Origin of the sequence: Ruegeria sp. ANG-S4 (assembly GCF_000814005.1) — a bacterium.
In the GTDB taxonomy this organism is placed as follows: Bacteria; Pseudomonadota; Alphaproteobacteria; order Rhodobacterales; family Rhodobacteraceae; genus Ruegeria.
Window position 1 is genome coordinate 1010854 of record NZ_JWLK01000001.1, and the last position, 110142, is coordinate 1120995.

Consider the following 110142-nt stretch of genomic DNA (forward strand, 5'->3'; position numbering starts at 1 on the left):
CGCTGTAGTGCCGACCATCCTGCGGCGCGGGGCGGATTGGTTCGCAGGCTTTGGCCGCCAAAACAATGCGGGAACCAAGCTATTTGCGATCTCGGGCCACGTGAACAACCCTTGCGTCGTCGAAGAGGCGATGTCGATCGGGTTCGAAGAATTGATCGAAACGCATTGCGGCGGTATTCGCGGCGGTTGGGACAATCTGCTGGCAGTGATCCCCGGTGGGTCGTCCGTTCCATGCGTGCGGGGCGAGAACATGCGCCATGCGATCATGGACTTCGACCATTTGCGCAATGATCTGGGATCGGGCCTTGGTACTGCGGCTGTCATCGTGATTGATAAATCCACCGATATCATCAAGGCGATCTGGCGGCTGTCGAAGTTTTACAAACACGAAAGCTGTGGCCAGTGTACGCCTTGCCGTGAAGGCACCGGCTGGATGATGCGCGTGATGGATCGTCTGGTGCGCGGCGAGGCCGAGTTGGACGAGATCGATATGCTGTTTGATGTCACCAAGCAGGTCGAGGGTCACACGATTTGCGCGTTGGGTGATGCGGCGGCCTGGCCGATTCAAGGCCTGATCCGAAACTTCCGGGAAGAGATTGAGGATCGTATCAAGGCGCAGAAGTCGGGCCGCACTGGGGCAATGGCGGCAGAGTGATGCGGATCGGTTCGAATATGGTGACTGGCTCTTGTGTCCAGAGAACGGCGGAAAACCATCGCGATGCAGTAAAAAAAGCATCGTGCAATTTGGTGCAGCATGAGCGAAAGACCCGGGCGTTGCGATCTGATGGCGCGTCTGCCTTTTTGGCACGCGCTTTGGTTGCGCCCGGAATGGGGGTTTGGTGAATGGAAATCTTTGCAGAATATTCGCACGCAATTGCGTCCCTGGTGATCTTTACTTTGATCATCCTGTTCATTTCGCCGTTCACATCTCTTGCCAAGCAAGGCAAAGGGTTGGCACCCGGCGCGGCACCGGATCAGGATTACGAAGACAAGGCATATCGTCTGAACCGGGTGTATCTAAACGGAACCGAGACGCTGCCCGCCTATTTGACCGTGACAGTCGCGGCCATCCTGTTGGGAGCGAGCCCTTTTTGGGTCAACCTGCTGGCTTCGATTGCGCTGGTTGCGCGGGTTGTCATGCTGGTGATCCATATTCGCGGTATCGGCAAGCCAAATGGCGGTTTGCGGTCAATCTTTTACGTTGTCGCCTGGGCCTGCATGTTCGTGCTGGGGCTTATGGCTTTGGTTGCGGCGTTCTGATGGCAGTGATGATGGAGCGCAACAATACAACCCTGCAGGTCGCTGCAGGACATAACATGGAAGCAAACGTTTTATGGTAAGAGTTCTGCCAACACTGTTGCTGTTAACACTCGCCTGCGCCTGCACAGTAAGGTCGGCAAGCGACCGGGTTCTGTTTGACGGAAAGTACTTCCGCGCAAGCGCGCGTTCGGTTGACAAAAGGGCCTCACCCGCAGACTTCACCGTCACAGTGAATGGAGTTTCCGCGTCACTTGATGGCGCGCGTGAGGCAGGCCGGTACGAAGCGACGCGGTTTTGTGTCCAGAACTTTGGATCGTCACGCATCGAATGGAAAGCCGGTCCCGACGCCGAACCTCAGACAATGCGGGTCGAGAATGACAAGCTGACCTTTTCCGGAAAGTGTCAGCGGCCATGACGATCAGGTGCCTGATAGCCAGAGCTTCGCGTTGCGTGTTATTGCATAACGCCCGGTCAGGCTTTCGTTCTGAAACAAGAAGAACGAAAGGAAAAACAATGACTATTGTGAAAGCTCTTACGTTATTCGGCGCCCTGATGGTTCCGGCAATAGCCGACGCAAAGCCGCCGCTTCGCGACGTGAAGGAAATCGACAACGAGCTTTACTACATCGCAATCGCCAACGAGATTTCCGAGTACTGCCCCTCAATCAGCGGGCGGCGTCTGAAAGCGATCAGCGTGATGTGGGGGCTCAGGTCCAAGGCCAACGAACTTGGCTACTCGGACAACGAAATTCGCGCCTATGTGGAGTCGGATGCCGAAAAGGACCGGATGCGCGCCAAGGGCGAGGCATATTTGGCGAAAAACGGCGTATCTTACAAAAAACCTGATACGTTCTGCACATTGGGCCGACAGGAAATCCAAAGAAACAGCGCCATCGGCGTTTATTTGAGGGCGAACTAGACCATGTCTGACCTCCGCAAGATCAATATCGACGGACAGGAAATCGAAGTCGACGGCGCGATGACCCTGATTCAGGCGTGCGAGCAGGCGGGGGTTGAAGTGCCGCGTTTCTGCTATCACGAGCGCCTTTCGATCGCCGGGAATTGCCGGATGTGTCTTGTCGAGGTTGTAGGCGGGCCGCCGAAGCCAGCAGCGTCCTGCGCCATGCAGGTTCGCGATTTGCGCCCCGGTCCCGAAGGCCAGCCGCCCGTGGTCAAAACGAATTCCCCGATGGTGAAGAAAGCACGCGAAGGCGTGATGGAGTTCCTGCTGATCAACCACCCGCTGGATTGCCCAATCTGCGATCAGGGTGGCGAATGCGATCTGCAGGATCAGGCGATGGCGTACGGAGTCTCGGGTTCACGCTTCAAGGAAGCCAAGCGTGCTGTCGACGATCTGGACCTTGGCCCGCTGGTGGGCACAGCGATGACGCGCTGCATCAGTTGCACGCGCTGCGTTCGCTTTACGACCGAGGTGGCCGGGATCACGCAGATGGGTCAGACCGGACGCGGTGAGGATGCCGAAATCACGTCGTACCTCAACCAGACGCTTGTATCGAACTTGCAGGGCAACATCATTGATCTTTGTCCCGTTGGTGCGCTGACGTCGAAACCTTATGCCTTCACGGCACGTCCCTGGGAACTGACCAAGACCGAGTCCATTGACGTTATGGACGCTTTGGGCTCGAACATTCGCGTCGATACCAAGGGGCGCGAGGTGATGCGCTTTCTGCCACGCAATCATGATGGGGTAAATGAAGAGTGGATCAGCGACAAAACCCGTTTCGTCTGGGACGGTCTGCGCCGTCAGCGCCTTGATCGGCCTTATGTACGAGAGAATGGCAAACTACGACCCGCCAGTTGGCCCGAAGCGCTGACAAAAGCGGCTGAGGCGTTTAAGGGCGCGTCGAAACCGGCGGGTATCATCGGCGACCTTGCTCCGGTAGAGGCCGCTTATGCTCTGAAACGGTTGATCGAAGGGCAGGGCGGTGTTGTCGAATGCCGAACCGACGGGGCGAAACTGCCCGCTGGCAATCGTGGTGCCTATGCCGGGACAGCGGCAATTGAAGACATTGATGCGGCGGAACGCATACTTCTGATCGGTACGAATCCACGCGACGAAGCGCCGGTGTTGAACGCCCGTATCCGCAAGGCTTGGGCACACGGGGCCGAGGTGGCGCTGGTCGGACCCAAAGCGGACCTGACCTACGACGTTCATCACATCGGTGATGACCGCGCAGCGCTTCAGAAAGTCCTCGACATGGACGCCGATGACGAGATCAAGGCCAAGCGGTCCTTGGTCATCGTTGGTCAGGGCGCGTTGCAAGAAGCGGATGGCGCTGCTGTGCTGGCTGCCGCGCAGACTGCGGCTGCGAACACGGAAAGCGGGCTGATTGTTTTGCACACCGCAGCCTCGCGCGTCGGAGCCATGGATGTGGATGCGACCAATGACGCCGGGATGGAAGCAATCAGCGCCGCGGATGTGATTTACAATCTCGGTGCCGATGAAGTTGAAATCCGGGACGGCGCCTTTGTCATCTACCAAGGCAGCCACGGAGACCGGGGCGCGCACCGTGCGGACGTGATCCTACCGGGTGCTGCCTATACCGAGGAAAATGGCCTGTTCGTGAACACCGAAGGTCGTCCGCAACTGGCGATGAGAGCGGGGTTTGCTCCGGGCGAAGCGAAGGAAAACTGGGCTATCCTGCGTGCCCTGTCAGCCGAGTTGGGGGCCGTTCTGCCTTTTGATACGCTGGCTCAGTTGCGGTCTGCACTGATCGACGCAGTGCCGCATCTTTCGCAGATTGACCATGTGATTGAGAATGAGTTTCAACAATTGGAGAGCGGCCCGCTGGGCGACGCACCCTTCCGAAATGCGATCCATGATTTCTATCTGACGAATCCGATCGCGCGGGCCTCGCAACTTATGGCCGAGCTTTCGGCGCAGGCAAAAGCGTTGAAATCCGAAAGGATCGCCGCAGAATGATCCGATCCACTGACATAATTCCGACGACCCACGGTGTGAGGACAAATGGCTGATTTCTTTAACACACCGGGCGGTGTCGCTCTGATCGTCCTGGCGCAGGTGATCGCCGTTGTGGCCTTTGTGATGATTTCGCTGCTGTTTCTTGTTTACGGCGACCGCAAAATCTGGGCTGCCGTTCAAATGCGCCGCGGCCCGAATGTTGTTGGCGCGTATGGATTGCTTCAAACGGTGGCGGACGCGCTCAAATACGTCGTCAAAGAGGTGGTCATACCTGCCGGCGCTGACCGCACGGTGTTCATCCTTGCACCGCTGACCTCATTTGTTCTGGCCATGATTGCGTGGGCGGTGATCCCGTTCAATGACGGTTGGGTTTTGTCAGATATCAACGTCGCCATTCTGTACGTCTTCGCGGTATCCTCGCTGGAGGTTTATGGCGTGATCATGGGCGGTTGGGCGTCCAACTCAAAGTACCCGTTCCTTGGCTCGCTGCGCTCTGCTGCGCAGATGATTTCTTACGAAGTCTCGATTGGATTGATCATCATCGGCGTGATCATATCGACCGGTTCGATGAACTTCGGCAACATTGTCGAGGCGCAAGATGGCCGATTTGGGTTCTTCAGCTGGTACTGGCTGCCACATTTCCCGATGGTCTTCCTGTTCTTCATTTCTGCGCTGGCCGAAACCAACCGGCCGCCGTTTGACCTGCCCGAGGCGGAATCGGAACTGGTCGCGGGCTATCAGGTCGAATACTCGGCTACGCCCTTCCTGCTGTTCATGGCAGGCGAGTACATCGCTATCTTCCTGATGTGCGCGCTGACCACGCTGCTGTTCTTCGGCGGCTGGCTGTCGCCGATCCCCGGCCTGCCTGACGGCGTGCTGTGGATGGTCGCCAAGATGGCGTTTTTCTTCTTCCTCTTCGCGATGGTCAAGGCAATCACGCCCCGCTACCGCTATGACCAACTGATGCGGCTGGGTTGGAAAGTTTTCCTTCCCTTTTCGCTGGCCTGGGTGGTCTTTGTTGCCTTCGCGGCGAGGTTTGACTGGTTCTGGGGCGCGTTTGCGCGCTGGGGAGCCGGGGGATGAGGGTGCGTCTTCGAAACCTCTTGATAGCTTGCGTTTTCATCGGTGGCAGCCCCGCTGCCAATGCGGAAAAAGCCACGCCCGATAACGTGCAAAGCCACTTAAAATTGCTTCAAAGGTTCTGTCCTGCTGAAGCTGAGTTTTTGCCCAAGCATGATGGAACTCTGGCGGCGAGGCTGGCAGGCCGCATACTCCCCGAGCCCCCAGAGTTGCCTGAGGATCAGTATTTAGCTTTTCTAAAAGCTTACCTTGGAGACGAGGTTTATACTGTTCTTTTCGCTGATATGGCGGTCTACGAGAAAAGATTGAAGGAAAAGCAACCGATTCCTGAGGACTTTAAGAAAAGGATGTTGGCACTTCTGCAGCTGTCGGAGTGTCTAAGTCTGACACGACAGGACAGAATATTGATTGATCAGTCATTGGAGACGGCAATTGAAATAGGTATCCTTGAGGTTCCAGAATCCTTCACAGCTGATCAAGTGGCTTCCGATATGAAGGACAGTCTGCTTCGGCAGATTAACGCTATGGAATGTCGGCGAGCTAACGAACACAATCGGCGAGTTCTCTCGATTGATCCGGAATCGTCCGACGTGGCTCAGCAGATAGATATCATCACGGAAGACACTGTCGAACGTTGTGAGGAGGCAGGCTGACCTATGACCCAAATCGACTACACCCGCGCTGCCAAATACTTCCTTCTGCAGGATTTCTGGGTCGGCATGAAACTGGGGCTGAAGTATTTCTTCGCTCCAAAGGCCACGGTGAACTACCCGCACGAAAAAGGCCCTCTGTCCCCACGGTTCCGAGGGGAGCACGCTCTGCGCCGTTATCCGAACGGCGAAGAGCGCTGCATCGCCTGCAAACTGTGTGAGGCGATCTGCCCGGCACAAGCGATCACCATCGACGCCGAACCGCGTGAAGACGGCTCCCGCCGTACCACGCGCTATGACATCGACATGACCAAGTGCATCTATTGTGGCTTCTGCCAGGAGGCCTGCCCGGTCGACGCAATTGTCGAAGGCCCGAATTTCGAGTTTGCGACTGAGACCCGGGAAGAGCTGTTCTACGATAAGGAAAAACTGCTGGACAACGGCGAACGCTGGGAAGCCGAGATTGCCCGAAATCTGGAAATGGACGCACCGTATCGCTGATGGGAACCTGGGGACCACATAGCTTTGAAAATGATACTGCGGCGGATCTTTTGGCGTCGCTGAAAGGGTGCGACCAGCCTTATGAACAGGCCGAGGCCGTGCGCGAGGCGTTGGAACAAGTCTTCACGACCACGATTGAGGATATGGAGGCGGATACCGGCGCTGCTGCTGTAGCAGGGGCTGAAATTGTGGCCTCGGCGCTTGGGCAGGCACAGAACGGAAAAGAAACTCCTTTCGATTTGGAAGCGTCGTTCAAGTTCTACGGCGACACCGCAGGCATGGCGCTAGCTGCGCTCGCACGTGTGGCGGACGAAGACTCGGAACTGTCAGAACTGTGGGCCGACGCGGGCGAGGGTAAAGAATGGCGCGACAGCATCGATGACCTGACCGCGCGGCTGATTGCAGCCGCGAAAACACATGATCTGAACATCGCTTTCACCCCGCCCGAGCCGGACTACAACCCGGAAGATGCGCTGCGCGCTGAGGTCGATCAGGTCTACGACGACATGATGTCCGAAATCGAACGGATCGCGGACAAGGCGGGCGGCGACCCACAGGTCGAAGTTTTGCGGCATCTGGTGCGAAAAATGAACCTGATCCATAAGGACATAAATAACATGCGGTACGTCGTGGTCGACAGCCTGGACGCGCTGACGGCCCGGATTGACGGTCTGGAGAAACAGCAGCAATGACCGATGAAACGAACCCTTTTGCCGCGATGATGCGTCAGGCACAGGACATGGCCAAGGTGCTGAATCCGGCGATGGAGAATTTCTCGCCCAAAGGGTTTGAGGCTTTGTGGCCGACCATGCCCAAGGAAGTCATGGAGATGATGTTTGGCAACACCGTCAACACTGAAGGCCTGGATGCCAAAACCCGCCTGCTGCTGACGCTCGCCGGGCTGACCTGTCAGGGCGCGCAGGCCGACACGGCCGTGCGTCAGACTGTGCGCCACGCGCTGGAGGCTGGGGCAAGGAAACAAGAGATCGTGGAAACGATCGGGCAGATGTCGGTTTTTGCCGGTATCCCGGCCATGACCCGCGCGCTGGATCTGGCGCAGGAGGTCCTGGACGACAACGAGGATGAGGATCAATGACCGTCTTTGCGTTCTATCTGTTCGCCATAAGCGCCATTGCCGGAGGGCTGTTCACGGTAATCAGCCGCCAGCCGGTACACTCGGTGCTTTGGCTGATCCTGTCCTTCCTGTCCTCTGCGGGGTTGTTCGTGTTGCTGGGCGCCGAATTCGTGGCGATGCTGCTGATCATCGTCTATGTCGGCGCGGTCGCGGTTCTGTTCCTGTTCGTTGTGATGATGCTGGATGTGGACTTTGCCGAACTCAAGGCCGAGATGGCGCGCTATATGCCGTTGGCCTTGCTGATCGGTCTCGTCATCCTCATGCAGTTCGTCATGGCCTTCGGGGCATGGGACAGCGCGCAGGGCACAGAGGCCAATCTGGCGCAGCCGATCCCAACAGACCGTCACAACACCGAGGCGCTGGGCGTCATCCTATACGATCAATACTTCCTTCTGTTCCAACTGGCGGGTCTGATCCTGCTGGTCGCCATGATCGGCGCCATTGTCCTGACGCTGCGCCACCGTCAGGACATCAAGCGTCAGGACATCGTCGGCCAGATGATGCGCGACCCGGCCAAGGCGATGGAGTTGAAGGACGTGAAACCGGGGCAGGGACTTTAGACGATGATCGGACTTGAACACTATCTCACGGTCGCGGCGACGCTGTTCGTGATCGGCATCTTCGGTCTCTTCCTGAACCGCAAGAATGTCATCATCTTGCTGATGAGTATCGAGTTGATGCTGCTGGCGGTGAATATCAACCTTGTGGCGTTTTCCAGTTTCCTCGGCGATCTGGTCGGGCAGGTGTTTACGCTGTTCGTGCTGACCGTTGCCGCAGCCGAGGCGGCGATTGGTCTGGCCATTCTGGTCTGCTTCTTCCGCAACCGTGGCACGATCGCGGTTGAAGACGTTAATATGATGAAGGGCTAAGAGATTATGGAAACCACCATCCTCTTTGCCCCGCTGGTGGGTGCGCTGCTTTGCGGGTTCGGCTGGAAATTCATCGGTGAAAAAGCTGCAATGTGGACCGCGACGGGCCTGCTGTTTCTGGCCTGCCTGCTGTCATGGATCGTGTTTTTCACCTTCGACGGTCAGACTCAGCAGATCGAGATCCTGCGCTGGATCGAAAGCGGTTCGCTTTCAACAAGCTGGGCCATACGTCTGGACCGGTTGACGGCGATCATGCTGATCGTGGTGACGACCGTCTCGGCGCTCGTTCACCTTTATTCCTTTGGCTACATGGACCATGACCCGCAATGGCGCGAGGGCGAGAGCTATAAGCCGCGTTTCTTTGCCTATCTGTCCTTTTTCACCTTTGCGATGCTGATGCTGGTGACAGCGGACAATCTGGTTCAGATGTTCTTTGGCTGGGAAGGCGTGGGCGTCGCCTCATACCTGCTGATCGGGTTCTACTATCGCAAACCCTCGGCAAACGCGGCGGCGATGAAAGCCTTCATCGTCAACCGCGTGGGTGATTTTGGCTTTGCACTGGGGATCTTCGCGCTGTTCTTCCTGACGGACAGCATCAATTTCTCGGACATCTTCGCGTCGGCTTCGACGCTGTCGGAAACGCAACTGAGCTTCCTTTGGGGCGAATGGAACGCGGTCGAAGTAATCTGTGTTCTGCTGTTCATCGGGGCGATGGGTAAATCGGCGCAGCTGATCCTGCACACCTGGTTGCCGGACGCGATGGAGGGTCCAACGCCTGTTTCGGCCCTGATCCACGCTGCGACCATGGTGACTGCGGGTGTGTTCCTTGTCTGCCGCATGTCGCCGCTGATGGAGTTCGCTCCGGGTGCAACCGGGTTTGTGACTTTCCTTGGAGCATCGACCGCGTTTTTCGCGGCGACGGTGGGTCTGGTGCAGACCGATATCAAGCGCGTCATTGCGTATTCGACCTGTTCGCAGCTTGGGTACATGTTCGTCGCGGCTGGCGTCGGGATGTATTCGGCGGCGATGTTCCACCTGCTGACGCATGCGTTCTTCAAAGCTCTGCTGTTCCTTGGCGCGGGCTCGGTGATCCATGCGATGCATCACGAGCAGGAGATGACCGAATACGGTGGGCTGCGAAAAAAAATCCCATATACCTTCTGGGCGATGATGATCGGCACGCTCGCGATCACCGGGGTTGGCATACCGCTGACACAAATCGGTTTCGCCGGGTTCCTGTCCAAGGACGCCATCATCGAAAGCGCTTATGCCGGCGGGACGGGCTTTGCGTTCTGGATGCTGGTGATCGCCGCCGTATTCACCGCCTTCTACAGTTGGCGTTTGATCTTCCTGACATTTTACGGCGAGCCGCGCGGCGACAAGCACACCCATGAGCACGCGCATGAAAGCCCGATGGTCATGCTGGTACCGCTGGGTGTTTTATCACTGGGCGCGGTCTTTGCCGGAATGATCTGGTACAGTAATTTCTTTGGTCATGCGGATCAGGTTGGCAAGTTTTACGGCATTCCGGTTGCCTCTGCCGCTGAGCATGCAGTGACTGATGATCATGGCACCCAAGAGGCATCGCATGGTGATGACAGCCATGCGGACGAAGGCCATGGTGAAGCCGTGCATGAGAGCGATGGCCACGGAGAAAAAGACGCCCACGGCGGCGATCATCATTATGCGTTTGTCGGAGAACCGGGTGAGGGCGCGCTTTACATAGCGCCGGATAACACCGTGCTCGACGACGCCCATGCGGTACCGAAATGGGTCAAGGTTTCGCCCTTCGCCGCGATGTTGCTCGGGTTTTTGGTGGCCTACTGGTTCTATATCGTGAACACCGCGCTGCCCGCGCGTTTGGCGGCGAACCAGCGTCCGCTTTACCTGTTCCTGTTGAACAAGTGGTACTTTGACGAAATCTACGACGCGGTATTTGTCAAACCAACTGTGGCGATTGGACGGTTCTTGTGGAAACGCGGCGATGGTAACGCGATCGACGGCTTCCTGAACGGGGTTGCGATGGGCGTCGTGCCCTTTTTCACCCGCCTGGCTGGGAAGGCCCAGACGGGTTACATCTTTACCTACGCCTTCTGGATGGTTCTGGGAATTGCGGCCCTGGTCACCTGGATGACGATCGGCGGAGGTGCGCAGTAATGGACAACATCCTATCCATCGTCACCTTCATCCCGGCAATCTCGGCAGGCCTGATGGCTGTGTTCCTTTATGGCGACGACGCGGCCGCGCAGCGTAACGCCAAGTGGATTGCGTTGTTGGCGACAACCGTGACGTTTTTGGTGTCAATCGGCATCTATACCGGCTTTGACCCTTCAAACACCGGCTTTCAAATGGTCGAGGAAGGCCAATGGCTGCTTGGCCTGAAATACAAAATGGGTGTGGATGGGATCAGCGTTCTGTTCGTTCTGCTGACGACCTTCATCATGCCACTGACCATTCTGGCCAGTTGGAATGTGACAGACCGCGTCAAGGAATACATGATCGCTTTCCTGTTGCTGGAAACGCTGATGCTGGGCGTGTTCATGGCGCTGGACCTGGTGTTGTTCTACCTGTTCTTCGAAGCCGGTCTGATCCCGATGTTCCTGATCATCGGCATCTGGGGTGGGGCGAACCGCATTTATGCCAGCTTCAAGTTCTTCCTCTACACCTTCCTCGGCTCGGTGCTGATGCTTGTGGCGATGGTCGCGATGTATGCGGATGCAGGCACCACGGATATTGAGGCGCTGATGAGCCATCAGTTCTCGTCCGAAGGCTTCAGCGTGTTGGGCATCTATATCGTCGGCGGTATGCAAACGCTGATGTTCCTGGCCTTCTTCGCGTCGTTCGCGGTGAAAATGCCGATGTGGCCGGTGCATACCTGGCTGCCGGATGCGCACGTTCAGGCCCCGACTGCGGGTTCGGTCGTGCTGGCGGCGATCCTGTTGAAGATGGGCGGCTATGGCTTCCTGCGGTTCAGCCTTCCGATGTTCCCGGTCGGCTCGGCGGTAATGACCGATCTGGTGCTGTGGATGTCGGCGATTGCGGTGGTCTACACCTCCCTTGTCGCGCTGGTGCAGGAGGATATGAAAAAGCTGATCGCCTATTCCTCGGTCGCGCATATGGGCTTTGTCACCATGGGCATCTTTGCGGCGAACCAGCAGGGTATTGACGGCGCAATCTTCCAGATGCTCAGCCACGGCTTTATCTCGGCTGCGTTGTTCCTGTGTGTGGGTGTGATCTATGACCGGATGCACACCCGCGATATCGAGGCTTATGGTGGTCTGGTCATCCGCATGCCCGCCTATGCGCTGGTCTTCATGCTGTTTACGATGGCCAATGTCGGCCTGCCGGGAACTTCCGGTTTTATCGGTGAGTTCCTGACCCTGATGGGCGCGTTCCAAGTCAACACCTGGGTGACAGCGGTGGCCGCAACCGGCGTGATTTTCTCGGCTGGGTATGCACTCTGGCTTTATCGCCGCGTGGTTTTTGGCGATCTGATCAAAGAGAGCCTGAAATCCATCACCGATATGAGCTCGCGCGAGCGGCTGATCTTCGCCCCTTTGATCCTTATGACCATTTTGCTGGGTGTCTACCCATCGTTGGTGACGGATGTAATCGGCGATTCCACCGCTGCATTGATAACGAATTACGACATGGCCCTGGCCGCGGCTGAGGCCGCGACCCAAACGGCCGCATCGCAGTAAGGAGGCTTTGGAGACATGATCCAGGCTGATCTGACAATAATCCTGCCCGAGATCGTGCTGGCGGTCTATGCGATGGCGGCGCTGATCGGGGCGGTTTACACAACCAAGGATGGTTTGGCACCGGTCCTTGTATGGACCACAGCTGGGCTCATGGCTTTGCTTGCGATCTGGATTGCGGTGGATGGCGACGGCACAAATGTGGCCTTCAACGGCATGTTCATTGACGACAGCTTTGCGCGGTTTGCAAAGGTCGCGATCCTGCTGTCTGCGGCGGCTGTGCTGTTGATGAGCCAGGACTACATGGCCCGCCGCGACCTGTTGCGGTTTGAATACCCGTTGCTGGTTGCCTTGGCCGCGGTTGGCATGATGATGATGGTCAGCGCAGGGGATCTGATGTCGCTGTACATGGGGCTTGAGCTGCAATCCCTGTCCCTGTACGTCGTGGCCGCCCTGCGGCGCGATAGCGCCAAGTCGACCGAAGCGGGGTTAAAGTACTTTGTGCTCGGTGCTCTCAGCTCGGGGTTGCTGCTGTATGGCGCCTCGCTGGTTTACGGCTTTACCGGCACCACGCTGTTTTCGGGTATTATCCAAACGGTACAAGAAGGTGACGTATCGCTTGGCCTTCTGTTCGGTCTGATCTTTCTGATCTCAGGTCTGGCTTTCAAGGTGTCCGCCGTGCCGTTCCACATGTGGACACCAGATGTTTACGAGGGCTCGCCGACGCCGATAACGGCCTTTTTCGCCACGGCGCCGAAAGTTGCGGCGATGGCGTTGTTTGCCCGCCTGATGCATGACGCCTTTGGTGGTGTGGTCAAAGACTGGCAGCAAGTGATCGTACTGCTGTCGGTTCTGTCCATGTTGCTGGGCGCGGTCGCAGCCATTGGTCAACGCGACATCAAGCGCCTGATGGCGTTTTCGTCAATTGCGCATATGGGCTATGCCCTGATCGGTCTGGCAGCGGGCACCGAGTTGGGCATCAAGGCAATGCTGATGTATCTGGCCATTTACGTGACCATGAACATCGGCACTTTTGCCTTCATCCTCATGATGGAAAGGGATGGCAAACCCGTCACTGATATCGACGCGTTGCGCCAATTCGCCAAACGTGATCCGGGCAAGGCGCTGGCGGTTCTGATCCTGATGTTCAGCCTTGCGGGCGTTCCGCCGATGCTGGGCTTTTTTGCCAAGTTTGGCGTCTGGCAAGCGGGTATCGAAGCGGGGTTGACCGGATTGGTGATCGTCTCGGCCATCGCATCGGTGATCGGTGCCTTCTATTACCTGCGTATCGTCTACTACATGTATTTCGGAGACGAGAACGAAGACCCGATCGAAACCCGGTCGTCACCGGTTCTTTGGGGCGCTTTGATGGGGTCTGCAGCTTTGATGCTGGTTGGCGTCGTTTACCAATTTGGCATTGAAGGCGCGGCGGCAGCTGCGGCGGCTACACTTGTCCAATAAAGTGACTGGGTCAGTTTTCAGGCGGCTGGAGCCAAATATCGGATCAAATTGACATGAGCGATTGGCCGCAGGGATATGGCCTGCATGTGGTGCAAGACGTCGACAGCACCTTGAACGAAGCCGCCCGGATCGCGCCGTCCGCGCAAGGTCCAGTGTGGATTATGGCGCATCATCAGACGGCCGCGCGGGGACGGCGCGGTCGCGCCTGGACGCATCCGAAAGGCAACCTTGCCGCGACGCTTCTTTTGCGCCCCGAGGGCAATCCGGAACAGGCCGCACTGCGCAGTTTTGTTGCGGCTTTGGCCTTGTTTGACGCCTGCGTTGCCGTAACGGGGCGGGCGACGGGCCTCTCCCTCAAGTGGCCAAATGATGTGCTGCTGAACGGCGGCAAGTTGGCGGGGATCTTGCTGGAAAGCACGGGACAGGGGCGCGGCCTGACCCATCTTGCGATCGGTGTCGGCGTGAACCTGACCGAAGCTCCGAATCCCGATATGGTCGAACAGGGGGCCGTGCGTCCGGTGTCTCTTTTGTCTGAAACCGGGGCATCCGCAACGCCCGAGGATTTTCTGACCGAGCTTGCGGCGGCCTACGCGGTGTACGAGACCCAGTTCCGCACCTATGGGTTCGAGCCGATCCGAGCCGCGTGGCTGTCCCGCGCCGCTCGTCTGGGTGAGGTCATTACCGCACGTACCGTCTCTTCAGCGATGACCGGAACCTTTGAAACTGTGGACGCGGGCGGCAACCTTGTCCTAAACACCGCAAAAGGCCGCATCAGCATACCGGCGGCGGACGTGTTTTTTGAAGGGGGCGCAAATGCTTCTGGCAATTGACTGCGGAAACACAAACACGGTGTTTTCGATCTGGGACGGCAATGAGTTTTTGTGCACCCTGCGGACATCGACCCACCACGCCCGTACGGCGGATGCGTATTTCACGTGGTATTCAACACTGGTCAAGCACTATGGGATCGAGGCAGAGATTTCAGACGTGATCATCGCCTCTACGGTTCCGCGTGTGGTGTTCAATCTGCGCGTCTTTGCAGACCGGTTTTTTGGGTGCAGGCCTTTGGTGATCGGCAAACCGGATTGCCTGCTGCCGGTCAATCCGCGCGTTGATGAAGGAACCATTCCTGGGCCGGATCGGTTGGCAAATGCGGCGGCGGCTTTTGACCGGCACGGCGGCAATGTGGTTGTGGTGGACTTTGGCACGGCCACGAACTTTGATGTTGTCGCGGCGGACGGTGCCTACGTTGGTGGTATCATCGCACCTGGCGTGAACCTCAGCCTTGAGGCGTTGCATCAGGGCGCAGCTGCGTTGCCACATATCGACATAACGCGCCCGGAAAAAGTGATTGGCACAAATACGGTTGGCTGTATCCAGTCCGGCGTGTATTGGGGATATTCCGGCCTGATTGAGGGCCTGATCGCGCGCATCAAGGCGGAATACGGAATGGCGATGAAAGTTGTCGGAACCGGCGGTCTGGCACCATTGTTCGATCAAGCGGATGTGGGCTTTGATGCCATCGAAGATGATTTGACGATGCACGGCCTGACCGTGATCCATCGCTATAACAAGGAAAACGGCTCAACATGAGCAGTGAAAGACTGATTTATCTGCCCCTGGGCGGAGCAGGCGAAATTGGCATGAATGCCTATGTCTATGGGTACGGAAAACCGGGGCAAGAGCGGCTTATCCTTGTGGATTTGGGCGTCGCTTTTCCCGATATGGATACCTCGCCGGGTGTCGATCTGATTTTCGCCGACATAACGTGGTTAAAAGAACGCGCGGATCAGCTTGAGGCGATTTTTGTCACGCACGCCCATGAGGATCACGTTGGCGCCGTCGCGCATTGCTATGCCGATTTGGGTGCGCCGATTTATGCGCGTGCTTTTACGTCAAACATCGCGCGTCGCAAGATGGAAGACCAGGGCCACCCGACCGAAGCTGTCCGGACCGCATCCGCGTGGCCCGAACAGATCAAGGCGGGCCCATTTCAGGTCGGGTTTCTGCCGGTTTCCCATTCCATCCCCGAAAGCGCGGGTCTGGTAATCGAGACACCCGCAGGCCGCATCGTACACTCGGGCGATTTCAAGCTGGACGCGGACCCGATTGTGGGCGAGGCATTTGATCCTGATCTTTGGTCCGAAGTGGCAAAACATGGTGTCAAGGCGTTGGTATGCGACAGCACCAATGTGTTTTCCACCCATCCCGGGCGATCGGAATCCGATGTGGGACCAGAAATCACGAAACTGGTTCAAGACGCGACGGGAATGGTGGTCGCGACTACTTTCGCGTCAAACGTGGCCCGTGTGAAAACACTGGCCGAAGCCGGTCATAGGGCCGGGCGTTCCGTCGTCTTGTTGGGGCGTGCGATGCGGCGGATGATCGAGGCGGCATCCGAGACCGGGATTCTGACCGATTTCCCGCGTGTTATCAGCGCGGAAGAGGCGGCAGATATCCCGCGCCAAAACCTGATGCTGATTGTTACGGGCAGCCAAGGCGAACGCCGCGCCGCAAGCGCACAACTTGCCCGCGGAAAGTACCGCGGACTTGAGGTCAAAGAAGGCGATTTGTTCCTGTTCTCGTCAAAGACCATTCCGGGCAACGAAAAAGGTGTGATCCGCATCATCAACCAGCTTAGCGAAAAGGGCGTAGACGTTGTTGATGACAGTTCGGGCCTGTACCATGTGTCGGGCCATGCCAATCGCCCGGACCTTGAAAAGGTCCACGCGCTGATTGATCCGCAGATGGTCATTCCAATGCATGGCGAGCACCGGCACCTGCGCGAACACGCCAAACTGGCCGAAGCCGGTGGCCGTACCGGGGTGCTGGCTGTCAATGGCACAATGCTGGATCTGACCGGAAATGCGCCCACTGTCGTGGACTATGTCGAAACCGGCCGCACCTACTTGGACGGTACGGTTAAGATTGGCGCTTTGGATGGTGTTGTGCGCGACCGGATTCGTATGGCGCTGAACGGGCATGTTACAGTCACCGTCATTCTGGACGAAGAAGACGAGCCGCTGGGCGAACCTTGGTGTGACACCATCGGATTGCCCGAGACAGGATCGTCGAACGCCGGTCTGGTCGAGGTGTTTGAAGAGGACCTCAACCAATTCCTGATGCGCGCAGATGGCAAAACGCTGCGGGACGACGACAAGCTTGAAGAAGCGCTGCGGCGCATTGTTCGCCAAAGTTCAAAAGTCGAACTGGGCAAGAAACCCGAAGTGACGGTCGTCATCAGCAGAATGCGCTGACGATGGTCAGTCCGCTTGCGGCATCGGATAACCTTTGAGCTGGAGGAACAGGCTTTCCTCTTCCTGATTCAGGAAAAACGGAACGCTGTTGGGCGGGTTAGGGTCGTGCGCGCGCGCGGCGATCTCGGCCAGGACGACTTCGGTGATGAAAGGCAGATCAAAGTCGCGGGCCTGTTCAATCGGGACCCATTGCAAATGCGAAAGCTCGTCGGACGCGCGGCTGAAATCGTCCAAATCACCCTGCACGGCGTCGGCATCCACCAAAAAGAACCGTGCATCAAATCTGCGCGGTCGCCCGGGCGGAGTCACGGCACGGAAAACAAACTGCAAAGGTTCAGCCGACGGCAGAAACCCCATTTCTGCAAAGCTTTGCCAATCTACAGGTGGCTGGCTTGGCCATGAACCGGGTTGACCCAGGATGAGACCTGTTTCTTCCCATAGCTCACGAATGGCGGCGGCGGCCAATGCAGCGCTCATGTCGGTCTCTGACCTTAAAGCCAGTCGCTCGCGGCAGAGGTCCGGCAATACGGTCGCGAAGGAAACGGAAGCGTCTGCGGCATCGACCGCGCCGCCCGGAAACACGAATTTGTTCGGCATAAAGGCCGCTTTGGCACCACGCTGACCCATCAGAATCGACGGGTTGTTCAGCCTGTCGCGCAACAAGATCACTGTTGCTGCGTCACGGATCGCGGTTTTATCGATGTTCATGCAGTTTTGCCAAACCCGTGCATCTTGCGTGCCCACTGATAGGCAACGATAGCCCCTTTAAGACGAGGCAGCAAAAACAGCGACAACGCCACGCATCCAAGCGAAAAAGCGATTGCCATCGTCCACGGGTCTGGCCGCCAGTGGACGTAACCGACATGCAAAGCAGGCGCCAGCAGGTGACCCACGATCAGGATCGTCAGATATGCAGGCCCGTCGTCCGCCCTGTGGTGGAACAATTCTTGCCCGCAATGCGCGCATTCGTCGTTGACCTTCAGGTAGCTGTGCAACAGCGCGCCCTCGCCGCAGTTGGGGCACTTGCAGCGAAATCCACGAGTCAGGGCCTGTTTTGTCGGGCGGTCATCTTCGACCGTCGCATCGACCGTTTGATCTGTCATTGAGCTACTCGCGCGTTCATATACCTGCGATATAACGCCAATTTGGTGGTTCGGGGAAGGGGGTGCGTCGCTTTGCATCGACAGCAGAGGAGAATCGCGCCTCTTAATCTGACCGAACAAAAGAAAATTCGAAAACCCGCGACGGAAACCGGTCCGGGCTACGTTTGATTAGGTATCAGCAGCGGCGCAGGGCCGCGCAAAAAGGGAAATCTGATATGAAATCTTCGAGCTTCATTTCGGCCGTCATGGTCGCGGCAGTGGCAGTTACAGGCACAACCGCCTTTGCAAAAGGACCGAAGGATCGGCAGCCTGCAACCTTTCAGGAACTGGACGCGGATGGCGATGGCCAGATCACGCAAGCAGAGATCGAGGCGCATCGTGCGCAACGTTTCACCAGCGCTGACGCCGACGGCGACGGACAGCTAAGCCTTGAGGAAATGCAGGCAGCCGCCCAATCGAGAGCCAATGAGCGGGTTCAAAAGATGTTTGAGCGACAGGATGCCAACAACGATGGGTTCCTCAGCGAAGATGAGTTGCCCAAACCGCGCCGTGGCGCAAAAATGTTCGAACGGATCGACGCTGACGGAAACGGTTCGATCTCGGAACAGGAATACGCCGATGCACAGGAAAAAATGGGTCGAAAGAACAAGCGGAACGGCAATCGGGGCTCTGACAGCAACTGATGCAGGATGGAGGACCTGACCTCCCAACCGGAACAGGCGCATGGCGGCTCGGCTGCCATGCCCGCGGCCAGCGACCATGTGTTGCTGGCCCGATTTGCAAGTGGTGACGCGATGGCCGCACGTATGCTGACCGACCGGCTTGGCCCGCGCAGCTACTCGGTCGCGATGCGAATGCTGGGAAACCGGACCGAGGCCGAGGATGTGACACAGGACGCTATGATGCGGCTCTGGCAGATGGCACCGGATTGGGTGCCGGGGCAGGCTCAGGTATCGACATGGTTGTATCGCGTCACACTGAACCTTTGCGTGGACCTGCGGCGGCGCAAACGCCCGGAACCGATTGAGAACCTGCCGGACCTGCAGGATGGCGCAGTCAGCGTGACCGATAAAATCCAGGACACAGCACGCAAAGACGCGCTGCAATCCGCACTTGATCAATTGCCGGATCGGCAGCGGCAGGCTGTGATCCTGCGTCACATAGAAGAGCTGTCCAATCCCGAGATCGCCGGGATCATGGACATCTCGGTGGAAGCCGTCGAGAGTCTGACGGCGCGTGGAAAGCGGGCTTTGGCCGCGATACTGGCGGGGCGGCGGGACGAACTGGGGGATGAAAATGGCTGATCACGACGAGTTGGAAACCCTGTTTGCGCAGGCTCGCGAGAATCGCCCGGTGTTGCCGGACGATCTGGTCGTGCGGATTGAAACGGACGCCGAGGCCATGCGATTGCAGCGTTCCGCACCTAAGGAAAGGCGTCAGCGCAGGTGGCTCGGGCTTGACAGGTTCGGCGGCTGGCAAGCTTTGGGCGGATTGGTCGCCGCCAGCGCAGCCGGAGTATGGATCGGGATTGCGGCACCGGGGTTTTTGCCGGACCCAGCTACATATATTTTTCCACAAGACACCACTTTTCTGGTGGCTGACCTGAGCCTGGACACCGGCTTTCTGGAGGATACGGAATGAGCGAAACTGCCAGAACAAAGCGCAGATGGATGCCGGTCCTGCTGGTGATTTCGCTGGCCGTGAACCTTTTGGTTGCCGGCGTCGTGCTGGGCACCGTGCTCAGGTTCAAGGGCGGCGATCATGGACGTATCCCGCCCGGTTTCGGGGCTGCGCTGTATCACGCGATGCCCAAAGATGATCGCAAAGCCTTGCGGGGCGAGCTCTCGGGGTTGCGTACCAAGGGCGCGTCGGGGCGTGTTCAGAATTTCAGTGAGTTGCTTGAAGCCTTGCAAGCCGTTCCATTCGACCCGGAGACTGTTGAGGCCCTGTTGCAGCAGCAGACAGAAACCACTTTGAACCTGCAAGGCGCGATGCAACAGAAATGGCTGACATACGTCACCGAACTGACGGACGGTGAGCGCCAGATTTACGCCGAGCGCCTTGAGGAAGTCGTTCAGCGCGGCCCGCATGGCAAGCGGAAAAACAAAAACGATTAAGGGTGGATCAAGCTGCGCTTCTTCTCAGGCGGACCTGATTTCGCCCCGATTGTTTCGCAGCGTAAAGCGCCCTGTCTGCCGACTTCAATAGCCCTTCCATGTCGTCTGATTTCAACACGCTGTCGGCCAATGGCGGGGCGTGCAACACCAGACCAACGCTGATCGTGACCAAAATCGGATTTTGCGGTTCACCAAGGCGGAAGGGTTCCGAGCAGATGCATGCACATATCCTTTCCGCCGCGCGAAGGGCGTTGGCCGGCGTAACGTTCTGCAAACAGATCATAAACTCTTCGCCGCCGAAGCGAGCAACAAATCCTCTTTGGTCAACAGATTGCTGCAGGCGACTTGCAGTTTCGGTCAGAACCTGATCGCCCGCATCATGGCCAAACTGATCGTTGATTGATTTAAAATGGTCGAGGTCCGCCAGCATGATCGCAAACCCGCGATCGGATTGGGACGACTGGCGCGCGATCTGGTGGAGCGCCCGCATCGCAAATCGGCGGTTGCACAGTCCGGTCAGCGGATCAGTCAGCGAGTCGGCCAAGCCATTGCGCAATGAGGCTCTAAGTCTGTCGTCGCGCCGCTTACGCGCAATCTGACTTTTTAGCCTCACTGCGATTTCATCAGGGTCAAACCCGCCCTGGCAGACCGCATCCACGCCCCAATCCAGCGCTTCGGCCGTCTGATCCGAGCTTGCGTCCGGTATGACGCCGATTAACACGGTATGACGCGTCGCGGCGCGCGACCGCAGATCCGCCAGCATGTTGCGGCAGGTCGCTCCGTCCCAAAGCTCGACCACGATGGCATCCGGAACCGGTGACGAAAGAACCCCGCTGAGGTTTGGCAAATCATGGCTGGATATGGGTTGAGGCACGCGCGTAGCCAATGCCTTGTTCCAGATTGCGCCGGTTCGGGCCGCCAGCGTCAGAATTGCTATTCGACTTGAAGGCGCGGGTGTAATCAGCGCGGTGCCGGTTTCTGCAAATCCTATCGATTTCGTCTTGTCCTCAACCTGCAATTCCTGACGCTCAACCCGCGCGCGCAACAAGCTGCGAACATGTGCCAAAAGCAAAGTGTCCTTGTATGGATAGGCCAACACATCGTCCAATCCGTCGGCCAGCGCCTGCACTCGGGCGGCTTTGTCGTTCTGCTGCGTTATGGCAACAACCGGCACGTCTGACAGGGTTGGATCGCCCGCCAAAATGGCTTTGACATCCGAGGCTGATCCATCCGGCAGGGTTTGCGATGCAATTACAAGATCGGGGCGGGTCCGTCGCAACAAAGCCGGCAAGCCTTTCAGCTTGTCGCCCTGAACGACCTGATACCATGCGGCTGTCAGCTGAACCTTCAGCATAATGCGATTGGTCGCGACTCCGTCTAGGACAAGTATGGTGCCTTGTACGGACATAGACATTCACCGTTGATTGCATGCGTTGCCAAAGTGTTTATGACTCTGGTTAACAAACCCTTTCCAAGCCCCCACAAGAGGCGCGTAAATGTCGATCAGCACAAACTCCGCCGAGACTTTGGCCCTGAATGCCTTGAGTTGGCTGGTCGGAAACGAAGATCTTCTGCCTGTGTTTCTGGGAGCGACCGGAGCAAGCGCGCAGGACTTGCGCGACCGGGCAGGCGAGGCAGAGTTTCTGGCCTCGGTTCTGGATTTCATAACAATGGAAGATGCTTGGGTTGTCGCCTTTTGTGACGCAAACTCAGTGCCCTATGACCTGCCGAGTCAGGCGCGGTTGGTCTTATCTGGCAATTCGGAAATGCACTGGACCTGATAGGAGCCAAAGGTCATGCCTATTGATGCGTTGTTGTTCGACAAGGATGGCACACTATTCGATTTTGCGGCAACGTGGGGTGCCTTTGGCCGGTCTACTCTGCTGCGATTGACTGATGGAGATGAAGGGAAGGCCGCCCAATTGGGCAGGTCCATCGGGTTTGACTTCGCCCAGAACCGCTATGAGCCGCACAGTATCGTCATCGCCGGAACCGTCTGCGAGGTTGCAGATAGCCTTCTGCCGTATGTTTCAGGGTACGCGCGATCCGAATTGGTCGATCTTTTGAACATGGAATCGGCGAAGGCCGAACAGGTGCAGGCGGTTCCGCTGGATGCCTTTCTACAGGGCTTGCGCGCGGCCGGCCTCAAGCTAGGCGTTGCCACAAATGACGGCGAGGCGCCAGCCGAGCAGCATTTGATCTCTGTCGGGGTTCGCGCCCATTTCGATTTTGTCGCCGGATATGACAGCGGGCATGGCTTCAAACCCGGTCCGGGTCAGTTGCTGGCTTTTGCTCGCCATGTCGGGATTGATCCGTCCTGCATCGCGATGGTCGGGGACAGCCGCCATGATCTTGAGGCCGGTCGCGCGGCAGGTATGGTCACGGTTGGTGTGTTGACAGGCGTCGCCGGGCCGGACGAGTTGGAACCTGTTGCGGATGTCGTACTGCCGGACATCGGACATATTCCTGCTTGGCTGTCCAGCATTTGAGTCACATCGAAAAAATCGCCTGTCTGTGTGGCAAAACCGACATTCCCTGTCGCGGACAGAGCGGCTAGCGCACCGACTTCCGGGCTTGCTTGAAATAGGCAGGACCCGGAGGACCCAATGGAAGACTCACCCACACCTCGACGCCGCAGTGGCGGTCGCGCCGGTGCCGCGGCGCGTCGCGGTCAGGCGGTCATTGACCAAATGCCGTGGAACCCGCCGGTCAATACCGACCGCCCCACCGAACCGCTCGGCCAGGACGGCATCGAAGCGATACATGACGGCGCGATGCGTATCCTCGAAGAGATCGGGATCGAGTTCTACAATGAGGAAGCCATAGGGATCCTGCGCGAAGCAGGGTGCACGATCACGGGCGACAATGTCCGGATGGGGCGCGATTTTGTGATGGAGATGGTGGCCAAAGCGCCATCCAGTTTTACCATCACCCCGCGGAATCCTGAAAGACAGATTACCATCGGCGGGAACAACCTGCTGTTCGGCAACGTCTCTTCCCCGCCCAACTACTGGGACATGGAGATCGGTCAGAAAGTTCCCGGCAACCGACGGATGTGTCAGGATCTGCTGAAACTGACACAGTATTTCAATTGCATTCATTTCGCCGGGGGCTACCCGGTCGAGCCGGTAGATATCCATGCCAGCGTTCGCCACCTGGACGTGCTTTTTGACAAATTGACCCTGACGGACAAGGCCATGCACGCCTATTCGCTGGGCAAAGAGCGGGTCGAAGACGTGATGGAGATGGTGCGCATTGCAGGCGGACTAAGCCATGAAGAGTTCGAAGCCGCGCCGCGCATGTACACCAACATCAATTCGACCTCGCCGTTGAAGCATGACCATCCCATGATCGACGGATGCCTGCGTCTGGCGCGACGTGGGCAGGCAATTGTTGTGACGCCATTTACCTTGGCGGGCGCGATGGCCCCGGTAACGATGGCGGGTGCCGTAGCCCAGTCACTTGCCGAGGCCTTGTGCGCGATTGCCCTGTTTCAATACGTACGACCCGGCATTCCATGCGTCATCGGTACCTTTACCTCGAATGTCGACATGAAATCCGGAGCGCCCGCTTTTGGTACGCCGGAATACATGCGCTCGACCCAGATGACCGGTCAGATGGCCCGGTTTTACGGGTTGCCGATGCGCTCGTCCGGTGTTTGCGCAGCGAACGTGCCCGACGGGCAATCAATCTGGGAGACGTCGAATTCGCTGTGGGCCGCTGTGCAGTCCGGCACAAACATGGTGTACCATGCAGCCGGTTGGCTGGAGGGTGGTCTGATCGCCAGCCCTGAGAAGTTTGTGATGGATTGCGAAATCCTTCAGCAAATTCAAAGATATATGCAACCGGAGCTGACAGCGACGGGTGCCGAAGAAATTGCGCTTGATGCGATTAGGGACGTGGGCAACAGCGGCCATTTCTTTGGGATTCAGCATACGCAGGACCGTTATGCCACCGCCTTTTACCAGCCATTTCTGAGCGATTGGAAAAACTATGAAGCGTGGGAAGCGGCAGGGGGTATCTGGACCGCAGAACGGGCGCATCGGATGTTCAAGGAGATTGTGAACAACTTCGAAGCGCCCGGCATCGACATTGCCATCCGCGAAGAGCTTGCGGACTTTGTCGAGCGTCGCAAAGCCGAAGGCGGTGCGCCGACCGATTTCTAATTTTGCGCCATCGTATCATGTTGAAACCACGTCAAAATGTAAGAACTCCTACTCTGACTTTGTGATTTTGTTAAACTTTCTGTTTTCAGATCGCGGGGCACGCGAACTCTGAGGTTTAACATGCACGGTCTGATCAACAGGGCGATCCAATCTTTCGTCTGTACGACCTATGGTCGACCCTGTTGGGCGCGCGCCACTGAAACCGCGGGGTTGGGTTTCGTCGAATTCGAACCGATGCTGATCTACGATGCCGAGTTGTCGGTCCGGCTTCTGGATGCGCTTTGCACTGATCTGAAGCGATCTCGCGCAGACTTTCTGGAAGATTTGGGAACCTATCTGGTTTCGCATCCCAACACCGAGGACCTGCGCCGTCTGCTGCGGTTCGGTGGCGTGTCCTATGTGGATTTTCTGCACTCGCTGGATGATCTGCCGGATCGGGTCAGGTTGGCCGTCTCGGATCTTGAATTGCCGATGCTGGAACTGCGTGAGGAAACGCCAACTGAATACAAGCTGCTGTGCTTTCCCGGACTGCCCGGGTTTTCCAGTGTCATGACCGGTGTGTTGCGCGCAATGGGCGACGACTATGGCGCGTTGGTCATGCTGGCGGATGGTGGACACAAAGGGGAGGCCGAAGTGATTGCGATCACGCTGGTGGAAAGCGCGTTCGCCGAAGGTCGTCAATTTGATCTGGGGGGGAAGACGTCATGACCACGACGGACCAGATGGCGGATTTGCTGGAAACACTATGCCCGATGTTCGTTCTGATCGACGCGACAGGCCGAATCAGACGCGTGGGACCGACGCTGCAAAAACTGCGTCCCGATCAGCCGATGGTCGGAGACGATTTTTTGCAGTTATTCGAATTGGTGCGCCCTCGTATGGTATCGACCATGCCGGCGCTCATGGCGACCGCCGGCGGGCGGTTGCAGCTTAGGTTTCGCGACGAGCCGCGCACTGGACTGAAGGGCTTGATCGCTCCGTTGCCGGACGATGCCGGTGCCGTAGTCAACCTGTCCTTCGGCATTTCAATTTTGGATGCGGTTCGCGATTACGCGCTGACCAGCGCCGATTTTTCGGGAACCGATCTGGCAATCGAGCTGCTTTATCTGGTTGAAGCCAAATCCGCAGCGATGGAAGCGTCCCGCTCGCTGAATTTGCGTCTTCAAGGGGCCATGTTGGCGGCGGAAGAACAGGCATATACTGACACGTTGACCGGCCTCAAGAACCGTCGGGCCATGGACCATATCCTTGGGCATCTCATTCGTTCGAAATCGAAATTTGCCCTCATGCATCTGGATCTGGATTTCTTCAAATCGGTCAATGACCAACTGGGGCATGCCGCAGGTGACTACGTATTGCAACAGGCCGCGCGTATCATGTTGGAAGAAACCCGACACGACGACACTGTCGCACGTATAGGCGGGGATGAATTCGTTTTTGTTTTCAAGGACCTTGTGGATCCGAAAACCCTGTGCGGCATTGCCGAGCGTATTATCGCGCGGTTGCAAGAACCCATGACTTTCGAAGGCAAAACCTGTGAAGTGTCAGCCAGCATCGGAACCGCCCTGTCCACGCAGTTCGATAACAAAGACTGGGCGGAGGTTCTGAACGCTGCTGACCAAGCGCTTTATGAGGCTAAGAAGAACGGTCGGGCGTGCCACGTTTTCTATGGGAACCTGACGGCCACCCCAGCGAAATCCGATGTTCAACCTTTGGCGTAACCTGCGAACCGGAGCACGACGGTCACAGGTCCGCGCGCTGTCATGGCGCCAAGGGTCTTGGTTTCAACCTGCGAGCGCGTCGCTCAGGCGGTTGGCGATATGTTTCTGGATGCGGGAAAGCTCTCCGACAACCGGCGTAACCACGCCCTGAAAATCAGCCTCCTCCAACGCCTGCGGGACATCCTCCAGCACGTGACCACCGGTGCAGGCAAAAAATGGCAAGCAGATCGCTCGTCGACCGGTGTCGGCGGCAGCGTCGGCAATGGACGGAGGCTCTTCGACAAACCCCATTCGGACGGACTTGAAGGGAAGAAGGCTTGCGATTTTACGGGCGAACGCGGCGGTCACCTTCGCAGGGTTATCGCTGCGACCCGACCCGTGCGCGGCGATAACCAGATCGACATCCGGGGCTTCCCAGTCCCGTTCGGCCAGGGTTTCGGACAGTGTATCTGCAACCAGGGCCGGTAGGGCAGGATCAATCCCCAGCGGATCCAGAATGCGTACGTCTCTGGCGCCAATCCGTTTGGGAAGCGCGCTGGTTACGAACCACCCTTTGGCCATGAACAATGGATAGACGGCACTCTCCCCGGGCAAAGCATCCAAACACGCCTCTAACGCACCGGGTGCGGCAAGCGTTGCGGAATGTACTGAAACCAATGGCGTTGCAGCATCGACCGATGCGGCAAAAGCGGCCAGTGACGCCTCTGCCGGGGCAGGGTCCGAGGGTTGGCCATGTGCAACGATCACGGCATGATGCATTCTGGGTCTCCCAAGCGCTATTTGTGCGAAAGATGTCCCGGCAATTCCCCGAGTCAATCGCTCATTGCTAATTAGGTTAGTCGAGCAATGCCAGCCACAACCAAACGGTCAAAATGGACGCGCCGGTTCCGATCAAAACTGACGACGCAGCAACGCGTTTGGCCCGACCATAGAGGTTGGCAAAGATGTACGCATTGAAGCCGGGTGCCATTGCGGCCGTGACCACGCCCGAGCGGAAAAGATCCTGTGGCAGCGACAGTGTCGTTCCGAACAACCATACAAGGCTGGGCTGCAACAGCAGCGACACACCGCAAACAAAGGCGATGGTTCTCAGGTCGCCTTCCGGACGGTATTTCACCAGCACACCGCCCAGTGCGAACAGCGCGCCCGGCAAGGCGGCCAGCGTCACGAGGCCAAGAGCCTCGTCAACGGCAGAAGGAATGCCAATGCCCGATAGGTTGACTGCAAAGCCAAGGGCGATCCCAAGGATCAATGCATTTTTGAACATGGCAGTCAGAACCGAACGCAGCATCCGGCCTCCGCCATTCCCGCGATTGCGAATAACCTCCATCACCGTGATGCCGAGGCAGTAGCAAAACGGCGAATGAAAAGCGATGATCGCATAGTTCCCGGTCAGATTGTCAGGGCCAAAGGCGCGTTCGGTTATCGGCAAACCCAACAAAACCGAGTTGGAGAACAGGCAGCAAAATCCGATGGCCACGCTGTCTTCCCATTCGCGTCCAAAAATGAACCTTGCGCCGAAAGTTCCTGCCATAAAGCATAGGCCTGCTGCGGCATAAAAACTGAACAGCAAACGGGGATCGAAGCTGGTGCTGATATCAAGGTTCGAAATTGCCAAAAACAGAAGGCAGGGGATTGCGAAGCTCTGTGTGAACTTCATCAATCCGTCGATATGGTCCTCGCGAAAGTACCCAAGCCGGGTTGCGGCATAACCCGAACCGATTACCAGAAACACCGGCAGGATGACGTCGATCAAGCTTTGGAACATCGCGGGTTCGCCGCCCCCAATCCCGACCTAGACGGCCTGCCGGATCACCATGCCATCGAAGGCCGGGGTGATGTAATCCGGGGTTTCCGCGTCCACCGTCGCGTAATCCAGGTCAATATGCATATTCGTCAACACAGCAGACCGCGGGCGCAATTCGTCAATCCAGCCCAGCGTCTTTTCGAGATGTGCATGGGTCGGATGGGGTGATCGGCGCAAGGCGTCAATGATCAGGCAGTCCAGATCAGCCAACGCGTCGCGCGTGTCGTCGTGAAATTCTGCCACATCAGGCAGGTAGGCCAAATCGTTGATCCGGAAACCAAGGGCATCGATTGACCCGTGATTGACGCTGAATGGCGCGAATGGAATGCTTCCACCGGGGCCATCAATTTCGAACGGTCCATTGATGGTTTTGAGATCGAGTATCGGCGGGTAGGGAGAGCCTTCGGGTTGCACGAACGCGTATCCGAACCGTCCCAGCAGGTCATTTTGCGTATCGCCATCGGCCCAGACCGGCACGCGCGATTTCATATTGAAAACGATCATCCGCAGATCATCGATGCCGTTCATATGATCCGCGTGGGAGTGAGTATAGACCACCCCGTCCAACCGACCTGTTTCAGTGTCCAGCAGTTGGCTGCGCATGTCCGGAGACGTATCAATAAGCACCGTGGTGGTTCCATTCGGACCGTCACGTTCCACCAAAAGCGAGCATCGCCGACGAATATTCTTCGGGTTCCGGGGGTCGCATTCACCCCAATGCCCGCCCAGACGGGGTACACCGCCGGATGACCCGCAGCCCAAAATGGTGAACCGGAATTCACTCATGCGGCGGCCTTGTAACGGGCTGCCTTGGAGAACAGACGGTCAAAATTGGCTTGGGTTTGAGCGGCGAAATGTTCGTAGGGCAATCCAAAAATCTCGGCCCCTTTTTTTGCCGTGAAGGCCGTGTAGGCTGGCTCGTTTCGCTTGCCGCGATACGGTGGCGGCGCCAGATAGGGCGCGTCCGTTTCCACGAGAATTCGGTCAATCGGGGCTACGGCGAAGATGCCGCGCAATTCCTGACTTTTGGGAAACGCGGCGATGCCGGACATCGAGAGGTAAAAGCCAAGGTCCAAAGTGGCCTTGGCCAACTGCGCCGAAGACGAAAAACAATGCATCACGCATGAATAGGGCGCATTTCGAAACTCGTCGGTCAGGATCCGGGCCATGTCATCGTCGGCGGCGCGGGAATGGATGATAAGCGGCAATCCGGTGCGCTGGGCGGCTTCGATGTGAATGCGCAAGGATTGCTTTTGTACAGCCGCCGATTCCGAGGTGTAATGGTAATCCAGCCCCGTTTCGCCGATGCCAACGAATTTGGGATGCTGCGCCAGGGCGACAAGTTCGTCGACGCTGGTCAGCGGCTCGTCAGCTGCGCTCATGGGATGTGTGCCTGCCGCGTAGAATATGGGTGCGTGGGCCTCGGCAATGGCTCGGATCGCAGGTTCGTTGCGCAACCGGGTGCAAATCGTCACCATGCGGGTGACACCTGCGTCAGCGGCGCGGGCGACAATGTCGTCCAGTTGTCCGTCGAAATCGGGGAAATCCAGATGGCAGTGACTGTCGGTGATCTGGGGGGTGTTGCTCATCTGCTCGCGCCAGCGGTTTCCTGTATCTTGAACACCGTATCTAGGACCAGAGCGGCAGGGTCAAGGTTCACCGCCTGGCCATGGCGCGCGCGGGCCGTGATGGTCGCCGCGACCTCTGCCCATTTCCGCGCTTGTTGGGGCGATGCGGACAAGCGGGCCAATACATGCGCTTCGCCCGCCGCGGCCTCGGGCGTGGGTGGGGCACCGGCTGCCCCGGTCACGGAAAGGCGGGAAAGTGCTATGTCGATCAAATTGAGCAACAGGTCGAAACGATCGGCGGCACCGCGCTGGGCAGCGGCCTCGGCCAGCGCAAGGGTGCGTTGGCGATCCAGACGGGGTAGGGTGGCCAGGATTTCGATGAGCTCGGTGTAAATCTCAAGACCATTTAAATTGATCAACCGCACCGCATCGCCGACCGACCCTGCGGCCAACGCGGCAAGATGGTCTGGCTGGGATGGCACATTTGCACCGGTCTGCGTCAGTGCGGCCTGCATGTCCTGTGCGCCAAGCGGCAAGAGCCGCAGCGTTCGGCAACGCGATTTTATGGTCGGCAACAGGCGTGTGGGCTGGTGCGAGACCAAAAGCAGCGTTGTGCGTGCAGGTGGCTCTTCCAGCATTTTCAGAAGAGCGTTGGCCGCGTTGACATTCATTTCGTCGGCTGGATCCACGATCACAACCCGCCGCCCGCCGTCCGCGGCGGTCATACCGAAAAACCGACCCAATTTGCGGATATCATCCACAACGATTTCACCGCGAAGTTTGCCCTTCTTGTCCACGGACCGGATGATCGAGGCCAAACCGGGTTCGGCCCCAGATAGAATGCGATGCGACACCGAATGGTCAGGGTCGATATCCAGCGTTTCAGGCGACGGCGCGGCACCGAACAACCCGCCATCATCCTGAGGCGGGGTCGCGAGCAGAAATCTTGCGATCCGCCAAGCCAGCGTTGCCTTTCCGCAGCCACGTGGACCGGTCAGCAACCAACCATGATGAAGCCGATCCGAATTATAGGCGGTCAGAAACGCCTGTTCCGCCGCGCTTTGGCCAAACAGCTGCGCGGTCTCTCGCGGATGTGGCGCACCGGGCACCTGATCTGGGGCTGGAATGTCGTCGCTCATTGCCGATTGATCACAGGACTTTCGATACGATTTCTCTCACATCCTGCGCGACGCTGTCTATGTCCCTGTTCCCGTCGACGACCCGAAACCGGTGGGGATACTCGTCGGCCAATGCCAGAAACCCCGCACGCATTCGCCGCTGCAGGTCCGGGCCAAAGTCTTCAAAACGTTCTTCGGCACCCTGACGCCCCTTGGCGCGTGACAGGCCGGTGTCCGGGTCCATGTCGATCAAGAGCGTCAGGTCGGGCTCGCGCCCGATCATCAGGCTGTGAAGTTGATCCACCAACCCTCTCAGATCGCCGCGCGACAGGCCCTGGTACATTCGCGTGCTATCTGCAAAGCGGTCACAAATCACGATTTTCCCGGCAGCCAGGGCTGGCTGGATCGTTCGTTCCAGATGATCACGCCGCGCAGCCGTGAACAGCAGGATTTCGGTTTCAGCCGACCAGCGGTCCGGGTCACCTTGCAAGACCAGGTTTCGGATTTCCTCGGCCCCGTCCGAGCCGCCGGGTTCGCGCGTCAGAACAACCTGATGCCCAGCCTTGCGCAATTCATCGGCGAGCATTCGCGCTTGCGAAGACTTTCCAGAACCATCAATGCCTTCAAAGGTCAGAAACAACCCACCTTGCGTCACAACTGCCCCAACGGTGTGTTTATGACATCCTTTAGAACGATACCGCCAACGGTCAGCATGCGAACCACAAATCCGCCCTGCGGCACATCATTCGCCGCAACCAGTGGGCGACGGATTTCCGGCAGACCCTCAGGCCTGATCACCAGTTCGGCCAATTGCTGACCTTTGATAACCGGGGCATTGATCGGGCCATCATAGACAATCTCTGCTTCAACGTCGGAATCTCCGAGCACCGGGAAAAGCAGGGTCAGGTCCTCTTCGGGGACGAGCCCAACCGTGGGTTCCGCACCCATCCAAAGCTTTGCTTCCGCTATCGGTTCTTCGGCGCTGGCAACTGACCTCTCGACAAAATTTCGAAACGACCAGTTAACCACGGCCTCAGCCTCCTCTGCGCGGCGGGCCGTGCTGTCCAGGCCGGATAGAACAAAGACGACGCGCCGGTCGCCCTGTTTGGCCGAGCCGACAAGCCCATACCCCGCTTCCTGCGTATGGCCGGTCTTTAAGCCGTCCGCGCCAATGTCGAGTTTCAGCAAGGGGTTACGATTGCGCGCGTTCGATGGCGCCCGACCATCGAATTCATACACTTCTTCGGCAAACAACGGGTAATATTCGGGGAAATCCGTAATCAACCGATCCGCCAAAACGGCCAGGTCATGCACGGACATCATGTGACCAGCGGCAGGCCAACCATTCGAGTTGGCAAAATTCGAATGGTCCATGCCCATTTTCTTGGCGCGTTGCGTCATGAACCGCGCAAACCCGGCCTCTGTTCCGTCTGGGCTGAGCGCCTCGGCGATAACAACGCAGGCGTCGTTGCCGGACAGCACGATGATCCCGCGCAGCAGGTCCTCGACGCGAACGCGATCCTGCGTGTTCAGGAACATGGTCGAACCGCCATAGCTCATGGCATGTTCGGACACTGGTAGAGTTTCATCCAGTGTCAAACGCCCGTCGCGCAATGCTTCAAAAGCCACGTAGAGGGTCATGAGCTTGGACATTGACGCGGGCGGCAGCGGCAAATCGGCCTCTTTCGACAGCAATACAGTCCCGGTTTTTTGATCCATCACGTAGGCCGCGCGGGCAGTGGTATCAAAAGCGTGCGCCGGCAGCGCGAACGCAGCCAGCCCAATGGCCAGAGTGGTTGAACGTAGCACGGACAGCATTGTCAGCCTCCTGTTTTCCTCAGTTCTTGGCCGTGAAGGCGTCGGTAAAGCCCAGGTCTTTTACGTCAGACAGGATAGCACGGCGTTCGGCCCGCGTATTGGCCGGGCCGACCAGCACACGCCAGACAGTGTTGTCTTCAGTCTTGAGCTCACTGACCTGCGCAATCATGCCATTGCGGCGGATTTTGTCTGCGGCACTTTTGGCGTTGGACTCAACCCCAAATGTTCCGACCTGAACAAAGGGTTTGGCCAAAGCGCTGGTTGAGGCTGCGGCCGTGGTGGTTGCGGCGGTCGGCTCGCTGGCCTCGATGGCCGCGGCGACGCCTTCAATCGGGTCCAGCGGTGTTTCAGTGATCTCGTTTGGATCCTTCTTTTGCCACCACTTGCGCTTTGCCGGTTTTTCAGATGGCGGCGCGACTTCGGGGTCAGCCAAGGCAGCGGTTTGCGCCGCCTCAGGCGTCGTCGCCTCGGGTGTGTCCGTTGCAGATGCAGCAGCAATTGCAGCCGTTGCACCAGCTGCTGCGGCCACCTCGGCCGTCTCTTCAGCCGGTTTTTTCTGCCACCACTTGCGTTTTGCAGGCTTTTCAGTAGGCAGCTCTGCCTCCGCAATGGCTTCGGGTTCAGCTTCCGCTGCGGGTTCTGGCTCTGCCTCAGCAACGGATGGCGTTGATTCAGTAGCTTCTGCTGCGTCCGCTGATGCAGCCCCTGCCGCCGTGCCGGCCGCAACTGCCACCGCAGCGGTTTCCGCCGCAGGTTTTTTCTGCCACCACTTGCGTTTCGCAGGTTTTGGTTCCGCCTCGTCGGTCGTTTCCGCCTCGGCTACCTCGGTGTCGGTATCTTCAGGTGTTGGTTCCTCGGGGACGGGCGCGACTTCTATCTCTTCGCGCCGCAAAGCCACGACCTGCAACCTGCTTGGCGCACCGGCCAGCATGCCCAATTTCGCTGCTGCCGAAGACGAAACCTGAAGGGCCGGACCCGGCAGATTTGCGTCGCGACGGAACAAGGCACCTGTGACAGATTTGTTGTTCGCGGTGTTCTTGATCACGACCCGCTCTGGTTGGCCGACATCCGGGTGAGCGACCCAGATACCACCAAGCGATGGCCGTCCGTCCCACAACCCGGCTTCGCTGACCTCGAAGACATCGGGGGCTTCGACGTCTCGCTGAGAACCTGAAGTCGCCTGGGGAAAAAGTTCGATCGGGCCGTCATCACCATCCGATGCTTCCGCCGCCTCTTCCGGTGCCGCAGCACCCGGCAGACTTAACCCTTCATCGCATCCTGCTAAAGCTGTTATCGCCAAAGCCAACATCGCCAGCCGGTGTGGCCCAAAGCGTGAAACCGTCGCTTGCTCCATCTTTTCATCCCTTGCCTGACAAGGCCATTCTGGCCGCGCCTCACCGCACATATGCTGGTTCTTTTTGCCAGTCTCGTACGGTTACTCTCCTCAATCATAACGCGACCGCCGTTATATTGAAAGATGCCAGCCGCGAGTTGTGCAAGATTTCCGGGATTTTGGCTTGCCTCCAACCGCAACTGCGCTTAGACCCTGCCCTCACGCGGGGAGGTGGCAGAGTGGTCGAATGCGGCGGTCTTGAAAACCGTTGAACGTGAGAGCGTTCCCAGGGTTCGAATCCCTGTCTCCCCGCCACTCATACCTGGCTCACTTCAGTTGTGTTTTCTGACCCGGAATTGTGCCGCAATTCCCGCGCGTTGGCGCATGCGCTTTCAATCAGAGACGGAGCAGATCGTACACTCAGAGCGCAATTCCGGCCGCAATCTCAGTGCCGCATTTTGGCGGGGTCGCTTTGGGCGGCATTTCCCTGATACCCGGCAATTTACAGGGAATTCCCTTGAAACGGGTTCGAATGCAGACGCTTCACATGTCAGAACTTTATGTTTTTCAGAGGTTTATGTTGCAAATTCCCTAAAAAGTGGAACAGGGAATTTTCTCGTGGGAACAGGCAATTGTTCCGCCGGATCAGGGAGGGCGAACCCCGTATCAGGGACGCAGGATCTGGAGATGTTAGAAGCCGAACAGGCGTTCCTGTTCAGCCCAGTCAAGTGGGAGGGTCACGCTGACCAGACGCTTGAGTGTAAGCTCAGGCGGCTGGGTGCCGTCGAGAATCGCAGCCTGAATCTTCGGGGAGAGAAAGGCGAGCTGGGCGCGGGTGCGGATGAAGGCGCCGGGGACGCTTTCGCGGCGTGCAATTTCCATCAGTTGAACTCCGGCTTTTAGATCGCGCGCCCAGCCATGGGCGCGGATCAGCATGGACCGGAGGTGGGGATCGGGTTGGGGTGCCATGTCTCCGGCGATGACCTTGGCCTCGACGCCGCGGCGGCGCAGATCGAAAGATGCGGTGATGTAGGTGAGATCCGGGTGCAGATGGTCCGGAGCAATGCCAACTGCGCTTGCCAGAGTTTTGGGGTCCAATTCGAGATCAATATGTCCTCGTGCAATTTTGCCTTTGGTCAGAAGAGCAGCGCCGACCTGACTGGCTTGGCGTTGAAGCCGGGTTACTAAATCCGCAACTGAAGTCTGAACCGCCTCCGCTAACCCGGCCTCCGGCTGCGCCAGTACCTGATGCGCGGCGGCGGCGTCTTGCAGATGTCTAACGATGACATCAATGACTGCGTCCTCCAGCGCTGGGCCGGGCAGTCGCCAGCCGGAGGTATCCTTGCCGCCCGAGATTAGCCTGTTGGAGACATAGTAGCGCAACCGCCGGCCTTTGCGGGTTGTATGGGTTGGCGTCAACCGATCACCAGTTTCATCCTGCAGCAGACCGGTGAGCCAGGCGCCGGGGTCATTGGTGCGTAGGCGCGCATCGGGTGTAAGGTTTGCACGGGATCGCCGCGACGCTTGGCGCATTTTCTCCTGTACGCGGTCCCAGATGTCCTGGTCGATGATCGCCGGATGTTGTCCGTCCCAGATCTTATCCTTGTGGCGGATTTTTCCGAGATAGACCGGGTTGCGCAGCAGGTAATAGATTTGACCCCGTGACAGCGGACAATCCCCTTTCACTCTGCCATCCGCGCGAACAACCCGCTTCGACCGCAGGTCTTCTGCCGTTGCCCGTTCTTCTACTTTGCGCAGGCAACCCAGCGCGTCATAGAGCCCAAAGAGATGCCGGACCGTTCTGGCCTCCTCTTCAATCACCACCAGCGTTCTTGCCTTCGGATCGGGGTGGCGGTCATAGCCCAGGGGCAGGTTGCCACCCATCCAAAGCCCCTTTTTCTTAGACGCTGCGATTTTGTCGCGAATACGTTCGGCGGTGACTTCCCGTTCAAACTGAGCGAAGGACAACAACACATTCAGCGTCAACCGGCCCATGGAAGATGAGGTATTGAAGGCCTGTGTAACCGAGACAAAAGAACAGTTTGTCTGCTCCAGCCGTTCGACTAGCTTGGAGAAGTCGGCAAGCGATCGGGTCAGCCGGTCGATCTTGTAAACCACAACCATGTCGATACGCCCGGCATCAATCTCTTCAAGCAGGCGTCGCAGGGCGGGGCGTTCGAGTGTGCCGCCCGACAGGCCACCGTCATCGTATCGCTCGTCCAACAGGCTCCAGCCTTCATGTCGCTGGCTGGCGACATAGGCTGCGCAGGCCTCATATTGCGCGTCCAGCGAATTAAAGTCCTGATCCAGCCCCTCTTCGGAGGACTTGCGCGTGTAGATGGCGCATCGGGTTTTGCGGCGCGGGCTCATTTGGCGATCTTTCGGGTGAGTCCGAAAAATCGCGGCCCTGACCAATGCGCGCCGGTAATCTCTCGGGCTATGGCTGAGAGAGAGCGATAGGACCGACCGTTCCAAGTGAAGCCGTCCCCTGTCACATCGACCATATGGGTCACGCCATTCCACTCGCGCAGCAAGCGCCCGCCGGGTTTTAGGGCAGGGCATGTAGGCCGGGGCTTCTTCTCAGAGCTCTTTTCCAGCGTGGCTTTGAGCTGTCGAGACAGCCCGCCATGACGGCGGGACTGCATCTCAAAGGCGATAAAACGGCGCAGGAAGGGTTGGCTGAGCATGAAGGGTGCGGGTTGATCAAACAGTTGCTGCCAAAGCGTGACCAGATCCGATCGACTCATGGCGGCCAGATCGGCGACGTCTCTGGTCTTGGTCATGACGCTTCTCCTGTTCCCGCCGTCAGGTGATACGTGGATGATCCATTTTGTTTGTCGGATGTCCGCCGTTCAATCGTCGCGCCTTTCTTCCGTAACCCACTCAATGCCGCTCGGACCGAATGAGGCTGCCACCCCGTTGCTTTGCAGAGCGCCGCAAGGCTGGCACCGTTCGGGCGACGCAACAACGCTTGCACCTTGTCAATTTTGGTTTGTTTGGATTTGGACATATATTGTCTCCTCTGATCTGGGGCTGGCGGAATGCCGAAGCCCGGTACCGAGGAGCGCCCGAATGGCTCGGGCGTGGGTGCATTGATGCGTGGTTTGCAACAACAGTCCAGCTCTTTCTGGGGCAGCCTCAGGAGGGGTGTCGCTGTTGTGTTGCTGATTATTCGTCAACAATATTAATTGGTTACGATTTGGTTACTTTTGGTTTGGGGGTTGCATTTGCAAAACCTCGTGCATAAATTCCAACCAGCCCTGCAAGGGACAAGGTCCCAAGGGGAGGTGAACACATCTTCCAGGCAGCATTCGGCGCCGCTTTTTTGCGGAGTAAGACCGAGAGCATTCGAAGGGGCAACGAACCGGATCGATTGGTCCGGAGAGTTGCTAGTCGTGCTCTCTCCGAATTCCCAACACGATCCTTTCTTGCCGACGCTAAAGAGCGTCAAATGAAAGGAGGCGGCCATGCCTACTAAGAAAACACAGAGCGACGCCATGGCGTCCAAAACGCCGATCTGGATGGCGGACAAAGTCGTCCAATCTCAAATCAACCAGATCAAGCCCTACGCCAACAACAACCGCGTGCACGCGGCCAAGAATATCGACAAGCTCAAAGCGTCGGTGGCCAAGTTTGGCTTTGTCACCCCGATCCTGTTGGATGGTTCGGGCACAATCATCGCGGGCCATGGCCGCTATGAGGCCGCCAAGGCCCTGGGGTTGATGTCGGTTCCGACTGTTGTCGCGGGTCACCTGTCAGATGCTGAAGTACGCGCCCTGCGCATCGCGGATAACAAGCTGGCGGAATTGTCCGACTGGAACGAAGCGGCCCTCCAGATTGAGTTTGCCGAGCTGATGGATCTCAGCCTTGATGGCGAGCTGGATTTTGATCTGGGTATCACCGGGTTCGAAACGCCGGAGATTGACATCATCATCGATGGCGCGGATGAGGCCGCAAAGACTGAAGCGGAATCTGTTGAGACGCCGAACCCTGCGGTACCTGTCATCACGGAGCCGGGCGACCTCTGGGTTCTCGGAGATCACCGCATCTTCTGCGGGGATGCCCTGCAAGCCCAGAGCTACGACACTCTGCTAAAGGGCGAACGCCCGCAGATGGTGTTCACAGATCCTCCTTATAATGTACCGGTCAATGGGCATGTTCGCTGTGGCACCGGTGGCGATCATCGCGAGTTTGCCATGGCGTCAGGAGAAATGTCGGCCAGCGAATTCCGTGGCTTTCTCTCGGACGTGAACAACCGGCTGATTGACTGCCTGCCGGACGGAGGCATCGCGATGATCTGCATGGACTGGCGTCACATCGAAGAACTGATTGCGGCCGGCAAGGCAGGCGGCTTTGATCTCATCAATCTTTGCGTCTGGAACAAGACGAACGGCGGGATGGGCAGCCTTTATCGTTCCAAGCACGAGCTGGTTGCGATCTTCAAGAAACCAGATGCGGCGCATATCAACAATGTCGAGCTGGGAAAACACGGGCGCAATCGGACCAATGTCTGGGATTATGCGGGTGTGAACAGCTTTGGGGCAGGGCGTGAAGCGGATCTCGCTGATCATCCCACGGTGAAACCGACAGCCCTGGTTGCAGATGCCATCATGGATGTGAGCCATCGCGGCGATGTCGTGCTGGACGCCTTTGGCGGGTCCGGCGCGACCTTGCTTGCGGCTGAGAAAACCGGGCGCCGAGCGCGGCTGATTGAGCTCGATCCGGCTTATGTCGATGTCGCCATCCGCCGTTGGCAGGAGATGACCGGTGAGAGTGCCGTCCACGCGGTGACAGGCCAGACGTTCGATGCATGTACTGCAGCAACCGACGCCACCTCAGAGAAGGAGCCGGATTATGTCTGAAGATACGAAAGAGTATGAGGTGGGCTACCGCAAGCCACCAAAAGAACACCGGTTCGAGAAGGGTCGCTCGGGTAATCCCAAGGGTCGCCCGAAAGGTGCGAAAGGGGTGAATGCCAGTCTGAAACGCGAATTGGGAGCCAAGATCACCGTCCGCGAAGGCAACCGGGAGATGCGGATTTCCAAGGCGGAGGCAATTGCAAAGCGGCTCACGGCCGGTGCGTTGAAGGGCGACACGAAATTGTTGACGGCGCTTCTTAAGATCGACGCTGATCTGTTTGGCGGTTCAGATGATGGGAGCGAACAGGCCAGCGCTGCTTTGGAAGGGCCGGATAAGGTCGATTATGACATCCTCCGGGATTTCTTTTCCAGCCAGCCAGACGATGACGACGGTCCTGAAGACGAGGAGGAGGCGGAAGATGACGGCTCCTGATCCAAAAATGGTCCGGCAAGCCGCGCGCGAGGTTTGCCGGGACAATTTCTTTCCCTTCGTTTGGCGTGTGTTTGACACGCTGCACCAAGGGACTGACCACAGCTTTGATCCGGCCTGGCATGTGCGCGCCATGTGTCATGAGTTGGACAACGTTCGCGTCGGCGAGAACAAGCGGTTGATTATCAACATTCCGCCCCGGTGCCTGAAATCGGTCACCGTGGCCGTTGCATATGTCGCTTATCTTCTCGGTCATAACCCCAGCGCCAAGATTATTGTTGCCAGCTACGGGCTGGATCTGGCACGCAAACATTCCGAGGATTGTCGTCGGATCATGTCTGCGCGCTGGTACCGGGAAATGTTCCCTGAAACGGTCTTGGCTAAAAAGGGCAACACCTCAGAAGAAATCCGCACCACAAAGGGAGGCAGCCGTAAGGCTGTCTCCATCGGCAGTTCTGTTACGGGTCATGGTGCTGATTACATCATCATCGACGATCTGCTGAAAGCGGGTGATGCCGGCTCCGAAGCTGAGCTGGTCAAAGCACAGGAGTTTATTGAGGGGACCTTGCTGTCGCGCTTTGACAACCCATCCGAGGGACGCGTGGTTATGGTTGCTCAGCGGCTGCACGAGATGGATCCGCCGGGTTATCTTCTCGAACGCGGAACCTATCGGCACCTGAATCTGCCTGCCATCGCCGAAGACCATGAAACGGTTCCTCTTGGGCGTGGAAACATCATGCGCCGCAAACCGGGTGATCTCCTTTGTCCGTCGCGCCTGGATCAGCAAACATTGGATACCAAGCGTCGTGAAATGGGCACAGCCGTGTTCAATTGCCAGTATCAGCAGAACCCGATTGCACCAGACGGATCGCCCCTGCGTTGGGAGTGGTTTGGTACCTACAAGACCATCGAAGATCGTCGCTGGTTCCAACTGGTTGTTCAAAGCTGGGATACGGGCATGTCTGCGGATCCGCGATCCGACTTCTCGGCCTGTATGACCTGGGGCTTCCGAGAAAACGCGTGGTACCTTCTCGACGTCTGGCGTGGGCAGGTGGACTACCCAGACCTGAAAGCCAAGGCATTGCAGCTTGTCGGCCGCTGGGATCCGGATCGTGTTCTGATCGAGGATGCCGCTTCTGGCAAACCGCTTTTGGACGAATTGTTTCGTGATGACCGCCGGCGCTATGAACGCATTAGACCTGACAAGGACAAGGAAACCCGGTTCCAGTCCGCGTGCGGTCCTGTCGAAGAGGGCAAGGTGTACCTGCCTGCAGACGCGCCTTGGTTGGCAGCGTTCAAACGCGAATTGCAGTCCTTTCCACGCGGACGCAACGACGATCAAGTCGACAGCTTTGCCCATTTTCTGAACTGGTCCAAGGGATTGGGATTCTACCGGGCGCTTGGTCGCGATCATCAGATCAATATCGAACGTCGGGAGCGCAATCGCGAGAGGCTTAGGCGACGGTAGAACAGAAAGCTAGGTTAGACGCCGATCGTCGACCTTGAACCGCCCGGCGAAACCTTGGCCATTGAGCCCGAAGGGCGGGAAGCGGTCATTCGCTGCGGGTGCGCGGAATCTGTTCCAGAATTGCAAAAGCTGCCATTTAAGTACTAGCAGACCAACCTCCCGGATGCTGCGGTAAGCGCGAAGTCCCGCTTTCCTGATTAAGCCACGCGCAACGACGAAGGGCGTCCCACCTCGGCGGCGATTTCGCTGAGCAGCGCGCGGGCGGCGTCACTACGCCTCTTGGGATTAGAGCGCGCGACGTACGCAATCTCGGGCGGCTCCGGGAACACATCTTCGATAACTTCCAAGTCTTGGGGCACGTGCAAGCCATTCATTAGGGCTATACCGAGCCCCGCGCGCGTTGCCGAAAGGATGCCTGATACGCTTGGGCATTCTAAAACTGCCTCAAATTGATGACCCGTTCTTGAGTGCTGCGATTGTGCCCAGTGCTTGTAGAAGCAGTTTTGATCGAAGGCGAGGAATGGAACCGGTCCGCTAGGCTTCAATGACAGCTCATAAGACTTGATCCAGTGCAGCCGGTCCTCATACAGCACAAGGTCATCGCTCCGGACTTCGTCTCTCATGACCTGTATAACCGCGATGTCGATTTCACCCGCGATAAGCCAATCAGACAGTGTTAGGCTTTGCGCGACCCGCGTGCTGACCTTGGTCTCTGGGTGCAGACGTGTAAAGCGGCCAAGGATGCGCGCAACGTCACCGCCCGTTGTATCTTCGGTCATGCCCAATTTAATGGTGCCAGCCAAAGGCTTCTTTCCAAGAGCGGCGAGCGCTTCGTCATGCAAATCCATCATCCGGTGCGCATACTCTAACAGGCGCGTACCGGCCTCGGTGAACAATGGCCCACCGGCGCGGCGTGCAAGGAGTTCACAATCTAGGACAGTCTCAAGCCGCTTGATTTTGTGGCTCACTGCAGGTTGAGACAGTGCTAAATGCTCGGCGGCGCGTGTTACGCCGCCATGGGTCGAGATCGCGACCAAGGCGCGCAAACCTTCGATGTCCAAACGCTCAGCCATTCAGAATTTCTATCGCTACATGACAATCATTCATTTGCTTGATCAAATATCAAAGCGCTAGGACTTGGGAAAGGAAAAAGTTGGAGTTTCCCTCATGACCCACCTCGTCGACCAACATGTTCTCATCAACGGCACCCGTATTACACATGGTGTACACGGAGAGGGTGAGCCCGTGGTTCTCCTGCATGGCACACCGTCTTCCTCGTATATTTGGCGGAACGTACTGCCAAAGCTTGTCGAAGCTGGCTACAAAGTGCATTTGTATGACCTGCTCGGTTATGGCCTGTCAGAGCGCCCGCAAGACCCGAGCATTGATACGTCCGTCACGGGCCAAGTGCCGATCCTTGAGAGGTTGCTGGATGTTTGGGGCCTTAAAGACTTCCACTTCATCGCACACGATATCGGCGGCGGCGTTGCCCAGAGGTTCGGCATTCAGTCGCCGGAACGGCTGCGCAGTTTGACCATGATTGACGTAGTGAGCTATGACAGTTGGCCATCCAAACGCACGCGCGAGCAGATGCAGGCCGGTTTGGAAAAACTGATCAAAGCAACGGATGCAGAGCACCGAGAACACTTCCGCAACTGGCTCAATTCGACGGTTCAAAACGAGGAGCGTTTGGCGGAGACGTCGATGGAAACCTACCTCAATTTCATTTGCGGCCCGGTCGGACAAGGCAGCTTCTTTCAGCATCAAGTGATGCATTATGATCCGAAGCACACAGACGAGATAGCCCCGCGCTACGGCGAACTTGGTCAAAAGCCAGTACAACTGATTTGGGGCGCCGATGACGCATGGCAGGTCGTGGATTGGGCGCACAAATTACACTCGGCAATTCCGGGATCAGAACTGCATGTGCTAGAAAACTGTGGTCACTTCTCAATGGAAGATCAGCCGGAACAAATCTCAGCTTTGTTGGTGGACTTCCTCAGCAGAAACTCATGACGTAAACACTGCGACCGCAGCATTCGAGCAAGGTGCTGGGAGTCCGCTTTGGGCCGGTCCTTGACGGTGGCGCAAGCCCGAGGAAGGGTGAATGCCGCTCTGAAAGAAACGCCAGCTTGGAGGTCGAAATGAATGATGGATCAGCAAGTTCCGGGCCAATACTGAGGTTGTTCCAAGTCCAAACTAAGCCTGGCCGTGCGGGTGAACTGATCGCGAAATTCGGGGTGACTTCCGCGGAAGTTGTGCACGGGCACCCCGGGAACTTGGGTTATTTCTTCGGCCACGGTGTCGGCATGGATGACGACTATGTCGTCTTTACATCGGTATGGCGCGACATCAATGCGGTGCAAGCGCGGTTCGGGGAGACGTGGCAGGAGTCTTTCCTTCCCCCAGGCTACGAAGAGCTAATCGAAGAGTGCTCTATCCGCCATATAGATGTCGGGCAAGGCTGGCATTTGGACCTTTCCCAGGGAACTTAGCTGGGCAGTTCTGGGACATATTAGTTTCTACAAAGTCTCTACCGCGATGGTCCGACAGGGTGGGTTTTTCGCGGTGCAGCACCGTTGCCTGATCACAGCCTGAGGCGCGCAAGGCGAGGTCCAGCGTGTCGGTTACATCCTCGGTCTTCATCGTCGTGCAAAGCTTCCAGGCGATGATGTATCGGCTGTAATCGTCCAGGATCGTGCTGAGATAGAACCAGCCCCAGCCGATCACCTTCAGATAGGTAAAGTCGGTCTGCCAGAGCTGGTTCGGCCGTGTTGTCTTGTCCTGGAACTCGTCTGAGGCTGACAAAACCACATAGGCTGGGCTGGTGATCAGATCGTAGGAATTGAGGATGCGGTAGACCGAAGCCTCTGACACAAAGTACTTTTCTGTGTCGGTGAAGCGAACAGCCAACTCACGCGGGGAAAGCTCACTTTCCTTCAGAGCCAGATCCTTGATCTTCTCACGCACCGGCTGCGGAATGCGGTTCCAGACCCGTGAGGGCTTGGGACTGCGATCCTCAAGCGCCTCAGGACCACCCGACAGATACAGGCCATACCAGCGATAGAAGGTGGTCTTCGGGATGCCCAGCTTTTCCAAACTGCGCTTGGTCGGCAGATGCGAGCCTTCGACCAGACGGATGATCTCCAGCTTTTCAGATGCAGGGTATCTCATTCGCCGTCGTCCCCATCCGCGATCATGCTTTTTTTGAGCAACCGCAGTTCAAGAGCCTGTTCGGCAACCACCTCCTTCAGATCACGGGCTTCCCGTCTCAGATCCTTCACTTCGGTGGAAGTTGCCGCGCGGGCCGTGTCGCCTGCCAGACGTTTCTTGCCGGCTTCCAGGAATTCCTTGGACCAGCTGTAATAAAGGCTCTGCGCGATGCCCTCACGACGGCACAGCTCTGCAATGCTGTCCGGCCGTCCAGCACGATCCTGATCTTCTCTTCTGCGGAATACTGTTTGCGGGTCGCACGGCGAATGCCCTTTATGATCTTCTCACCGTGGCTCTGCTTGGTTCCGGGTTTCTTTCTCATCTCCACTCCTTGGCGGTCACGATGAGCCAGAAACCCTCTCTTATCAAATCGACCTAAAATGTCCCATTGGCGCTGACGTCAGACAAGCGACCAACCGAAACCCTTTTCGATCACCAGAAGCCTCGATAGGCTGTAAAAACAGAAGCGTGGACAGTTCCTGCTACCCGGCTTGACAATGCGCAATAGTGCATCGGAACAGCGAGGCCCGGGTTGTGGGCAATCCTCGACCTGCGTGGAATGAACTCCTGGCTGTTATCGCGGCGGATGTATTCAGGCCTGCCATGTTTCATGTGCAGCCGTTGCAGGAAACCAAGCACGTCATTTGCGTTCAACTTCGGTCGCACCGCTTCAAAGAACGTCTCACGGGTAGTCCCCTTGTCCATGTGACTTAGCTGGTTCTTTGATCCTTTAATCGCGAGATGAGCACCACGGCACGATAAGTCTTCCCATCAGGTTCGGCTGTTGCATAGAGATGTGAATCGAGTGTGTTGTCAGAAATCGAATAGCGCTTAATTCCTGTTGGGAAGAAACCGTTCAAGGCAAACGCCCGAGCTGCGGCGGCGTTGACCTCGCCTGATGGCATAACTCGAACAACTGCGGCGAGCCTTTCTGTATCCAATGAGTGACTCATTGCGCGGGAAATTATATGCCGTGCAAATCCGTGGCCCTTCAGTTTTGAGAACAAGCCGTTCAACTTACGAACTCGAAGTCCCTCCCAAGTTTCAGTTTTCGTATAAAGACCACCCAACACTTTGTCGTTCTCATGAACTACGACAAGATTGTTGCCCGGAGCGGTAAGCATACTCTTTGATATGTTGTTCAGGTACGCAGGTGTGCGTCTGATCTGTTCTTTTAGCTCGAAAACATAGGCATTAATTACCGCATCCGGGGCTGCGTCAGCGGTGTACACGCTAATTTTCGGCGGCCTTACTACAGAGGTTCTCATTCGGATTGGCAATCCTTTCTTAAAGCTTCCTCGCGGCGCTCAATTGGCTACCGAAACGAAGGTTAGCCGGCGCCGCAACCCTGGTGGACCGGTACAAGCAGTATCACTCACTAAGCCGTTCTGCATAGACTTGGACGATGCGAAGGAATGGTATCGTGAATTAAGCTGAATGCCCCAGCTTGTAGCCGTTCCAGAAATGGTCCGGTTGTTTCACAGAAAACAGTGTCAAACAGGCTTTTTCGAACGGAAAACAACGGATTCAGATGGTCAAAAGTCTGCAATAGAAGCACAGCAATAGGCAAAATGCCTAGTCTTTTGTTCATTCTGGCACGTGACAACATAGACGGACACCCACAGTCTTTCCCTCGTGAACACTGACACACTTGGATATTCCATTGACTGTTGAAGCATCGAAAAAGTCAGGAGAGCTGAAATGGCAGACGTTGCTAAGTTAGGAAAGAAATTACATGAGTGCATTGCGGCATACGACAAGGAAGCCAAATTACTTGCAAAGCTGGAAAAGCAGCTATCCGTACATCAAAAGATGATGAAAAGTGGAGATCCCTCCTTGATTGGTGCCGCTGCTGCGAAACTCGCCACACTGATGCCTAAACTTGCCACGCAGCAAAAGAAAGTTGAAATCGCCCGTAAGAAAATGGGGAAGGCAAACGCCGAACTGGCTAAGTCCACTAAGGGCGATTGATTGTACAACGCTTACGCCGTTTTACTGGCGCAAAGACTGAGCAATTGAGACTTGCACAGTTGTTGGGACGCTTCCAAAGAACTCGGTTTTCAACCTTTTTCTAAATTGGAAAGACAATGAACACTGTTGAGCGAGATATCTATACTGCGCAAGAAATCGCCGCAGAGATGTTCGCCGACGAAGCGTTTCAGGAGCTATATGAAACCGCCGAGGACAAACAAGGGCGCGCAGAGTGGATTTTGTTCTACTTGATACAAAAGATGCGCGAAACCGAGCAATAAATACGAGTTCTATGCCTCACGTGTTCCCACGGCCATATCAGTTGACCCGAAGGCCGCTAGCCAACAACGAGCAGCATTCAGAAAAGGTTTATCAAAAATGGCAGAGACCGAAGATCCTCGTTTCATCGACTATGTTGGTGAAGCGAAATACAACCTGTATTTTGAGACAGAAGCACTGGCGGCTATTTCCAAAGCTCTGCTGTATACAGAGCTTAGTGCGCAGGCATTGTGTCGCGTCGTCACTGCTTCAGAAGCTTCAGCGCTTGGCATGCCCACAATCGCCAGTGCTCTCAAAGATACCGATTTTGACCCTAAGTCTTTCCCGTACGTTGCTTATGACTTGAGAGAGTTTCTGCGCGTCATGATAGAGTTGGATACTCTACTTAAGGACGATCCAGACTACAAGGACGGGAAGTTCCGCTATCGCCCTATTCGCTTTCTGGAAGTGGGATGCGGCCCTGGAAGAAACCTCTACGTCCTTCGAAATGGCGGACTACTACTTTGGTCTTCGATTGAGGGAATAGACATCGTCGAACCCTACATCAACGCTGCTCGTGATTTCTACAATTTGGGTGACAGTGTCTGGCAAGACGACGCCCTAACGATAGACTACTCACCCTACGACGTTGTGTTTAGCCACAGGCCGTTCTCGGATCATGCAGCTGAGGCCGAATATGAAAAGCGCCTTGTCGGTCTGATGAAGAGAGGTGCCTACCTTGTCGCTCCGCTTTGTGAAACCCATGCGGAAGATACGCGTTTGGTAGCGTTAGGTGAAACGGGAGTAATTTGGAAACGGCTATAGCTCTATTTTCAACATTGCATAGAGAAGACTAGTGAAACTTCCATTGCTTGCTGTCACGGCGGCGTTCTCGGTGTTTTTGCTAAGTCCTGAGTGAACAGCGGAATTGCCTGATTTCGCTGGGTTTGGATGTGGAGCTGACAGAGATCTAAAACTCATCACTACTACGCTTTTTGCATCCTGCCCGGCTAACAGGCTATGTCGAGCGTCATGGGGCGATTTTCTAGGTGTTGAGACCCTTCTTCCGGCACAACGATTGAAAGCACTCCTCTGGCCTCCGAGAAGTCTCCCGTTCCTCCGACGATTGCCCAGTCGATAACCTCCCTCGGATTACCCGATTTCAAAGTGTTTGAGGCATCATTGAGCAATGTGCTCGTCGCAACAAATAGACTTCCATTGGGTAAGTTGATCGACCCATCCACCCTCACATAGTGACCCATGTCCGCTGTACCGCCCAGCACCGTTGTGACCACATCGAACTCACCGACATAGAAGCCGTCGCGGTCTTCAAGAAACCAGTGCAGAATACGCCTGTCTCCAATGTCTGCGTTTGTGGGGTCAGCTCCGACGAACTTGATAGACGCGTTGGTATGCAGCAGCTCAGTTACGCCGCAACTGACATGGATTTCGTCAGCGCCTACCTGATAGGTCAACGCGACCATAAGACTCGCAGCAAATGCAGTATTCCGGGCGACGCTCATTTTGACACTCCCAGCCGCTACCTTATGTGAGGCCCTTGAAATTATGAATGCTATAGGCCCCACACATCTCAGAATGGTGTTGGAGATAGCAGTGACACCCTAAGGCTGGCCCAACTTCAAATGAACTTGAATTCATGTGTTTGTGCGGGTGGCATGCTGCGCGATGTTGCCTGCATGGTGGCATAACCCCTGGAGGTTGCATCGAGCCGGTCAGGGCTCAAAACGTCCGATGCAGCATAGTACTCAGCTGCATGGTTTCCTTTTATTAGTTACGCTGACATTCTCAAAACACGAACAAGGGCGAGCTCTCAAACATTCGACCAGCCGCCATCGATGACATGTGCGACCCCCGTGGTATAGGCGCTTTCGTCCGACGCCAGATAAACGGCCAGCGCGGCAATTTCATCAGCCTTGCCGATGCGGCCGATGGGCTGACGTGCGATGAAGGCTTTGCGGGTCGCATCGTAGTCGCCTGTTTCGCGCAACCGGGTCTCGAGCGACGGGGAGTCAACGGTGCCTGGGCAGATGGCATTGCAGCGAATTCCTTGAGTGATGAAGTCTGCCGCCACTGATTTTGTCAACCCGATCACCGCCGCTTTGGTCGCGCCATAGGCAAAACGGCTGGGCGCTGCGATCACGGAAGAAGCAACCGAGGCGATGTTTATGATGGATCCGCCGCCATTTGCGATCATCCCGGGAAGAAAGGCACGGGTCATACGGTAGGTGGACTTCACGTTCAGATCGAAGGAGAAGTCCCAAGTGGCCTCGTCACAATCAAGGATTGAGCCGTTGGCGACGACGCCGGCGCAATTGAACAGCACGTTGACCCCGGTGTATTCAGCGGCGATTTCAGTGATCGCATTTGAATCCAACACATCCAGTTTCCGCGTCTCTAAACCCTGCAGTTCTGCCAGTGCCGCCTCGTCGATATCGGTTGCAATGACGCGTGCTCCTTCGGAAACAAAAGCATGCGCCGTTGCCCGGCCGATGCCCTGCCCAGCCGCAGTCAACAGGCAGGTCTTGCCCTTCAGTCTTCCCATAATTTCTCCTTCCCCTTTATGGCCGCGGATCGGGTTTTGCCGTATCGATACCTTGACGCCTTGCTGTAGCCTTGGCGTAAGTAAGCTGCGGCAATTGTTGACCGCAACCTCCGATCAAACGTCGTTGATGCAGTCCTGTCTCTGCTGGCCCAACCCTGAAATACCGAGTTCGACGACGTCTCCTGACCTTAAGTAGCGAGGCGGTGTGAGCCCCATCCCCACCCCGGGCGGTGTACCGGTCGAAATAATGTCGCCGGGATGCAGCGTGAAAAACTGGCTGAGATAGCTGACCAGATGCGCCACACCATAGACCATTGTCTGGGTAGACCCATCTTGCATCATGGTCCCGTTAACCTTGAGCCACATCGACAGGTCTTGCGGGTCTTCGATCTCATCGCGGGTTACCAACCACGGGCCTGTCTGCCCGAAATTGTCGCAGGACTTGCCCTTGGACCATTGTCCCTGCCGTTCGAGTTGGAACGCACGCTCGCTGACATCATTGATGACGCAATACCCGGCAACATGATCGAGCGCCTCACCTTCGCTCACATGCTTTGCCGTCGTGCCGATCACCACACCCAGTTCAACCTCCCAATCGGTTTTTGTGCTGCCACGCGGGATGACGATCGGGTCGTTCGGGCCACAGATCGCGGACGTCGCCTTCATGAACAGCACCGGTTCGGACGGCACCGTCATACCGCTTTCCTCGGCATGATCTGCGTAGTTCAGTCCGATGCACATGAACTTCCCTGTACCGCCAACGCAAGGACCCAGGCGCGGTGCGCCTTCAACTTTCGGAAGGCTATACGGATCCAGATCTTGCAGTGGCTTCATATCCGAAAGCATGTCACCCGCGATGTCAGCAACTACGGCGCTGAGATCCCGGATCTCGCCGATAGGATCAAGCATTCCCGGTTTTTCTGCGCCTCTTGGGCCGTAGCGAAGGAGTTTCATTGTCTTTCCTCAGTCAAATGGTTGCAGCAAAGACCCGAGCCAACGGCAGATACGGACATTCTTCAACAGATTTTTAGGTCAGTAGGTTGCCCGCCCACCGGACAGGTCAAACACTGCTCCGGTCGTAAAAGAGTTTTCAGGCGAGACAGCCCAAACAATCATGTTTGCTGCCTCTTCAACGGCCAGAAAACGCCCGCGCGGTATTTTAGAAAGCATATAGTTGATGTGCTCGTCGCTCATCTGGTCGAAAATCCGGGTTTTCGCTGCGGCGGGTGTGACGCAATTGACTGCGATGTCGTGCCCGGCCAATTCCTTGCCGAGCGATTTGGTCAACCCGATGACTGCCGCCTTGGACGCCGAATAGGCCGACGCATTCGGATTGCCTTCTTTCCCCGCGACAGATGCGATGTTTAAAATCCGCCCATACCCCTTGGCCTTCATGCCGGGCACACAGGCGCGATTGAACATGAATGTGCCGTGCACATTGACGTCAAACACTTTTTTCCAGGCCGCGATATCGTAGTCTTCCAAAGTCGAATTCGGCCCCGTGATGCCTGCACTGCTGACTGCAATATCGGGCACACCAAGGCGCGAAACTGTTTCGTCCATTGCAGCTTCGATCTGGCTGGGATCTGACACATCGCAAGACACGGCGAGTGAATCGCCGCCGAGTTCTGCCATCGCTTCCGTGTTTGTCGGGTCCATATCCCAGCTCGCAACGCGTACGCCACGTTCGACCAACTGGCGCGCGACTTCAAACCCGATGCCCTGCGCACCACCGGTAATAACTGCGATGTGATCTTTCATCTCTGTACCCCTGGAATCTGTGGTTCTTTTTGACGCCTAAGGACGGGTTCGAGGCGTTCGAATGCGGTCCTCAGCGTCTCAGCCGGTTGCGCGTAGCAAAGGCGCAGATATCCTTCACCGCTGTCCCCGAAGGCAATTCCGGGGGCCAATCCAACTCCGGTTGCTTCCAAAATAACCGTCGCTGCCTTATAGCTGTCTGGCATGTCGTCTACGCGAAAAAAGCTGTAGAACGCCCCGTCGGGTTCGATAAACCTGACCCGTTCAAGGCCAGACAAAAACTCCAACGTGAGCTGATACCCGACCTGAATGCGGTCTCTGAGCTCGGTGACTGCCGGCTCGCAGTCTCTCAGAGCCACAACGCCAGCGTCCTGCACAAAACCTGCGGTGCAGGATGTATTGAATTCCGTAAGCTGACCGAGTTTCGCCTCCACCGCAGCAGGGGCGACGATCCATCCCAGCCGCCACCCCGTCATGCTCCAGGCCTTGGAAAACGAATTGACCGAAATCAGCCGATCTTCTGCGTTGGCGATATCCAGAAATGAGGGAGCGACATTTCCATGCCGATACAATCGACGATAGACATCATCCGAGACGACCCAAATCCCGTTCGCGCGACAGTGGTCCAGAAGAATTGTCTGGTCTTCCATGGGCATGGCCCAGCCCGTCGGGTTATTGGGTGAATTGATTAGCACCGCAGTCGTTTCCGGCGTCAGCATGTCCAGCAGCGCGTTTATGTCCAACCACCACGAGCCGTTCTTGGGTTGCAGTGCCAATCGGCTGATGTCGGCCCCCGAGTTCTGGAATGCTGCGGCAATGTTCGGCCAGTTTGGCTCGATCACAACCACCCGGTCACCGGGCGTGACGAGCAGTTCCGCAACCAGCCTAAGTCCCTGCATGCCCGATGGCGTCACCGTAACGCGGTCACGCGTGAGAGTCGTTCCCGTCAGTTCCTGTTGATACCGACAGATCTCATCCCTCAGCGCTATGCTGCCATTATTCGGCTGATACATATGGTTTCCTGAGCGCAGGGACTTGACCGCGGCCTCAACAATCAAGGGGTCGGTGTCCCAAGCGCCTTCGCCAAACCACAAAGGAATGACATCACTCCGTCCCATTGCGCTTTCTGCAACCGCACGAATCTTTGACGCTTCCAGCGCACGGGCGCGCACAGATATGTATGATTCAAGTGGGTGAATGTTCATAAGGGGGAGATTGTGGATATCTATCTGTTTTGTCGCGTGCTAGATCAAACAAACGACTAGTCATTTTGACTATTGTTGCCGATCCACGGCAACGTCCAAGAAATGGTGTGGATGGTAGATCAAGTTGATGAAAAGATTCTCGCTATTCTCAGAACGGACGCGAGGACACCGGTTGCAGAGATCTCTCGCAGGGTCGGTCGGTCAAGAACTGCCGTTGTAGCGAGAATCGCCCGCCTCGAATCCAGCGGCAGAATTGCGCGCTACACGATTGCAGAGCGCGGACAGGGTGACGACGGGCTGGGCGCCATCATTCTGGTTCAGATGATCAATCGCGGAGAGACCCAGAGGTTTTCATCGCTGATACGCACATCCGGCTGGGTCTCTGCTTGCTATGGAGTATCCGGCGAATTTGATCTCGCGGTGGTGCTGAAGTCTCTTGACCCGGATGTACTTGAGAGGTTCATGAGGGACCTTATTGCCACCGGAGAAATTCGACACTCAGAAACGCTGGTGAAAATTCTACAGGACTTTTGAGGCTCGTCCAAACCGGTCACCCTGCAAAAACGGCTTCAACCCAAGGCACCGGTTAGGAGGGTGCAACAATATGGTGCTAGCAAAATTCATGTTCCTGAATAGCTGGATTTAAGACGTGCGCTGCTTCGCAATCATAGACTTGTTGCGTTTGTGATCGAGTGCTGCGTCGATACAGACTCCAACTACATCGCCTGAAGAGCCGGCTAAGCCGGAATCGCAAACTCTAGCTATGAATTTGCTGTTTGAGCTGACAACCGTCATTGTATGCGATGATGCCGATGGCGGCTTTGTCCCGCGATGTGTGAGTTCAAGCGCCGCCAGATTTTGCACTTGCAGCGAATGACCGCAAAGCGGGCTGCGAGCGCAGAATTCAGACGGGGTGTGCAATGTCGGGATTGGGCCGCTCGTCTCTAACCTTCAGTCGTCGCATAGCTCCCGTCTTCGCGGTGCACTTCCTGTCCGCTCAAGGGTGGGCTGAAGACGCAGATAAGCCGAAGATCCGCCTCAGGCGCTTGTACGATGTGTCGATCATGTTGGTCCAAGGCGTAGAGCGTATACGGATGCAACGCGTGCCAAATCCCTTCATCTGCCCGCCGGATTTGGCCTTTGCCTTCGATGCAATAGCAGGCTTCCAAATGGTGGGTGTACTCAAGCTCAAGCACGGCACCCCGCCTGATGATTGTGTCGGTCAGTGAAAACCCCATGCCATCGGATGCAAGCAACAGCCTCCTGCTGTTCCAGCCTGTCCCGACGACATCTCGGTCTGTGCCAAGCACATCTTCGAGTTTCGTGATGATCATGATCTACCTCTAGCGAACTGCGCGGTTCATCCCGCCATCGGACAGTAAACTCTGGCCGTTGATGTACCGAGCGCCTTCGCTCGCCAAGAACACGCAGGCTTGACCGATCTCTTCAAAGGTAGCCGGGCGTTGCGCCGGGATTTCGCGGCGCGCCCGTTCCGACAGATTCACATTCTCGCAAAACCCGGGCAGCAGGTTGTTCATGCGAATGTTGTGGCGGGCGTAGCGGTCCCCATAGAGTTTAGAAAAGCTATGGAGCGCACCGCGCAACATGCTCATCGGATAGGGCGCACGGGGCTCAATCGTGTTCATCGACGAGATGTTCACGAATCCCCCCCCGCCTTGTTCGATCAGGATGGGAGTAACGATGCGGGCGATTTTGACGACGTTCAGCACGTACATGTCGAGGCTTTCGTGCCAAAGCTCGTCGGGGAGCTCCAGAAGCGGTCCGTCAAAGTCGACATCAAACCCAACAGTCTTGATCGCCTCGGGCACAGTGCCGCCGTGGCCCATATTGCTGACGATGGCGTCGATGCGACCGTATTTTGTCATTGTGTCGTTGATCATCCCCTGAAGATCGTTCGTGTCGAGAACCGAGCCGCGTCGGCCGATGCCGCCAAGCTCTTCTGCGAGTTCGATGGAGCGGTTCGACGGTGACATGAGCGAGACCTTGTAGCCTGCCTTGGCCATCTCAATGGCGCATCCTCGGCCAATGCCCTGACCGGTTCCGGTCATCAGCGCAACTTTCAAATCGTACATGGCTTTCTCCTTAGTCTCGGCAGTTTTGTATGAGTTTTCGTGAACTGATGCGACGTAGCCTATGTTTCTGCAGCAAGGCTATCGAGATTATTGCAATAGCCTGTTAGGTTTTCTCACATGGTGGAAACCCTCAGACATCTGCGCGCGCTGCAAGCCTTCGATGAGACAGCGACCCATTCCAGCCTCAGCAAGGCTGCGGATACCCTGAGTGTCACGCACGGAGCAATTAGCCGTCAGATCAAATTGCTGGAACAACACCTTGGCGTCGGCCTGTTTCACCGCCGCCCGAATGGTGTTGAACTGACTACGGCTGGCGAAAGACTGCACCAATCAACCCGCGGGGCATTCTCGGAGCTGCGGGCCGGAGTCCGGGACGTCAGGCGGCAAGAGCGGCTTCAGTCGGTCACAGTTTCCTTGTCGACCTCGCTTGCGCTCAAATGGCTTGTTCCTATGCTGCCTTCATTCCGGCGGGAACACCCGGGCATCTCGCTTCTGCTAGACACAAACGATGCATTGGTGAATTTCGAGACGTCCGAAGTCGATGTGGCGCTGCGGTTCAGTGAACCGGGTTGGGATGGGTTGCACCATGAACTGATCAAGCGTGAAGAACTGATTGTTGTCGCTTCGCCATCATTGGTCGACAAGATGGACCAGCCAATGCCGGCGAAGGACATTGTGCGACTTCCGCTTCTGCATGATGCCTTCAATGTGGGCTGGGACAAGTGGGCTGAGCAGAAGGATGTCGATCCCCAAAAGTTCAGTTCGGAAAACATCAAGTACGTTGACAGTGCCGTGCTGTTAGAGGCCGCAATTGACGGGCAAGGCGTGGCGCTGGCCAGAAATCTATTGGCAGCACGGGACTTGGAGCTCGGTCGTTTGATCCGTCTAGATGACAGCGCGGTGAAGTTGGACCGGGGACTGTACTTTGTCTGCCGTCCTGGAGATCAAGAACGGGCCTCAGTCAGAGTTTTTAAGAAGTGGCTGATGTCCATTTGAACGAGGAAAAAGTCAGTTTGCCCCCCACTTCAACGCATCAGTGATGTCGAGCATTCACATGTACGGTGAATGGCCGGTTTGGCGGATTGCAACGCAGCGAAGCGCGGGTAGTGAGCCGTCGCAACGATTAGTGACACAAAAAATCCGCATTGAGGTTATTGTGATTGTCACATTGCCATGTGACGTGGGTCGTCTGCGCACATTAATTTCTAGGGGGGAGTTATGGCAAAGGATTTGAAAAAGTTTCAGGACAGCCTGAGTAAGTCCATCAAAGAGTGCAATATGCACATGAAGAAGATGGACCTCATGTTCAAGAAGATGCTTGATGCAGAGAAGAAAATGAACAGCCTTTATGGCAAACCTTCATACGACAAAGCCTTAGACAGCTACCAGAAACACGCGCGTGGATTTGAAGACCTTGAAAAGAAGTTCGGTGCTTTGGTGAAGAAGAAAAACAAAGCGCTCGCCGACCTGGTCAAAGCAAAAAAGTAGTCGTTGCTTAACCTTCGTCTTCAACTCGCCCTCTGAGTGTCAAACTTCACTGTAGTTTGGCTGCTACCGTGCTCGGTGTACTTAATGAGTAATTAGGTGAGGCACCAATGAAGCACATTCCAGCAACCACCCAAACAGCCGTTTCCCACGCGTATAACCTTGGGGCTGGTGATGCTGCGATAAGCATGGCGATGTGGGCGGGCAGTCAGTTGATGGCGCTTTTCGGTAACCGAGCTGATGTCTTTCAGGAACACGCCGATATCTGGGCTGAAAAGCTCAAGCCGCAATACCCGCTTTCAGCCGCAAAGAAATGAAGCCGCGTGCCCAAGATAAGACAACTGAGGCCGCCGACTACCTGAAGGCATTCGCCCATGTTAGCCGTCTGCAAATCCTGTTCTTACTTGCTGATGGTGAGAAATCCGTCGGGGAACTGATTGATAACTTGTCCTTGAACCAGGCGGCGGTTTCCCAACATGTGGCGCGCTTGCGGCTTGAGGGCATGATAGTGGGCAGGCGAGATGGCCATCACATGTACTACAAAATCTGTGACAAGCGCGTACGCCCAGTCCTTAAACTGCTGGACAGGCTTTTCTTTAGTGACGAAAAAGCCAAGTAGACGACGACCTCGGCGACCTGCCTTGCCCACTTTGTGTCGGGTTACTTGCACGCTGGGCCTAGTCAATCCCATCGACGCTCCCAAAGAGGGAGTTTGGTTCCGGCAAGCCAACGAGCCACACAGGTTGATGTGGCGTCTGCTCGTCGAAACCGAGGCTATTCTCGGTCTGCAAGCAACCATGCCTCCTTTGCGCTGACACCCAATTCGGCGCAAAACAAACCGACGCGCTCACGTTTTGGGGATAGGCGAACCCCATTTGGATCAACCAAAACACCCTGCAAACTTGCGCCGCACGTTAACCCTTGGCTTTTTCGCAGTTGGTACAATTCTTGACCATGCCATTCGGCGGGAATCTGGTCGCCGATAACTGGTATGACCAAGTCACCATTCCCAAAACGCCATGCCGCAGCTTTTCTCACACCACTGGGTGCGCCGTTTTCGGTTTCGGTCGAGGACGAGTCGTATGTTGGCCGGGCAAAAGTGCAAGGGGGTTCAAGCTCAAGTTCTAAAGCCTGCTGGTTTGAATCTTCAGTACGATACTTGAAGATACACTTTGTGCCGGTTTCATTCGATCCGACCGTTGCTAGTTCGACAACAAGCTCTTGTGTGAACGCTGGCGTCACAAAGAACACGCCCGCTGCCAACCCCCATGTGAGCGCGTTGGAAAACCGCGTCACGTCATTTTCCAGTACCAGATTTGCTCCGAACGCTCGAAGTAGTCCCGGCTGCCATGGGCGACACTTTCCCCGTTCCACAAATCAATGTGATCCCCTTGGTTTCCTTCACCCCAAAAGTTGATAAACGCAACGATGCCTCGTTTGCCCAAGTAATCAACGAACGTCTTTTGTGGAACACCCGGGCTGCTCCTTGATATCTTGGCTTTGCCAACAAACTTTGTGCGGTTGGAATTGAGCCAAAGCTTCATTTCTTCAACGCGCAGAGGGTGTTTTTTGCCATGGCCATGCCAGCAAAAGACGCCTGGGTAATGCGATATCTTTATCCCTGATTTCGTCAGGGCCACGCCCAATCGGATACAACACTGGTTGGTAAAGTTCGGAGACCCATCGGTCCTACAGGGATCGGTGACAGGAGGCGACTGATTGACAGGATGGTTTTTCCATAAATCATCAAATTTTGGCATTTTGAACCCTCGCTGGCTATAGCACCGTCGAGTAGGTCTGATCCGGCGCAAATTACCTAGAATTGAATGCCACCGATGATAGCATAAAATACCTTGCCGTCGGACAGCTTCGTTGCAATTTGAAGTCTTGCGTCTTGCCGTGTTTGCGTCATCGTTTCTTTAAACGCGATTGTTGACCTCAAAGCTCATTCGCACTCCGCTAGACGTCCCAATGCCACCAGACGCCCATGTTCCGCCCAAGCGACCAGGTCGCTTCTGATTTTGTTCGCGCCGTTTGTGTGTCGCCATCTTGCGACAGCCTTCCTTGCAATACTTGGCGTCTATCTGGCCGGGCGCAAATGTTGACAAACATCCTTAGCGTGTCACAAAAACTTTCGATTTCTGTTATACTTGTATCAGCTAGCAACCATTCAGCCAACCTTAAGAGAATTTTCAAAAGAGGAATGACATGAAGAGAACCGCTTTTTTGATGGCATTACTTCTGGTTGCAGCCTGTGATGTTCCAGACAGTTCTACGGGCCACAGCACGTCCACAGGCCAGAGTCTGGACCTATCGACACCGGAGGAAACCAACGAAGAACTTGATAGAGAAATGGATGAGCAGCAGCTGCAGCTCGATTGCTTCGATGGCAACCAAAAGTCGTGCGATGATTTGCAGAAACTTCGTGAGATTGATGACGTGGGCGACATCGTCAAGGAAGTTGCTAATAGTTAACCAGTCCGAATCTCATTGCCATTCACAAAGCGCTGTGGCTCAGGAACATGCTACATGTGCAAATAGTTGGTACTTTGCCTGCAAGTACGATTGAGCTAACTGTACGTATACCACTCTCGAACGGCCCGCGTTGTCGCTTTGCCCCCTCATCGACTGGCAACGCGGTTTTTAGTTAGAAGCGAGTAGAAGCTGGTATACTATCCTGCCTGTTTTCCTCTCCTTAGCCTTAGTCTTGTCGAAGTTCTATTTGATTGAAGTTCTTACCTGAATTACGAAATCGAAGGATTCAAAATGAAGTGGTTTCTGATGTCCGTGGCGGCGTTTACACTAGTAGCGTGCGCGCCCCCGCCTCCGACGTCACCAGCGGAAAAAGCTGCACGTAGCGCGGCAGCGTTCGAGTTTACAGCGACCAGGTGCACGCAGCACGCCGGCGGCTACAGTGATGCTGTTGCACTGCAGAAGGAAGCTCAATCCAGATATGCGACCGCCAGGAAACTGGGCGCAACAGAGCAGCAGATAGCGGAACAAAAGAAAATCGCTGTCAATGCATTATCTAGCGCAGAATTTTTGGCTGGATCGAATGAAGCTTGCAAGTCGTTGGTGTCACACGCAGCAAAAGCAGCGGCACAATCCTGAAAAATACCGCGAGGGGTGCCCAAACCGGCCCCCTTCGCCCTGACAGAGTCGGTAGCTGCTGACGAAAACCATCGATACGGCACCGGCCTGCCTCATATTTTGAGCTCGCAGCGAATGTCTGGAATGCGGGCTGCGACCGCGGTATGTTGAAGGCGGTTCGAAGGTCCGGAAGGGGCCGTTATTTACGCTCCTGAACTTCGACGCCCAGAATTGTGGGTAAATGCCGGGAAATTTCGTCCCAGCTTTCACCTTCGTCGAAGCTGGCAAAAACTGAACCACTGTTTGTGCCAAAATAGATCCCGGGTGGATCATTCGTATCGCCCGCCATCGCCTGACGCAGGACGGTAAAGAAGCAACCCGTCTGGGGAAGCCCTTTTCGCATTGCCTCCCACGTTTCGCCGCCATCGCGGGACCGCCATACTGCAGCAGCTGCGTTTGGCGGATACCGGCCCACCGAATCTCCGTTGAGCGGCAGGGTCCATATTGTTTCGGGGTCACGGGGATGCACGCGTATCGGAAAGCCGAACGTCGAAGGTAGACCATCCGTTATGTTGTCCCAACTGCGGCCACCATCTGATGATCGCCAGACACCGTGGTGGTTTTGCTGATAAAGTAAGTCGTCAGCGCCGTTTGCGCGCATCATGTTGTGCACACAGTGTCCGGTCTCGCCATCACGAGGCGCTGCGGGATGATCGTGGTGCTCGCAGTCTTGTATGTTTGACAGCCTGTTACGTCGTCCCCAAGTTTCGCCACCGTCCTCAGATGCAAAGACGCCAGCAGCCGATATGCCAGCCCAGATTTTCTGGGGGTTTTGAGGATCCGAAACGATAGTGTGCAAAGTCAGCCCAGCTGCGCCCGGGTTCCAGCCTTCAGCGGACTCATGCTCGCTCAGGCTGCGTAAATCTTCCCATGTCTTTCCGCCGTCTGAGCTTTTCAGCAGCTTTGCAGGCTTGGTTCCGGCATAGAGGGTCCCGTCGGTGTAATGCAAAGACCAAATTTGGGAAAACTTGTCTTCAAACGGGAGCTGTTCATCTGTCCAACCAATCATTTCGGCGAAATCAGGATCGTTGGCGGCCCAATTGTCCATTTCACCCTTGCTGAGACGCGTGACATCCCACGTTTCACCGCCATTATCGGATCGCCACACGCCTGCGCCATTCCAATCGCTGCCGCCACCGGCCCAGATTGTTCCCGTCTCCGGATTACTTGCAAAATGATTGATCGGCCAGCCGTCGCAATGCGGACCATCGATTGTCCAACGACCCGTCGAAACATCGCGCCGGAGCAAAAAAGCGCCTTTTGTCGTGCCAATAAGAACGGTTGTTTCTGCATGCGACACCGTCTTCCCTCCATGTTGCCCTTTCGGGCTTTTGGCTACTCGCTAGACTTCAACCAGTGACTGGAAACTCGCAAAAATCATGCGTTTGCCATCAAAGGGCATTGGATTGTTCTCTATGGACTCCTGCATCTCGGACATGACCTTTTCCATGTTTGTGTCGTGGGTCTCCTTGTCCGGCCATATGACGTGCGAATAGGCGACGGTTTCATCCGGTTCGCACTTCACAGCCATTGGGAATGACGTGATCTTGCCGTCCGGAACATCGTCGCCCCAAGCATCCACGGCGGCGAGTGCGCCATGCTTTTTGAACAAAGGCGTCACTTCTTTGGAATGTGCAATGAAGACATCCTTGTTCGCCGTGGGGACGGCATAGGCTGCAACAGTAATATAGGTCATACCAAACTCCTTGATTTACGATCCTGCAAATGCGGCTTCCAGCTCAGAAATGTCGATCTTCTTCATCTTGTACATCGCTTGGCGCGCGCGCTCTGCAGCGGCCTGGTCTTTGGCAGCCTGCATATCAAGCAGTACTTGCGGATAGATTTGCCAGGACAGGCCCCAACGATCTTTTAGCCAACCACACTGGGCTTCCTCACCTCCATCCGAGGTCAGCGCCGCCCAGAGACGGTCGATTTCACCCTGATCATTTGCAAGCACACTGATCGAAGCCGCTTCGGTCAGCTTAAAGTGAGGACCACCATTCAGGATTTGGTAGGGCGCACCCGCGAGGGTGAAATCAACCATCACCGGCTCGCCAGCGTCTGGAGCCAAAACCGTTTCCATGCGGCTGTCAGGCATTAATGAAACGTAGAAATTCGCTGCGTCCGCGCCGCCACTTTCAAACCAAAGGCAGGTGCGGACCTTTTGCATTACGCATCACCTATGTGTCTTGGAGAATGCGTACCGGTTGGATGCGTAATGCTGCGATCATCCCATACCGGCGTTTGAGCACGCTCCGAGCTCGACCAATTCAAGCGGCTTAATTTCTTCTCAGGCAATTTGGTGAACATGCTCATGGCGTATCAATTCAGGAATCGCTGATTTACCGTCCACAATATTGACAAATACGTTGATGTCAACGTAATGAAGCCGTATGAGAGACGACTTGCCTATTGAAGTAACGCATGAGGTTCGGGATCGGTGCCTCTGTCTGCACCTTCAACGCGCCGCACGGTCTATTGCCAGGAGGTTTGATGAAGCTCTGAGACCGCTGGGTTTGACCCACGGTCAGTACTCGCTTTTGATGGCATTGAATCGCCCGGGGGCACCGAGACTTGGCGAATTGGCGAAGTTCCTTGCAATGGATCGCACAACCCTCACCGCAAATTTGAAACCTCTGGAGCGGCGGGGGCTTCTGGTAATGCAACCGGACAGCAGCGACAAGCGCAGCAGGCGTATCGGTTTGTCGGATGCGGGACGGGATCTGCTGGTTCAAGCCGTACCAATCTGGCGGAAAACCCATGACGACGTTGATGTCCTTCTCGGAAGAGACGACACACAGTTCTTGAAAGCTGATTTGTTGTCCTTGTCTTTTGGTGAAGCCTAGCTGGAACTTCCGAAGTGGATATTTCCCATATCCAACCTAGAATTCGCTGTGTTACGCAGAATGTGGGTTAGCTGACTGCGAGGTTTTGCGCTGCGCAAATAGTTTCGTGGATGGTGCTACGGAGCAACGGCCAATTCAGTTACGCATGGCATCTTGGCATGCTGCGGCAAGTCGGGATCAGGACGGTGCCACGGCTGGGCCGAAGACACCCACAAGCTGCCCTGGCTGCGGTAATCTGACGGGTCTTTCAGGGTCCCAACTTTGATTGCTTTATACTCTGGGGCCGCACTGTTCCACGAAATGACATGCACTCCGCAAGTCGGACAAAACTGTCGAAACACAGTATTCCCACTGTCGACTGTATTGCTGAATGTTTCGGGCTCCCCTTCCACGACTGTGACGGCCGACGCGGGAAACATTATCCCATGGGCTTCTGCACCACCGGATGTTTTCTGGCAGTCACGGCAAAAGCATGCACCCGAAACAATGGGTTCCGCAGTCACACGATACTTGATGGCGCCACAGAGACATTCTCCTTCATAGACTTTAGTCATCCTTGTCCTCCTTCTCGGCAAATCCACTAATCATGGCGATGGCGACACGTTGAGCTGCTGCAATGTCTTCAAGAGGCAGGTTTTTGGCAACGCTCTCGATGTTGAGGGCCTCACGCTCCAGGACGCTTCGGATTAGGTTCGCACCGGATAGTGATAATGCCAAAAGATCTGAGCGAAGATGCGCTGTATTTTTGCGACGTTCAATCAAACCCTTATCGAGCAACGCGTTCGCAGTTTTCTGAATAAACTGGCGCGGTGCGATCATGCGGTCTGCAATCCTTGGGACAGGAAGCGGACCATAGTCATGAAGCTGTTCCAGAACCGCACGTTCCGTGATGGTCAATCCGCTACCGTCCAACTCGCGCGCGACAGCACCCTCAAGAACCTTGTACAGCGGGCGCACGAGACGGATGAAGTCGTAGAGTTGTTTGGCATCATTCATAATGACATTTAAGATGTCATAATGACATTCATGATGTCAATAGTTTTAAGCTCGAATTACGAACTAGCTTGTTGTGGGTCGCAGGCGGAAACCGCCATGTGTTGAGAGGAACGATCAGCGAGCGGCAATTGCCGGATTGGACTGCTTCTGAAGGATTTGGAGCGCCGCGGTCTTTGGACTGGGCCAGGCGCTCCTTGCGGAACTCAGCTGTTACTGTTGGCTATCGTCCGGTGCGCAAAAGGCAAGTCAATCTTCAGACCGCGGGCTTCCATGATCCACGCGGCGACAATCGCGTACACGATATGTCCATACAGTGCGACATAGGTGATCCCAGTCCAACCCAGAAAAGGTGCGTTGCCAGTCACCAAATGCGCCATGACGTAGAGGGCAAAGACCCATAGGATTACGCCATAGAGCAACGCAGTGGCTATCCAGGGCATCTTTGGCACTACGGCCCGTTGCAACGGTCGCGCGATCAGTGCCCAACCCAAGGCGTAAAAGACAAGACCTGTGAGCGTGTGCAACAGGTAAGCCGCTCCAGGCGGGTTCACTCCGAATATTGCGTTGATCGAGGCTCCGGCTAGACCAACGGGGGCAAGTTTGGAAAAGCCAAATAGCGGGCTCAACGCTTGTCCGAAGACGTCGAATGCAATTGTCGCAAAGGCTCCGGCAACAAGGACAGTAAATGCCGTTTGTTTTAGGTTGGGTTTCATGGGGACACCTTTTGGTTGTTGGTGAACCGCAGATGGTCAAAAGCTAATTTGTTTGGAACTCCCCCTCACGCAGTTGGGATGTCTCGCAACAGTCACGCAAAGTCATTTGAAACAATGACCCGAATTTCGCTAACAATCCGGTGATGTGAATGTAGTAAGGTTACAAAGAGGGTCTGGGTATTTACTTCCTGATTGTGCAGTCTGTTTCGCGATTTCCCGCTCTGAGCCATTTTGCATTGGAGTTTCAAGGACAGATGCAAGGGATTGTGTTCGGGGGTCATCCGATCGATTGCGCGTTGAACCACCCTCATAGTTGGCGCGCATTAGCACTGGTCCAGGAGTGTTGAATATGCCGGACCGGCAGGAACTTGAGACATTTGTGGCGATGGCGGTTCTTGCGCCATCCAGCCACAACACGCAGCCGTGGTTGTTTCAGATCGGAAAGGATTGCATTCGCCTGATTGCCGACCGGACGCGCGCCTTGCCTGTGAACGACCCGGTTGATCGCGAATTGACCATAAGTTGCGGATGCGCGTTGATGAACTTGCGGATTGTCGGCGCGGCAAGTGGATATGGCGTAAGGGTGTCATTGTTTCCGGAACCGAATGACGAGGATGTCTTTGCGGACGTAGAGTTTTCTGTAGCAGGTAACGCAACTCTTTCGGCTTTGTTCGACGCTATTCCAAATAGGCACACTTACCGCAAACGCTTCGCAGAGAGAGAGGTCTCAAAGCAGAAAACGAACCAGCTCGAAGCGTCAGCGGCCAGGGAAAACGCAGAATTGTGTTTCGTTGGGGATGACGCAACTCAGGTAGCGGTTTGCAATCTTGTCAGCGAAGGAGATCGATTGCAGTGGGCGAACCCGAGCTGGCGAAGGGAATTAGCACAATGGATGCACGCTCGCCGTGTGGGAGATGGTCTCGCCCTTCCAGGTTTCGCGGCACCAGTGGCGCGGGCAATCATACGGCGGTTTGATATTGGCAAAGGTGTTGGAGCCAGTGATGCTGAGCTTTTTAAGCATTCACCGCTCATCGGGGTTCTGACAACGGACAATGATAAAGCGCGTGATTGGCTTACGGCTGGACAGGCGCTTCAACGTGTTCTCCTCACCGCAGCTGCAGCAGGTCTGCAAGTAAGCTATCTGAACCAACCCATTGAACTACCGGAATTGCGAACGAGACTTGCGAATATTGCTGGGATAAACGGTGTCCCACAGATTCTATTTCGGATTGGGTATCCTATAGACGCGCCGACAAAGGCGCCGAGAAGAGACACTGAGGATGTGATAATCGCTTAGCGGACCGGATCGATCAATTTGAGAAGCGTTTCACATACGACGCACATACAAACTGAACTTTAACCCGTTCCGTTTTCTTGCTGATCGAGGAGGTACGAGTAGGTACCGTTCGTTTCGCGGATCAGTGCTATGTCATGTTTTTCAAACTTGCACTTCTGCTGCGAAACAATTTCGCCATTCATTTCGAGCACTTGATCCAAGGCGTGGGCGAACTTCCCAACCCGAACAGAGGGAACCCAAATTGGGCTCCATGGATCGACAACTGCTGTGTGGTTCAAACCGACATTGGCATCGGCTCGCATAATGGAATGAGTTACATCATCACGGTTGCTCTCAGTTTGGCGTTTCCAACCAAACAACTCATCGTAGAAATCGTCTGGATAGTCATTGCTTTGCGATAGGTAGACTTCGGGCCCGAATTGTTTGGTTGGTGCTGGAAAGGCGTGCCGGGAAAAGCAAATGCCAACGAACGCACCATTGGGATCGCATAAAAGACAGTTGCGCCCGACACCCGGGACCTCAAAGGGAGGTTTCACAACTCTGCCGCAGAGACCGACACACCTTTCCGCGGCCTGGTCGACATCATCAACCTCGACATACGGAACCCAGCCACGTAGGTGCGGCATATTGGGTTCCACGATCCCTGCACCTGCCTCATTGGACAATACGCTTAGGATATAGTCTCCCTCGCCTCCTCCCCATGCAAAGTTGGTTGCGTGTTCGACCAAGTAACTCCAGCCCGCGACTCTTTCGTAGAAGCTTTGGGACAAGTGTGCATCGGCTGTAAACAAGTCATGCCAAACAATCCGACCCGTCTTGTCTGAATTCATTGCAATACCTCTCAGCATGAGTGCGAGGTACCGGTATTTGCCCTGTTTGGTCATTGATTTGAGTCAATGCTGCAGGGTCGGCTAAGAGCCCGAAGATGACATTGGTATTCTTTCCGCCTAGCTTGCAGGTAATGCGTTAGTTGGAGGGATTACTATGTCGACGCCAGAAAGCAGGCTTAAAGAATTGGGCTTGAAATTGCCTGCGCCTACCAAGTTACCGGATGGCCTGCACATACCCTTCGAATTTGTTAATGTCAGAGGTGACCGAGCACTTTTCTCTGGTCACCCAAAAAACGCAATGGATGGTAGTCTGGCCGGGCCCTTTGGAGTTGTCGGAGCCGAAATTACTACGGATCAAGCGTATGCTGAGGCCCGCGAAGTGGCACTAACGGTACTGGCTAACCTGAAAGCAGAAATAGGCGAGCTATCAAGAATTGTTGGATGGGTCCGCGTCTTTGGTATGGTGACATCTGCGCCCGGATACTCGGATCAACATGTTGTGGTAAATGGCTTTAGCGATTTGATCATTGAGGTGTTCGGCCCAGACATCGGTCGCCATGCGCGCTCGGCTATCGGTGTGTCTGGACTACCGCTCGGTTTCGCAATGGAAATTGAGGGCGAAGTTATGATCTCTGCCTGACAGGCCTGCGACGGCTTTGTCCGCATCGCCGCCCTAGGCGATTATCCTATGATCCCCATGCCGTGAACAGACGAGAGCACACCGAGAGACGTCAAGCGGCTTCTCTCGCATGAGGCAAGCAAAGGAGACGACTATGCCGCTATACGAACGTCGTACTTATCAGGTGCGTGTTGGCCAAATGCCCGAACTCACCGCGCTCTATCGTGAGAAAGCTTGGCCCGTCATCCAGGCGGCCGGTCTCGCAAAACACTGCGTGGGCTATTTCATCACTGACACCGGAGCGCTGCATCAGTTGGTGCACATTTGGAGGTTCGAGGATGACGCTGAGCGCCGCAATTTCTGGGAGAAGCTCCTAGGCATCGACGCTTTCCCCTTAGTCGAGATACGGTCGCTTCTAGTCAGTCAGGAGAACCAGCTAATGCGCGGCGCGGATTGGGGCCCGGTGGTTTGACGTGTTGGGCAAACGGTAACCCTGCGCGCCGAGCCGATATTTGGGCGAGTTGAACCCAACCGAAAGCCCCAAATAGCCTCTCAGAGCCCAATGCGGGCGACCCCGCGCGGCTTGTGCTCGAATCTTCAAGATCCGCTTAGTCCGCATTTGGCGATTTCGACCTATCTCAAATTTCGCGCTCGCAGCGAATGACTGGAAAGCGGGTTGCATTCGCAGCATTCGGACAATGCGCTCAAGTTCGGCTTTGGGCCGATAACTCACGGAAGAAAGGGTAGGAACCCATACTGCGGGGCTTCCGAGGTCTGCTAGTTGCCCTTGAGTACTTCACCAATCAAATGGTTCATAACCTCCTTGTAGACCTCCGGATCGCCCCCATAGGCGATCTCTAGCGCGGCGCGATCAAACGCGGCCGACAACAAATTAGTCAAAGCATCGATCTGTTTTGGGGAATGCTCAGGAAGAGCCCGCGAAAGCCCTTCACGAAGTTCTTCTGTTCCATTGGCCCGGGTCAACGCGACAGCGGTGCTGTGCCCTAATACCGCTGGGGCCTCTTCCATCAGGAGGCGTACTCGGCCTGGGACCAACATCGCTTCAAAAAAGGCATTCGATCCTGTCACCATGGCCTGTTCGGGATCGGCCACATTGCGCGTTTCCTGGTCAATATGGTGTGAGATTGCTTTGGCCTCCTCTTCTGCGACGGCGCGGAAAAGGTCAGCCTTGTCGTTGAAATGATGATACAGCGCGCCTCGAGTTACGCTGGCCCTACGAACGATGTCTGGGGTTGCAGTATCGGCAAATCCCGAATCCACAAACAGTTCTCGGGCAGCCTCTACGAGTTTGGCACGCGTTTCGGCGCGTCGGTCTGCCTGGCTGCGTCGGGCGGGTTTTTCTTGGGGCAAATTTAACGGCTCCGAATTTCACTACTAGCATCTTACATACATCTTGCATGTTTTTACAAATCCATGATACATACACAGTGCATGTAAGTGAGGGAGATGAAAAATGCGTGTCACTCAATATTATCCGGTCATTCAATCTGAAACGGTTTCTGAGACGGCAGAGTTCTACAAACGTCACTTTGGCTTCCGCGCAGCATTCGAGGCGGATTGGTATGTGCATCTGCAGAGCGAAGCGGATCCGTCGGTCAATCTCGCGGTCGTGCAGTCGGACCACGAGACGATCCCAGAGGTTTCGCGCGGTGCGTCTAAGGGTATGATCCTCAACTTTGAAGTCGAGGATGTCGACAAGGTAGACGAGCGACTTCGGTCGGAAGGCGTTCCGGTGGCAAAGTCACTTGTGAGCGAGCCGTTTGGCCAACGCCATGCGATTTATCGCGATCCAAACGGGGTACTGATAGATGTTATCACTCAGATCCCACCCTCAGAGGAGTTCCTGTCTCAATATGCAGCCGACGCGGTACCGACGTGATTCAAGTTGCCCCAAGAACCTTCTGATTGATGATTGCGCGGCCGACCTGTGTCGCGCAATCTAAGCCACTATTGGTGCATTCGATATTGTTGGCCATACCTTTGATCCTGAATACGCGAAAGGCAGAGCGTGCGGAGATATAGACAGTTTAACCTGACGCGATACCAAACTCTGTTCAATGCTTGGTAAATTCCATCAATCCGCGTTTTCCGATTTGAATGCGAGATAGGGCCCTAAATCCGGCTGTTCATGCGTGAAAACCATTGTCCATTTCATGTTGTGATGGGCCACGTAAATGTCTGCTTGAAATGAAGTGAAGTCGGGATATCGATCGAAGGTACACGAGTAAGCCCAGTCATTGTTCTCGTTGAAAACTACGTAAGGGGCTGGCCATTGCTTCTGATACCCGATCACAGCATCTGAACCTGTGATGGCAGATTGAAGTCCGTAGCTAAAACCGTGCCATCGAAAACCGTTGTGAATCCAAGCGCCCGTGTTTTTTTTACTCTCAATGCATATGTCGCAAGCCAGTCGGTTTTTACCTGCTCGCTCTCGACGGGAGAGAGTGGAACAAAGTCGACTGATTGATATATGAGGAAATGCTCAATCTGGGATTTCTTTGAGATCATCCCCGTCTAGCCTTGAACCAAGAATTTGTGGAGCGGGTAGGTTAGCAAAATTCTAGTCCGCATGAAACGAGTCTGACAATGATCAAGGTCTGCATTGGGCCGTTCCTAGTCTTCGTGTTCTTGGTCAGGACTGGAACAAACGGCTATCGATCGCGATCTGTCGCCGGGACAGGCAGGACATTTGTTGGTGCTTCTGGTAAGCCCTCTTCAATCTCAGGTGCTGGCGAAATGCGGGTGAATCTACCGCTAATCGAACCAAGTACTGAACCGCGGATGCGCAGCTCCTCCGCTCCACAGATATACTCGAACTCGTAGTGTCGATCCTGTCCTTCCAACCTCAGGTCATTGTTGGAATCGAGCGATCCGACGCTTCGATGACCGTCAGACGTGACAAAATCACCATAGCCGCGCGCCACGTCACGATCTTCGCAGACATAGAGATTGGGACCGCTGCTGCCCCAATAGCCGAGAGCAGCGTTGAGGTTATAGACGGTTTGCGTCCGTACCCAATTCGCGCCATCACGTGCAATAACGTCAGAAGCAAAGGGCTGGTCCGAGCGAAAGAGGCCGCCCGGATAGAAGGTCCAGACCGGCGGCGGGTGGTTCATGTACAAAACTTCGGTCCCGGGGACGGTGGATTCAGTTGGTGGTACCCAGGTGTCGTCACGCCAGCGCCCTACCAGACATTCGTCAAACGCTGTGGGCAAGTTTGAACAGCTTCGCCGACATGTATCACCCACGCGGTCCGCGCGGATGCTGTATCTTGACGTATCCTTGTCAACGCCGAAACTGACCAGAACCAGTTCCAAGTCTTCATCGCAGCGCGTATCAATGATCACTTCGCTGTCAATTGGAATCCACGAACCGTCCGGGTCACCGTTCGGTAGGGCATCGGATAGGAAAATGGTGCCGCCATCCTTGGGAACAAGCCGCCATTGACCTGGTGCTAGGATCAGTGTTGTGCGCATCAGCTTACCAAGGGGCACTTCGACGCCAAGCGTTTGATCCTCGTCCAGCCGGTAACTGGCGCGAGGATTGCGATGACTGGGTGACAGGCTTCGTCCATCGCGTAAGCTGATATGGTAAGCAGAATAAAGTTTGGCAAAGTCGTACCAGCGTTCAGGTTCCATCAGGCGGTTAATCTCGCGCGCATTGTCGACGTCGCGTGCGATGCCCTTCATGAATGGGAGGATCGCGGACGGGCCATCCTTTGCCGACATCCAGGCAAAGAAAGGCCATGCGGTATATTCAAGTTCCGTGAAGTCTTTTTCATCCGCCCAGAATTCGAATGCCACCAGGTCCACCATGGGTGCATTTGGTATCGCAAATTGCCCAAACCAGTCAGCGGAACCTTCAAGGTACCAAAATCGCGGGTCGGGTTCGATGGCCAAGCCTCGGCCAGCGAAACTATTGCCAAGGTGTTTGCGCACAATGCAGTGAAAAATTTCGTGTGCGACAGTACGTTGCAAAATGAGCGGATCATCGGTGAACATATTGGGTCCGATAGCAATATTGCAGCGCGACCAATTCAGGCCCGAGCGATAGAAGGATTCACCATCGGCCTTGGGATGACGTGTCTTACTAACGACCAGTTTTAAGACCTTGCCAAAGTCGATGTCCGATCCAAGCAGCCTCGCAGCGACCATCGAGTGGCGGATCGCGTTTGCAATGGCCTCAACCCCTGCGGGGTTGTCCGGTGCGCCGACTTCGACACCGATTTCGACATGAAGGATGGCCCCTTCGGGGTCGTCATCCCAAATTCGAAAGTTGTCGACGACCGGCCAGGTGCACATCGACGTTCGGAAATCGAGAAACATCGATTGGTGGGGTAGCACTCTTGGATCGAGTTCTGGAGCGCAGCGTTCAAGACCCTGAGCAGCGGCGGTCGAGGTCATGACTGCAACGGCGATTGCCGCTGCTCTGAAATAGGTCACGGTGCGCCACATTTGAAAGTGGTCTCGCCCATGAAGGCGGCAATGGACTGTAAAAATGCCTGTGCGGCCACAACGCCATGCGCGGCCATGATCTGTTGGCTGGTGATCTGACGGGCAAAAAACTTGGCGACAGTCTCCTGCTGATCCGCCTCGAACATATCATCGGCCACACCCTGCATACATTCGCAGGTTTCCGTATCCCATGTACCCCTCGCGCTGCATGCCTCTTCGATCGGGGCAGCCTGTGCGTTTGCTGCGAGAAGAATAAATAGGGTCGGGATGGTAAGACGCGTCATGTTTGGGGTCTCCTCATTGTTCAACGAGACAGGCCGGTCCGTTGAGAAGTTCAGTCATCGGGTTAGGATTTTCCGACGAGTAGCTAAGTGAGGCGGTTTGTCCCCCAAGGAAAGACACTGTGTCGGCGCCCTGTTGGATGAAGCCAGCCATTATGGCTCGCGCTTCTGTGTTGAGCGTGCAACGCGTTATCTCGCCCCCAAGCCCTTCCATAGTCACGACGCAGGTTTCGCCTTCCGGTCCTGCCACCGAACGGCCAATCGTACCGCGCAGCAGCGGAGCCCATGCGTCCTGCTCCAGTGGTGTGCACGTTTCGAGGGCATCAAGATATGCTGACGCCTCACGCTGCACGCGGAGGCTGCCAAAAAAGTAACTGACCAATACGGCTCCGACAGCCGCAATCACGGCCAGAGTGACAACGATGCGAATAACCCACTTCATCGAATTCACCCGTGAAAAGTTCAGTATACTAAATCATCATAGCATATTACGGAATGCTCATCTCATCAACGCGCGGTCAAGAAATTGAATAACAGGATTCCAAGTTAAGTAACCTTGGCTCATTTCACCCTGGAACTTGCTTCGCGAAAACAGCTCTCTCCAAACTTAGCCTTCCAAAGGGGTAGCTGTGCTGAGCCTCCCCAACTGAACTGGCCCACAGCAATAGTTTTATCGCCGACGCCCAACGATCTCAAATTCCGCTTTTGTACCTTTTTGCTCTCGCGGCGAAAGTCCGATATGCGGGTTGCGATTGCAGCATCGTCGGAACGTGATAACGGTCCGCAATGGGCCGACCAGCGAAGACGGCCCAAAGTTGCTAGATTTCAATGGCCTCGGCGATTGCTAGCGCGTCCTCTAACTCGACGCCTAGGTACCGGACTGTGCTGTCCATCTTGGTGTGTCCAAGCAGAAGCTGAACCGCCCGCAAGTTTCCTGTCTTCTTGTATATCTGGGTTACCTTTGTTCGCCTCATTGAATGCGTGCCATATGCGCTCGCCTCCAGACCGATTGATGTGACCCAGTCGCGGACGATCCGCGCATACTGGCGTGTCGAGATATGCAGGCGCTCGTGGAAGCGACCAGGCCAGAGGTACTCGGAGCCAACCATAAGCTCGTCCTCCATCCACCTCTCGACTGACGCCCGAGTACCTTCCGATATCTCGAACCGAACGGGCTTTTGCGTTTTGCTTTGCAACACGGAGGCGCGCTCCTTGATCTGACCTGATGCCATTACATCGGCGACTTTCATCTTCACCAGGTCACAGCCGCGCAGCTTGCTGTCGATCGCCATGTTGAACAGTGCGAGGTCACGATGGTTTTCGGCCAATTCAAGTCGAACACGGATTGCCCAGACATGCTTTGGCTTCAGCGGCCGTTTCTGACCCAAGATGCGGCCCTTGTTCCATGCAGGGCGAAGTGCGCGAATGGCTGGCAGGTTTGGTGTTTCCATGACTGATCCTCCGATCCGCCATGCCCTCCACAACGACAACCCGACGTTGACGAGGCACCATATCACGGGATTGCTGCGCTGCCTCCGAGGTCGGAAGTGAGCCCACTTTGACCGATGCTGCGCGATGCACCAATTGCAGCAATGCGCAGAAAGCGGATTTTGCAAAGTTTCGCCAAGGCACCAAGACGGACGCTTATCGCTGTCTCGTATGCAGCAGGATAATTTCCCAAAAATGATCGTTAGTCTTCTGTGCCGCTGACCCAAGCCACCTTCAAGTTTGGACCGAAGAGCAACGGTTTCACCTCTACTTGCCTAGTTCTAAGCTAGGCGGGCTCAAATTCTCTGTTGTCCGCCAAAGCATCAAGGCTTGTATCGTGCGTAGTCGAAGTCCATATACACGAGGCTTACGTTTTTCTTTTTCGACCTGCTGTCTCCTAAATCCGGCGTTCAGTCTTTCGATTCAGACCGACCACGCCGAGTCGCCGCGATAATGCGGGCGGCAAGATTTAGGAGACTTACACCATGGCAAATGGCACAGTAAAGTGGTTCAACTCAACCAAAGGTTTTGGCTTTATCGAGCCTGAAGATGGCAAGCGCGACGTGTTCGTACATATCTCAGCACTTGAACGTTCCGGCCTAAGCGAATTGAAAGACGGTCAGAAGGTTACTTTTGACGTAGAAGCCGGCCGTGACGGGCGCGACAGCGCCGCCAATCTGGCACTCGCCTGACCTTTTACGGGCACCCTTTCTGGGTGCCCGTTTGCACACTGGGCTACTATACGCCGTTGGAGAACAAGTAAGTTGCAACCAAAAGACTGGACGCGGGCGCTCGCGCAATACCGTGTGCCCGATGCAAAGCGCAGTGTTTATGAAATTGCGATCACCGTTGCCCCCTTATTCGCGCTATGGGCTCTAGCGTGGATGGCTTTATCTATTAGTGTCTGGATCGCAATATTACTGGCCATCCTGAATGCCGCATTTCTGGTGCGTATCTTCATCATTATGCATGATTGCGGTCATGGATCTTTCTTTAGAAGTCGCACTGTTTGCAATTGGACCGGCCGGGTTCTAGGTGTACTTGCCCTGACACCCTATGACGTTTGGCGACAAAGCCATGCGATTCACCACGCCTCAACCGGTAACCTTGATCGGCGTGGTATGGGTGACATCCCTACATTGACCACTGAAGAATACCTTAAGCGGAAGTGGTTCGGGCGTGCCGCGTATCGTCTGACCCGGAACCCCGTCTTCCTGTTCGGTGTTGCGCCGATCTATACGTTCTTTATTCAAAACCGTTTACCTCTTGGTTTCATGCGTTCGGGCTGGCTGTACTGGGCAAGTGCGATGGGAACAAACGCTGCAATTGCAGGGATATTGGCCCTAGTTTTTTGGGCCGGAGGCATTGAGGTTTTAGCGTATGTTTTCCTACCAACCATGATTGTCGCATCATCGATTGGTATTTGGCTTTTCTATATTCAACACCAGTTTGAACACACGACCTGGGAACGGGAAGAGGGGTGGAACCTTCAGAACGCCGCATTCTATGGAAGTTCTCACTATGCCCTACCAGGCATCCTTCGGTGGTTCTCTGCTAATATCGGCGTACACCATGTTCACCACCTGGCCAGCCGCATACCGTTTTATCGGCTAAACGAGGTTTTGCGCGACCATTCTGAGTTGGAAAATTGCCAGCGTATTACTCTATATGAGAGCTTTCATTGTGCACGCTTGCATCTTTGGGATGAAAAAAGTCAACGTCTGCTGACATTTTCTGAGGCTTTGTCGAACGCCAATTCCAATAGGCAATTAGTGTAGTCTGGCACGTACCAGATAGGCCTCGACCGTATCACCGCCCAAGGCGCGAATGGCCTCTAGTCGGTGAAGGCCTTCAATTAGTACAAACCTCTTGTTGTCCGAGCGTATCTGGATCGGGGTCTTTTGGCCGTTCTTCAGGATATCTTCGGCCAGCGTCAGAACTTTTTGTTGATCAAGCGTTTTCGCACGTTTCACAGGTACATAGATCAAGTCGAGCGGATATGGTCTTTTCTCCAACATAAGCTAAGTGAGCAACCTTTCGTGCATTTGTTCCGGTTCGAAGTTCGCTACAAGAGCTGGCGCTGGAACGTACGTCATAGAACCGAACGAACAGCGTCGCGCAGTTCCTGATGCATAATCCAAGTTGCTGGCTCGTCGTCACTTTCGATGTGAGAAAATGCCAGAACTTGAGCAGCACCATCATTCTGTACCGATCCGCCTTCGGGAAGTTCGAGCTCTAGATACTCCGCAATCAATAGACCGATTTTCTTAAAGACCTTGATTGAGGCCTCGCGCGATTTGTAACCGGCCGCCTGAGACAAGTGACCAATGGTCAGACCATCCTTGCCTGCGATTGTAAGTGCTTTGAGCAATGTGACCTGCGCCGGGGTGAGCCTGATCTGGCGCAATGCCTCGGCATATTCTCTTTCACTGGGAACGAGGGTGCCGGAGTTTCCCTCCAAACGGCGTTGACCGCTACGCTTCCTGTCTCGTTCTTCGAGAATTTCTTTTAAGGCTTCAATGGCCAATACTGGTGTTTCTCCAACTGCATCGGCAATCATTGCCTGCGTTTTAGCCGGCGGCTTGGGAAATGCCCGTGCAACACTATTGCCGCTCAGAACGCCAGCCTTAATCAAGTACTTTCCAAATTCTTCCTCAATCACTCCTGATACGTCAGCGTTCCGCGATTTACGAACACTGCGGTCCTGAAACGCTCTTTGTTCCAGGCCATGAGCTGACATCTTTGAACCGGGAAGGGTTACTTGAGGGGCATTTTTACGCATCAGAAAAACACCACTACAATTATCGCTGCAACGCACACTGCTGACGCAATAGATATCTTAATCCCATAGGACCGGCGACGCACCTTTTTGGCTTTGAGACTTTTACCCAGGTTTTCGTCAATCGAGTTATGGTTCACGGCTTAGTCCTTCCGGGTTTGTCAGGCGGCTTTGGTTTCCACCAACTTATTGTCGCGGCACATTTTCGGTGCACTTGTCGTTCTGTCTCGTGAACGGCCGATTACATTCCCAACCATCACCTCTTCGATTCAAATGCGCGTTTGAAGGGACAAGGATCGCAACGCACCTGTCCCGGTTTGCACGAAAACCACGTTCGCATTTCCATCCGGAATAAGTTTCAGGTGCAAGATATGCATGCTGTGGAACAGCCACAGGCTCACAGCCGCTATCCGCTGCCCTGTAACCTCGGAGGCATACCCAACCATCCGAGCTTCTTTTGTCACTCAGACGACCGTTTTTTGGGACTTCTATTGCGACACAATTTTGATTCTCCTTACGAAATCCCCAGTTGCAGTGTATTTCCTGCACGCCAAACCGAGTTTCGACGTAACCATTTTGAGGCGAAATCACTTCCTCACATTTATCTCCGACACGCTGGAACAGCCGATTGCACTCCCACTGATCTCCGGTCGATGCAAGATAGGCATTTTCAGGAACTCTTATTGCCTCACAGAGTTCTCCGACATTCTGAAAACCGTGATTGCATTCCCAGCCGCTGCCGTAGGCGCTACCCGTCAAATATGCGTTTTCTGGTAAGTCGGTTCTTTGGCAGGATCCGTTTTTGTTTTCGAAACCTTCGCCGCAAACCGATCCATCGGCATTGCCTGCGACTTGGGCAGGAAGTTGCGTTCCTAAGAGCAACACCAAGAGTGTCGGGATCAAACAAAGAATGCAGCGCGTAAACACGATGAATGACTGATTGAAACGGAGCCTGAGACCTGATCTATCGGGCATCAAGCACACAATTTACGAGCCATGTGCTGTTCATAAGGCGCCTTCTTTTATGGGTCACGCGATGACTGAGGCTTATCAGGTGACAGTTGCGAATGCTTGCGAGGAACGAGCTCATGGCGAAGACCCCAGCGAAACCCGTTCCTACGCTGGGACACATGCTACAATTAGTCTGAAGGCCATTGGATCATCGTAGCCGGCAGCATCGCGGCGACGAGTAACTTTTTATCATTACACTCTTGTCGTTCCTAGTCTGTGAAGAGTCAAGGACGCACGCTCGTCAAGAAGCGTGTGCTGCGGAATGGTCAATTTTTGAGACCGGCGAGTTATTTGGTGGTTAAGAGAATAACTTGAGAGGCAAAATTCACTTTGGGGCAATTTAGGTTGACAATTCATCTGTGAAATCGCCGGATTTCTTGGGCAACAATCTTGGAGGTGGTGAACGCTCGCCGCTCCAGCCTAATTGCCGACACCGAACTAGGAGATTCGCAATTTCTATCGACAGTTTTGCGGAAACCGAGATTGGAACACACCTGGCCGACGCTGCACGTCGCTGCCGCATGGTTTTCTTCACTGGATTACCAGCGTCTGGAAAGTCATTTCTGTTGCGCCAGCAGATATCCATTTCGGTCTCCTTGGGACGTGGCGTGCATATCATGCGTTGGGATACAGGGCTCGCGGCGTTTCAAACCGAAGATCTACTCGCTAGGTATCCAGATGTTTCGGATGGAACTCATCCGTTGATCCGAAAGGCAGCCGGATTGTGGGGCCGGAGAGCCCTGGCGCGATGGCTGGCAGAGAATACCGATCCCACAGACATGATTGTCGGTGAAGTCCCTATCATCGGAAACAGGTTTTCAGAGTTCATCCAGGCGCAGCCGGATCAGATTGAACCAGCCTTAGCATCCGAGGAAACCACATTCATCTATCCCGTTCCTACAAAGAGCTTGCGTGCCAATCTCGAAGCTATTCGAAGATCTACGTTTGCGAACCCGAAACATCCTGATGAGGCCAGAGATGCGCCTCCATCGACAATGGAACTGGCTTGGCGTTTGACGTGTGCCAAGGCCGCAGAATTGGGTTTGATCTCTGAAGCGGACAGTCATTCTCCGTACGAGGAGATGATTTATGTGCGGTTTTTTGAGCACCTACTGCAACACCGAAACTCCATCAGAATTGGGGTCGATACGATTTATTCAAATGCCGGGTCAGCCCATGATCTAGAGGCGAGTATTTTAGAACTCAATGCAAGCCCGGATGAAGTACGGTGTGTAGTCGCAGAGGTAGAGGCTGCTTTTAATGTCGAGGAAGCTACCCGAGACGTTGAAAACTGGTATCGGGTATAGCCTCGTGCAAGAGTTCGCTCTTTGGCGTCTTGGAATCTGCAAAGTCTAGTTGTGAATGTCCGCTTCGGGCTGCCTGTGGTCATCCACCCTCAACAGGCGAGTGACAGTATTGTCCGCATCTCGGAAGTCACCTTGCTTGGAATTGAAGGTCTGCTTTGGGCTGAAAAATACTACTAGGCCACAGCCGCAAATCGCAGGAATAAAGTTTGCCGCGATAGTCGTGGGTGTCTGAGTCTGGTGTCGACACCCGCAAAGCGAAACTCGAAAAATCGTTCATTCGTTGGAATCAGGCACACCCAGTTTTCGCAGATCCTCTACCCACCGATTGAGATACGCCTCACTCTCGAATGGCGCATTCATCGCCTCTTGGATAGTGAATTCGGGATTGGCCACTAGAAACTCATCGATAACGGTCTGCGCATCACTGGGAAGACCAAGGCGTAAAAGAATTGGCGCGTAGGTGCGTTTCAAGCCGTCGGGTATTTCGTTCATTTGTTCAACTGAAGTCTTGGCATCTTCATATTCCTTGGCGAAGTACTGAGCCCAACCCAGATTCCAAAGATACCAGTCTTGGTGATGTGGGTTCAGCCGGATCGCCAGTTTCATGCGCTCAACCGCTTCAGGCGCCTTGCCGCCATAGACGAGCGGGTCAATGGAATCTGCCAGAACGGATGCCGAATTTGGATTCAGCGAAATGGCTTTGTCATAAAGCGAAGCAGCCCGCTCAAGGTTACCGCTCTGAGTAGTTGCATTGGCTAAGACCCAATGACCTTTGAAATTGAAGGGTTCCAGTTCAATGGCTTTTCGCGCCATCTCAAAGGCGCGCTCCAGTGATTCCTCGCGCGTTAAAGAGTTCGTCCACCCCCAACGATACCCGTTTATGTGTGCCCAAGCGTTTTCGACATACGCCCCGGCATAATTCGGATCGAGAGCAATTGCTTTTGCGCTTAGCACTTCTGCCTTGATGTTTCCTTCTTTCGTGAAGGTAAACCACTCCTCCTGCGCTCGTTTGCGCAATTCGTAAGCGCCAAGACTATCAGTAGGCTGATGCTTAAGACGGCTGTACTCTGCCAGATCGATATTCGTAGAGAGAAGCGAAGCTATGGTTCGCGTTATCTCATCCTGTACTGAAAATATGTCCTGTAGGTCTCGGTCATAGCTGTCTGCCCAAATGTTCTGGCCCGTCGGCGCATCAATGAGTTGGGACGTCACGCGCAAACGCTCACCGGCAATTTGAACGCTCCCCTCAACAATGTAGCGAACACCCAATTCTTCTGACACTTTCTGTATATCTGCCGGAGCGTTCTTATATGAAAATGTCGAGTTTCGGGCGACTACGAAGAAGTCTGAAAAACGGGACAAGGCGGTCAAGATGTTCTCACTCAGTCCGTCGCTGAGGTAATCTTGGCTCGGGTCGTTGTTGAGATTGTCGAACGCCATGACCGCGATGGAGGGTTTGCCAGACAGCGCGGCGGCTTGTTCATCCGTGTCCGGAGATTGCACCACGGACCAAGGTTGAAGCCATGCCGCGACTACTAACGCCAGGACAATTGCGGTGCAACTAACCGTGATCAGACGATTTTTCGAAGGCTTGTTGGTAAGTGGCACGATAGGAGAAACGATGGCTTTTGCCTTTTCATCCATTGTAAGGCTGTAGATGTGAACGGGGTCGGAGATATTCTTGACCTCTCGCATCCCCAAATCTTCGATGGTGAGATCGAGCTTGGTATGAACCTGTTCGAAAACGCTAGCCGACATGTAAATGCCATCCGGGACAGCCAGGCTTTCAATGCGTGCGGCGACATTTACACCATCCCCGTGAATGTCATCCTGATCGACGACAATGTCGCCAACATTGAGACCGATCCGGTATCGTACCTGCGAACCTTGCGGCAGGTCCGCATTAGCGACGCCTACATAGTGTTGCATGTCCAATGCGCACCGAACGGCCTCAACTGCACTTGCAAACTCAAGAAGCATGCCGTCGCCCATCAATTTGACGATGCGCCCATGTCGTGAAGCGACAATTGGTTCAAAAAACTGCTCGCGATGGGCTTTGACTCTTGCAAGCGTGCCGGCCTCGTCATTTCGAATAAGACGGCTATAGCCAACCACATCGGCGGCAAGTATCGCTGCTAGACGTCTTTCCAAAGACTGAACTCCCACAGTGGGCACTACGCTAAACGCAAAATTGCTTCTAGGCCAGATGCGCTAGCCGAACACACATTTCCAAAAAGAGCGATTGTTAAATCTTGATAAGGCATCAGCCTTGAAGCTGTGCCTGACTGCGAAGTGCAGTAGTTCATTAAATGTCAGCTTGGGGCTGCGACCAGCCAAACATGCAAGCCGCAGTGGGTGGCCGCTTCGAGCCCAATGTTGCCGATGCTGCGCGTCGAAAGAATGTCTGCAATAGTGATGGGATCATCTGATCCGATAATTCCGGTAGGAAACGCCATGAACTTTGTGAAACCGCTTACTCTTGTGAAAGACATCGAGAAGTCCAAGTGCTTCCAGCCTGCCTTAGTCGTATCTGCCAGCTTCTCGATGTCTTATGTCCCGGGATAAGTTTGCCGCGATGAAGTCGCTCAAAATCCGACAGGCAACAGTTGCCGATGTAATTCCGCTCAGTGAGTTGATCCGACGCACAATTCGCGTTTCGAATTCCAAGGACTACGATCAAAAGTCAATCGACAGGCTGTGCACGATTTTTGAGCCGGAGCCGGTCACCAAAAGAATTGAAAACGAGTTAATTCTTCTTTGCTTCATGGGCACCGAACTCGTTGGAACGGTGGGTCTGAGAGATGACTATCTGCGTTCGATGTTTGTGGACCCTGAGTATCAGGGGCGAGGGTTGGGCAAAATGCTGGACGTAAGAATAGAAGAGGAGGCGCGACAAAGGGCAATCCCCGAAATGATGCTTCATTCCTCATTGACCGCGCGAGAATTCTATTTGGCCCTCGGCTATGAATTTGTGGAATTCCAAACGTACCCGGAGGGACCGTTCGTTTTGATGAGAAAGCCGCTCTTATAGCAACTTGCTGGAAACAAAATGAAGGCAAGAAGCGCGGTCGTCAAACAGCTAAATAAGCCCCTGAGAAAGACTTTGCAGTACGAAAAGTTGGCACAAAGTTTGCCCGATGTATCGCGACCCCCCATTTGAATCATCAGCATAGAGCAGACATTTGTTTCCGCGATTCCGACGGCTGTTTTGTCCCGTGTCTTACCAGTTCATGCGACGCGCAGTGAAGATCGATCTATCCCTGACCGGCCCTTGGCGCAGATCGCGGCGAAGGTGTCCGGAGAGCCCAAAGTTCCAAATGCTGCACCCTATATAGATAGCTGCGAAGCGCGATTTGCTGACATTCGCATGTGTAAGACATGTGTAAGAATGGTCGAAAACTGCCGTTGTCTGCCTCGCCTTGCTGCTGCTGCGCGGCCTTTCAAATCCATCTTTCGCACCACCTGCACGACATAGTCGGCGACAGAAGATAATGCCCCAGACTAATCCGCCCTTTTCATACGCCGCTATTGCCCATCCGTTCTCGTGCCATAGCCAAGCTAGCGACATCGGGCGTTCACCATCTGTGCTCTTTTCGCGCAGAATGGAATTGCCGCGCCAATCAAAAACCACGCTGCGCTTGATCGATGCGGCACGGCCTATTCTCCCGCGAAAATCTGCGCGGTCACATTCAAAGAACTTGGCCGCCATAGATCTCTGCGAGGTTCTCGGCGCTGCCTTCCATGAACATTGGCATCATTTTCGACATCATCCAGCCCTGCATACTCGTGGTTTCAAAGTACCGCCGCATGTGCATGATTGAGCCGCCTTCAGTCGGTGTCACGATCACGACCCCCCGGTGGCCTTCAAAAGCATCAGGTGCCCAGAGTGGCTTCGCGACCATGGAAGACTCTGGGTCTAGGTGCACGATTTCGTCTGTTTCGCCTTCCTTGTAAGAGACAAGCGAACCGACCCCAAAATCACCAGCTTCCCTGGCTGAATTGTCAATCACAACATTCTCTGGTGGTGGGGACACCCACTCCCCGTAGTTTTCGAACGCAGCGACGATCACCATCGCATCGGACGGTGTCATCGGCAGGAACACCTTGACCTCAGCACCGAGCGGTTTGTCGGTGAAATCCCGGACATCCAAATCCCCAAACGCATGCGTTTCGGGCGACAGGCCAACATTCGGGTCGCTCCTCAAAGTGGAACTGAAAGTGAGGAATCCGAACCCGGCGACGATTGCGACCACGACCAAGCCGCCGACGATTTTGAGTAACTTTTTCATCTTGCTCTCCAACGTGAGCATGGCGACGACCCGCCACGCCCTATATTTGGTTTCATTATATTACGCGGGCACAGCACCAGCAGCCGACGGGGAGCTGTGTTTGATGCCTTTGCTGTCGATCTTGCCGCCGGTCTTGAGGTGGTGCTCAAGGCTCTCCAGCATCAGCGACACGCGCTTTTTCATCATCGGCTTCATCATGAGATTTCCCATAATCGCGCCGAGAGGGCCCATGCCGATTTCGATGTCCATCTCCACGATGACGTCGGTGCCGTTGCCACTTGGGCTCAGGCGGATGACGGACTTGCCGCCCTTCATGGGTTTGGGGGTCTCGCTCAGCGTCATGTGAATGGCGCGACCGTCCTCGATCTTGGTGATTGTCTCAACGATGGACGTCTTGTCGACGAACTCGCAGCGGCGCTTGGCGCCCACGCCCTCATTGTTCTGGCTGAGCAGCGGGGAACGGACGACCCACGGCTGAAAGCGCCAGATGCCGCCCCAGTCATTGAAGGCTGCCCAGATGTCTTCGGCCGACGCATTCACGCGTTTTGTCATTTCTGCATGCATAGTTCTGTTCCTTCTAGGTTTGAGGGTAAGCTGCGCGCGACACGCGCTTAGGCAGTAGCTTCCGCGAGATCGTCACTGGGCAAGGCATAGGCCGACATCGCGGCATCGACCTCAGTTCCGACCAAGTGGTTGGTGTAATTGGAGAAAGTCTTGCACGCGATCGCGAGGATCACCCCAAAGACGTGCTGATTGGTAAAACCGGCAGCGAGAAAGCGGTCGACATCGCCTTTCCCGACCGACCCTCGCAAGAGTGTCATCCTGCGGGTGAACTCGGACAAGGCACCAAGCCGGTCGTCTGCAGGCGTGTCGCCCTTGCGCAGCGCCTCTAGCGCGTCCTTCGGAACGCCAGACATCACGTCCGCCAGCATGGAATGCGCGGCGGTACAGTAGTGGCAATCGTTTGCCTGACTGATTGTGAGGAAGACCGTCTCCTGCTCGGCAGGCGTAAAACCTGCCGTTTCACGGAATGCTGCATAACTTGCGGAGTACTGCTTCAGAACGGCGGGCAGGTTCGCCATGGCCGCGTACATGTTCGGGACAAAGCCAAGCTGGTCGCGGGCACCAGCAAGGATACCCGCTGCGGCGCCTTCTGCGGTGTCGGGCGTCTTGAGCTCAACTGAGATGAGTGGTGGCTTGGGCATATCGCGAAATCCTCCGGGGCTTGATGCTGCGAATGTGACGTCACGACTTCTCCCTTGCCACGTTCAATTTCGCACCGGACAGTTCCAATAATGGTACGTGCTGGTCTGAAATTGGTCCGTTAGGATGACGGCGTTTGCCTCAAAAACAGGACTCGTCCGATGCGGTTTTTCAGATCGTTTGCAGTTGTGATTGCTCTCCTTTCGGGGCTGTCCGCACATGCGGATGAAGGATGGACGGACCTGGATTTGTCGAGCGCGCGGCTGATCGCGGCGCAAACGGCAGCACCAGCAGATGGTTCGCTTCAGGTCGGCATCGACATTCGGCTCAAGGATGGCTGGAAAACCTATTGGAGAACCCCAGGCGACGCAGGGTACCCGGTCACGGTGGATTGGTTGGGTTCGGACAACGCCGAACCATCCCAAATGCAATGGCCCGCACCGCATCGTTTTTCGCTGTTCGATCTCGACACCTTTGGATATGGCGAACGCATCGTCTTTCCGGTGAATGTGAATATCCCGGACCCGACACAGCCTGTTCTGTTAAACGCGGTGGTCGACTATTTGCTTTGCAAGGAAATCTGCGTCCCGCAAGTCGCCACAGTCTCTCTCACACTCGATCCCGGCACGCCGTCTGCTGGCCTGGATGCCCAGTTAATTGACCTCTACCAATCCCAGGTTCCCGGCGATGGTTCTCAATCCGGGTTGTTTCTGGACGAAGTCACCCTCTCAGACACTGGTAAAAGCATCGCAGTGCGCGTCACCTCCGTTTTCCCGCTGACCGCTCCAGACGTAATCGTGGAGGGACCGGAGGACGTCCTGTTTTCCCGCCCTACCGTTGATCTGCAAGAGGATGGGTTGGGCTTCACCGCGACGCTGGACGCCGAGACGTTGGAAGGCACGCCCGCCGACCTTTCGGGGAAAGACCTGACTCTCACCATTGTGGATGGCACGCGCGGCCTCGAAGCTCAGCTGGACACCGCAGCGCTCACCCAGGCAGCGGTCGGCATCTCTGTCTCTGCGTTTTTGGGCTTCGTCGGGATCGCCTTTGTTGGCGGCATGATCCTGAACCTGATGCCATGCGTCTTGCCTGTGCTGTCAATCAAGTTGCTCTCGGTCGTCTCTCACGGCGGACACAGCCCAGCCCGGGTCCGCCTGTCGTTCCTGGCGTCTGCTATGGGCATCCTGGCGTCCTTTTGGGTCCTAGCACTTGGCGCCGTCGCCCTGCGTTCGGTGGGCGTCGCAGTGGGATGGGGCATTCAGTTCCAGAACCCTTACTTCCTTGTCTTCATGGCCATCGTGGTCACGGTATTCGCCTACAATCTACTGGGCATGTTTGAAATTCCGCTGCCACAATGGATGTCCGGGACCGCGCAGATTGGCAACTCAGACACGCTCAAGGGTCACTTCCTGACCGGCGTCTTCGCGACGCTGCTCGCCACACCGTGTTCCGCGCCTTTCGTTGGAACAGCAATCGGGTTCGCGCTGTCATCGGGCACGTTCGAAATACTTACCATCTTTACCGCGCTCGGTCTCGGCCTTGCGGCGCCCTTCCTGCTTGTCGCTGTGTTCCCCCGGCTCGCGACGTCGATGCCGAAGCCCGGCAAGTGGATGCTCACAATGAAGAAGGTGCTTGGGCTTGCCCTTGCCGCAACAACCGTGTGGCTCCTCTTTGTCATCGCTGGCGTTTCCGGGCAGACCCTTGCCATCGTCGTATTGGTCGGCCTTCTTGCCATAGGTGCGGCGCTTTGGGCAGGTCGGTCAGTCGAGGGCCGGGGCGGCGCCATCGGTGCGACGCTTGCCATTGTCGCACTGGCCCTGATGTTCAGCCCCAGCGTGATCACTTCGTCGCAGACCGGTGCCTCCTCTGTGGCGACAGCCAATTTCGGAGTCTTCTCCATCGCTGAGCGAAACCGCCTCGTCTCGGCGGGCGAGGTTGTCTTCGTTGATGTGACAGCGGATTGGTGTATCACGTGCCAAGTCAACAAACGCGTCGCCCTCAGCGACGGTGACGTACGCGCAGCGCTGGAAGCGGTGGGCGTCGCCCCCTTGCAGGCCGACTGGACACAGCGCGATGATAGTATTCTGTCGTACCTGACGAGCCACAGCCGCTACGGCATTCCGTTCAATGTAGTCTACGGGCCCGGCGCGCCGGCCGGGATCGTGCTGCCTGAGCTTTTGACACGCGGAGCCGTCCTAGACGCCCTTCGCGAGGCGCAAGGTTAAACGCCGCGCCCCTCAATGAGATCAAGCTTGTCGGAAACGGCGTCGTAGAGATACTCTCGGAAACTCCGAAGTCGGACGGTGTCTCGCAGGTCCGGGTGGGTCAGAACCCATAATGAAGTATGCGGGATTGGTCGTGCGCCGGGCACCCGCTGAAGCCCTGGATCGAGATCGCCCATCATGCATGGAAGGAAGGCCATACCGAGGCCGCGCTTGGCAAAAGCCATCTGGACAAACACGTCGTTGAAACTGCCAGTGACCGGCATGGGTTCCAGCCCCGCCGAATGAACCCATTTTGGATACTCGACAACGTCATCCCAACCAAGCCAGCGTCCGTTTCGATTAGATCCCGAGAACACGTGGTCACCAATGTAGTCCGGCGAGGCATAGGCACAGGACGCCTGGGTCGCCAGATTGCGTCCGACCAAGTAGTCAGGCGGTGAATTGCCTTTGTAGGTAAAGCGCATTGCAATGTCTGCTTCCCTCTTTGACAGATCGAGAAGATCATCGGTCAGATCGAGGATCAGGTTAACGAGCGGATTTTGCTCGACGAAGTTGGCAAGGTCGTCGGTTAGGACGCACACGGCCATCGGTAGAGGAAGGGTAAAGCGAACGTCGCCAGACAGCTCGCGGTCCCGTCCCGCGACGGATCGTTCGGCGGCGTGCATTGTTTCTTCAATTGTTCTAGCGGATACAAGCAACTCCTCGCCCGATGGCGTGATCAGTAAGCCTTCCGATGTCCGGTCGAACAGCCGTGTCTTCAACGCGAATTCAAGCGCGTCCATTCGGCGGGACACAGTAGAGTGCGCGACCTTCAGGCTCTCTGATGCACCACGGATCGAACCCGCACGCGCGACGGCGAGAAAGACCTTCAAATCGTTCCAATCGACAGACACTGAGACAGTCACCTTTGCCTTAGAAGCGGAGTTTTCATCGTGTTTGGATGTCACACTTCAATATATAGCTGGTGTTCCATTTTTCGTCCAGTGTGGCGCCAAAACAGAACATGAGGTGCGTTTTCAACTAGTGTAAGTCTTGCGCAGGTACCCAACCAGGAGGATTCCCATGCGCCTGATTTCCACACTCAAGGCAACTGCCGCCGTTCTTTCCGTCGCCACAAGTCTCGCTGTTACCGCACCCTCGGCGATCGCTCAAGATATGCCACCGCGTGTCGTCGGAGCGGTTATGGTCGACGAATTGACCATGGCGCCAATGCAATTCGCAATCGAAGTCGAACTCGCCGCATCGCCCGCTGAGGTTTTCGCCTTCGTTTCTGACAGTAACAACGTTGATGACATGATCGGCGCGGTGTCCAGTGTCTCCGTGTCGGGCGACGGTATGTCTCGAGATCTGACACTCGCGGATGGCACGGTGGTGACCGAAACGATCCTCGTGAATGATGCTGGCAAAATGTCTTTTGCCTATAGCTTGCCCGGCGACAACCCGTTGGGCTTGTCCAACCACCTTGCCGTGATGCAGGTCCGCCCAGCTGAAGAACGCGACGGCGCAGTCCTGTCGTGGCAGCAGTATTTCGACGGCGAGATCCCCGCGGAGGTGATGGCGCTTTATACCAAAGCTGCAGCAAGCCTCACTGACCGATTTGGCGGCTATTCCAGCGGGATGCACAGCGGGATCTCCGATGTCACGTTGACCCACACCCGGATGTTCAATGTGTCGGCGCAGGAAGTCTGGGCTGAGGTTGCTGAGAACTACGCCGGTGCCCACGAATGGTCGAGCGTAATCGAGTCTATCGAGTTCGAAGACACGGATGGAAAAATCGGCGACGTGCGCGCCTGTTTTATCCCCGGTCTTGGTGGCGCGACCCGCGAGATCATCACACGCTACGACGAAGACAATCTCACCTACGCTTACACAATCGAGGCAGGCATGCCGCCCTTCGTGACCTCCAACGAGGCCGAATGGAGCGTCAAACCGATTGATGAAGATTCGTCAGAAGTCACGGTTTCTATCGTCTTCGAGACCGCACCGGGCGTGCCGCCGCAGGCTGTCGCTTTCGCGCGGACGAGCTTCTTCATGTTCGCGGGCTTCGGGATCGACGATCTCAAGTATTTCCTTGAGAAGGGCACGCCCTACGCCCGTCAGTTCCCGTCTTAAAACTAATCGCCCAAGGGGTCGAACATGCGTAAAACAATATCTCTTCTGCTAGCAGTTGGCTTGTCGATCCCCTTCGCAGCCGTGGCCCCCAACGGGGCCGCGGCGCAATCTGACGCGGACATCATCACGCTCGTGACCGATCAGGGTGAGATCGATGCACGGATCATACGAGAGGCGGACGCACCCGGCGCCGCGCTCATCATAGGCCTCCATGGTTACGGCATGGACGCCAAGCAGATTGAATCACTCGTCAATGTTGAGCCAAACACAGACCACTCCTTTGTTGCCTTGAACGCGCCGGTGCCCGTGGAGGGCGGAGGGGGCGCTTGGTTCCCTCTCGACGATAGCTCGGGCTCAATTGTGGTGGACCTTGACGATGTGCGCCTGGGCAGCGACACGGTTGCGGACGCAACACTCGCGCTCGTCACCGAGACCGGAGCGGACCCCGCGCAGGTCTACATCGTTGGGTTCAGTCAAGGTGCGTCGATGGCGCTTGGGCTTGCGTTGACCCACCCCGATCTCGCGGCGGGCTACATTGCCTTTGCGGGCGGGTTGCCGCGCGAGGTCCGCGCAGAAGACTGGACAGTCGAAGGCGGCGCGCCGGTCCTGTTGGGCTACGGCACGCGCGACGCGCGATATAGCGCCGAGGAACTGGACGCAACCGTCGCCGCGCTTTCAGATGCAGGACTGTCCGTTCAACTGGAAACCTTCCCGGTCCCCCATGTCGTCAGCAGCGCCGGGCGCCGCGCCATTACGGCCTGGATTGACGACCGGATTGCAGGTGTGCCAGTGCCGCAAATTCGGCCGCTTCCCATTGCGGCCACAGCTGCCCCTGACACCGACGCCGCGCCTGAAACCGTAATTGCCGAAGCCTTAGTCGCCGCTGATGCGCGCGGCGGCTATTTCGGGAACCCCGAGGGCGATCTCGTGATCTACAAGTTCTTCGACTTCAACTGTTCGATCTGCCGCATCGCGCACCGCCAGATGGACAGGTTCCTGTCGCAGATGCCCGACAATACGCGCGTGGTTGCGGTGGACGTTCCGCTGCTTGGTCCCGGATCGCGCGAAGCCGCGGCGTTGACGTTCTCGATCGCAAAGCCGGAAGACTATAACCGCGCCTACCACGCGCTCATGGATGGCCGGGGCCAAATGACGGGCGCCCGCGCGCTCCGTGAGCTTGAATCCATCGGGATTGCCGTGGGGATTGCGGATACCGAAGCTGCAATCGACGCATACCAGAACGACATGCGGGTCAACACGGCGGCCATGCGCGCGCTTGGCCTTGTGGGTACACCGGGCTTCTTTGTCCGCTTGCCGGATGGCCGCGAACAGATGTTCACCGGCTGGGACGCGCAGGCAATTGCGGCCTTCGTTGGCTTAACGCTGAAGTAATCCAAGCCAGTTTCCGGAGGCCACAGATATGACCGAAGCACTGTAATTCAAAACAGATGACCTAGGCGCGGCTCAAACGCTCTTGTCCCAGGTCCGTCAGCGTTCGACGACATTGGTCGAACCGCTCTCTGCCGAAGATGCCATGCTGCAGTCCATGGAAGACGCGAGCCCCGCCAAGCGGCATCTGGCCCATACCACCTGGTTTTTTGAGGAATTCATTCTTCGACCGCGCGTCAAAGACTACGTCTCTCCGGACGACCGGTTCGCGTTCCTCTTCAATTCTTACTATGTGCAGGCAGGTTATTGGTGCGTTAATTTAATGTCTGCTTTCTAAACTGGGCGATGCAGCATTGAAAGAGTAGGCGAACGGCGGCTTTGGGCCGTCATTTTCCAATCGTCAAATTTCAATGGTTGACAGGTTGGAGCGCGTAGTTCCAGCGCGGCACTCAAATTAACGCACAGGAACAGAGAATAATATGTACCCGTCTTTGCGACCTACTTCTTCAGCGCCTGTGTCGGTGATAAAGACACCCAGATTCTCCATATCTTCGGGGCAACCAACCAAGTCGGCAGCGTCATCGAGGAACTGGTTGGTGAAATCATTCTCACCGATCCGGCGGCACTGATCACCCTCTGCGCGGTAACCGTCCCCAAAAAATGGCAGATCCGTATCCGAGTTAGTTTGGTCGGACGCACAGGCGGAGAGCGAGAGGGCTGTTAGGCTCAGGATAACATTGCGCACAAGCAAACTCCTTTAGTTGAATTGCGAGCAGTTTAGCATTTTTTCCGCTGTGTCAGAACACTCTAAGGTTCCATTTGATTTGCATAAACCTGATCTGTTCAATCAACAGCACAGAGGCAGTTTCCAGCACCATTTTTCGGCGCACAGCTTTTGCGAAGTTTTACCAGTCAAACGCTGGAGTAACATAAGAACAGGGCTCGCCGCATTGCGGTGTGGGCGGAATCGATGAATGGCAGGTTTGGGCCGATACGACTTGTTGCGTTCAGCCGTTAAACCAAATCGGCGCATCGTCTTCTGACCAAGTTGCATACTTTTTCATGACCAGCAGGAACGCTTCACTGTTTAGGAACTGATCCAACCAAGCGACTAAACTTGGCCACTTCTGCGCATCAAACCACGCCCGGTCTATATGTGCAAATTGGCGAACAAATGGCAGAAGCGCTAGATCGGCTAGGGTGGGTCTATCTCCAAAAAGCCAGGCCCGCCCAACTAACCGCTCGTTGAGGTCGAGCAAGTAGCCCATCGCTTTCCTGCGTTCCTCATTGAAGTCCAGATCCGGATAACGCGTAGCGTATTTTGTATGATCCAGTGCAGTTTTGAACGGGCCATCATTCGCCGAAATTAGGTCCCAGCCTTCTGGGGGCATGTCCAAAAGCCGCTGCGGATCATTTTGTTGAAGCGCCCAAACCATGATTTCCAGGCTTTCATCTATGACTTTGTCTGGAAGACGAAGCGCGGGCACTGTGCCGGATGGGGATGTTTGCAAGAAAGCGTCTGGCTTGTCCCTCAAGAGAATTTCGCGCAACTCGACTGTTACTCGTGAACTCGCAAGTGCGAGCCTGGCTCTTATCGCGTAAGGGCAGCGACGAAACGTCCAAAAGATAGGGTTGTTATCCATTCTAGGATTTATCTCCAGATCTATCTGGCTGGTCAAACCTCCAATCGACTGCCTATTGGAACTCCTGCCTACTGTTTATGGGCAGATAGGTGTGGCGATCCTGCCGTCCCAACAAATAAACGCTGCAACGGTGTCAAAGTCGGCTTTGCGGTTGCGGCAGCTGTATCAATAACGGCCGTTGGACGTCGGCTCTGGGCCGATGGCTAGGTAGTGGTAATCGGGACAGGGGCCTATGCTGCGTCCACTCCGAGGTCAGCAAAGAGCCCATTTAGTCGATCGCTGCAACAAGAACGGGTGTCCGCTACGGGAATTGCCAACGGGGCGATCTGGGCGAGCTATCCATGCATCTTCGCTCCCTTGGTGATTTTGTCCACGATCTTCTTGTCGGCGCGCAGCGCGATGCCAACGGTATTAGCCTCGTCAGGTCCATGTTCCGCAAAGACCGCCCGATTGGCGTCATCGTGCCCTGTGGCAAACATCTCCTCGATGTAGGCCACAGTGTCTACACCTCTGCCGCGCGCTCGATTTCGAATGTTGGGCAGCACATTGGCCGCGCCTGACAAAACGATCACAGGCTGAACACTCATCGGCAGATACGTGTTGCCGTCACAGTCTTCGTAAGGTTTGCCGATCAGGTCAGGATTGGCCCCGGTGACACCGCTCATCAAAAACGCGGTGACGTTCAATTTCTGCCATGTGGCCAGGTCGTCGCGGACGATGATGGCGATCTTCGTTTCGAACATGTTTGTGTTCCTTCTCAGATAATTGTGATCATGGATGCGGCGAGGCTCAAGCCAAGGGCATAGTTGAAGAGTCGTGCAGCTGTTGGGTTCGCTAAGGTCCTGCGCAAGGCGGCCCCGCTGGCCAGCCATGGGAAACATCTCAGAATGGCAGCAGAAATGAACACCGCGCTAAGCGTGATTGCCTGTACGAAGGCAAATCCATCTGCGGCCATGTCTTCCGCTTAGTCCTTACTTGCAGTCTTGAATAGATCTTTGCGCAAGGTCATCAGCGCTTTCGGATCGATTTTTGCTTGGATAACCGTTGTATTGTTAGAGGCGATCGCGTGTTTCAAAGCAGGCCCTACTTCACCGTCACCCTCGACCCAAATACCTTCACCGCCACAAAGCTCGGCAAATGTGTCGAAGCGCGGGGACCTGATTTCGGCACCGAGCAGCCGCCCTCCATAAAATTCTTCTTGATAAGCTTTTTCGGCACCCCAGGCCTCGTTGTCGAGAACAACGATTGTGATAGGTAGATCGTGCGCAATAGCAGTTTGAATTTCGATCATCGTGTAGCCGATCGCCCCATCGCCCATCACAGCGACAACAGGGCGATCAGGGGCGGCGGCCTTCGCACCGATGGCGGCAGCGAGGCCGAAACCGACCAACCCGAAATCAAGTGGCGTGATGAGCGACATCGGCGCGTAGTGCGCGAGCCTGTCTGCAGCCTGAAGACAGGTGTTACCTGTGTCGAGCGTGACAATCGCATCTTCTGGCAGTACGTCGCGAATTTCCGCCAGCGCGCGCCGGGGATGCATAGGGAGCGTGGCGAGGGTGGCTTCTTTGGCGCGTTCGGCCCAAAGGGATTCCATGTCTGCCTTGAAACCCTCCCGCCAGGCATCGCAATCGGGTTTAGTAGCGGCGTCGCATAGTGCTTCGGCGCTGAGGCGCGCGTCTCCTTGCGCAGCGATCTCAGCGGGGAAATAGCGGCCCACGGCTGAGCCTTCGACATCTATATGTGCGATGCGCGTATCCGCACCCACATAGTCGTTACTGTGGAAGGTTGAGTTGAAGCCGAGCCTTGCGCCAAGGACGACCATAACGTCGGCCTCTTTGGTCAGGCGGCTGGCCACGGTGTTGCCGCGAGGGCCCGCTTGTCCAGCAAACCAGGGGTGGCGGTGACGCATCACGTCGGCGTGGCCTGTTGAAGCAACAACCGGCACCTCGTGTTTCTCTGCCAGCGTCGTGAGGGCGGCGCGACCTGCTCCCCATTTGAAACCACCGCCTGCGAAGATCACGGGGCGTTTGGCCGCCGAAAGTAGATCGGCAATCGCTGCAATATCTTCGGGTGCTGCGGGGCCGGGGCGTGCCAGCTTGAGTGGTTTTGGTTCGATAGCTGGGCCTTCGGCGGAGAAGAGATCACGCGGGACATGCAGGACGACCGGACCACGGCGGCCGGAATTTGCCAATCTGATCGCATCTTCGACCATGGGTGCCAGACGGGCTGGATCCGTGACCATGACAGAGCGTTTCGATATCGGCGCGAAGAGGGCGACCTGATCGACCTCTTGAAACGTGTCTTTGGCCTGATCAGCTCGGGTGATTGCCCCTGCGATGACCACAAGCGGCGAATAGGCGAGCTGCGCCTCGGCCACGGCGGTAACGATGTTCACCACGCCGGGTCCGGCCTGCGCGCCCAGAACCACGCCCGGCTTACCGGTCATCCGTGCCCAAGCGTCCGCCATATGCCCGGCCGCGCGTTCGTCGCGTGCCCCGACATAGGCGATTTCGCCGCCTTGATACATCGCATCGTAAAGCTCCAGCATGGAGCCGCCCAAAAGGCCGAACACGGTATCGATGCTGTTGGCTTTCAGGACTCGGTAGACGGCCTCACCGCCGTTGATTGTGGTCATGTCTCAATCCTCAGATCTGGGACGCAAGTTGGCGGGGTCATAAAGCGGGGCGTCGTGGACGGTCACGGGATAGGCTTGGTTCAGAAGCTGAACACTGAGACCCGTGCGCGGCGTGCCCATTTTGACAAAGAGCCATCCGAGCGATTTGCCGATGGTGTACCCGTATCCCCCTGACGTGGTCAGACCGACGGGCGTACCGTTCAGCAGAACTGGCTCGCCGCCAAGGATATCTATGGCATTGGCGTGGACCTCGGCGTAGAACAACTCCCATCGCGGAGGATAGGCCAACAGGGCGTCCCTGCCGATGAAATCACGACCTTCGGAGGCGACGAAACGATCAAGCCCGACATCATAGAGGCCGACATCGGTCGTCAATTCGCCACTTGCACGATAGGCCTTTTCCATACGCATCCCGTTGAAGGCATAGGAGCCCAAGTCAATTAGGCCGTGGCGTGCTCCCACCTCAAATAGCGCGTCGTAAACCTCGGCGATGCGGTTGAGCGGGGCGTGGAGTTCCCAGCCCAATTCACCCACAAAGGACACGCGCAAGGCGTAGCATGGGACCCCAGCCACCTTGATTCCCTGACCCGAAAGCCATGGGAACGCGGCATTCGTGAGCGCTACGTCGGTCAATTCGGACAGAATCTGTCGCGCGGCGGGGCCGGACAGGGCCAGCATGCCCCAATCGGCACTGCGGTTGATCATCTCAACGTCTTCGCCGTCGCGAATGTGACTTTTGATCCAGTCGAAATCCGGATTTGCGCGGGCAATTGGCGAACCTGTGAAAAAGCGATCCTCTGTGATGCGCCAGATGGTAATCTCCGTCTCGAACTTGCCTTTCTGGGTGAGCAGATGGTTGAGGCTCATCCGACCGTCTTTGCGCGGGATGCGGTTGGCTGACAGGCGATCCAGAAGCTTGCTAGCATCTTTGCCGGTGATCTCGAACTGCGCGAAGGCACAGAGATCAATCACACCTGCCGCTGACCGTGTGGCCTTCGCCTCTCGCTGGGCGTTGTCGTGCCAGGGCTGATGCCCCCAGCCGACCTGTTCGACGTCTCCAACCTCGCTAAAATAGCGTGGGCGTTCCCATCCGGCTATCTCCCCAAAGACCGCGCCTTTCGCTGCGAGCCGGTCATAAAGCGGGTGCCGCCGCAGGGGGCGCAGGCTGTCGAACAGCTTGCCGGGGCAGGGGGTATCGTGGCGGCGCATGAATTCGTCCTTCGTGCGTTCCACAATGAAATGGTCAGTTGCGAAATCCCCGTAGCGGCGCGGGTCTAAGCTGCGGGTGTTGATGGCCGCCTCTCCATGCACCATCCAATCGGCCAGGACCTTGCCCGCGCCACCGCCCCAGGCAAGACCAATGGAGGACCCACAGGCCAACCAGACATTTGGTGCGCCGGACGGGCCGACAAGCATACCGCCATCGGGCGTGTGGGTGATTGCGCCGCGCACAACGCGTTTGATGCCAAGGTTTTCCAGGATCGGCATTTTGCCGAATGCGACCGTCAGGAAGTCGCCGATAGAGTCGTAGTCGGCTTCGAACAATTCATTCTCTGCCGCCCAAGGTGCGCCTTCTGGCATCTCCCAGACTGTGGGGCAGGTGTGACCTTCGTAAATACCGATCAGGCCTGATCTCTGCTCTTGTCGGATGTAGCCGCCAAACTCGTTGTCGCGCATCACTGGCAGTTCCGGGCGGCCTTCGAATTCTGGCACCGTGTCGGTGACCAGATAGTGGTGCAGGCAAGAGACCGAGGGGATTTTCAGCCCGAACCATTCGCCAACTTGATTGGCATAGGAGCCAGCGGCGATGATAACGTGGTCTGCTGTGACGTCCCCTTTCTCGGTCCGAAGGAGCCACTGATCGCCTTTGCGGCTGGCACCAAGCACCTGGTTGTGACGGTCGATCTTTGCACCCCGCGCGCGGGTTGCGGCGGCCAAAGCCATAGTCACGCTTGAGGGGTCGATATGGCCGTCCTCGTAGGTGCGCACGGCGACCTTTACGTCGTCGACCTTGTAAAAGGGATTGATCTTAGCGACCTCATCCGGGCCAACAAGGTCCATCGGCAAATCAAGCAGCTTGCCAACGCCCATGATCGACTTCATCCAGTCGACCTCGTCATCCGTGGTTGCGATGCGAAGACCTCCGACTTCGTGCCAACCGATGCTTTGGCGGGTCTCATTTTCAACGCGCTTGTAGGTCTCGATCGATGTCTTGTTGATCCAGCCCATCACCCGGCTGCCCACAGCATGGGCGATCTGGCCCGCTGCATGCCAGGTGGAGCCGCTGGTGAGCTCGGCCTTTTCGAACAGGATCGTGTCAGTCCAGCCGTTTTCCGCTAGTTGAAATTGGGCGGCCACACCCATGATGCCGCCGCCGATTATGGCTACTCGCGTGCTTCGGGTCGTGTCCGACATCAGAACGCCTCTTTTGCCGGAAAGAGGGAAGCGCGTGCGGCGAAGCGGGTGCAGGCGATTTCCACTTCGAAGCCGTCAACGACTGCTTGGGTGTTTAACCGATCGAGCGGCGCATTGAACTCGGCGAGCGCAACGGAACGGTCGAAACGGTAGCTCCATGAAGCTGAGGTGATCTGGCCCATGACTTTGCCGCCATAGTAAATTGGCTCGTCGTGGATCGGGATGGCGTCGGCGTCTTCAAAGAGCAAGGAAACGATGCGGCGGCTTGGTGTGTGATCTGTCAGTGCTTGCTTGCCAAGAAAGTCGGTGTCCATTGCGCAGAACCTGCCAAGCCCGGCCTCAAGAGGATTGGTCCCCGGGGTCAGTTCGTGCCCAAAGGCGCGGAAACCGCTTTCAATGCGCAAGCTGCCGGTCGCGAAAAGCCCGGCATGGGTCGCTCCTGCTGCGACGAGCGCCTCATGAGCCGCCATTGCCATGTCGGAAGGGATGTAAAGTTCGTAGCCTTCTTCGCCTGTATAACTGAGCCGCCCGACCCATCCGCGGGCCAACCCAATCTCGACTGGGGCAAAACCGAACGGTTTCAGCTCGGGCAGAGGCGCAAAAGACGTTGCCTGCAGGACTTCGCGCGCTTTTGCTCCGGCGAGGCCAATGACTGCGTAGCCGCTTGTGAGATCGGAGAACTCGACCCTCGACGCCCCCTTCGTTTCGCGCATCCGTTTGATGACACGCACGACTTCGCCAGCGCCGGTGATCATAAGGTAGGTCTCAGGTCCGTGGCGCTGAACAGTTAGGTCGCTTTCGATGCCGCCATGTGCGTTGAGGATTTGAGTGTAGGCGATCCGCCCGTCCGCAATGTCCATTTGCGCGCAGCAAAGTCGGTTCATAAAGGCGCAAGCATCAGGACCTTGCACCATGATCTTGCCAAATGCCGATTGGTCCAGAATGGCCGCCCCGCTGCGGCAGGCTTCTACTTCGCGACCCACCTGTTCGCGCCAGGCGGGCACACCAAAGGTTAGCGGCAAATGCGCGGCCTCTCCCCCGAAATGCACGGCGCGTTCCCAGCCGCCGCGCGCCTCAAACCAGGCGTCTGCCGCGACAAGCCCCGCGTGAATGGGAGAGCGGCGTTGGCCCCGAGCGGTGTCCATCGTGCGGCCCGGGTAGGGGTTGTCGTAGTGGCGGCCCAGCACCTCGGGGATGCGGGCCTCCAAAGCACCGAGGACGTTCATTTCTGGGCTGAAACGGCGGATGTCTGCCTCGTTCAGCTCCATCGTCGGCTCGCCCGCGATGATCCATTCTGCCATCGCTTTGCCAGCGCCACCTGCTAGGGCGATGCCGGTGGAATTCATGCCACCCATCAGGAAGAGGCCCGGGACTTCGGGGCTTTCGCCCAGCATGAATTGGCTATCCAGTGTGAAACTCTCGGGTCCGTTGAGCAACATGCGCACCTCGGCCCGTTCCAATGCGGGAATGCGGCGGAGTGCATTTTCCATCATCGGCATGAAGTGGTCCCAATCCTCGTCCAGCAGATCAAAAGAGAAGTCGGCTGGCAGATCCGTGGTCGAGATCCCCTTTGCGTGGGGTTCGAATGAGCCCACCAGAAGCCCCTCGACATCGTCGCGGGCATAAAGATAGGCGTCCTGGTCATTGAGCGTGGGTAGATGCGCACCGCGCCCGAGCGCCTGCACATCTGGAAGGGGTTTGGTGAGGATGTAAAAGTGCTCGCAGGCATAGAGCGGCATATGCGCGCCTGCCATCTGCGCCACCTCTCGCGACCAAAGACCCGCCGCAATCACCACTTCTTCGGTAGCGATAACGTGATCATCAACCTCAACGCCAGCAATGCGCCCGCCGGCCTTGCGCAAACCTGTCACCCGGGAGTCCTCAAAGAACTGCACGCCCCTAGCCTTCGCCCCCTTGGAGAGCGCCAAGGCCACCTCGGATGGGTTTACGCGACCATCTGCTGGGGACCAGACGGCGCCAATTACGTCATCAACCTCTATCAGCGGCCAAAACTCTTTGGCGCGCGTGGCATCGACCACCTCGGCTTCGAGCCCAAAGGCCCGGCCCAAGGAAACCTGGCGTTTGATGTTGGTCATCCTGTCGGGGTTGGTGGCCAGCGTCAGCGATCCGGTCTGACGCCACCCGGTCGCTTGGCCGGTTTCCTGTTCCAGCTCTTTGTAAAGTTCGATGGAGTAGTTGATCAGCTTGGTAAGCGTGGCTGAGGGGCGCAGTCGACGGACCAGTCCGGCGGCGTGCCAGGTTGTACCGGACGTCAGTTTTGAGCGCTCCAGAACGACAATGTCTTTGCGCCCGGCCCGGGCCAGGTGATAGGCGATGGAGCAGCCGATGACGCCCCCGCCGATTATCACTGTTTGTGCGTGGGTTGGCGGGCTCACGGCAAAACTCCTTCGTGGATCATGTCAGACAGCGTGACTCTGAACGCGTCGAGGGCCTCATCCACAAGTTCAGGCGTATGTGCTGCTGACGTGAGGCCGGAGGTATAGGCCATCATGTCGATCCCCCGCTCCAGCATGCCATCTCGGTAGGCTTTCACCATCGTCTTCGGCATCCCGCGAATTTCTGCTGGGGAAAGACCATCAATGGTGGTCCGACCAAAGAACACGTGGAAGATCGAACTGTCCCCGTAGGCGTGCCCGGCCACCCCCAGATCAGCCAGGGTATCATTCATGCCGTCCCGCATCCGAGTGGCCATTCTGTCGGCCCGTGCCTGCGCCTCTCCCGTTGCGAGCAAGGGCATCGCCGCGCAGGCCGTGGCGGCGACCAGCGGTGAGGCGTTGAAGGTTCCCTTGTGGCTGACGGCGGGCGCAAGGCCATCGTGTTCGGTCAGGTTGTTCATCAACTCCATGATCTCGGCGCGCCCGCAGACGGCACCGCCAGGTAGGCCGCCAGTGACGATTTTCGCAAGTGTTGTGAGGTCAGGGACGATAGTGTCCCGCGCTTGCCGTCCGCCGGGCGACCAGCGAAAGCCTGTGATGATTTCGTCAAAGATCAGCACCACCCCTGCTGCGCGGGCGACGTCATGCAACGCGCGCAAGGTCTCGGTTTTCAGAGGCACCGAACCATAGTTTGCGCCAGAGGCTTCGATAATCACGGTCCCGATTCGGCTGTTTTGCAGGGCAGCCTTCATCGCGTCAGGCGTGGCAGCGCACACATCGATCAGGTTGTTGATCTCCGCTGGAATGCCAAGTGACGTCGGCGCGTTTTGACCCGGTTTGGTGCCCTTGAGAACGTGATCGTGCCAGCCGTGATAATGACCATCGACTCGTAGGATGTGATCTTTTCCGGAAAAGGCGCGTCCCAAGCGTAGGGCCAACATCGTCGCCTCGCTGCCGGAGGCGGTGAAGCGCGTGCGATCAGCGCAGGGGAAGAGCTGGTTAACCCACTCGGCCCATTCAGTCTCTGCCCCATGACAATCAGCCGAAAAGAGCGACCGCGCTGCTTGTTCTTGCACCGCTTGTACGATGACCGGATGACAATGCCCCAGCAACTGGCTGGCGCTGCCCATTTTGAAATCGATGTAGCGTCGTCCTTCGACATCCCACTTCTCGGCGCCCTTGGCGCGTTCGATGAAGACTTGGTATGGATCGCGGTAGCGCAATTCGTGACTGACCCCGCCGGGAAGGGCGGACCGGGCGCGGAGTGTTTGGCGAGCGTTTGTCATCCGGGCCGTCCAGTCTGCGCGCGGGACAGACGAATGTCGAATTTGGCGCGAAGGGCGCGATCCAGCGCATCCGGGATGTGACTTGGGAAGTGGCTCTTCAGAATGTCTCGCGCGTGTTCGCGGGCAACATCGCCGACCCGCCGCGCCCCATCCTCTTGCCATTCGCGTGGTGCGCGGCGGTCGCCGACCTCTGGATAAAAATAGTCCGATTTCATCCTGTGGAATGTGTGTTGTTCCCCCAGATAATGACCCTCTCCCCGACAGACCTGTGCAATGACGTCGGCTGCGATGTTCTCTGGCGTGGCTTCAATGCCCCGGATGGTACGCAGGATGTTGCCCAACAGATCATTGTCGCTGACATAAGCCGCGTGGCTAACCCCCAAGAGGCTCGACATCATGCCCGCAGCCTGCGTGACGATGTTGGACCCGGCATGGGCGGCCATCGTCACGGCCAGCGACTTTTCTGCGCCGTATTGCGCGTCCAACCGTTTGGCGTCTGTGATCCCCGCAATGGAACTGGTCGGCAGGTCCCAGTGGCGGCCCATCTGCGCGGCACCTGCCATAAGGATCGCCTGTTCCCCACCGCCGCCGCTCATGGAACCGGTGCGCAGATCGGCGACCAGCGGCTTAGGGGCGAATATCGCCTTGACTTCGGGGGCGACGAGTCGGGCGAAAACAAGCCCTGCAAGTGTTTCCGCCATGGCCTGAACCAGAGATCCGGCAATGGTGGCTGGGCTGGTGGCACCGGCCTGACCAGCACTGATCAACTGCACAGGAAAACCGGCCTCAATGGCACGCTCCAAAACCTCGCAGGCTTCTTCGGCAAAGCGCATTGGGGGCACGACATGGCACACCATCACCGTCAGGAAAGGTCGGGCGCGAAATTCGTCCCGCCCACCGGCAATGTCATAGCAAAGCTCCGCGATTGCGGCGACGTTCTGTGGTTCGGTGATCGAGATCGAGACATGTTTCGACGTGCCTGCCAGACAGGCATAAGCCGTGTTCAGATCCATAGCTGCATTGTCTTCGATATCCCGTGCAACAACAGACCGGCTGAAGTGGTGAATGTTGTCCATCTTATCGACGATGCGCGCGGCATCGTAGAGGTCCTGAAGCGTCGATTCGCGATATTCGTGGGTCTCCAGGTCGAACACACCCGGCGCGGCCCCACCCGTTGACATATGCACGCGCGCGGCTTCAATTTTCAGGTCTTGCGCGGGGTCCTGTCCGCACAAGGAGAACCCACGTTGTGCGCCATCGATGGCCCATCGTACCAGTTCGCCGGGAAATAGCAGGCGACCATCCTCGGTCATGTGCCCGCCGGCTTTCGTCACTTTCGCAACGATAGACGGCGTCGCCTGGCTTAACCCCAAGGTTTCGAGCAGCGAAAGCGCTGCACCTTCGATGCGCGTAACTTCTTCGGGTGATAGAGGTTTTAGCCGGCCAGCTTGGACGCCCGGCCAAATCGGAGGATTGGGTTCCAGCTGGGTGGTTTGAGCCAATCGGTCTTTGCGTCCGCGCCGCCGGGAGGTCTGGGTCATCGAAACATGAAATCAGTTCTTCTTTTCATCAGTCTCACAGAAAAAGCACTGTTTACAAAGGCGTAAATCTCAGGAATTAGTTAGTTTCACTCAGCTATCTGGATCACATGACGCCATCCCTTCCCGCTCTTCGCGCTTTCGATGCCGCCGCGCGCCTTGGCAGTTTTCGAGCTGCTGCGGAACATCTGTCTGTCACGCCGACGGCGATCAGTCATCATATCCGAGGGCTGGAGGATCAACTGGACACCAAAGTCTTTGATCGCATCGGCCGCGCGGTCGTTCTGACGGAGGATGGCCAAAGGCTCGCGGAAGCGACGGCACAAGCCTTCGACATCTTGGAGGAGGCAGTTCGCACGCTAAACCAACGTTCTCGGAGGGTGGTGCGGCTCGTGGCGGGACCGATCTTTACTGCGCGTTGGTTGATGCCGCGTATGAGCGACTTCTGGATTGAACACCCTGATATCGAACTGGAGGTTCTACCGTCATTCCAACCCGGTGAGTTGGCCTACGATAACGTCGACATCGTGATCCGCTGGGAACGCATGGGCGAACAACGAGAAAACGCCATCAAGCTGCTCGAGTTGAGCCCGGTTGCAATCGCGTCCGCCGAATTCGTGGCTGCCCGTGGCCCGATTGATGAGCCGAGCGACCTAATCGAATTGCCGCTGATGCATCAACGGAATCATTGGGGTTGGCTTGATTGGTTTGCTGCAATGGGGGTGCCGGTTAAGAACTCCTTGCGTGGTCCCGTCTTTGAGGACGCCAATGTACTTTTGCGCGGTGCTGCAGAGGGCCAGGGAGTAGTCGTAGGATGGTTGCCCTTGATCGATCAGGATTTGGTGGAGAAACGGGTTGAACGACTCTTTGATGAGACGATTCCACCAACCCATGCCTACTTTCTTGAGACTCGGTCGTTCGGTGCATCCCGGCAAGAAGCACGTAAAGTCGTTGAATGGTTCACAAGGAATTAGGAAGCCAAGCGTCTGCCTAAGCGCCCCGCAGGTAACCGACCGCCTCTCGCTCGTCTACTCGACTACAAGACAGGCTAGTTCTAAATCGGCGCACTTGCGAGGTAGGTTTTACAATCACGCTTTGCAAAATCTTCAAGGGATTGAGCGGCGCGTGTTCGCTCTGTGAAATGCCTAGAGATTTGTTTAAACAACTAATGGCAGCAATGCGATTTGCGGATACAGCATCCAAACAAGCTGCTCAAGGTCCGCTATGGGCCGGTCCTTGACGGTGGCGCAAGCCCGAGGAAGGGTGAATGCCGCTCTGAAAGAAACGCCAGCTTGGAGGTCGAAATGAATGATGGATCAGCAAGTTCCGGGCCAATACTGAGGTTGTTCCAAGTCCAAACTAAGCCTGGCCGTGCGGGTGAACTGATCGCGAAATTCGGGGTGACTTCCGCGGAAGTTGTGCACGGGCACCCCGGGAACTTGGGTTATTTCTTCGGCCACGGTGTCGGCATGGATGACGACTATGTCGTCTTTACATCGGTATGGCGCGACATCAAAGCGGTGCAAGCGCGGTTCGGGGAGACGTGGCAGGTGTCCTTCCTTCCCCCAGGCTACGAAGAGCTAATCGAAGAGTGCTCTATCCGCCATATAGATGTGGGGCAAGGCTGGCATTTGGACCTTTCCCAGGGAACTTAGGTGGGCAGTACTGGGACATATTAGTTTCTACAAAGTCTCTACCGCGATGGTCCGACAGGGTGGGTTTTCGCGGTGCATCGAAAGTACGGTTTGGTGAAGGTCCGAATTGGGCCGTCTGCGTGAACAGTTGACAGCGGGGCAGGGGCGTGTGCTGCAACAGAATCTAGGTCTTGAATGAGCCCAAACCCTGCAAGCTCGCGCAATGCAACGAAGGGCGGCTGTTAAGTGCCCCCCGCCAGAAGGATGACGAAGGGCGTGACGCTCAAAGAGCCTTGCGGAACGTTACCTTGTCGTCTCCATCAGCCCAAAAGTCGCGGATGCGGGCTTCTTCTTCGTAGCCGTTTTGGGCGTAGAACTTGCGGGTGAGGGCGAAGTCATCCGTCCCAGATGTATCCACGATCAAGATACGTTGCCCTTTGTCTTTTAGGTGCCGCTCTGCGGCAGCGACTAGTGCGGTCCCAATCCGCTTGCCTTGCAGGTCTGGACGCACCCCGAGAGCGAGCATGTTCCAAGTCCCATCGGCAAAATCTTCGGGAACTGTGTAGCAAAAGCCCACAGCTTCACCATTGATATGGCACGTCAGCCAAAGCGCTTCCGTTTCGCCTGCCAAAGATGGAGCTAGCATATCTGGAAGCATCTCGCTTGGGAAAAGCTCAGTCCCATCCAGGACGGCTTTAAGCCCTGCAATGTCGTTGGCTGATGTGGGTTTAATGTTTGGATTTGTCATTCTCTGGATATCCTTGTCGGTTGTCGTATTGAGGGTTAAAGGAGCGAATGCCGAGCCTCGTGGCGCGGTCGGGTCGTCCGTTTTCGGATTTGATAAACCGCCTTTTCTTCAGGCAGTCGAAAAGCTCCAGCGAGCATCAGGCCAGCACGTGGCCGTCGCGCGTGAAGCAGGAGATTTCGCACACTTTGCAGTTCTGCATACGCTCGAAGTGGATCGCGCCACCCTGCGCAAGAACGTGCAAAACACGCTGTTCGTGTTTTGAGATATTCAAAGGATTGTCTCGTGAGTTTATGTCAGCCGAAAGGGCTCCCGGCATCGCGCTCGGAAGTCTTTTGGTTCAAGTTGGTCCTGTTTGTTGGACCTTAGCGGCGGGCCGCAATCGTAGACATAAAATCTCCATCGCCCTACATCTACGCAGAGCGTTCCAAGGAGATAACGTCATGACGTTCATATCGCAAGCGGATGTTGAAAAGCGCTAGAGCAGTTGCAGCTTCATCTCGCCGACTGTAAGTTCGCATAGCTTTTGAATTTGCATCTTCAGCAAGTGGCAAGAATTACGTGCTGTGCAAGCAGCATCGGATCCTACGCTGAGAGTCCGTTTTGGTCCGCCACCTGCTTTTTAAGCCGCTCCAAGTGTTCGCAAGTTCACAGCCCCTTATTCATCAGGTCTTTGATCTGCGCCTCGGAAGTACCGGCAATAATCCGACCGAGCTCTTGTTTGCCTCTTAGAACGATCAGTGTCGAACGTCTTGGAATACTACGCGAAACAGTTACTTCGTGGCTTTTGTAAGTATCCCAATCTACTTTGACGAAGGTCATCGCCGCGTCGTAGGCCGGGTTTTCTGCGCGGATGACATTGATCACACGTTCTTGGCGCCTGCATGTGCTGCACCATGTCGCGGAGTAGTCAACGAAAACTGTCCTTCCGTCCGCGAGAGCATTCTCGATAACACCCGGAGTATACTCGACGAATAAGTTGGCCAGGGCTCGCATCGGAGCAAGCGCAGCTGCAATGCCAAGTAAGATAATCGAACGTCGTTTCATCCTAATATTCCTTTGCTAAAGCGAGACTGAGAGATCCTGCAGCCAGACAGGCATGATTTCCAGCAACCAGCCCTCGATGGTATGATGGACTTGAAAAAGCAGCATGGCTCCAACCACAAAAAAGGTTGCGCCGATGATGGGCTTGGAGCGCATCGCCAGACCGCGTAGCGCCTGGGCGCGCTTCTGAATTGCGTCGCGGGCACCTAAACCCAGACCGATGATCAGGGTTGAGACACCCAGCGCAAACGCGCACATGATCAGTGTGACGTAGCCGAGATCTTCACCTTGTGATGCGATTGCGATTGCACCGCCAAGGGTCGGTCCAATACATGGTGACCAGACAGTCCCAAGCAGCAAACCACCAAGGAATTGGCCGCGTAACGTGCCCACCTCAAGATCATTGAAATGTGCATCTGCACCAGCGGCGAAACCTGCTGTTGCCATCTCAAACCGCCTTGAAAACACCGGCACCAGCAAGATCAGCCCGAAAACTATCATCAGAACGGCGCCAATTTGAGCCAGAAGATCGTGTGTTAGGCCGATACTGGCGCCGAACGCCGTAACGAAAACACCGAAAACTACGAATGAAATGCTCATTCCAGCCGCAAGCGCGATTGGTCCCGCCTTGTTTGCATTCAATGCGCCCACAAGGACGATGGGAAGAACCGGCAAGACGCATGGATTGATCAACGTCAGAAGCCCGGCAAGATATGCAAAAACGAATTCCATTGTGGACGTGGCCCGGTACTGCAAGGATGGTTTATTATAGTCCATAACAAGAGCGTATTGCGAATAGCGTGGCGCAACAGGCCTTCACATTCACTTGTTTGAGAACCTATCTCCAGCACCCATTCGGCCTGTACTCGGCTCCGATCCGGAAACTGGGTTCAGGCGACAGATTTTATGAGGTTCCAGAACGAAATACGTTCATTTGGCGGGCAGTTCAAACGAGCCGCCCGCCTCCGCATCAAAACGGATGAATGCGAGGCCAGTTTTCGTCTCCGGCGGCGATGTGAGTTGGGATGTCTGCCTGCCACAGTTCCTGTGCTCTGGGATGAACCTGAATGAACAGCGTACCATCTACAACCTGCCAAACGTTCGGATCACCCGGTGCCTTATAGCCTTGGCTGGCCGCCCAGGAGCAGTAGCCATCATAGGCGGGCGCATAACGCTCGGGGTCGGACGCAAACGCATCCCGGTTCTCCTCCGTTGCGAAGTACCAAATTGCGCCGTTCCAGAAATGATTTATTCGCGCCTCACCGGCGACCGGGCCGTCATTGTGATACGAAACTGTATCAAAACCACCTATCGCAACAGCGAGTTGGTTGCCGGCTTGAACCGGCAGTGAAGCCAGCGCAAAAGTTAATGCGGTAGCCAGTGTTGCAATCAGTTTTGCCTTCATTGGTGCCTCCATTTTCAATGCCAAAGCGGGCATGTAGAAACAAGAACGTAACGCCACGTAACTGATGCACCAATGACACTTAGGCGAAGTAGATTTGATCGGTTTGACGGTTTCGTGGCTGGACCGTGAGGCGCAGCACGCTAAGCACTTCAAATTGAGCACGCGGCGCGCGGACACAAGGGGCCTCGTTTTCGATCCTGAATAGAAGACAAAACTTGTATCAAGCCCGTGATACGTTCTGTTGCATACTTTTTCCCGGTAACACCAGCAGGTAACGTCAGTGAATGGCTGGGTCCTTTCCGACAAAAGATACAGAGAACCGGATCGAGGCTTCGAGCTCAGTTTCGCCAACTCAGCGATGGGCGTGAACGGATGAATTCGAACGATACTGACATGTAAACTAGAGCTGATCCAAGCTGCCCGTAGTCCAGCGGATTTATAACTCCGGCTATTTTGGCAGGTACCTCTCCGACCACGTGTCTGCGTCGGTTGTACTGCTGCCGATCAGCAGCTTGACGCGCCATGACCGGATGTCGCGCTGCCTCGAAGATTTGTAGTGAGTCTGGTTGGGGACCGAAGGAGCAAAGTGGTTGAAATATTGTCATCGGTTGCTCAAATAATACTCTTAACCCGTCCTTAAACGATTTTTGCATCCCAAAGACCAAGGAATGGCCCATGTCCGACGCGCTACTGTTTGAGGCACTCGAGCTGATCAAAGCCGGAAATTTCCGACCCGGCGCAGAAATGGAAGAGGCGCACCGGATTAGTCAAAAACATGAAGGAGATGCGCGGTTCGACTGGGTGCATGCCTTGGTTCATCGGATTGAGGGCGATGCCGCCAACGCCGAGTATTGGTATGGACGTGCAGGCAAGACGCGATATCCCGGATCGATAGAAGAAGAATGGCAAATCATTCAAGCGGAAGTCGAAGGAACTTGACGCGCATGACTTCGAAAGAGCGGCGTCGCGGCGGTGTAAGGGTTAGTCAACTTCAATGTTGGTTATTGATTGTGTCCAGCCCAAGTTGCTGTAACCCGAACTTTTAGACCCTGCGGGATTCTGATGTTGTCGTCAGTGCGCCGGGACCGCAGATCCACCTAGAATAGAAATACAGGCGTGCATTCTATATTAAAGGCAATTCGAACACCTATCGCGGGGGAATGGCAATTGAGAATAACGCGTTTGGGGGCCAATGGCCCGGAGGTTTCGCAGTTCGGGATCGGTGCGATGTCTTTCTCCGGCATTTATGGTGACGCGACAGTAGAGGAATCCCACGCGGTTCTGAACGAATGCCGCTCTGCTGGTGTGACGCATATCGACACGGCCAACGTCTACGGAAACGGTCGTTCAGAGGACATCATTGGAAAGTGGTTTGCAGACAATCCCGGCGCGAGGTCCGAGTTTATTCTGGCCACCAAGGCCGGTATAAGCCGCAATCCGGATCGCCGCTTCAACAACGATCCCGAGCATCTGGAAAGTGCGCTGGATGCCAGCCTGCAGCGGCTTGGTGTTGACCATGTCGATTTGTTTTACGTTCACCGATACGATCGCTCGCATAGCCCCGAAGACGTCGCGGGAACTTTGAAGCGTTTGATCGAGAGCGGCAAGGCAAGGGCCGTCGGCCTGTCTGAGATCGCGCCCGCAACGCTGCGTCGCGCGTGGTCTGAGTGCCCCATTGCGGCGGTGCAGTCCGAGTATTCGCTGTCGACACGTGCCCCGGAACTGGGGTTGCTGCAAGCCTGCACTGAACTCGAAACTACGTTTGTCGCATTTTCGCCGGTCGGTCGTGCGTTCCTGACAGATGCACCATTCACCTATGAGCGTGCCCAGCAAATGGCCTTCACAAAAGGCAACCCCCGGTTTGTCGAGCCCAATTACTCAGCCAATATCCTTGCGACCGACAAGTTTCGGGCGCTTGCCGCTGAAATGGGCTATCCGGCGGCCTCTCTCGCGATTGCATGGGGCATTGCGCAAGGGGAAAACGTGGTGCCCATACCGGGTACAAAGAACACGGCGCACCTTGCCGAACTGATCCGCGGTACTGAGATTGACTTGTCGCCCGAAGACCTCGCGCAGATCGAAAGAGTTCTTCCGGTTGGATGGGCCCATGGTGACCGCTACAGTGCTTCTCAGTGGGAAGGTCCAGAGCGGTATTGCTGAAGCTAAGGGATTTTGAAACCGGTCTGTCCGAATGCGAACTGGCGATCCTCGAGGAAATGCGATCGCTTAAATTGCGACGTTGCGTTATCGTCACGGACACGAACGGCGATGGCACTCCAGATCAAGACGAGGTTCAGGTTGCTCAAGACGCGGGCGTCCTTCCGCTCAGTAACGGCTAAACCTCTACGGCCAATCGCGACCCAACCCTCCCAGGGCCGCCAAATTTGAGGTGAACTGCCACGGCGTTGGATGTCGGCTCTGGGCCGTCACTGGTAGGTGGAGAAGCCGTCAATGAGGCGTTGAAGCTCTGTTCGACTACTTACCTCGACTTTCTCGCAGACTCGTCTCAGTAGTAGCGCAGCAAGTACCGCGCGACGTTCAGTGTTTAAACCGTATTAATAATTTGTTCCTCAAAATCTCAACTCTGCGTCCCGGGCGAAGTTGTTTCAACAAAGCGTGTTTCGTTGACGAAACAACTTGTATACGTTTCAGTAAAAACGAACTTTTATGCTTGCTTGTGCATCGGGAGTTGCCTGAACGGCGACCTGACTGGCCGACATCAGTAGAAAGAGCTCTCGCGTAAATTTCGGAGGAAACCCGTGGCCAAGAACCCTGTATTGATTGATAAACATCCTGGGCGCAATTCCCAAGCTTACGGGATCGCGCGTGAACTTGGCACGGATGAGGAATTGATCCACGCGCCCTCTATTGGCGTCGTGGGGACGAAGGGCGACAGCCAGTGCTATCTTGGAGTGCAGCCGAAGGTAGAGGCGATTCACGCGGCACTGCGAGACCAGATTGGCAAAGATGCCGGCAAGATCGCTATGCGCTTAGTCCAGCCAGAGTACTCCATCGCAACGTCCGACGGCATTCGCAATGGAACCCGCGAGATGCGCTATTCTCTCATTGGACGCGAAGTGACCAATGATGTGTTTTCCTTGCACCTCTCCGCATCTGGGCTGGGTGGAACAATCGCTGTAGTAGCATGTGACAAACCACCGGTTGGAACCTTGGCGGCATTGCTCGAGCACAACCAGCCCGCCATCATGATGTCAGACGGTTCCATTCATCCCTCTAGAGACCCTGAAACTGGTGAAATGCTTGATATTATAGCAGCTTACCAGGTCGCCGGAAGTGAGGACGCCGCTTACCGCAAGCGTATTGCCTGCATTGCCTGCCCAGGGATCGGATCATGTGGAGGAATCTTTACCTACAATACCATGCAAACCTTCATCGGCGTCCTGGGCATGCAACCTTTACACATGGTGGCGCCGCCGTCGGACGATCCTCGCCGTATGGAAGAGTTTCCATCGCAATTGGTGGGCTACCTTGCAAATCTGATCGAAAATGACACACGGCCGAGGGACATCGTCGGTCGCGACTCGTTGCGCAACGCGCTGACTGTCGCGATGGCTATCGGTGGCTCAACCAATGTTGTTCTGCACGCCCCCGAAATAGCACGCGCAGCAGGTTATGCGAACTTCTGGAAGGACATTGTAACCCCGGAAGAATTCAATGAATGGTCGCAAAAAATCGTCCCGGTTCTGACCGACGCGCGCCCCTATGGCCTCTATTCTATGGTGGACATAGACAGGGTTGGAGGTGTGCAGGTGATTGTGAAGGAATTGATAGACGCAGGTATGGTCAACGGCGATGCGCCAACTTGTACAGGTGAAAGCTTGGCTGAACAGGTCGACCGATTGGGCGCCGTAGTGCCGGATGGAAAAGTTATCTATCCCGTTTCGGCCCCGTTCAAGGAAACCGGAGGGCTGCGCCTGCTAGGTGGAAACCTGTCGCCCGAATTCGGCGCCATCCTGAAGCTGGCCGGCGTGGAGCGAGGCCTCGAGAACAACATATTCAAAGGTAAGGCGCGAGTCTTCGAAGGCGAGGCCCGCCTGCTCGAGATGCTCGATACCAACCCAATGGGTTTCGAAGACAATGACATGATCATTGTCCGATACGAGGGGCCTTCGGGTGCACCTGGCATGCCGGAGATGCTGGATGCTACAGCGAGGATCACAACTCTGTGTCGCGAGCGAGGGATCACCGTGGCCCTTATGACGGACGCGCGCTTCTCGGGCGGATCAGTAGGGCTGGTTATCGGCCATGTTGGGCCGGAGGCGGCACTGGGAGGGCCAATAGCTTTGATCAACGATGGCGACGAGATCATTGCCGACCTGAATGAGAACGAACTGAACGCGCCGGTGCTGGAAGATGCGGACACTGTCGCCGAACGCCGCGCGCGGTGGGAAGCAGAAGTAGCCGAAAACGGAGGCGTTCATCCACATTGTGGGGTTGCCGACACCCGTCTTCTGCATCGTATGAGAAAGTCCGCAGTGCCTGCAGTACAAGGCGGGGGTATACACTCAGGCCGTGAGTTGTGGCTCAACGCACCCAGAGAACCGGTACGCTCCGGATTTTCTCCCACAAATCGTTGGAGAAAATAACGTTGCGGCAAGTGGCCTTTAGCGGGTTTTGTCAGAAGGCCTTTGGTTGATCGGGGCAGGGTTGTTGCGTAGCTTTTGCCCATGACCAACCCTGCCTCTTTCAAGTACTTCAAAACCAGCCCCGAGATCATCCGCCTTGCGGTGATGCTGTACATTCGTTTCTGAACGAGGTCGGTATTCCCAAGTATCCGACGGGTGAACATGTTCCGGGCTTGCCGGGGCTTTGGTTCAACGGCTTTAGGCCCGAGTTCCAGGGTTACTTCTATTCAGCCGCAAAAGGTGCTCAACGGATTGGAAACGGTATTCTGTCCGAGGCTGAGACGTTGGTACGCGATCAGCCTTCGCGTCAGGCCAAGCTTGTTGCATAGTCGCAAGCGATGGACGCGTTGGCGGTGAACGCGAAATCATTGCCGCCATCGCTCATTCGCTTTTCGAGGTATGAACATGACCCGGAACACTTTTTCTGAGCGCCTTATGTCCATGTCGGATGAGGTGTGGGAGCGTCATGCAAATCCTTGGAGCGGATGGAGCCGCATCACGATCCCTCCGCTCTTTGTTGTTGCCATCTGGAGCCGCGCTTGGCTTGGGTGGTGGTCCCTTTTACCTCTGGCGCTGGTTTGTTTTTGGACATGGTGGAATCCGCGCGCATTCCCCAAACCGAAAAATCTCGAAAATTGGATGTCCAAGGGTGTGCTGGGCGAACGCATATGGATCGCCCGCAAAACCGACCCTATCCCAAAACGTCACAGGCGGATGCCCCATATTCTTGCAGCTGCTAGTGGCCTTGGTCTGCTCACACTCACATGGGGTCTTTCGGTCTTGGAGCCATGGCCAGTTGTTGCTGGCCTCATTGCAGTGATGGGCGGTAAGCTCTGG

The 110142-nt window shown here is 55.9% G+C and carries 121 protein-coding genes, 1 tRNA gene and 3 pseudogenes (2 of these 125 cut by a window edge); 64 read left to right on the top strand and 61 right to left on the bottom strand.

Features of this window, described 5'->3' with window-relative positions:
* From nuoF to RA28_RS05190, 18 genes are all read left to right on the top strand, one after another.
* A protein-coding gene (gene nuoF / locus RA28_RS05100) for an NADH-quinone oxidoreductase subunit NuoF (RefSeq protein WP_039524252.1) crosses the window boundary here: on the top strand, window positions 1-655 show its 3' portion. The gene continues 644 nt to the left of window position 1, outside the view; only the last 655 of its 1299 coding nucleotides appear in the window; its start codon lies beyond the left edge, outside the window; its stop codon occupies window positions 653-655.
* A gap of 188 nt (window positions 656-843) precedes the next feature.
* Entirely contained in the window at window positions 844-1260 is a 417-nt protein-coding gene (locus RA28_RS05110; protein ID WP_039524256.1) for an MAPEG family protein, read from the top strand.
* Between the two features lie 73 nt (window positions 1261-1333).
* Entirely contained in the window at window positions 1334-1675 is a 342-nt protein-coding gene (locus RA28_RS05115; protein ID WP_039524259.1) for a hypothetical protein, read from the top strand.
* A gap of 98 nt (window positions 1676-1773) precedes the next feature.
* Window positions 1774-2178: a DUF5333 domain-containing protein gene (locus tag RA28_RS05120; RefSeq protein WP_052261267.1), complete on the top strand. Its 405-nt coding sequence runs from the start codon at window positions 1774-1776 to the stop codon at window positions 2176-2178.
* 3 nt (window positions 2179-2181) lie between these two features.
* On the top strand, window positions 2182-4203 hold the full coding sequence (gene nuoG, locus RA28_RS05125; RefSeq protein ID WP_039524261.1) for an NADH-quinone oxidoreductase subunit NuoG: 2022 nt from the start codon (window positions 2182-2184) through the stop codon (window positions 4201-4203).
* 45 nt (window positions 4204-4248) lie between these two features.
* Window positions 4249-5286: an NADH-quinone oxidoreductase subunit NuoH gene (nuoH, locus tag RA28_RS05130; RefSeq protein ID WP_039524262.1), complete on the top strand. Its 1038-nt coding sequence runs from the start codon at window positions 4249-4251 to the stop codon at window positions 5284-5286.
* Window positions 5283-5936, top strand: a complete 654-nt coding sequence (locus tag RA28_RS05135) for a hypothetical protein (RefSeq protein ID WP_039524263.1) — start codon at window positions 5283-5285, stop codon at window positions 5934-5936. The genes nuoH and RA28_RS05135 overlap by 4 nt, the downstream gene beginning before the upstream one ends.
* Before the next feature lie 3 nt (window positions 5937-5939).
* Window positions 5940-6434 carry an NADH-quinone oxidoreductase subunit NuoI gene (gene nuoI / locus RA28_RS05140; protein WP_039524264.1) on the top strand — a complete coding sequence of 165 codons (495 nt, stop codon included), beginning with the start codon at window positions 5940-5942 and terminating at the stop codon, window positions 6432-6434.
* The gene (locus RA28_RS22160) at window positions 6434-7126 is read left to right on the top strand and encodes a DUF4259 domain-containing protein (RefSeq protein WP_052261268.1); all 693 of its coding nucleotides are present in this window, start codon (window positions 6434-6436) and stop codon (window positions 7124-7126) included. The genes nuoI and RA28_RS22160 overlap by 1 nt, the downstream gene beginning before the upstream one ends.
* Window positions 7123-7530 (top strand): carboxymuconolactone decarboxylase family protein, encoded by a 408-nt coding sequence (locus RA28_RS05150; protein WP_039524266.1) that lies wholly within the window; start codon window positions 7123-7125, stop codon window positions 7528-7530. Before RA28_RS22160 ends, RA28_RS05150 begins: the two co-directional genes overlap by 4 nt.
* On the top strand, window positions 7527-8129 hold the full coding sequence (locus RA28_RS05155) for an NADH-quinone oxidoreductase subunit J (protein WP_039524268.1): 603 nt from the start codon (window positions 7527-7529) through the stop codon (window positions 8127-8129). Before RA28_RS05150 ends, RA28_RS05155 begins: the two co-directional genes overlap by 4 nt.
* Window positions 8130-8132: 3 nt before the next feature.
* Window positions 8133-8438: an NADH-quinone oxidoreductase subunit NuoK gene (gene nuoK, locus RA28_RS05160; protein WP_005984024.1), complete on the top strand. Its 306-nt coding sequence runs from the start codon at window positions 8133-8135 to the stop codon at window positions 8436-8438.
* A 6-nt stretch (window positions 8439-8444) separates the two neighbouring features.
* Window positions 8445-10595: an NADH-quinone oxidoreductase subunit L gene (nuoL, locus tag RA28_RS05165; RefSeq protein ID WP_039524273.1), complete on the top strand. Its 2151-nt coding sequence runs from the start codon at window positions 8445-8447 to the stop codon at window positions 10593-10595.
* Window positions 10595-12139 carry an NADH-quinone oxidoreductase subunit M gene (locus RA28_RS05170; protein WP_039524275.1) on the top strand — a complete coding sequence of 515 codons (1545 nt, stop codon included), beginning with the start codon at window positions 10595-10597 and terminating at the stop codon, window positions 12137-12139. The genes nuoL and RA28_RS05170 overlap by 1 nt, the downstream gene beginning before the upstream one ends.
* Window positions 12140-12154: 15 nt before the next feature.
* Window positions 12155-13597, top strand: coding sequence for an NADH-quinone oxidoreductase subunit NuoN (gene nuoN, locus RA28_RS05175; protein ID WP_039524277.1), 1443 nt, complete (start codon window positions 12155-12157; stop codon window positions 13595-13597).
* 53 nt (window positions 13598-13650) lie between these two features.
* The gene (locus tag RA28_RS05180; protein WP_039524279.1) at window positions 13651-14427 is read left to right on the top strand and encodes a biotin--[acetyl-CoA-carboxylase] ligase; all 777 of its coding nucleotides are present in this window, start codon (window positions 13651-13653) and stop codon (window positions 14425-14427) included.
* Complete coding sequence (locus RA28_RS05185) at window positions 14411-15190, top strand: type III pantothenate kinase (protein ID WP_039524281.1); 780 nt, start codon at window positions 14411-14413, stop codon at window positions 15188-15190. Before RA28_RS05180 ends, RA28_RS05185 begins: the two co-directional genes overlap by 17 nt.
* Window positions 15187-16854: a ribonuclease J gene (locus RA28_RS05190; RefSeq protein ID WP_039524283.1), complete on the top strand. Its 1668-nt coding sequence runs from the start codon at window positions 15187-15189 to the stop codon at window positions 16852-16854. Before RA28_RS05185 ends, RA28_RS05190 begins: the two co-directional genes overlap by 4 nt.
* Window positions 16855-16860: 6 nt before the next feature.
* On the opposite strand, the gene RA28_RS05195 is transcribed toward RA28_RS05190, so the two are convergent.
* Together RA28_RS05195 and RA28_RS05200 are read right to left on the bottom strand one after the other, a co-directional pair.
* A complete protein-coding gene (locus RA28_RS05195; protein ID WP_039524285.1) occupies window positions 16861-17562 on the bottom strand; it encodes an NUDIX hydrolase in 702 nt (233 codons plus the stop codon).
* Window positions 17559-17957 carry a DUF983 domain-containing protein gene (locus tag RA28_RS05200; RefSeq protein ID WP_039524287.1) on the bottom strand — a complete coding sequence of 133 codons (399 nt, stop codon included), beginning with the start codon at window positions 17955-17957 and terminating at the stop codon, window positions 17559-17561. The genes RA28_RS05195 and RA28_RS05200 overlap by 4 nt, the downstream gene beginning before the upstream one ends.
* Window positions 17958-18172: 215 nt before the next feature.
* On the opposite strand from RA28_RS05200, the gene RA28_RS05205 reads away from it, so the two are divergent.
* Genes RA28_RS05205 through RA28_RS05220 form a run of 4 tightly spaced genes read left to right on the top strand, consistent with a single transcriptional unit; the run spans window position 18173 to window position 20074 of the window.
* Window positions 18173-18640, top strand: coding sequence for an EF-hand domain-containing protein (locus RA28_RS05205; protein WP_039524289.1), 468 nt, complete (start codon window positions 18173-18175; stop codon window positions 18638-18640).
* 6 nt (window positions 18641-18646) lie between these two features.
* Window positions 18647-19261 carry an RNA polymerase sigma factor gene (locus RA28_RS05210; protein ID WP_039524290.1) on the top strand — a complete coding sequence of 205 codons (615 nt, stop codon included), beginning with the start codon at window positions 18647-18649 and terminating at the stop codon, window positions 19259-19261.
* Window positions 19254-19598 (top strand): hypothetical protein, encoded by a 345-nt coding sequence (locus RA28_RS05215; RefSeq protein ID WP_039524292.1) that lies wholly within the window; start codon window positions 19254-19256, stop codon window positions 19596-19598. The genes RA28_RS05210 and RA28_RS05215 overlap by 8 nt, the downstream gene beginning before the upstream one ends.
* Entirely contained in the window at window positions 19595-20074 is a 480-nt protein-coding gene (locus tag RA28_RS05220) for a periplasmic heavy metal sensor (protein ID WP_039524294.1), read from the top strand. Before RA28_RS05215 ends, RA28_RS05220 begins: the two co-directional genes overlap by 4 nt.
* A 7-nt stretch (window positions 20075-20081) precedes the next feature.
* Here the strand turns inward: RA28_RS05220 and RA28_RS05225 are convergent, their stop codons facing one another.
* Complete coding sequence (locus tag RA28_RS05225) at window positions 20082-21488, bottom strand: diguanylate cyclase (protein ID WP_241481064.1); 1407 nt, start codon at window positions 21486-21488, stop codon at window positions 20082-20084.
* An 82-nt stretch (window positions 21489-21570) separates the two neighbouring features.
* Here RA28_RS05225 and RA28_RS05230 point away from each other — a divergent pair, with 82 nt between their 5' ends.
* From RA28_RS05230 to RA28_RS05250, 5 genes are all read left to right on the top strand, one after another.
* On the top strand, window positions 21571-21855 hold the full coding sequence (locus RA28_RS05230; RefSeq protein WP_039524297.1) for a DUF3572 domain-containing protein: 285 nt from the start codon (window positions 21571-21573) through the stop codon (window positions 21853-21855).
* Window positions 21856-21870: 15 nt separating this feature from the next.
* A complete protein-coding gene (locus tag RA28_RS05235) occupies window positions 21871-22563 on the top strand; it encodes an HAD family hydrolase (protein WP_039524299.1) in 693 nt (230 codons plus the stop codon).
* A 117-nt stretch (window positions 22564-22680) separates the two neighbouring features.
* Complete coding sequence (locus RA28_RS05240; RefSeq protein ID WP_039524301.1) at window positions 22681-24240, top strand: trimethylamine methyltransferase family protein; 1560 nt, start codon at window positions 22681-22683, stop codon at window positions 24238-24240.
* 120 nt (window positions 24241-24360) lie between these two features.
* On the top strand, window positions 24361-24948 hold the full coding sequence (locus tag RA28_RS05245) for a heme NO-binding domain-containing protein (protein WP_039524303.1): 588 nt from the start codon (window positions 24361-24363) through the stop codon (window positions 24946-24948).
* A complete protein-coding gene (locus RA28_RS05250) occupies window positions 24945-25961 on the top strand; it encodes a GGDEF domain-containing protein (protein ID WP_052261269.1) in 1017 nt (338 codons plus the stop codon). The genes RA28_RS05245 and RA28_RS05250 overlap by 4 nt, the downstream gene beginning before the upstream one ends.
* Window positions 25962-26024: 63 nt before the next feature.
* Here the strand turns inward: RA28_RS05250 and RA28_RS05255 are convergent, their stop codons facing one another.
* From RA28_RS05255 to RA28_RS05290, 8 genes are all read right to left on the bottom strand, one after another.
* The gene (locus tag RA28_RS05255) at window positions 26025-26720 is read right to left on the bottom strand and encodes a CbiX/SirB N-terminal domain-containing protein (protein ID WP_039524306.1); all 696 of its coding nucleotides are present in this window, start codon (window positions 26718-26720) and stop codon (window positions 26025-26027) included.
* 76 nt (window positions 26721-26796) lie between these two features.
* Window positions 26797-27729, bottom strand: coding sequence for an AEC family transporter (locus RA28_RS05260; RefSeq protein ID WP_039524308.1), 933 nt, complete (start codon window positions 27727-27729; stop codon window positions 26797-26799).
* Between the two features lie 27 nt (window positions 27730-27756).
* Entirely contained in the window at window positions 27757-28554 is a 798-nt protein-coding gene (locus RA28_RS05265) for an MBL fold metallo-hydrolase (RefSeq protein WP_039524309.1), read from the bottom strand.
* Window positions 28551-29357, bottom strand: a complete 807-nt coding sequence (locus RA28_RS05270; protein ID WP_039524311.1) for a TatD family hydrolase — start codon at window positions 29355-29357, stop codon at window positions 28551-28553. The genes RA28_RS05265 and RA28_RS05270 overlap by 4 nt, the downstream gene beginning before the upstream one ends.
* The gene (locus RA28_RS05275) at window positions 29354-30475 is read right to left on the bottom strand and encodes a DNA polymerase III subunit delta' (protein WP_039524312.1); all 1122 of its coding nucleotides are present in this window, start codon (window positions 30473-30475) and stop codon (window positions 29354-29356) included. Before RA28_RS05275 ends, RA28_RS05270 begins: the two co-directional genes overlap by 4 nt.
* Window positions 30476-30485: 10 nt before the next feature.
* On the bottom strand, window positions 30486-31109 hold the full coding sequence (gene tmk / locus RA28_RS05280; protein ID WP_039524314.1) for a dTMP kinase: 624 nt from the start codon (window positions 31107-31109) through the stop codon (window positions 30486-30488).
* The gene (locus RA28_RS05285) at window positions 31106-32272 is read right to left on the bottom strand and encodes a D-alanyl-D-alanine carboxypeptidase family protein (protein ID WP_152612004.1); all 1167 of its coding nucleotides are present in this window, start codon (window positions 32270-32272) and stop codon (window positions 31106-31108) included. Before RA28_RS05285 ends, tmk begins: the two co-directional genes overlap by 4 nt.
* 19 nt (window positions 32273-32291) lie before the next feature.
* On the bottom strand, window positions 32292-33626 hold the full coding sequence (locus RA28_RS05290) for an SPOR domain-containing protein (RefSeq protein WP_039525868.1): 1335 nt from the start codon (window positions 33624-33626) through the stop codon (window positions 32292-32294).
* A 204-nt stretch (window positions 33627-33830) separates the two neighbouring features.
* On the opposite strand from RA28_RS05290, the gene RA28_RS05295 reads away from it, so the two are divergent.
* Window positions 33831-33920: transfer RNA gene (locus RA28_RS05295), tRNA-Ser, on the top strand.
* Window positions 33921-34295: 375 nt separating this feature from the next.
* Here RA28_RS05295 and RA28_RS05300 read toward each other — a convergent pair.
* The 3 genes from RA28_RS05300 to RA28_RS05310 are packed head-to-tail and all read right to left on the bottom strand — an operon-like array spanning window position 34296 to window position 36615.
* Complete coding sequence (locus tag RA28_RS05300; protein WP_039524318.1) at window positions 34296-35975, bottom strand: recombinase family protein; 1680 nt, start codon at window positions 35973-35975, stop codon at window positions 34296-34298.
* Entirely contained in the window at window positions 35972-36388 is a 417-nt protein-coding gene (locus tag RA28_RS05305; protein WP_052261270.1) for a DUF2924 domain-containing protein, read from the bottom strand. Before RA28_RS05305 ends, RA28_RS05300 begins: the two co-directional genes overlap by 4 nt.
* Window positions 36385-36615, bottom strand: a complete 231-nt coding sequence (locus tag RA28_RS05310; protein ID WP_052261271.1) for a DUF3489 domain-containing protein — start codon at window positions 36613-36615, stop codon at window positions 36385-36387. Before RA28_RS05310 ends, RA28_RS05305 begins: the two co-directional genes overlap by 4 nt.
* A 457-nt stretch (window positions 36616-37072) precedes the next feature.
* Between RA28_RS05310 and RA28_RS05315 the strand changes: the two genes are divergently transcribed.
* Genes RA28_RS05315 through terL form a run of 3 tightly spaced genes read left to right on the top strand, consistent with a single transcriptional unit; the run spans window position 37073 to window position 40362 of the window.
* Window positions 37073-38467: a site-specific DNA-methyltransferase gene (locus RA28_RS05315; RefSeq protein ID WP_241481065.1), complete on the top strand. Its 1395-nt coding sequence runs from the start codon at window positions 37073-37075 to the stop codon at window positions 38465-38467.
* Window positions 38460-38897 carry a DUF5681 domain-containing protein gene (locus RA28_RS22780; RefSeq protein WP_052261272.1) on the top strand — a complete coding sequence of 146 codons (438 nt, stop codon included), beginning with the start codon at window positions 38460-38462 and terminating at the stop codon, window positions 38895-38897. Before RA28_RS05315 ends, RA28_RS22780 begins: the two co-directional genes overlap by 8 nt.
* Window positions 38884-40362: a phage terminase large subunit gene (terL, locus tag RA28_RS05325; RefSeq protein WP_052261273.1), complete on the top strand. Its 1479-nt coding sequence runs from the start codon at window positions 38884-38886 to the stop codon at window positions 40360-40362. The genes RA28_RS22780 and terL overlap by 14 nt, the downstream gene beginning before the upstream one ends.
* Window positions 40363-40559: 197 nt before the next feature.
* On the opposite strand, the gene RA28_RS05330 is transcribed toward terL, so the two are convergent.
* Window positions 40560-41435: a LysR family transcriptional regulator gene (locus RA28_RS05330; RefSeq protein ID WP_039524319.1), complete on the bottom strand. Its 876-nt coding sequence runs from the start codon at window positions 41433-41435 to the stop codon at window positions 40560-40562.
* Window positions 41436-41529: 94 nt separating this feature from the next.
* On the opposite strand from RA28_RS05330, the gene RA28_RS05335 reads away from it, so the two are divergent.
* Window positions 41530-42378: an alpha/beta fold hydrolase gene (locus tag RA28_RS05335; RefSeq protein WP_039524321.1), complete on the top strand. Its 849-nt coding sequence runs from the start codon at window positions 41530-41532 to the stop codon at window positions 42376-42378.
* 128 nt (window positions 42379-42506) lie between these two features.
* Window positions 42507-42857 (top strand): antibiotic biosynthesis monooxygenase, encoded by a 351-nt coding sequence (locus RA28_RS23120; RefSeq protein WP_082029725.1) that lies wholly within the window; start codon window positions 42507-42509, stop codon window positions 42855-42857.
* 13 nt (window positions 42858-42870) lie between these two features.
* Here the strand turns inward: RA28_RS23120 and RA28_RS22445 are convergent.
* Window positions 42871-43897: pseudogene (locus RA28_RS22445) on the bottom strand (DDE-type integrase/transposase/recombinase); the annotation flags it as partial.
* A 388-nt stretch (window positions 43898-44285) separates the two neighbouring features.
* Window positions 44286-44807 (bottom strand): hypothetical protein, encoded by a 522-nt coding sequence (locus tag RA28_RS05350; protein WP_152612005.1) that lies wholly within the window; start codon window positions 44805-44807, stop codon window positions 44286-44288.
* 469 nt (window positions 44808-45276) lie between these two features.
* Here RA28_RS05350 and RA28_RS05355 point away from each other — a divergent pair, with 469 nt between their 5' ends.
* From RA28_RS05355 to RA28_RS05360, 3 genes are all read left to right on the top strand, one after another.
* Window positions 45277-45546 (top strand): hypothetical protein, encoded by a 270-nt coding sequence (locus tag RA28_RS05355; RefSeq protein ID WP_039524325.1) that lies wholly within the window; start codon window positions 45277-45279, stop codon window positions 45544-45546.
* A gap of 116 nt (window positions 45547-45662) precedes the next feature.
* Window positions 45663-45827: a hypothetical protein gene (locus RA28_RS22785; protein WP_193747352.1), complete on the top strand. Its 165-nt coding sequence runs from the start codon at window positions 45663-45665 to the stop codon at window positions 45825-45827.
* A gap of 97 nt (window positions 45828-45924) precedes the next feature.
* Entirely contained in the window at window positions 45925-46629 is a 705-nt protein-coding gene (locus tag RA28_RS05360) for a class I SAM-dependent methyltransferase (protein ID WP_039524326.1), read from the top strand.
* 185 nt (window positions 46630-46814) lie between these two features.
* Here RA28_RS05360 and RA28_RS05365 read toward each other — a convergent pair whose 3' ends face one another.
* From RA28_RS05365 to RA28_RS05385, 5 genes are all read right to left on the bottom strand, one after another.
* The gene (locus RA28_RS05365) at window positions 46815-47327 is read right to left on the bottom strand and encodes a hypothetical protein (RefSeq protein ID WP_152612006.1); all 513 of its coding nucleotides are present in this window, start codon (window positions 47325-47327) and stop codon (window positions 46815-46817) included.
* Between the two features lie 308 nt (window positions 47328-47635).
* Window positions 47636-48370 carry an SDR family oxidoreductase gene (locus RA28_RS05370; RefSeq protein ID WP_039524329.1) on the bottom strand — a complete coding sequence of 245 codons (735 nt, stop codon included), beginning with the start codon at window positions 48368-48370 and terminating at the stop codon, window positions 47636-47638.
* A gap of 111 nt (window positions 48371-48481) precedes the next feature.
* A complete protein-coding gene (locus RA28_RS05375) occupies window positions 48482-49321 on the bottom strand; it encodes a fumarylacetoacetate hydrolase family protein (RefSeq protein WP_039524332.1) in 840 nt (279 codons plus the stop codon).
* A 78-nt stretch (window positions 49322-49399) separates the two neighbouring features.
* Window positions 49400-50128: an SDR family NAD(P)-dependent oxidoreductase gene (locus tag RA28_RS05380; protein ID WP_039524334.1), complete on the bottom strand. Its 729-nt coding sequence runs from the start codon at window positions 50126-50128 to the stop codon at window positions 49400-49402.
* Complete coding sequence (locus RA28_RS05385) at window positions 50125-51330, bottom strand: pyridoxal phosphate-dependent aminotransferase (RefSeq protein WP_052261274.1); 1206 nt, start codon at window positions 51328-51330, stop codon at window positions 50125-50127. Before RA28_RS05385 ends, RA28_RS05380 begins: the two co-directional genes overlap by 4 nt.
* 111 nt (window positions 51331-51441) lie before the next feature.
* On the opposite strand from RA28_RS05385, the gene RA28_RS05390 reads away from it, so the two are divergent.
* A complete protein-coding gene (locus RA28_RS05390; RefSeq protein ID WP_193747353.1) occupies window positions 51442-51864 on the top strand; it encodes an Lrp/AsnC family transcriptional regulator in 423 nt (140 codons plus the stop codon).
* A 410-nt stretch (window positions 51865-52274) separates the two neighbouring features.
* On the opposite strand, the gene RA28_RS05395 is transcribed toward RA28_RS05390, so the two are convergent.
* Window positions 52275-52664: an ectoine synthase gene (locus RA28_RS05395; protein ID WP_039524337.1), complete on the bottom strand. Its 390-nt coding sequence runs from the start codon at window positions 52662-52664 to the stop codon at window positions 52275-52277.
* A 9-nt stretch (window positions 52665-52673) separates the two neighbouring features.
* Window positions 52674-53423 carry an SDR family oxidoreductase gene (locus RA28_RS05400; RefSeq protein ID WP_039524339.1) on the bottom strand — a complete coding sequence of 250 codons (750 nt, stop codon included), beginning with the start codon at window positions 53421-53423 and terminating at the stop codon, window positions 52674-52676.
* Between the two features lie 117 nt (window positions 53424-53540).
* On the opposite strand from RA28_RS05400, the gene RA28_RS05405 reads away from it, so the two are divergent.
* The 4 genes from RA28_RS05405 (at window position 53541) to RA28_RS05420 (ending at window position 55527) form a co-directional block, all read left to right on the top strand.
* Complete coding sequence (locus RA28_RS05405) at window positions 53541-54419, top strand: LysR substrate-binding domain-containing protein (RefSeq protein ID WP_039524340.1); 879 nt, start codon at window positions 53541-53543, stop codon at window positions 54417-54419.
* Window positions 54420-54641: 222 nt separating this feature from the next.
* Entirely contained in the window at window positions 54642-54911 is a 270-nt protein-coding gene (locus tag RA28_RS05410) for a hypothetical protein (protein WP_039524342.1), read from the top strand.
* A 107-nt stretch (window positions 54912-55018) separates the two neighbouring features.
* Window positions 55019-55225, top strand: a complete 207-nt coding sequence (locus tag RA28_RS05415; RefSeq protein ID WP_039524344.1) for a hypothetical protein — start codon at window positions 55019-55021, stop codon at window positions 55223-55225.
* The gene (locus RA28_RS05420; RefSeq protein WP_039524346.1) at window positions 55222-55527 is read left to right on the top strand and encodes an ArsR/SmtB family transcription factor; all 306 of its coding nucleotides are present in this window, start codon (window positions 55222-55224) and stop codon (window positions 55525-55527) included. Before RA28_RS05415 ends, RA28_RS05420 begins: the two co-directional genes overlap by 4 nt.
* Before the next feature lie 155 nt (window positions 55528-55682).
* Here RA28_RS05420 and RA28_RS05425 read toward each other — a convergent pair whose 3' ends face one another.
* Window positions 55683-56204: a hypothetical protein gene (locus tag RA28_RS05425; RefSeq protein ID WP_039524349.1), complete on the bottom strand. Its 522-nt coding sequence runs from the start codon at window positions 56202-56204 to the stop codon at window positions 55683-55685.
* A complete protein-coding gene (locus tag RA28_RS05430; protein WP_082029726.1) occupies window positions 56201-56668 on the bottom strand; it encodes a type VI secretion system amidase effector protein Tae4 in 468 nt (155 codons plus the stop codon). Before RA28_RS05430 ends, RA28_RS05425 begins: the two co-directional genes overlap by 4 nt.
* A gap of 448 nt (window positions 56669-57116) precedes the next feature.
* Here RA28_RS05430 and RA28_RS05435 point away from each other — a divergent pair, with 448 nt between their 5' ends.
* Window positions 57117-57383, top strand: a complete 267-nt coding sequence (locus RA28_RS05435) for a hypothetical protein (RefSeq protein WP_039524351.1) — start codon at window positions 57117-57119, stop codon at window positions 57381-57383.
* Window positions 57384-57674: 291 nt separating this feature from the next.
* Window positions 57675-58019 (top strand): hypothetical protein, encoded by a 345-nt coding sequence (locus RA28_RS05440; protein WP_039524353.1) that lies wholly within the window; start codon window positions 57675-57677, stop codon window positions 58017-58019.
* 178 nt (window positions 58020-58197) lie between these two features.
* Here RA28_RS05440 and RA28_RS05445 read toward each other — a convergent pair whose 3' ends face one another.
* The 3 genes from RA28_RS05445 to RA28_RS05455 are packed head-to-tail and all read right to left on the bottom strand — an operon-like array spanning window position 58198 to window position 60228.
* Window positions 58198-59358, bottom strand: a complete 1161-nt coding sequence (locus RA28_RS05445; protein ID WP_039524355.1) for a sialidase family protein — start codon at window positions 59356-59358, stop codon at window positions 58198-58200.
* A gap of 42 nt (window positions 59359-59400) precedes the next feature.
* Window positions 59401-59754: a DUF1428 domain-containing protein gene (locus RA28_RS05450; protein WP_039524357.1), complete on the bottom strand. Its 354-nt coding sequence runs from the start codon at window positions 59752-59754 to the stop codon at window positions 59401-59403.
* A gap of 15 nt (window positions 59755-59769) precedes the next feature.
* Complete coding sequence (locus tag RA28_RS05455) at window positions 59770-60228, bottom strand: VOC family protein (protein WP_039524358.1); 459 nt, start codon at window positions 60226-60228, stop codon at window positions 59770-59772.
* Between the two features lie 373 nt (window positions 60229-60601).
* Between RA28_RS05455 and RA28_RS05460 the strand changes: the two genes are divergently transcribed.
* Window positions 60602-60904, top strand: coding sequence for a MarR family winged helix-turn-helix transcriptional regulator (locus RA28_RS05460; protein ID WP_446737313.1), 303 nt, complete (start codon window positions 60602-60604; stop codon window positions 60902-60904).
* A gap of 116 nt (window positions 60905-61020) precedes the next feature.
* On the opposite strand, the gene RA28_RS23125 is transcribed toward RA28_RS05460, so the two are convergent.
* From RA28_RS23125 to RA28_RS05470, 3 genes are all read right to left on the bottom strand, one after another.
* Entirely contained in the window at window positions 61021-61458 is a 438-nt protein-coding gene (locus RA28_RS23125; RefSeq protein ID WP_082029727.1) for a GFA family protein, read from the bottom strand.
* Window positions 61451-61900: a MarR family winged helix-turn-helix transcriptional regulator gene (locus tag RA28_RS05465; protein ID WP_039524362.1), complete on the bottom strand. Its 450-nt coding sequence runs from the start codon at window positions 61898-61900 to the stop codon at window positions 61451-61453. Before RA28_RS05465 ends, RA28_RS23125 begins: the two co-directional genes overlap by 8 nt.
* A 203-nt stretch (window positions 61901-62103) precedes the next feature.
* A complete protein-coding gene (locus RA28_RS05470; protein ID WP_039524364.1) occupies window positions 62104-62613 on the bottom strand; it encodes a hypothetical protein in 510 nt (169 codons plus the stop codon).
* Window positions 62614-62962: 349 nt separating this feature from the next.
* On the opposite strand from RA28_RS05470, the gene RA28_RS05475 reads away from it, so the two are divergent.
* Entirely contained in the window at window positions 62963-63910 is a 948-nt protein-coding gene (locus tag RA28_RS05475; protein ID WP_039524366.1) for an Acg family FMN-binding oxidoreductase, read from the top strand.
* 59 nt (window positions 63911-63969) lie between these two features.
* On the opposite strand, the gene RA28_RS05480 is transcribed toward RA28_RS05475, so the two are convergent.
* The gene (locus tag RA28_RS05480; protein ID WP_052261276.1) at window positions 63970-64794 is read right to left on the bottom strand and encodes a VOC family protein; all 825 of its coding nucleotides are present in this window, start codon (window positions 64792-64794) and stop codon (window positions 63970-63972) included.
* A gap of 100 nt (window positions 64795-64894) precedes the next feature.
* Between RA28_RS05480 and RA28_RS05485 the strand changes: the two genes are divergently transcribed.
* Both RA28_RS05485 and RA28_RS05490 read left to right on the top strand, forming a co-directional pair.
* On the top strand, window positions 64895-65380 hold the full coding sequence (locus tag RA28_RS05485) for a RidA family protein (RefSeq protein ID WP_039524368.1): 486 nt from the start codon (window positions 64895-64897) through the stop codon (window positions 65378-65380).
* Between the two features lie 133 nt (window positions 65381-65513).
* The gene (locus RA28_RS05490; protein WP_039525902.1) at window positions 65514-65831 is read left to right on the top strand and encodes an NIPSNAP family protein; all 318 of its coding nucleotides are present in this window, start codon (window positions 65514-65516) and stop codon (window positions 65829-65831) included.
* Window positions 65832-66136: 305 nt separating this feature from the next.
* Here the strand turns inward: RA28_RS05490 and RA28_RS05495 are convergent, their stop codons facing one another.
* On the bottom strand, window positions 66137-66730 hold the full coding sequence (locus tag RA28_RS05495; RefSeq protein ID WP_039524370.1) for a TetR/AcrR family transcriptional regulator: 594 nt from the start codon (window positions 66728-66730) through the stop codon (window positions 66137-66139).
* Window positions 66731-66833: 103 nt separating this feature from the next.
* Between RA28_RS05495 and RA28_RS05500 the strand changes: the two genes are divergently transcribed.
* Window positions 66834-67259: a VOC family protein gene (locus RA28_RS05500; RefSeq protein WP_039524371.1), complete on the top strand. Its 426-nt coding sequence runs from the start codon at window positions 66834-66836 to the stop codon at window positions 67257-67259.
* 195 nt (window positions 67260-67454) lie between these two features.
* Here the strand turns inward: RA28_RS05500 and RA28_RS23130 are convergent, their stop codons facing one another.
* From RA28_RS23130 to RA28_RS05530, 5 genes are all read right to left on the bottom strand, one after another.
* Window positions 67455-67850: a DUF4275 family protein gene (locus RA28_RS23130; RefSeq protein ID WP_082029728.1), complete on the bottom strand. Its 396-nt coding sequence runs from the start codon at window positions 67848-67850 to the stop codon at window positions 67455-67457.
* Between the two features lie 181 nt (window positions 67851-68031).
* A complete protein-coding gene (locus RA28_RS05515; protein ID WP_152612009.1) occupies window positions 68032-69822 on the bottom strand; it encodes a hypothetical protein in 1791 nt (596 codons plus the stop codon).
* The gene (locus tag RA28_RS05520; RefSeq protein ID WP_039524380.1) at window positions 69819-70118 is read right to left on the bottom strand and encodes a hypothetical protein; all 300 of its coding nucleotides are present in this window, start codon (window positions 70116-70118) and stop codon (window positions 69819-69821) included. The genes RA28_RS05515 and RA28_RS05520 overlap by 4 nt, the downstream gene beginning before the upstream one ends.
* A 13-nt stretch (window positions 70119-70131) precedes the next feature.
* Window positions 70132-70557, bottom strand: a complete 426-nt coding sequence (locus RA28_RS05525) for a hypothetical protein (protein ID WP_039524382.1) — start codon at window positions 70555-70557, stop codon at window positions 70132-70134.
* Between the two features lie 376 nt (window positions 70558-70933).
* On the bottom strand, window positions 70934-71566 hold the full coding sequence (locus RA28_RS05530; protein WP_039524383.1) for a tyrosine-type recombinase/integrase: 633 nt from the start codon (window positions 71564-71566) through the stop codon (window positions 70934-70936).
* Between the two features lie 522 nt (window positions 71567-72088).
* Here RA28_RS05530 and RA28_RS05535 point away from each other — a divergent pair.
* Together RA28_RS05535 and RA28_RS05540 are read left to right on the top strand one after the other, a co-directional pair.
* The gene (locus RA28_RS05535) at window positions 72089-72295 is read left to right on the top strand and encodes a cold-shock protein (protein ID WP_039524385.1); all 207 of its coding nucleotides are present in this window, start codon (window positions 72089-72091) and stop codon (window positions 72293-72295) included.
* 72 nt (window positions 72296-72367) lie between these two features.
* Complete coding sequence (locus RA28_RS05540; protein WP_052261277.1) at window positions 72368-73381, top strand: fatty acid desaturase; 1014 nt, start codon at window positions 72368-72370, stop codon at window positions 73379-73381.
* Here RA28_RS05540 and RA28_RS05545 read toward each other — a convergent pair.
* The 3 genes from RA28_RS05545 to RA28_RS22925 form a co-directional block, all read right to left on the bottom strand.
* A complete protein-coding gene (locus RA28_RS05545; RefSeq protein ID WP_039524390.1) occupies window positions 73373-73621 on the bottom strand; it encodes a ParB N-terminal domain-containing protein in 249 nt (82 codons plus the stop codon). The genes RA28_RS05540 and RA28_RS05545 overlap by 9 nt on opposite strands.
* A gap of 74 nt (window positions 73622-73695) precedes the next feature.
* Window positions 73696-74385 carry a hypothetical protein gene (locus RA28_RS05550; protein ID WP_152612010.1) on the bottom strand — a complete coding sequence of 230 codons (690 nt, stop codon included), beginning with the start codon at window positions 74383-74385 and terminating at the stop codon, window positions 73696-73698.
* Between the two features lie 266 nt (window positions 74386-74651).
* A complete protein-coding gene (locus RA28_RS22925; protein ID WP_206539612.1) occupies window positions 74652-74828 on the bottom strand; it encodes a hypothetical protein in 177 nt (58 codons plus the stop codon).
* Between the two features lie 1086 nt (window positions 74829-75914).
* Between RA28_RS22925 and RA28_RS05560 the strand changes: the two genes are divergently transcribed.
* Window positions 75915-76700, top strand: a complete 786-nt coding sequence (locus RA28_RS05560; RefSeq protein WP_039524396.1) for a hypothetical protein — start codon at window positions 75915-75917, stop codon at window positions 76698-76700.
* Between the two features lie 273 nt (window positions 76701-76973).
* Here RA28_RS05560 and RA28_RS05565 read toward each other — a convergent pair whose 3' ends face one another.
* Together RA28_RS05565 and RA28_RS22640 are read right to left on the bottom strand one after the other, a co-directional pair.
* Window positions 76974-78851 (bottom strand): adenylate/guanylate cyclase domain-containing protein, encoded by a 1878-nt coding sequence (locus RA28_RS05565; RefSeq protein WP_193747354.1) that lies wholly within the window; start codon window positions 78849-78851, stop codon window positions 76974-76976.
* Between the two features lie 161 nt (window positions 78852-79012).
* On the bottom strand, window positions 79013-79192 hold the full coding sequence (locus RA28_RS22640) for a hypothetical protein (RefSeq protein WP_152612011.1): 180 nt from the start codon (window positions 79190-79192) through the stop codon (window positions 79013-79015).
* A gap of 83 nt (window positions 79193-79275) precedes the next feature.
* On the opposite strand from RA28_RS22640, the gene RA28_RS05570 reads away from it, so the two are divergent.
* Window positions 79276-79731: a GNAT family N-acetyltransferase gene (locus RA28_RS05570; protein WP_082029764.1), complete on the top strand. Its 456-nt coding sequence runs from the start codon at window positions 79276-79278 to the stop codon at window positions 79729-79731.
* A 658-nt stretch (window positions 79732-80389) separates the two neighbouring features.
* Here the strand turns inward: RA28_RS05570 and RA28_RS05575 are convergent.
* From RA28_RS05575 to RA28_RS05585, 3 genes are read right to left on the bottom strand one after another with little or no spacing between them, the layout of a single operon-like run.
* Window positions 80390-80989, bottom strand: coding sequence for an SRPBCC family protein (locus RA28_RS05575; RefSeq protein WP_152612012.1), 600 nt, complete (start codon window positions 80987-80989; stop codon window positions 80390-80392).
* Between the two features lie 60 nt (window positions 80990-81049).
* Window positions 81050-81553: an SRPBCC family protein gene (locus tag RA28_RS05580; RefSeq protein ID WP_039524404.1), complete on the bottom strand. Its 504-nt coding sequence runs from the start codon at window positions 81551-81553 to the stop codon at window positions 81050-81052.
* Window positions 81554-81600: 47 nt separating this feature from the next.
* On the bottom strand, window positions 81601-82194 hold the full coding sequence (locus RA28_RS05585) for a carboxymuconolactone decarboxylase family protein (RefSeq protein WP_052261278.1): 594 nt from the start codon (window positions 82192-82194) through the stop codon (window positions 81601-81603).
* Window positions 82195-82353: 159 nt separating this feature from the next.
* On the opposite strand from RA28_RS05585, the gene RA28_RS05590 reads away from it, so the two are divergent.
* Window positions 82354-84417, top strand: a complete 2064-nt coding sequence (locus tag RA28_RS05590) for a protein-disulfide reductase DsbD family protein (protein WP_039524405.1) — start codon at window positions 82354-82356, stop codon at window positions 84415-84417.
* Here RA28_RS05590 and RA28_RS05595 read toward each other — a convergent pair.
* On the bottom strand, window positions 84414-85310 hold the full coding sequence (locus RA28_RS05595; RefSeq protein WP_193747355.1) for a LysR family transcriptional regulator: 897 nt from the start codon (window positions 85308-85310) through the stop codon (window positions 84414-84416). The genes RA28_RS05590 and RA28_RS05595 overlap by 4 nt on opposite strands.
* A gap of 169 nt (window positions 85311-85479) precedes the next feature.
* Here RA28_RS05595 and RA28_RS05600 point away from each other — a divergent pair, with 169 nt between their 5' ends.
* The 3 genes from RA28_RS05600 to RA28_RS05615 all read left to right on the top strand — a co-directional run bounded on the left by RA28_RS05600 (window position 85480) and on the right by RA28_RS05615 (window position 88255).
* Window positions 85480-86529 (top strand): SRPBCC family protein, encoded by a 1050-nt coding sequence (locus RA28_RS05600; protein WP_039524407.1) that lies wholly within the window; start codon window positions 85480-85482, stop codon window positions 86527-86529.
* A gap of 24 nt (window positions 86530-86553) precedes the next feature.
* Window positions 86554-87921: a DsbA family protein gene (locus RA28_RS22165; protein ID WP_052261280.1), complete on the top strand. Its 1368-nt coding sequence runs from the start codon at window positions 86554-86556 to the stop codon at window positions 87919-87921.
* A gap of 82 nt (window positions 87922-88003) precedes the next feature.
* Window positions 88004-88255, top strand: coding sequence for a DinB family protein (locus RA28_RS05615; protein ID WP_039524409.1), 252 nt, complete (start codon window positions 88004-88006; stop codon window positions 88253-88255).
* Between the two features lie 117 nt (window positions 88256-88372).
* On the opposite strand, the gene RA28_RS05620 is transcribed toward RA28_RS05615, so the two are convergent.
* From RA28_RS05620 to RA28_RS05660, 8 genes are all read right to left on the bottom strand, one after another.
* Complete coding sequence (locus RA28_RS05620; RefSeq protein WP_039524411.1) at window positions 88373-88663, bottom strand: hypothetical protein; 291 nt, start codon at window positions 88661-88663, stop codon at window positions 88373-88375.
* Window positions 88664-88925: 262 nt separating this feature from the next.
* Window positions 88926-89561, bottom strand: a complete 636-nt coding sequence (locus RA28_RS05625) for a glutathione S-transferase (RefSeq protein ID WP_039524413.1) — start codon at window positions 89559-89561, stop codon at window positions 88926-88928.
* A 335-nt stretch (window positions 89562-89896) separates the two neighbouring features.
* A complete protein-coding gene (locus RA28_RS05630) occupies window positions 89897-90304 on the bottom strand; it encodes a DUF2000 family protein (protein ID WP_039524415.1) in 408 nt (135 codons plus the stop codon).
* 221 nt (window positions 90305-90525) lie between these two features.
* Window positions 90526-92196 carry a thiamine pyrophosphate-binding protein gene (locus RA28_RS05640; RefSeq protein WP_039524419.1) on the bottom strand — a complete coding sequence of 557 codons (1671 nt, stop codon included), beginning with the start codon at window positions 92194-92196 and terminating at the stop codon, window positions 90526-90528.
* A 3-nt stretch (window positions 92197-92199) separates the two neighbouring features.
* A complete protein-coding gene (locus RA28_RS05645; RefSeq protein WP_039524421.1) occupies window positions 92200-94611 on the bottom strand; it encodes an FAD-dependent oxidoreductase in 2412 nt (803 codons plus the stop codon).
* Entirely contained in the window at window positions 94611-97007 is a 2397-nt protein-coding gene (locus RA28_RS05650) for a GcvT family protein (protein WP_039524423.1), read from the bottom strand. Before RA28_RS05650 ends, RA28_RS05645 begins: the two co-directional genes overlap by 1 nt.
* A complete protein-coding gene (locus RA28_RS05655) occupies window positions 97004-98293 on the bottom strand; it encodes an aspartate aminotransferase family protein (RefSeq protein ID WP_039524424.1) in 1290 nt (429 codons plus the stop codon). The genes RA28_RS05650 and RA28_RS05655 overlap by 4 nt, the downstream gene beginning before the upstream one ends.
* Window positions 98290-99834, bottom strand: coding sequence for a trimethylamine methyltransferase family protein (locus tag RA28_RS05660; RefSeq protein ID WP_039524426.1), 1545 nt, complete (start codon window positions 99832-99834; stop codon window positions 98290-98292). The genes RA28_RS05655 and RA28_RS05660 overlap by 4 nt, the downstream gene beginning before the upstream one ends.
* A 107-nt stretch (window positions 99835-99941) precedes the next feature.
* Here RA28_RS05660 and RA28_RS05665 point away from each other — a divergent pair, with 107 nt between their 5' ends.
* Window positions 99942-100805 (top strand): LysR family transcriptional regulator, encoded by an 864-nt coding sequence (locus tag RA28_RS05665; protein WP_039524428.1) that lies wholly within the window; start codon window positions 99942-99944, stop codon window positions 100803-100805.
* A gap of 330 nt (window positions 100806-101135) precedes the next feature.
* Complete coding sequence (locus RA28_RS05670; protein ID WP_152612013.1) at window positions 101136-101486, top strand: antibiotic biosynthesis monooxygenase; 351 nt, start codon at window positions 101136-101138, stop codon at window positions 101484-101486.
* A gap of 262 nt (window positions 101487-101748) precedes the next feature.
* On the opposite strand, the gene RA28_RS05675 is transcribed toward RA28_RS05670, so the two are convergent.
* The 5 genes and pseudogenes from RA28_RS05675 to RA28_RS05695 all read right to left on the bottom strand — a co-directional run bounded on the left by RA28_RS05675 (window position 101749) and on the right by RA28_RS05695 (window position 104659).
* Window positions 101749-102213 (bottom strand): GNAT family N-acetyltransferase, encoded by a 465-nt coding sequence (locus tag RA28_RS05675; protein ID WP_039524431.1) that lies wholly within the window; start codon window positions 102211-102213, stop codon window positions 101749-101751.
* Window positions 102194-102529, bottom strand: a pseudogene (locus RA28_RS22460) (YjhX family toxin). The gene RA28_RS05675 and the pseudogene RA28_RS22460 overlap by 20 nt, the downstream one beginning before the upstream one ends.
* Window positions 102530-102858: 329 nt before the next feature.
* Window positions 102859-103257 carry a thioredoxin family protein gene (locus RA28_RS05685; RefSeq protein WP_039524434.1) on the bottom strand — a complete coding sequence of 133 codons (399 nt, stop codon included), beginning with the start codon at window positions 103255-103257 and terminating at the stop codon, window positions 102859-102861.
* A 15-nt stretch (window positions 103258-103272) separates the two neighbouring features.
* Window positions 103273-104031: a cytochrome c biogenesis CcdA family protein gene (locus RA28_RS05690; RefSeq protein WP_342585415.1), complete on the bottom strand. Its 759-nt coding sequence runs from the start codon at window positions 104029-104031 to the stop codon at window positions 103273-103275.
* Between the two features lie 193 nt (window positions 104032-104224).
* Window positions 104225-104659, bottom strand: a complete 435-nt coding sequence (locus tag RA28_RS05695) for a YHS domain-containing (seleno)protein (RefSeq protein WP_152612014.1) — start codon at window positions 104657-104659, stop codon at window positions 104225-104227.
* A 675-nt stretch (window positions 104660-105334) separates the two neighbouring features.
* On the opposite strand from RA28_RS05695, the gene RA28_RS05700 reads away from it, so the two are divergent.
* From RA28_RS05700 to RA28_RS05720, 6 genes and pseudogenes are all read left to right on the top strand, one after another.
* On the top strand, window positions 105335-105598 hold the full coding sequence (locus RA28_RS05700; protein WP_039524437.1) for a hypothetical protein: 264 nt from the start codon (window positions 105335-105337) through the stop codon (window positions 105596-105598).
* A 228-nt stretch (window positions 105599-105826) separates the two neighbouring features.
* Window positions 105827-106819 (top strand): aldo/keto reductase, encoded by a 993-nt coding sequence (locus RA28_RS05705; protein WP_039524438.1) that lies wholly within the window; start codon window positions 105827-105829, stop codon window positions 106817-106819.
* Between the two features lie 599 nt (window positions 106820-107418).
* On the top strand, window positions 107419-109266 hold the full coding sequence (locus RA28_RS05715; RefSeq protein WP_052261282.1) for a dihydroxy-acid dehydratase domain-containing protein: 1848 nt from the start codon (window positions 107419-107421) through the stop codon (window positions 109264-109266).
* Between the two features lie 81 nt (window positions 109267-109347).
* Window positions 109348-109428 (top strand): annotated as a pseudogene (locus tag RA28_RS22975) (IS6 family transposase); the annotation flags it as partial.
* A 50-nt stretch (window positions 109429-109478) separates the two neighbouring features.
* Window positions 109479-109634, top strand: a complete 156-nt coding sequence (locus RA28_RS22930; protein WP_206539613.1) for a hypothetical protein — start codon at window positions 109479-109481, stop codon at window positions 109632-109634.
* A 76-nt stretch (window positions 109635-109710) separates the two neighbouring features.
* Window positions 109711-110142 carry the 5' portion of a DUF6653 family protein gene (locus RA28_RS05720; RefSeq protein ID WP_039525925.1) on the top strand. The gene runs 60 nt beyond the window's last position, so the window shows 432 of its 492 coding nt (coding positions 1-432); its start codon is at window positions 109711-109713; the stop codon falls past the right edge of the window.

Excerpts from the sequence above, each read along its gene's own strand:
- RA28_RS05460 (WP_446737313.1), top strand. The coding sequence starts at position 60,602 with ATGGCATTGAATCGCCCGGGGGCACCGAGACTTGGCGAATTGGCGAAG.
- RA28_RS05470 (WP_039524364.1), bottom strand. The coding sequence starts at position 62,613 with ATGAAACCCAACCTAAAACAAACGGCATTTACTGTCCTTGTTGCCGGA.
- RA28_RS22925 (WP_206539612.1), bottom strand. The coding sequence starts at position 74,828 with ATGGTTGGGTATGCCTCCGAGGTTACAGGGCAGCGGATAGCGGCTGTG.
- RA28_RS05195 (WP_039524285.1), bottom strand. The coding sequence starts at position 17,562 with ATGAACATCGATAAAACCGCGATCCGTGACGCAGCAACAGTGATCTTG.
- RA28_RS05245 (WP_039524303.1), top strand. The coding sequence starts at position 24,361 with ATGCACGGTCTGATCAACAGGGCGATCCAATCTTTCGTCTGTACGACC.
- RA28_RS05490 (WP_039525902.1), top strand. The coding sequence starts at position 65,514 with ATGCCGCTATACGAACGTCGTACTTATCAGGTGCGTGTTGGCCAAATG.
- RA28_RS05580 (WP_039524404.1), bottom strand. The coding sequence starts at position 81,553 with ATGCATGCAGAAATGACAAAACGCGTGAATGCGTCGGCCGAAGACATC.
- RA28_RS05305 (WP_052261270.1), bottom strand. The coding sequence starts at position 36,388 with ATGACCAAGACCAGAGACGTCGCCGATCTGGCCGCCATGAGTCGATCG.
- RA28_RS05260 (WP_039524308.1), bottom strand. The coding sequence starts at position 27,729 with ATGTTCCAAAGCTTGATCGACGTCATCCTGCCGGTGTTTCTGGTAATC.
- RA28_RS05225 (WP_241481064.1), bottom strand. The coding sequence starts at position 21,488 with ATGTCTATGTCCGTACAAGGCACCATACTTGTCCTAGACGGAGTCGCG.
- nuoH (WP_039524262.1), top strand. The coding sequence starts at position 4,249 with ATGGCTGATTTCTTTAACACACCGGGCGGTGTCGCTCTGATCGTCCTG.
- nuoN (WP_039524277.1), top strand. The coding sequence starts at position 12,155 with ATGATCCAGGCTGATCTGACAATAATCCTGCCCGAGATCGTGCTGGCG.
- RA28_RS05530 (WP_039524383.1), bottom strand. The coding sequence starts at position 71,566 with ATGGAAACACCAAACCTGCCAGCCATTCGCGCACTTCGCCCTGCATGG.
- RA28_RS05115 (WP_039524259.1), top strand. The coding sequence starts at position 1,334 with ATGGTAAGAGTTCTGCCAACACTGTTGCTGTTAACACTCGCCTGCGCC.
- RA28_RS23125 (WP_082029727.1), bottom strand. The coding sequence starts at position 61,458 with ATGACTAAAGTCTATGAAGGAGAATGTCTCTGTGGCGCCATCAAGTAT.
- RA28_RS05335 (WP_039524321.1), top strand. The coding sequence starts at position 41,530 with ATGACCCACCTCGTCGACCAACATGTTCTCATCAACGGCACCCGTATT.
- RA28_RS22165 (WP_052261280.1), top strand. The coding sequence starts at position 86,554 with ATGCGTAAAACAATATCTCTTCTGCTAGCAGTTGGCTTGTCGATCCCC.
- nuoG (WP_039524261.1), top strand. The coding sequence starts at position 2,182 with ATGTCTGACCTCCGCAAGATCAATATCGACGGACAGGAAATCGAAGTC.
- RA28_RS05550 (WP_152612010.1), bottom strand. The coding sequence starts at position 74,385 with ATGCGTAAAAATGCCCCTCAAGTAACCCTTCCCGGTTCAAAGATGTCA.
- nuoI (WP_039524264.1), top strand. The coding sequence starts at position 5,940 with ATGACCCAAATCGACTACACCCGCGCTGCCAAATACTTCCTTCTGCAG.
- RA28_RS05360 (WP_039524326.1), top strand. The coding sequence starts at position 45,925 with ATGGCAGAGACCGAAGATCCTCGTTTCATCGACTATGTTGGTGAAGCG.
- RA28_RS05660 (WP_039524426.1), bottom strand. The coding sequence starts at position 99,834 with ATGACCCAGACCTCCCGGCGGCGCGGACGCAAAGACCGATTGGCTCAA.
- RA28_RS05410 (WP_039524342.1), top strand. The coding sequence starts at position 54,642 with ATGGCAAAGGATTTGAAAAAGTTTCAGGACAGCCTGAGTAAGTCCATC.
- RA28_RS05520 (WP_039524380.1), bottom strand. The coding sequence starts at position 70,118 with ATGACGCGTCTTACCATCCCGACCCTATTTATTCTTCTCGCAGCAAAC.
- nuoL (WP_039524273.1), top strand. The coding sequence starts at position 8,445 with ATGGAAACCACCATCCTCTTTGCCCCGCTGGTGGGTGCGCTGCTTTGC.
- RA28_RS05265 (WP_039524309.1), bottom strand. The coding sequence starts at position 28,554 with ATGAGTGAATTCCGGTTCACCATTTTGGGCTGCGGGTCATCCGGCGGT.
- RA28_RS05640 (WP_039524419.1), bottom strand. The coding sequence starts at position 92,196 with ATGACCACAATCAACGGCGGTGAGGCCGTCTACCGAGTCCTGAAAGCC.
- RA28_RS05330 (WP_039524319.1), bottom strand. The coding sequence starts at position 41,435 with ATGGCTGAGCGTTTGGACATCGAAGGTTTGCGCGCCTTGGTCGCGATC.
- RA28_RS05385 (WP_052261274.1), bottom strand. The coding sequence starts at position 51,330 with ATGAACATTCACCCACTTGAATCATACATATCTGTGCGCGCCCGTGCG.
- RA28_RS05250 (WP_052261269.1), top strand. The coding sequence starts at position 24,945 with ATGACCACGACGGACCAGATGGCGGATTTGCTGGAAACACTATGCCCG.
- RA28_RS22160 (WP_052261268.1), top strand. The coding sequence starts at position 6,434 with ATGGGAACCTGGGGACCACATAGCTTTGAAAATGATACTGCGGCGGAT.
- RA28_RS05455 (WP_039524358.1), bottom strand. The coding sequence starts at position 60,228 with ATGCAAAAGGTCCGCACCTGCCTTTGGTTTGAAAGTGGCGGCGCGGAC.
- RA28_RS22785 (WP_193747352.1), top strand. The coding sequence starts at position 45,663 with ATGAACACTGTTGAGCGAGATATCTATACTGCGCAAGAAATCGCCGCA.
- RA28_RS05655 (WP_039524424.1), bottom strand. The coding sequence starts at position 98,293 with ATGACAAACGCTCGCCAAACACTCCGCGCCCGGTCCGCCCTTCCCGGC.
- RA28_RS05220 (WP_039524294.1), top strand. The coding sequence starts at position 19,595 with ATGAGCGAAACTGCCAGAACAAAGCGCAGATGGATGCCGGTCCTGCTG.
- RA28_RS05180 (WP_039524279.1), top strand. The coding sequence starts at position 13,651 with ATGAGCGATTGGCCGCAGGGATATGGCCTGCATGTGGTGCAAGACGTC.
- RA28_RS05545 (WP_039524390.1), bottom strand. The coding sequence starts at position 73,621 with ATGTTGGAGAAAAGACCATATCCGCTCGACTTGATCTATGTACCTGTG.
- RA28_RS05300 (WP_039524318.1), bottom strand. The coding sequence starts at position 35,975 with ATGAGCCCGCGCCGCAAAACCCGATGCGCCATCTACACGCGCAAGTCC.
- RA28_RS05475 (WP_039524366.1), top strand. The coding sequence starts at position 62,963 with ATGCCGGACCGGCAGGAACTTGAGACATTTGTGGCGATGGCGGTTCTT.
- RA28_RS05570 (WP_082029764.1), top strand. The coding sequence starts at position 79,276 with ATGAAGTCGCTCAAAATCCGACAGGCAACAGTTGCCGATGTAATTCCG.
- RA28_RS05465 (WP_039524362.1), bottom strand. The coding sequence starts at position 61,900 with ATGAATGATGCCAAACAACTCTACGACTTCATCCGTCTCGTGCGCCCG.
- RA28_RS05690 (WP_342585415.1), bottom strand. The coding sequence starts at position 104,031 with ATGGACTATAATAAACCATCCTTGCAGTACCGGGCCACGTCCACAATG.
- RA28_RS05210 (WP_039524290.1), top strand. The coding sequence starts at position 18,647 with ATGGAGGACCTGACCTCCCAACCGGAACAGGCGCATGGCGGCTCGGCT.
- RA28_RS05205 (WP_039524289.1), top strand. The coding sequence starts at position 18,173 with ATGAAATCTTCGAGCTTCATTTCGGCCGTCATGGTCGCGGCAGTGGCA.
- RA28_RS05590 (WP_039524405.1), top strand. The coding sequence starts at position 82,354 with ATGCGGTTTTTCAGATCGTTTGCAGTTGTGATTGCTCTCCTTTCGGGG.
- RA28_RS05290 (WP_039525868.1), bottom strand. The coding sequence starts at position 33,626 with ATGGAGCAAGCGACGGTTTCACGCTTTGGGCCACACCGGCTGGCGATG.
- RA28_RS05435 (WP_039524351.1), top strand. The coding sequence starts at position 57,117 with ATGAAGAGAACCGCTTTTTTGATGGCATTACTTCTGGTTGCAGCCTGT.
- RA28_RS05645 (WP_039524421.1), bottom strand. The coding sequence starts at position 94,611 with ATGTCGGACACGACCCGAAGCACGCGAGTAGCCATAATCGGCGGCGGC.
- RA28_RS05190 (WP_039524283.1), top strand. The coding sequence starts at position 15,187 with ATGAGCAGTGAAAGACTGATTTATCTGCCCCTGGGCGGAGCAGGCGAA.
- RA28_RS05695 (WP_152612014.1), bottom strand. The coding sequence starts at position 104,659 with ATGAAGGCAAAACTGATTGCAACACTGGCTACCGCATTAACTTTTGCG.
- RA28_RS05525 (WP_039524382.1), bottom strand. The coding sequence starts at position 70,557 with ATGAAGTGGGTTATTCGCATCGTTGTCACTCTGGCCGTGATTGCGGCT.
- RA28_RS05665 (WP_039524428.1), top strand. The coding sequence starts at position 99,942 with ATGACGCCATCCCTTCCCGCTCTTCGCGCTTTCGATGCCGCCGCGCGC.
- RA28_RS05215 (WP_039524292.1), top strand. The coding sequence starts at position 19,254 with ATGGCTGATCACGACGAGTTGGAAACCCTGTTTGCGCAGGCTCGCGAG.
- RA28_RS05255 (WP_039524306.1), bottom strand. The coding sequence starts at position 26,720 with ATGCATCATGCCGTGATCGTTGCACATGGCCAACCCTCGGACCCTGCC.
- RA28_RS05415 (WP_039524344.1), top strand. The coding sequence starts at position 55,019 with ATGAAGCACATTCCAGCAACCACCCAAACAGCCGTTTCCCACGCGTAT.
- RA28_RS05575 (WP_152612012.1), bottom strand. The coding sequence starts at position 80,989 with ATGAAAAAGTTACTCAAAATCGTCGGCGGCTTGGTCGTGGTCGCAATC.
- RA28_RS05670 (WP_152612013.1), top strand. The coding sequence starts at position 101,136 with ATGAATGATGGATCAGCAAGTTCCGGGCCAATACTGAGGTTGTTCCAA.
- RA28_RS05200 (WP_039524287.1), bottom strand. The coding sequence starts at position 17,957 with ATGACAGATCAAACGGTCGATGCGACGGTCGAAGATGACCGCCCGACA.
- RA28_RS05480 (WP_052261276.1), bottom strand. The coding sequence starts at position 64,794 with ATGACCAAACAGGGCAAATACCGGTACCTCGCACTCATGCTGAGAGGT.
- RA28_RS05535 (WP_039524385.1), top strand. The coding sequence starts at position 72,089 with ATGGCAAATGGCACAGTAAAGTGGTTCAACTCAACCAAAGGTTTTGGC.
- RA28_RS05485 (WP_039524368.1), top strand. The coding sequence starts at position 64,895 with ATGTCGACGCCAGAAAGCAGGCTTAAAGAATTGGGCTTGAAATTGCCT.
- RA28_RS05630 (WP_039524415.1), bottom strand. The coding sequence starts at position 90,304 with ATGTTCGAAACGAAGATCGCCATCATCGTCCGCGACGACCTGGCCACA.
- RA28_RS05240 (WP_039524301.1), top strand. The coding sequence starts at position 22,681 with ATGGAAGACTCACCCACACCTCGACGCCGCAGTGGCGGTCGCGCCGGT.
- RA28_RS23120 (WP_082029725.1), top strand. The coding sequence starts at position 42,507 with ATGAATGATGGATCAGCAAGTTCCGGGCCAATACTGAGGTTGTTCCAA.
- terL (WP_052261273.1), top strand. The coding sequence starts at position 38,884 with ATGACGGCTCCTGATCCAAAAATGGTCCGGCAAGCCGCGCGCGAGGTT.
- RA28_RS05450 (WP_039524357.1), bottom strand. The coding sequence starts at position 59,754 with ATGACCTATATTACTGTTGCAGCCTATGCCGTCCCCACGGCGAACAAG.
- RA28_RS05625 (WP_039524413.1), bottom strand. The coding sequence starts at position 89,561 with ATGGATAACAACCCTATCTTTTGGACGTTTCGTCGCTGCCCTTACGCG.
- RA28_RS05375 (WP_039524332.1), bottom strand. The coding sequence starts at position 49,321 with ATGAAACTCCTTCGCTACGGCCCAAGAGGCGCAGAAAAACCGGGAATG.
- nuoK (WP_005984024.1), top strand. The coding sequence starts at position 8,133 with ATGATCGGACTTGAACACTATCTCACGGTCGCGGCGACGCTGTTCGTG.
- RA28_RS05600 (WP_039524407.1), top strand. The coding sequence starts at position 85,480 with ATGCGCCTGATTTCCACACTCAAGGCAACTGCCGCCGTTCTTTCCGTC.
- RA28_RS05390 (WP_193747353.1), top strand. The coding sequence starts at position 51,442 with ATGGTAGATCAAGTTGATGAAAAGATTCTCGCTATTCTCAGAACGGAC.
- RA28_RS05230 (WP_039524297.1), top strand. The coding sequence starts at position 21,571 with ATGTCGATCAGCACAAACTCCGCCGAGACTTTGGCCCTGAATGCCTTG.
- RA28_RS05365 (WP_152612006.1), bottom strand. The coding sequence starts at position 47,327 with ATGAGCGTCGCCCGGAATACTGCATTTGCTGCGAGTCTTATGGTCGCG.
- RA28_RS05185 (WP_039524281.1), top strand. The coding sequence starts at position 14,411 with ATGCTTCTGGCAATTGACTGCGGAAACACAAACACGGTGTTTTCGATC.
- RA28_RS05700 (WP_039524437.1), top strand. The coding sequence starts at position 105,335 with ATGTCCGACGCGCTACTGTTTGAGGCACTCGAGCTGATCAAAGCCGGA.
- RA28_RS05420 (WP_039524346.1), top strand. The coding sequence starts at position 55,222 with ATGAAGCCGCGTGCCCAAGATAAGACAACTGAGGCCGCCGACTACCTG.
- RA28_RS05675 (WP_039524431.1), bottom strand. The coding sequence starts at position 102,213 with ATGACAAATCCAAACATTAAACCCACATCAGCCAACGACATTGCAGGG.
- RA28_RS05395 (WP_039524337.1), bottom strand. The coding sequence starts at position 52,664 with ATGATCATCACGAAACTCGAAGATGTGCTTGGCACAGACCGAGATGTC.
- RA28_RS05170 (WP_039524275.1), top strand. The coding sequence starts at position 10,595 with ATGGACAACATCCTATCCATCGTCACCTTCATCCCGGCAATCTCGGCA.
- RA28_RS05155 (WP_039524268.1), top strand. The coding sequence starts at position 7,527 with ATGACCGTCTTTGCGTTCTATCTGTTCGCCATAAGCGCCATTGCCGGA.
- RA28_RS05120 (WP_052261267.1), top strand. The coding sequence starts at position 1,774 with ATGACTATTGTGAAAGCTCTTACGTTATTCGGCGCCCTGATGGTTCCG.
- RA28_RS05235 (WP_039524299.1), top strand. The coding sequence starts at position 21,871 with ATGCCTATTGATGCGTTGTTGTTCGACAAGGATGGCACACTATTCGAT.
- RA28_RS05685 (WP_039524434.1), bottom strand. The coding sequence starts at position 103,257 with ATGAAACGACGTTCGATTATCTTACTTGGCATTGCAGCTGCGCTTGCT.
- RA28_RS05110 (WP_039524256.1), top strand. The coding sequence starts at position 844 with ATGGAAATCTTTGCAGAATATTCGCACGCAATTGCGTCCCTGGTGATC.
- RA28_RS05150 (WP_039524266.1), top strand. The coding sequence starts at position 7,123 with ATGACCGATGAAACGAACCCTTTTGCCGCGATGATGCGTCAGGCACAG.
- RA28_RS05500 (WP_039524371.1), top strand. The coding sequence starts at position 66,834 with ATGCGTGTCACTCAATATTATCCGGTCATTCAATCTGAAACGGTTTCT.
- RA28_RS05310 (WP_052261271.1), bottom strand. The coding sequence starts at position 36,615 with ATGTCCAAATCCAAACAAACCAAAATTGACAAGGTGCAAGCGTTGTTG.
- RA28_RS22640 (WP_152612011.1), bottom strand. The coding sequence starts at position 79,192 with ATGTCTTTCACAAGAGTAAGCGGTTTCACAAAGTTCATGGCGTTTCCT.
- RA28_RS05400 (WP_039524339.1), bottom strand. The coding sequence starts at position 53,423 with ATGTACGATTTGAAAGTTGCGCTGATGACCGGAACCGGTCAGGGCATT.
- RA28_RS22780 (WP_052261272.1), top strand. The coding sequence starts at position 38,460 with ATGTCTGAAGATACGAAAGAGTATGAGGTGGGCTACCGCAAGCCACCA.
- RA28_RS05315 (WP_241481065.1), top strand. The coding sequence starts at position 37,073 with ATGCCTACTAAGAAAACACAGAGCGACGCCATGGCGTCCAAAACGCCG.
- RA28_RS05430 (WP_082029726.1), bottom strand. The coding sequence starts at position 56,668 with ATGCCAAAATTTGATGATTTATGGAAAAACCATCCTGTCAATCAGTCG.
- RA28_RS05560 (WP_039524396.1), top strand. The coding sequence starts at position 75,915 with ATGGTTTTCTTCACTGGATTACCAGCGTCTGGAAAGTCATTTCTGTTG.
- RA28_RS05355 (WP_039524325.1), top strand. The coding sequence starts at position 45,277 with ATGGCAGACGTTGCTAAGTTAGGAAAGAAATTACATGAGTGCATTGCG.
- RA28_RS05380 (WP_039524334.1), bottom strand. The coding sequence starts at position 50,128 with ATGAAAGATCACATCGCAGTTATTACCGGTGGTGCGCAGGGCATCGGG.
- RA28_RS05135 (WP_039524263.1), top strand. The coding sequence starts at position 5,283 with ATGAGGGTGCGTCTTCGAAACCTCTTGATAGCTTGCGTTTTCATCGGT.
- RA28_RS05585 (WP_052261278.1), bottom strand. The coding sequence starts at position 82,194 with ATGCCCAAGCCACCACTCATCTCAGTTGAGCTCAAGACGCCCGACACC.
- RA28_RS05270 (WP_039524311.1), bottom strand. The coding sequence starts at position 29,357 with ATGAGCAACACCCCCCAGATCACCGACAGTCACTGCCATCTGGATTTC.
- RA28_RS05275 (WP_039524312.1), bottom strand. The coding sequence starts at position 30,475 with ATGAGCGACGACATTCCAGCCCCAGATCAGGTGCCCGGTGCGCCACAT.
- RA28_RS05440 (WP_039524353.1), top strand. The coding sequence starts at position 57,675 with ATGAAGTGGTTTCTGATGTCCGTGGCGGCGTTTACACTAGTAGCGTGC.
- RA28_RS05285 (WP_152612004.1), bottom strand. The coding sequence starts at position 32,272 with ATGCTGTCCGTGCTACGTTCAACCACTCTGGCCATTGGGCTGGCTGCG.
- RA28_RS05405 (WP_039524340.1), top strand. The coding sequence starts at position 53,541 with ATGGTGGAAACCCTCAGACATCTGCGCGCGCTGCAAGCCTTCGATGAG.